A 113443-nucleotide genomic window follows, 5' to 3' on the forward strand; every position below is an offset into this window, starting at 1 on the left:
GTTTTCCGCCGCCTCGACCATATCGCGCTTTTCGCTAGGATCGGGCAGATCGGCCATCTTTTCGTCGATGGCGGCAAGTTCTCGGTTCGCTTCGTCGGCCTGACGCTCGAGGCGCATCTTGCGATCGGCCAGATCACGGATGGCGCGCTCCAGCTGGTTGCGGGCAGCGGCGGCTTCTGCGCGCTCCGCAGTCAGGGTGGTAAAAATCCGCTCGCTGTCGGCAAGCTTGGTGGCCGCTTCTTCGAAGGCTAGGCGCGTTTCCTCGGCAAGCCTGCCGGAATCGGCAAGAATATCGGCGAGGTCGGCTTCTTCGGTGTCGAGCTTTGCCAGAATAGCGGCATTGTCGGCGACAAGTCGCTGCTCGCGGCCGATATCCTCGGCCAATTGCGCCAGGCGACGGATCAATTCGTCCCGCCGCCGCAGGATGCGATTGACATCCTCTTCCAGTTGCGAGCGGGCGATCTGCAGTCGTTGAAGAGCAGCGGCGGCCTTCGCCTCTTCGTCGCGCAGCTCCGGCAGCTTGAAGCTGGCAATGCCTTGTGCCTTTGCCGCTTCCATCTGGATCTGCGCCTTCTCGGCGACCAGGACGGTTGCCTGGTTCAGCGCGCTATCGGCCTCGGCTTCGGCTTCCTTGGCCTGCACCCAGCGGATATGTAGCAACATGGCCTCGCGGGCACGGATATCAGCCGAAAGCATCTTGAAACGGTTGGCCTGGCGCGCCTGACGCTTCAGGCTCTCGATCTGGCTTTCGAGCTGCGACGTTACATCGTCCAGCCGCTCGAGATTGCTTTCGGCGGCACGCAGGCGCAGCTCGGCTTCGTGTCGGCGCGAATGCAAACCGGAAATGCCGGCCGCCTCTTCCAGCAGCTGGCGTCTCGCCTGCGGCTTGGCCTGGATCAGCTCGCCGATACGCCCCTGCCCGACCATGGAGGGCGAGCGGGCGCCGGTGGAAGCGTCGGCAAACAGCAGCTGTACATCCTTGGCGCGCGCTTCCTTGCCGTTGATGCGATAGACGGAGCCCTGCTCACGCTCGATGCGGCGCGTGACCTGAATTTCGTCGCTATCGTTGAAGGCGGCGGGCGCGGTGCGATCGCTGTTGTCGAGATACAGACCGACTTCGGCGGTGTTACGGGCGGGACGATTGCCGGATCCGGAAAAGATCACGTCGTCCATGCCCGAGGCGCGCATGTTCTTATAGGAATTCTCGCCCATTACCCAGCGCAGGGCCTCAACGAGATTGGATTTGCCGCAGCCGTTCGGGCCGACGACACCCGTCAGGCCGCGCTCGATGACGAATTCCGCCGGTTCGACGAAGGATTTGAAGCCGACAAGCCTCAGTCTATTGAACTTCATAGGCTGATCTCCACCCTCCCCTTGAGGGGGAGGGTCGGACCGAAGGTCCGGGGTGGGATAATCATGCATTCACCCCAGAAATCACCCCTACCTGCGCGTTTCGCGCGGCCTCCCCCCTCGAGGGGGAGGTAATAGAAAGCAGGCGCACAACCTCGGCCGCCCGCCTGTGATCGAAAAAGGCGCGGATCAGAGCAGGCTGTCGATAAGCTTCGACATGGCACCAACAGACATGTCCCCTGCATAGCGCTTGCCATTGATCAGGAAGGTCGGCGTGGCATTGACGCCGAAATCCTTGGCTGCGCGTTCCCGTACTGAGTTGACATCATCCAGAAGCTTCTGGTTCGTCAAGCATTTCGTGAAGCTATCCTCAGTAAAACCAGCGAGTTTCGACATCTGCAGCAGTGCGGCGCGGCCGTCGACGTCGGGCGAGGCCCAGGCGATCTGCTGCTTGAACAGCATTTCGACCATCGGCATGTACTGTTCCTGCGGGGCGCAGCGGGCCAGCATGAAGGCTGCGGCTGCACGCGGATCGAACGGGAATTCGCGGATGATGAAGCGAACCTTGCCGGTGTCGACGTATTTCTGCTTGATCGTGTCGAAGGTCGTGACGGCAAAATGCGCGCAGTGCGGGCAGGTCAGCGACATGTATTCGACGATCTTGACCGGAGCGTCTTCCTTGCCGAAAGCAATTTCCGGCAGCGGGCCGGGCTTCAGCACTTCGTTCATGTCAACATTGCCGTCTGACGGCGGCACTTCATCTTCGGCAGTTGCGGCGGATGCGGTGCCGGCGAAGGCAGAGAACGCCGCGGAGAGGGCCGCAACGGCAGAGCCGCCCAGCAGATGGCGTTTGGTCAAGAGCATGTCGGACATCGGCATAGAGTCACCCGTCGTTAAAGAGGCTTCGAATGTTTCATGCGATATAACGGCAGCTTGCCGCTAACAAGGCACGGTTGGCCAACTTTCTTCAAAGAATTGTGACCTGGCAAAGACAAAGGGGTTAAATTATCGCCGGAATTGATGAGGATGTATGCGAGGTCAGTGTTCGTCGAGTAAGGTCGATGGGATATTTTGGCCAGCATAAAAGAGACGTAGAATAATGACCTGTTCGTTCTTGATATGATAAGCGGCGGTAACCCGCCGCTCAAACACCATAATCCGAACACCCGGCCCTAAACTCTCGCGTTGCGGACCTCGATCAGCCATCGTTTCAAGTGTTTTGCACTGCCGTTGGAGCCGTTGGATAAACGACAATGCGTGGCTCGAACTGTCTTTCGCAATAAATTCATAGATGCCAATAAGGTCGTCTTCGGCGAGAGCACTGAAAATAACCTTATATGTCACGACCAGCAGCTTTCATTCGCTCGGCATGCATTCTTTCAACTCTGTCAAAAACCTCGTCAGCATCTCTGCCGGGTCGTGGGTCATTAAGCGCTTCCTGGATCTTTGCGCGCATTACTTGATTGATGACTTCTTCTTCACGGTCCAATGCCCTTAAGGCAGCGCGCAGGACTTCACTGGCAGAATCGTATGCTCCGGATTCCAGTCGCGCATCCACACCGCGCTGCTGGCTACCAAGTGTGACTGTGATCGGCTTGCTGGTCCGCATATCCAGTTCCTTGTCAATACCTTGCCTTGAGTATGACAGTGTCATTAATAAAAGCAAGCCTGGATTATTTCTTGTCCCGCTTCCAGGCCATGGCGGTCCCCAGACGCTGAACGGCAGCTCTGATCTTCTCATCCTCGATGCCGTCCATCATGTCAGACAGCTTGCGCGCCGCCTCGCCCTTCAATGGCGGCGGCGTGCGGGAGCGTTTGGATGCGACCGAGACCGGCTTCTGGACGATACGAATCTGATTGACGGCATAGAAGCCGAAGAAGCTGTTGATGCGCTGGATAAGCTCGCCTTGAGCATGGGTGAGAAAGAGCGCACGAGCGCCTTCACAGGCGATCGTCAGCACGCCCGGCTGATAGCGGTCGTCCACGCCGGGGCCTGTTCGCTTCGCCCAGGCGATCTTTTCCGGCCGCGTGCAGTCGGCAAAGTCCTCGCCGGCGATTTCGTCCCAGCAGCCGAGCAGCGTGGTGTTGATGCCGGCGCGCTTTGCCAGCACCGGATCGACGATGCCGTTGGTCAGCTCGGAAATCTGCTTTTCGCCTTTTCGGGGATAACTCATCTCAATCGGCTTCCGGTGCATGCTTTGTACGTCGGGCATCTTGATCACCCGACGCAGCTTGGCCAAGTATAGAGCACTTCCCCTCGACGCAGCAAATCATGACCTCGACTTTAGAATCCCCCACGGCCGCATCTCTGCTTGCCTGGTACGACCGACACCATCGCGACCTACCCTGGCGGGTCTCACCGCCCATGGCTGCGCGCGGCGTCAAGCCCGATCCCTACCGCATCTGGTTGTCGGAAGTCATGCTGCAGCAGACGACGGTGCCGGCGGTCAAAGCCTATTTCGCGAAATTCCTGGAGCGCTGGCCGACGGTCGATGATCTCGCTGCCGCGGCGAACGACGAGGTCATGGCCGCCTGGGCCGGGCTTGGCTATTACGCCCGCGCCCGCAACCTGAAGAAATGCGCCGAGGCCGTTTCAGCCGATCATGGCGGCCGTTTTCCCGATACCGAGGATGGCTTGCGCGCGCTTCCGGGCATCGGCGATTACACGGCTGCCGCCGTTGCCGCGATCGCATTCAATCGCCAGGCGGCGGTGATGGACGGCAATGTGGAACGCGTCATTTCCCGCCTCTATGCGATTTCGGCACCTCTGCCCGGTGCCAAGCCGCTGATGAAGCAGAAGGTCGCCCTGCTTACTCCTGCGGACCGGCCAGGCGATTTCGCCCAGGCGATGATGGATCTCGGCGCGACGATCTGTACGCCGAAGCGTCCGGTCTGTTCGCTCTGTCCCTTCAACGGTGCCTGTCAGGCGCTGGCGGGGCATGATCCCGAGCGCTTCCCGGTCAAAGCCGCCAAGAAGGAAAAGCCGGTGCGCCAAGGGGCGGCCTTCGTCGCGGTCAATGATGAGGGCGAAATCTTTCTGCGCCGCCGCATCGAAAACGGCCTGCTTGGGGGGATGACCGAGGTGCCGACGACGGGGTGGACGGCACGGATCGACGGCGAGACCGGCATCGAGGCGGCCCCCTTCCCGGCCGACTGGCAGCCGGCAGGCACGGTGACGCATGTCTTCACGCATTTCGAGCTGCGGCTGTCGATCTGGCGCGCCAAGTCAGTCTTGGAGAAGGACAACCATGACGGATGGTGGGCGCCGGTTACAAATCTTGAAGAGCAGGCACTCCCAACAGTCATGAAAAAAGCGATCGCTCAGGCTATTCCCAATGCGTTCGCAAAAATGCCTTTAGAGCAAAAATCAGGAATTCATTCATGACGACGGAAATACGGCATATCGTTTTCGATATCGGCAAGGTTCTGCTTCACTACGATCCGAGCATCCCCTACAGCCGCATCATTCCGGACGATGCCGAGCGCGAATGGTTCCTCGCCAATGTCTGCACACATGAATGGAACCTCGAACAGGACCGCGGCCGTACCTGGGGAGACGCCGAGGCGCTACTGATCGCCGCCCATCCCGAACGTGAAGAGCATATCCGCGCCTTTCGCAAGTATTGGCACGAGATGGTTCCGCATGCCTATGAAGGCAGCGTCGCGATCTTCGAAGGATTGATCGCGGAAGGCCGCGACGTCACTATGCTGACCAATTTCGCCTCCGATACGTTTCGCGAGGCGCAAGAGCGCTATCCGTTCCTCAACAAGCCGCGCGGCGTGACCGTTTCCGGCGATATCGGCTTGATCAAGCCGGATGTCGCGATCTATGACACCCACGCCAAGAGTTTCGATCTCGATCCGGCCTCGACGATCTTCATCGACGATTCCTATCCGAACGTCGAAGGCGCACGGGCGGCCGGCTGGCATGCAGTTCACTTCACCGGCGCCGAGAAGCTGCGCAGCGATCTCGCCGCCCATGGCATAAAGGTTTGAGCCGATGATCTTCGACCCCGCAGAGCGCATCGATCTGTTCCATGATGCGATCAATCGCCTCGACTATGAGGCGATCGAGAACTTCTTCGCCGAAGATGCCACCTATGTCTCGAATGGAGTCGGCAGCCTTGCCGGCCGTGCGGCGATCATGGAAGCGTTCCGCGGCTATTTCGACACCTATCCCGATCAGACGGCATCCAATTCCCTGGTGGAAACGTTGACGCCGCTTTCGGGCCGCGCCGTCTGGTCGGTGCGGGCCACCAACAGCAAGACGGGCAAGCCTCTGATCCGCGAGGGCGAGGAGACCATTACCTTTGATGAGAATGGCCGCGTCGTCCGCGTCGATGTCACGGACTATCAGGAATTCTGATATCCGAAGCTGAAAAGACACCCAAGGCCTTACCGATATTCGTTCGGTGAGGCCTTGGGCGTTTCACCTTCTTCCCTAACTGGAGGTACACGACGGAAGAAGGCGGATGTGGTTGCGGGAAATGGCTGAGGCTACTCCACCTTCGCCAGATCGCTGCGGATAATGGCCCTGAGTTCGTCGATCGGACGCAGGGAACTGCCGTCGTCGAAATGCCAGAACATCCATCCGTTGCACGCATCCAGGCCCTGAACCTTCGCGCCAAGGCGATGAATCGAACCGGCCTCGCCGCCGGAGGCGACCGTGCCGTCGGCGCGCACGATGGCGCTATAGCGGCGTTTCGCGTCCGTCAGGACCTGGCCCGGCTTGATCATGCCGCTCTCGATGAGCACGTTGAAAGCCACGCGCACTTCGGCCTTCTTGCCGGTCATGACGGTCAGTTCCGCCTTACCGAGCGGCTCGACGGCTGCGATGCGGGCGCTTGCCGCGTCGATATAATCCTGCTCGCGCTCGATACCGACGAAGTGGCGGCCGAGGCGCTTGGCGACGGCGCCTGTCGTGCCCGATCCGAAGAAGGGATCGAGAATGATGTCGCCGGGCTTGGACGAGGCCATGATGACGCGGGCAAGCAGCGCTTCCGGCTTCTGGGTCGGATGCACCTTCTTGCCGTCATCGCCCTTCAGCCGCTCGTTGCCGTTGCAGATCGGGAACAGCCAGTCGGAGCGCATCTGCACGTCGTCGTTGGCGGCCTTCATGGCGTCGTAGTTGAAGGTATAGCCCTTGGCCTTGGCGTTCGGGCTTGCCCAGATCATCGTCTCATGGGCGTTCTGGAAGCGACGACCCTTGAAATTCGGCATCGGGTTGGTCTTGCGCCAGACGATGTCATTGAGGATCCAGAAGTTCAGATCCTGCAGCGTCGCGCCGACGCGGAAGATGTTGTGATAGGAGCCGATGACCCAGATCGTGCCCGTCGGCTTCAGCACGCGGCGGCAGGCGAGCAGCCAGGCGCGGGTGAAGGCATCATAGGCTTCGAAGGAGGCAAACTGGTCCCACTCGTCATCGACTGCGTCGACCAGCGACTGGTCCGGACGGTGCAGCGTGCCGCCGAGCTGAAGATTGTAGGGCGGGTCGGCGAAGATGACGTCGACGGACTGATTGGGCAGTGCTTCAAGAGCGGCCACGCAATCGCCCTTGATGATCGTGTCGATCCAGGAACCCGGAACGGCTGATGTCCTGAGGTCGGCAAGCGGGAAAACTGACGCCATGTGATACTCGCTGTTACACTTACTCGGTGTTCTTAACTGAGTGTTATGGTTACCTAACTTGGTTACCAAAGACTAAAGCGGCGGCATATTTTCCAAATTCCCACGCAAGTTCGCGGGAATTCGGGCCTCGTCGAAAGGCGTTGAAAGCCCTAGATATCGTGTACTGCGTGGCTATCATCAGGCGCTTCGTCCCGCTCCGTCATTCCATAGTCGCGAAGAACCTGCGCCACGCGCAGCCGATAATCAGCAAACACCGTCTTTCGGCCTGCCGTCTGTGCGGCGCGGTGGGCTTCGCGGTTTCGCCATTCACGAACGGCCGCCTCGTCGCGCCAGAAGGACAGCGACAGTAATTTGCCTGGCTGGCTCAGGCTTTCGAAGCGCTCGATCGAGATAAAGCCGTCGATCGTTTCGAGTTCGGAGCGCAGCATTGCGGCAATGTCGAGATAGTGCTGACGTTCATCGGGATGGGGAATGACTTCGAAAATTACTGCGATCATGGCGATATCCTTGGAGCATGCGGTAAGGATATATTTTTCAGGAAAATGCGATCTTCCCGCAAGATGAAACGCTCGCGGCGGGCAAAATCGAGATTGGCCTGTGCCAGCGGATCGGCGGCAAGGCTCTTGCGATAGGCCTCGTAGGCAGCCAGGCCTTCGATGTTGTAGATGCCGTAGGCCGTCGTCAGCGAGCCCTCGTGCGGTGCGAAATAACCGGTCAGGTCGGCGCCGTTGCGCGGGATGACCTGGCCCCAGGCCTTGCCGTACTCTGCGAAGGCTTCCTGCTTGAACGGGTCGATCTGATAGCGGATGAGACAGGTGATCATTGGCTTTCTCCTTTGCCGATACAGACGTTTTCGCACATTGCAAGGCGGAGATGGTTCGGTTACGATCGAAGTATGAAAGAAGGTCCAGACATAGCACAGATCGGCTCGCTGATCGGCGATCCCGCGCGCGCGAATATTTTGACAGCGCTTATGGGCGGCCGAGCGTTGACGGCAACGGAACTTGCGGCCGCTGCCGGCGTGACGCTGCAGACCGCCAGTGCCCATCTTGCCAAGCTCGAAGCGGGCGGCCTGCTGACGCAACGCAAGCAGGGACGCCATCGCTATTTCACGCTGGCAGACGATCGCGTCGGCAAACTGCTCGAGGGCATCATGGGTTTTGCCGCAAGCCGTGGGCACCTGCGCCATCGCCCCGGCCCGAAGGAGCCGGCCCTGCGCAAGGCGCGCATCTGCTACGACCATCTGGCCGGCGACTACGGCGTGCGCATGCTGGACAGCCTGATAGAGGCCGGTTCGATCTCTGTTATGGGCGAAGGCCTGAGCCTGACGCCCGGTGGTGAGAAGCATTTGGGATCGATCGGCATCGATGTCTCCGGGCTTCGCTCCAGCCGCCGTCCGCTTTGCCGGTCCTGCCTGGATTGGAGCGAACGGCGGGCGCATCTGGCCGGCAGCCTCGGCAAGGCACTGCTTTCAAACTTCTTCGACAAGGGTTGGGCGCGGCGAACCGAAAACAGCCGCTCGATCTTCTTCACGCCAGAGGGAGAGCGCCGTTTCCTGGCGCTCTTTCCGCTCGAATTGGGGGAAGACATCGAGCAGCCCCAGCTGGATGATACGCCTTAAACTGACCCGATCGGGACGCCGCTGAAATTGCTCCAATAATGCACCGAAGAAATTATCTATAATTTTTAGCCGACGATTGCGAAGGCTTCACGCGTCGATCCGGAAGGTGTGCGAACCGGTGCGCGGCCGATCCATTGCACATGCTTCTGCAGGATCGCAGCCGCCTCGTCGGCCCGCCCCTGGCGCAACGCCGCCAGAATAGCGCGATGGTCGTGATCCGTGCGCTTCTCCCAGCCGGATTGCCAGGCGGAGAAGAGAAAGCGAGCGCTGGCGGCATGCAGGTCATCGATGGCAGCCAGCAGCCGCGCCATGCCGCAGGGCGCCAGAATCAGCCGGTGGAAGCGGCGATTGGCTTCCTCCCAGGCGTGGACGTTGCCGGCGGCATCGCCGTCGCGCGTTGCCTGCTCAGCCTCATCGAGAATGGCAGGCGTCAGGTGCGGCGCTGCATGCTTGAGCGCAAGCCCCTCAAGGGCTGCCCGCATTTCCGCGACCTCGCGGACTTCCTTGAGATCGAAGGAGGCGACGCGAACGCCGCGACGCGGCAGGCTGATCGCCAGCCCCTGCGCCTCCAGCCGCCGGAATGCCTCGCGCACGGGCACGTGGCTGGCGCCGAACTCTTCGGCGATGTGATCCTGCCGCAGGCGGGCATCGGGCGCGATCTCGCCGCGGATGATGCGATCGGCAAGCACCCGGCTGATGCGGCTGGCAATGGTGGTGTCGTCGCGCTCCTTGGCCATGGCCGATCCTTAAAGGCGTGCCTGCCGGATGTCGAGCGGCAAGCAAAAGTCATCACTTCTTTCGCGCATTTCGACCCTTTCGCTAACTGCAGCGCAGCCATGCCCGCCAATTGGTTGAGCTTTGCCGACATATCGTGTAAAGCCCCACCGTCATTTTCCAGAGCATGCGGCGAACCACCGACGGCCTTCCGTGAAGCATGCCGAATTCAGCCCATATCAAAGGCAGCACCTCTCATGAGCAATGGCTTCGACCTCATCATCTTCGACTGCGACGGCGTTCTGGTCGATTCGGAAATCATCGCGGCACAAGTCGAATCCAAACTGCTGACCGATGCCGGCTATCCGATCAGCACCGAGGAAATGGGCGAGCGCTTCGCCGGCATGACCTGGCGCAACATCCTGTTCGAAGTCGAGCGCGAGGCGAGCATCCCGCTCTCCGCGTCGCTGCTCGACAAATCCGAGAAGCTGCTCGACCTGAAGCTTGCCAGCGACGTCCAGGCCATTCCCGGTGTGCCGCTTGCGCTGTCGCGGCTGCCAATGCCGCGCTGCATCTGCTCGAATTCCAGCTCCGAACGCCTTGAGATGATGCTGACCAAGGTCGGCTACATCAAGCTGTTTGCTCCGAATATCTTTTCCGCCAAGGATCTCGGTGCCGACCGCGTGAAGCCGAAGCCGGATATCTTCTTGCACGGCGCCAGGGAGATGAATGCCAGCCCGGCCAATACGATCGTCGTCGAAGATTCGGTTCACGGCGTCCAGGCGGCACGAGCCGCCGGCATGCGCGTCATCGGCTTCACCGGTGCGTCGCACACCTATCTTTCGCATGCAGACCGGCTGACCGATGCCGGCGCCGAGACCGTCGTCAGCCGCATGGCCGACCTGCCCGGGGTGGTCATGGCACTCGCCGAATGGGACGGCGTGCTCTGAGGCAATAGGCAATAGGCAATAGGCGATAGGCAATAAATGTTGCGGCTATAGTGCCGGCGGCAGCAAGGACAAGGTGATCTTTTCCTACTGCCTACTGCCTACTGCTTGACCCCAACCTTAGTGACGCTTCTTACGCGCCGGCTTCTCGCCCTTCACAGGCTTCTGCGGCCCCTGCTCGAAGCCGAGCTGGACGATCGTAAAGCCGCCGGAGCCGCCGGCAACCTGGATATCGTTATCGGTGAAGAGGAACTGTGCGGTGGTTTCGCCCGGCGGAATTTCCGCCGTGTACATGATGGTCTTGCTGTAAAGGGCGTTGTCATTGTCCATGACGGCAACGTGGATGGGCAAGGTGACCTTGCCGGAGCTGCCCATCGGGCCTGCAACCAGGCGCCCTTGCGCGACGACGTGAATGCCAAGGCTGGCGCCGTCGCTGGTGCACTGGCGCGTCGCCTGCGCGAGCGAGGCTTGATAGGCCAGCTGGTTCGGATCGTCCTTGGCGCCCTTGGCGTAAACGCGATAGACCGAATCCTCATCGCGGATGACAGCCTGCGGGCATTTGCCGGCGACATAGGTCTGACCACCGGTCGGAGCCGCCGTCGCGGTGCTCGCCTGCGGTGCTACCGCTACGTCCGTTGCCGGCTGTTTTTCATTATTGCCGCCAATACCGAGAGTGCTGCAACCCGTCAGCAATGCCAGAAGCGAAGCGGAGAAAAGACGACGCGAAACCTTGCCAAACACTATTATTCCACCCTCTCCATATATTTCACATTATCGGCCTGCAGCCTGTCAAACGGGCCTTTTATGACACTTGGCGATGGTCTATACCAGCGACGCAGCAAAAAATCGATTGGGTAGACACCGTTTTGGCTCACTTTTCGAGATCCACACATTGCCATAGACAGCCGCCGCATGGCGCCGATCCCACGCGCCTTGCGCAAACGCGAAAACCACGCGGCTGATCCGACGCAAAAAGACAGGCCGCCGTCGCTTCGTTCCACTACCCTCTCAATCGATCACTCAGGCAATTTTGCGACCAAAGGAATTCTAAACCGTGGATTACATTTCAACGCGGGGAGAAGCCCCTGCCCTTGGCTTCTGCGACGCTCTCCTGGCCGGCCTTGCCCGTGACGGCGGGCTTTACGTTCCCCGTGAGTGGCCTGTCCTGACGAAGAAGGAAATCCGCGCCTTTCGCGGCAAGAGCTATCAGGAGGTCGCTTTCGCAGTCCTCTCGCCCTTCACGAACGGCGAGATCCCGGCAGAGATCTTTCGCGGCATGATCGACGACGCCTACGCCACCTTCCGGCACCCGGCGGTGGCTCCGCTCGTCCAGACCGGGCCGAACAGTTTCGTCATGGAGCTCTTCCACGGCACGACGCTCGCCTTCAAGGATGTCGCCATGCAGCTGCTGGCGCGGCTGATGGATTACGCGCTGGAAAGGCGCGGCCAGCGGGCGACCATCGTTGGCGCCACGTCGGGCGATACCGGTGGTGCTGCGATCGACGCCTTTGCCGGCCGCGAGCGCACCGATATCTTCATTCTCTTCCCGCATGAGAAGGTCTCGCCGGTGCAGCAGCGGCAGATGACTACCTCGACGGCGGCAAATGTTCACGCGCTGGCGGTCAAGGGCAATTTCGACGACTGCCAGAACCTCGTCAAAGCCATGTTCAACGACGCCGCCTTCCGCGACAAGGTCAAACTTTCCGGCGTCAACTCCATCAACTGGGCGCGAATCATGGCGCAGGTGGTCTATTACTTCACTACCGCCGTCGCTCTTGGCGGCCCGGACCGCAAGATTTCCTTCACCGTGCCCACGGGCAATTTCGGCGATATTTTCGCAGGCTACGTCGCCAAGCGCATGGGCCTTCCGATCGAGCGCCTGGTCATCGCCACCAACGAGAACGATATCCTGGCACGCACGTTGAAGACAGGCCGCTACGAGATGCGTTCAGTCAAGGCAACTACCTCTCCGTCGATGGATATCCAGATTTCCTCCAACTTCGAACGGCTGCTGTTCGAGGCCAACGGCCGCGATGCTTCCAAGGTGCGCGCCGCCATGGAGAGCCTGAAGCAGTCGAACGGCTTTTCGATCAGCGAAGAGGCCCTGAAGTTCATCAAGAAGGACTTCCGCGCCGGTCGCGCCAGCGAGAAGCAGGTGGCCGAAACGATCCGCAAAACCCTTGCTGACACGGGCTATCTGCTCGATCCGCATACGGCGATCGGCGCCTTCGTCGCCGCGAAGAACGAGCGCCCCAGCAGCCCTATGGTGACGCTTGCCACCGCACATCCCGCAAAATTCCCCGCCGCAGTAAAATCCGCATCCGGTATTGACCCGGCGCTTCCGACGTGGCTTGCTGGTCTGATGACCAGGGAGGAGCGTTTCGACATTCTCGATCCGGAACTTAAAGCCGTTGAAGGCTTTATCGGCAAGCACGCCAGGGCCGGGGAATAACAAACGCGGAAAGACAAGCGATGACAGTGGAGTGCACCCGGCTTGCGTCCGGGCTGACAATAGCAACCCAATCGATGCCACATCTCGAAAGCGTGGCACTCGGCGTTTGGATCAAATCGGGTTCGCGTAACGAGACGGAAGCAGAACACGGTATCGCGCATCTGCTCGAGCACATGGCGTTCAAGGGCACGGGACGGCGCACCGCCCGCGAGATCGCCGAGGAAATCGAGAATGTCGGCGGCGAAGTCAACGCTGCCACCTCGACCGAAACCACCTCCTATTATGCCCGCGTTTTAAAGGATCACGTGCCGCTCGCCGTCGATATCCTTGCCGATATCCTGACGGAGTCCGCCTTCGACGAGGAAGAGCTGGCGCGCGAAAAGCAGGTCATCCTGCAGGAAATCAATGCGGCGAACGACACGCCAGACGATGTCGTATTCGACAAGTTTTCCGAAGTCGCCTATCGCGGCCAGACGCTCGGGCGCGCCATTCTGGGCACGCCAGAGACCGTCGTCTCCTTCTCGCCGGAACAGATCCGCCATTATCTCGGCCGCAACTACATAACCGACCGCATGTTCGTGGTGGCGGCCGGCGCTGTCGATCATGAAAGCTTCGTGCGTCAGGTCGAGGAGCGCTTCTCCAGCCTGCCGACGAAGCCGTCCGCTCCGCCCGTTATCGAGCCAGCCCGCTATATCGGCGGCAACATCCGGGAAACGCGCGACCTGATGGATGCGCAGATCCTGCTCGGTTTCGAGGGACGCGCCTATCACACCCGCGATTTCTATTGTTCGCAGATCCTCGCCAACATCCTCGGCGGTGGCATGTCCTCGCGCCTGTTCCAGGAAGTGCGCGAATTCCGTGGCCTCTGTTATTCGGTCTATGCCTTTCACTGGGGCTTCTCCGACACCGGCATCTTCGGCATCCACGCCGCGACCGGTGGCGAGAACCTGCCGGAATTGCTGCCCGTCATCGTCGACGAGCTGCACAAGTCGTCTCATGATATCCAGCAGCAGGAAATCGAGCGCGCCCGCGCCCAGATCCGTGCACAGCTCTTGATGGGCCAGGAAAGCCCGGCCGCCCGCGCCGGCCAGATCGCCCGGCAGATGATGCTTTATGGCCGCCCCATCCCGAACCAGGAGATGCTGGAACGCCTGGAAGGCATCACCATCGAGCGTTTGACGGATCTTGCCGGCCGGCTGTTCTTCGATACAGTACCGACGCTTTCGGCGATCGGGCCGCTGGAGCAGCTTGCACCGATGGAAGACATCGTCACGTCGCTGTCGTCGCCGGCCCCTGCTTCCAAAAGCGCAAGCGGCTAAGGGCACGCCGCGAGCCTATGGGTTCAATTCTCGGGGGAGTGCTTGGCGGCATGCAAAAATCTGTCTTTCGGTTTCTCTCACGTCATTCGGACGCGGTTGAACTCGAAAACGATACATATTTGCTGCGCCTGCCGCGCTACTCCGATTTCAACCAATGGCACAAGCTCCGGGCGGAGAGCCGCCGCTTCCTGGAACCCTGGGAGCCGACCTGGCGACATGACGAGCTGACGGAGGGCGCCTATCGGGCCCGCATCATCCGCGGAAAGCAGGAATATAGCTCCGGCCAGGCCATACCATTGTTCATCTTCCTCAGGGAAAACATGACGCTGGTTGGCGGGATTACGATCGGCTATATTCGCCGCGGTGCCGCGCAGAGCTGCATGATCGGATATTGGATGGGCGAACGCTATTCCGGTCAGGGCCATATGTTCGCCGCACTTCAATTGGTTATACCCTATATCTTTTCCGGACTTGAGTTGCACCGAATTGAAGCAGCCTGTATTCCGGACAATGAGCGTAGCATGCGGCTTTTGCAAAAAGCCGGTTTCCAGCGGGAAGGTCATTTGCGCGGTTATCTTAAAATCAACGGTCAGTGGCGCGACCATGTGATGTTTTCAAGGTTGGTGTCCGACACCAACCCGAACCGAAGCCTCGGCCAGCGATGATCGCCGGATTCACCCAGACGGGGACTATGGCCCGGCGGCTATATGCCGTTATCGCAACGCTTGCGGCCACCGTGATGCTGTTGATTGCCGGAATGGCGCATGCGGCAGAACCCGTGAAGATTTCGCGCGACGATACCGCTCTCGACCTGACGGCGACGACGGAGATCTACCGAAATCAAGGCGAGGCCTTTCAGGTTTCGACGGCCGCCGGGGCCGACGGCATCCGGCGCCGCATCGAGGTCCGCTCCTCCTCGCCGAACCACCAGGGCGACTGGGCGGTCTTCGCGCTCGCTAACGTTTCCGAAGAGCAGCTGGAGCGCGTGATCGTCGCCCCGCATTTCCGCCTGGTGAATTCGAAGGTCTTCTGGCCCGATCTCGGCTCGCAGCGCATCGTCGCGATCACGCCGAGCGAAGGTTTCGCGCTCGACCGTCAGCCAAGCGACGAGGCCGATGTCTTCCGCATCACGCTGAACCCTGGCGCCGTCGTCACTTTCGTTGCCGAGCTTTCGTCGCCGAACCTGCCGCAGCTCTATCTCTGGGAACCGAACGCCTACAAGGATACGGTCAACGCCTTCACGCTCTATCGCGGCATCGTGCTCGGCATCGCCGGCCTGCTGGCGGTGTTCCTGACCATCCTTTTCGTGGTCAAGGGCACGTCGATGCTGCCGGCGACGGCGGCTCTCGCCTGGGCGGTGCTCGGCTATATCTGCGTGGACTTCGGCTTCCTCGGCAAGCTCATCACCATAACCTCCGGCGACCAGCGAATATGGCGCGCCTGTGCGGAGGTGGCGCTCGCGTCGAGCCTGGTGATCTTCCTGTTCACCTACCTCAATCTCAATCGCTGGCATGCGCATCTCGGCTACGTGACGCTCGCCTGGGTGCTCGGCCTTGCCCTGCTCTTCGGCGTCGCGATCTACGATCCTTCGATCGCGGCCGGCATTGCACGGCTATCGCTGGCGCTGACGGCGACGGCGGGCCTGTTGCTCATCATCTATCTCGGCTTCAGCCGCTATGACCGTGCCATCCTGCTCGTGCCCGCCTGGGCGCTGATCCTCGTCTGGCTGTTTGGGTCCTGGATGACGGTCATGGGCAAGCTCGACAACGACATCATCCAGCCAGCCCTCGGCGGCGGCCTCGTCCTCATCGTCTTGCTGATCGGCTTCACCGTCATGCAGCATGCCTTTGCCGGCGGCGCCTTCCAGCAGGGCCTATTCTCGGATCTGGAGCGGCAATCCCTGGCGCTGACCGGCTCCGGCGACACCGTCTGGGACTGGGACGTGGCGCGCGACCGCGTGGTGACGACGCCAGATATCTCGATGAAGCTCGGTCTTTCGCCCGGCACCATGCATGGCGCGGCGCGCAACTGGCTGCCGCGGCTGCATCCCGATGACCGGGACCGTTTTCGCGCGACGCTCGACGTGCTTTTGGAGCATCGACGCGGCCGGCTGAACCACGAATTCCGCATCCGCGCGGAGGATGGGCATTTCCACTGGCTGTCGATCCGCGCCCGGCCGGTGCTGGGGTCGAACGGTGAGATCATTCGCTGCGTCGGCACGATCGTCGACATTACCGAGCAGAAGAATTCTGTCGAGCGGCTGCTGCATGATGCGGTGCACGACAATCTCACCGGATTGCCGAACCGCCAGGTCTTCCTCGACCGCCTGCAGGCCGTTCTGACGTTCGCATCGGATGGCAATCAGCTCCGGCCGACAGTCATGGTCATCGACATCGACCGCTACAAGCTCGTCAACGATACCCTTGGCTTCGCGGCGGGCGACAATATTCTTATCGCGCTGACGCGGCGCCTTCGCCGGCTGATGAAGCCGCAGGATACGTTGGCGCGCCTTTCCGGCGACCAGTTCGGCCTCATCCTCGTTTCCGAACGCGATCCGGCCAAGGTCGCGGATTTTGCCGATGCGATCAGCAAGGCGATCATGGTGCCGATCAATTTCGCCAATCGCGAGATCATCCTGACGGCATCGGTCGGGCTGACGTCTTGGGTCGACCAGCAGGAAAATGCGGCCGGCATGCTGAGCGATGCGGAACTTGCCATGTATCGCGCCAAACGCGCCGGCGGTAATCGCGTCGAGCCCTTCCAACCGGCCTTCCGCAGCTTCGGCACCGACCGGCTGCAGCTCGAAACCGATCTGCGCCGTGCCGTCGAACGCAAGGAACTTTCGCTGGTCTATCAGCCGATCGTCCGCCTGGAAGATGCCGAGGTCGCAGGCTTCGAGGCGCTGATGCGCTGGGAGCATCCCAAGCGCGGCAATATTCCGCCAACGGAATTCATTCCGATCGCGGAGGCCTCCGACATTATCGGCCCGCTCGGCATGTTCGCGCTCGAACAGGCGACCAACGACCTGAAGGCCTGGCAGCGACAGACCGGCGACCTGCCGCTGTTCGTCTCCATCAATCTTTCCAGCGTGCAGCTGCTCAACAACGAACTTTACGACGATATCCGTGCCCTGCTCGCCAAGACGCATTGCGACCCGAGCCGGATCAAACTTGAGCTGACGGAATCGCAGGTGATGGAGAATCCGGAGCAGGCGCGGCTCGTGCTCGACAAGTTGCGCGACGCCGGCATCGGCTTGGCGCTCGACGATTTCGGCACAGGCTATTCGTCGCTCGCCTATCTCACCCGCTTCCCCTTCGACACGATCAAGCTCGACAAGGCCATGGTCCGCGACGACAGCGACAAGAAGGCGGTCCTATTGCGCTCGGTCATTTCCATGGCGCGCGAACTCAATATGCGGGTCGTCGCCGAAGGCATCGAATCCGAAGAGGATGCGCTGGAGCTTGCCAAGATCGGCTGCACTTACGGCCAGAGCTTCATCTTCGGGCCGCCTATGGGATCGGATTCGGTGCTGCGTCTATTGAAGGAACGCTTTCCGCTGACGAAGCGCGCCTAATCCCTCCCCTACATGGCGCTGATGGATTGCAACGCCGCTCAGGCAGTGGCGATCAGGTCCCTTATGTAGTCGAGCTTCGCAACTACCGGCGGCGAGAGGATGAAGGGATAGGAATCCGGCTGTCCCATGCTGCGCTGAATGGAATTGATCGCCACGCTCAACGGGATCCAGGCGTTGACAAGCTGTTCGGCGCTTTCAGCCTCATAGGGATTGAAATCCACCTCAGCGGCCATGTCATGATAGCGATAGGGGTCGATCGCCAGCCCGAAGGAACGCGCCGTTTCCAGCGTATCGACGATATGCAGATAATGCGCGAAGCACTCGGCAAAATCCTCCCACGGATGCGCGCTTGCATAGGCGCTGATGAAGCTCTCCTGCCAGTTCGCGGGCGGGCCAATGTCGTAATGGGCCTGAAGCGCCGCACCGTAATCCGCGCGCTCATCGCCGAAGACAGCGCGAAAGCCGTCGAACTGCCCCCGATCCCGGACAAGCTTGTTCCAGATGAAATGGCCGGTCTCATGGCGGAAGTGACCGAGCAAGGTACGATAGGGCTCGTTCATGGAGGTGCGCGTCTGTTCGCGCGTCACATCATCCGCCTCGGCGGCACGAATGGCGATCAGCCCTTCCTCATGGCCGGTCATGGCCGGGACGACGGTGCCACCCTGCACTTCATCTTCGAGGAAATCGAACACCAGGCCACCATCCGGATCCTGCTGCCGATCGGGATGCGGCAAATTCCAGCGCAGCAGGGAATAGAACAGATGCCTCTGCGCCTGACCGATACGCCGCCAGCGGTCTATACCCTGCTGCGTATCGGTATTCGGTACCAGCCGATTATGACGGCAGGCGACGCAATAGGGCTGAGGATCATCGGCATCGACGAGCCAGTTGCAGATGTCGAGCGCGGCATTGGCGCAGAAGTGCATAGGCCGCCCGGGCTCGGAAACCGGATGCCATGTCACATCGTCATCGGCGTCGAGCGCATAGATCACCAGGCGATCCGGAACGAAGCCGAGTTGATGGCCGCAGCGGACGCACCGCCTGTTATCGAAATGGACGGGCTGGCCACAATGGCCACAGGTGAAAAGCCGCATGCTCCCCTCGGAAAAGACGATCGGTGAGAATAAAGAGCCTGCCACGTTTCCGTAACAGGCTCTTCCTCCCAACATCGCTGCTACAACGTCAATTCAGGCGGAGCAGCGACCATGGATTGGTAAATGCAAACCGGCCGGTCACATCCGGTCGACTGCGCCTTTGACCTTGTCCTTGGCCTTGCCAACGGCGGTCTGCACCTTACCCTTGGCTTCCTGTGCAGCGCCTTTGGCGCGCATGCCCTTGTCGTTGGTCGCCTTGCCGGCCATCTGCTTGGCCTTGCCGGCGATTTCGTTCACCTTACCGGATACCTTGTCGGTCGTGCTGCTCATGTCTGATGCCTCCCTGGCTTGCACGGCGGAATTACCGTTGCGCTGCCGGGAAAACGTCACAGCGGCTATTTCGTTCCGAAACAGTGCAAGTCAGCTCAGCTATGGCCGGCATGCGGCGATAGCATTGCGGGGTTGATGCCCATGAGCGCCAAGGCGCGATCATACTTATTGTCGAGGCTGCGGTCGAAGATCAGTTCTTCGTTCGCCGGGCAGTTCAGCCAGCCATTATTGCCGATCTCCGCCTCGAGCTGACCGGCGCCCCAGCCAGCGTAACCGAGCAGCATCGTCGCACGCTTCGGACCGCTCCCCTTGGAAATGGCCCGAACGATATCGAGCGTTGCCGTCAGGCTGATATCGTCACTGACCGGAATGCTGCTGTCGCTGAGGTAATCGTCGGAATGCAAGACGAAGCCGCGCCCGCTTTCAACCGGACCGCCGGTCTGGATGGGAAAATCTCGCGCGCCTTGCGGAAGCACGATGGCATCGTCGTCCTTGATCATTTCGAGATGCAAGAGGACGTCGGTGAATGTCAGCTTTTGGGCCCGATTGATGACGAAACCCATGGCACCTGCATCGGAATGGGCACAGATATAAACCACCGTCCGGTGGAAGTTCCGATCCTCCATGCCCGGCATGGCGATCAGGAACTGACCGTCGAGAAAACCTCTTTCGCGTCTATTCTTCAGCGTCGATAGGGACATCGTGCCTCCTGACCGCAGTCTGCAACTGCACCGCCTGTAATCAAGATGGGGCAATGTCATAAATCAATCAACTGAAAATGATCATTTCCCTCTTCCGTCATGCTAGCTCCTGGCGGTCCGATCCGTTAAATCCTTGTTTCATGATTGGAATAAGCACTCTCGCACGCCTCTCGGCATTGTTCGCCGCCACTCTATTCACCGCCGCGACGACCCATGCCGCCATGAGCGAATGGATGGACAATCAAGGCGGACGCATGCGCCTGGTGGCGCTTGCGCCTGACGCGGAAGGACATATCCGGGCCGCCTTGCAGATCGAACCGGCACCCGGCTGGATCACCTATTGGCGCGAGCCCGGCCAGGGCGGAATTCCGCCCCAGGTGACGCCGGCACCCGATAGCGGCGTGACGCTGGAAAAGGCCGGCTATCCAGTGCCGAAGCAGATCACGGTCGGCAATATCAAGGAGATCGGCTATGATGCGCCGGTGACCTTGCCGCTCGATTTTCGCGTCACCGGCAAGACACCGGCGGAACTCAAGCTGACTGCTTTCGTGGGCCTCTGCAAAGAAATATGCATCCCCTTCCAGGCTGATTATTCATTGCCGCTGCCGGCGGGCGGGCAGCCGACCTCGCATGAACTGGCCCTGCTGGATGCAGCAAAAGCGCTGCTGCCGGAAACTCCTTCATCCGATTTCGCCGTTCAGAGCTATCAAATCTCCGCCGACGCCAAGCAGCTTTCGCTGCGGCTGGCATTGCCGGAGGCAACCGGCGATGCGCCGATGATCTACGTGACGGGACCGTCGGGCTATGTGTTCTTCCAGCAAGTGAACGCGAAGCGGGATGGAAGCAGCTTCTCGACCGATATCGAGATCGGCAAGCTGCCGAAGAATTATGATCCGAAGGGCAAGAGCTGGGGCATTCTGGTCATCGACGGTGATCGGGCCATGGAAACCACACTTGCGCTCGAATAGGTCGGACCTATAGTTTCCTGCAAAAGCCCCCTAATCACGACGCAAGGAGAGAACCATGTCTATCGCCATCGGCGACACGCTGCCTGCCGCCACCTTCAAGGAAAAGACCGCCGACGGCCCGGTCGAGATCAGCACCGAGCAGCTGTTTGCCGGCAAGCGCGTCGTGCTCTTTGCCGTGCCCGGCGCGTTTACGCCCACCTGCTCGCTCAATCACCTACCGGGCTTTCTCGAGAACCGCGACACCATTCTCGCCAAGGGCATCGATGACATCGCCGTGGTTGCCATCAATGACTGGCATGTCATGGGCGCCTGGGCACAATCATCAGGCGGCCTGGGCAAGATCCATTTCCTCGCCGACTGGGACGGCTCCTTCACTAAGGCGCTCGGCCTCGATGTCGACCTCTCCGCCGGCGGCCTCGGCATTCGCTCCAAGCGCTATTCCATGCTGGTGGAAGACGGCGTGGTGAAGACGCTCAACATCGAGGAAAGCCCCGGCCAGGCAACGGTTTCGGGTGCTGCGGCGATGATCGAGCAGCTTTAAGATTTCCATGGATTTAGGGAGCAGGCCGCGCCGCGGCCCGCTTCCGACTTAAATGCCGGGACACAGGCAATTTGTCAGGCTTTCTCACTCTGTGCCCTTATGCCCGCTCGTTACACGGATATAATAACCGTCCGGGTCCATAATGCGAAAATCACGCATGCCCCACGGCTGCAAGGCAAGCTCAGACACCGGTTGGCCATAGGTTCTGGCCGTTTCATATGAGCCCTCTATATCCGCAACGCTCAGCACGATTTCGACACCAAGGCCAAGCCGCTCGCCATTAGCAGCCAGCAAGGGATGATCGGATCCGAGGGCCTCCCGGCTATTAACGGAGATGGCAGCCTCACCATTCGAGAGCATTGTATATTGCTTGCTTGGTTCGCCAATCACTTGGAAACTCAATGCCTGGCAATAGAATTCTATCGACGCACCGACATCGGCGACAAATAGCTCCAATCTTAGTTTCACGACATCTCCTCTCGCAGGCTCGCTCCCACAACCTTAGCATTGCGAGGATAAACTCGTTGCGGCCATCATGGCGAGAAGGCAGCAACGGAAACGGCTGTAAATTTCCGATCTTGTTCCCTGCGAACGGTGGGCCGTTCACTCTCCGCCTCTTTTTCGCCGCATTCCATTGGCTATTACACGTAATGTTATTACATAATTGAAAGCCCCGGCATGCCTTTTGACCGTGATCCTCTCGCGCCATCCCTCATGGGGCGCTCCGCCTTGGTGCGCCTTGCCTATGTTGCGATCGGCATTGCGGTGCTCTGGGCGGCCATCGGCTGGGCGGTGGCCTTGGCATGAACGATCTGATCCGCCTCAACAACCTCACTGTCACCTATGAGCGTCATCCGGCCGTGCACCACATCTCGGGCGGTTTTGCCGCCGGCAGCCTGACGGCTATTGCCGGGCCGAACGGGGCCGGCAAGTCGACATTGCTCAAGGCGATGATTGGCGAATTGCGTCCGGCGGGCGGATCGATCGATCGAGGGGTGCTGACGCGCAACGATTTCGGCTATCTGCCGCAGGCGGCCGAGATGAACCGCCGCTTTCCCATTTCGGTTGCCGATACTGTCATGCTCGGCGCCTGGAAGAATGCCGGCGCTTTCGGCCAATTCTCCCGAAAAGATGCCGAGCGGGCGCGCGAGGCGCTGGGCATCGTCGGTCTGTCCGGCTTCGAAAGCCGGCATATCGGCTCGCTTTCCGCCGGGCAGTTCCAGCGCGTCCTCTTCGCCCGATTGCTGCTACAGGACGCGCGCGTCATCCTGCTGGACGAACCCTTTACTGCGATCGATCAACGCACGACGCGCGATCTTCTCGACCTCGTGCTGCGATGGAACCGGGAGGGACGCACAGTCATCGCCGTGCTGCACGATTTCGATCAGGTGCGAAGCTATTTCCCCGAAACGCTCCTGATCGCCCGCGAACTTGTGGGATGGGGCGGGACGGAAGAGGTTATGAGCGCGACGAACCTCATCAAGGCGCGCGCCATGGCCGAACGTTGGGATGAGGAAGCCGAAGCATGCCTGCCGGAAGAGGAGCATGACGAGGGCGGCTTGGCAAAGAGGGAGCCGGCCGAATGACAGTCTACGACATCTTCCTCGCGCCCTTCGCCGATTATGGCTTCATGCGGCGCGCGCTGATTGCCTGCGTCTGCCTCGGCCTCGGCTCCGGGCCGATCGGCGTTTTCCTGATGCTCAGGCGCATGAGCTTGATGGGCGATGCCATGAGCCATGCCGTCCTGCCCGGGGCGGCCATCGGCTATTTGATTGCCGGCTCGCTGTCGCTGACGGCCATGGGGCTTGGCGGGCTCGTGGCCGGCCTTTCCGTGGCACTGCTATCAGGTCTCGTCAGCCGTGCGACCGTGCTGCAGGAAGATGCGAGCTTTGCCAGTTTCTATCTGACCTCGCTGGCGCTCGGCGTCCTCATCGTGTCGCTGCGCGGCTCCAACATCGATCTGCTGCATGTGCTCTTCGGCACCATTCTCGCAATCGATGCGCCTGCCCTCTACCAGATCGGCGCGATCACGACGGCGACGCTGCTCGCACTCGCCGTCATCTACCGGCCGCTCGTCATGGAATGCTTCGATCCCGGTTTCCTGCGCGCCGTCGGCGGACGCGGACCGCTCTATCACTTCCTGTTTTTGCTGCTGGTCGTGCTCAATCTGGTGGCAAGCTTTCAGGCACTCGGCACGCTGATGGCCGTCGGGCTGATGATGCTGCCGGCGGCCGTGGCGCAGCTCTGGTCGCGCAGCCTGCCTGCCATGATGACAATCGCAACGGGTACGGCGATGGCTTCAGGCTATCTCGGCCTTATTGCTTCCTACCATCTCGAATTTGCTTCAGGCCCGACCATCATCATCACCGCCAGCCTGATCTACGGCTTCTCCATTCTCTTCGCACCCTCGGGCCTTGCCCGGCGGTTCTTCCCCCGTCCCCATCTCCGGGGCTAATCCGAACAAGGAGACTCGCATGAACAAACAGAGACTGCTTCTCTCGGCGGCAGCGGCGGTCTTCGTCGCCTTCGGCGTCGCTGCACCCGCTTCCGCCGAGACGCTCAATGTCGTCGCGTCCTTCACCGTGCTTGCCGACGTGGTCAAGCATGTCGGCGGCGACCATGTGAAGGTGTCGAGCCTCGTCGGCCCGAACGGCGATCCCCATGAATTCGAGCCCTCGCCGGCCGATGCCAAGACGCTGAAGGCCGCCAAGGTCGTGTTCGTCAGCGGTGAGGGCCTGGAAGGCTGGATGGACCGCCTGATCAGCGCATCCGGCTACAAGGGAGCGCCTGTTGTCGCTTCCGAGGGCGTCAACACCCGCACCATGGTCGACGACGGCAAGACGATCACCGATCCGCACGTCTGGAACAGCCCGGTCAATGTGAAGGTCTGGGTCGCCAATATCGAAAAGGCTCTTTCCGCCGCCGATCCGGCCGACGCCGCCGATTTCAAGGCCAATGCCGAGCGCTACACGAAGGTTCTGACCGAGCTTGATGCCTATGCGCACAGCAAGTTCGACAAGATCCCGGACGATCGCCGCAAAGTGCTGACCAGCCACGACGCCTTCGGTTACTTCGGCCGCGAATACAAGGTCAGCTTCCTGTCGCCGCTTGGCGTTTCTACGGAAACGGAAGCGTCGGCCGCCGAGGTCGCCAAGCTGATCGAGCAGATCAAGGCCGAGCAGGTGAAGACTTATTTCTTCGAGAATTCGAACGATCCGCGCCTCGTCAAGCAGGTCGCCAAGGCAACCGGCGCCGAACCCGGCGGCGAGCTCTATGTCGAATCGCTTTCCAAGGCCAACGGACCGGCTTCGACTTACGAAAAAATGTTCCGTTATAACGTTGAGCAACTCGCGGCAGCGATGGCGAAATCGAGCTGAGACAGCCGAACAAGCATGGCCGTGGACATATGCCCGCGGCCTCCTCTCAAGGACAAGATCCAATACAAAGCATGCCGTAGCGCTGAGGCTTTGACGGCAAATGCATAATAAGTTATATAACTTATTATGTGATGGAGTTGGGAAGCGCCATGGTCGAGGATATCGTGAAATCGCTGGGATTCCTTTGTCTCGGCAGCCGCTTTCGCCGTATCGGCGAACGACTTCAGGCAGACACACAGCAGATTATGGAGGAGCTCGGCGTCTCACTCCAGTCTGCTCAATATCCCTTCCTGGCCGCGATCGACCGGGCTGGCCCGCTTACCATCGGCGAACTTGCCCAAGCTGTCGGCATCACCCAGCCGGGCGCCACGCGCACCGTCTCTCAGCTTTTGGAACTGGGTTATGTCGACATGCAGGCCTCGCCCGAAGACCAGCGCCGAAGACTGGTCTCGCTGACGCCGCAAGGACAGGAACTCATCGATTATTCGAAACGATTCGTCTGGCCGCGTATCCAACAGGCGGTAACCGAACTCTGCGGCGAGAGTTCCGGGCCGATCCTGCAACAACTCGCGGCAATCGAGGACGGGCTTGCCGAAGCGCCGCTTGCCCGTCGGGGCAGTCCCGACAAGGAGCAGAAACGATGAGCCATATTCTCGACCGACCGGCCTGGAGCGCGCTGCGAACCGCCCACGCGACGCTGGCCGAAGGCAGCGAGCTCGCTCTCCGCTATCCGCCTTCCATCGTGCCTTTCGCCGCGCCTGCCGATGATACGGCGGAAAGCCTGGAGGCCTTGCAGAGCCTGCCGGCCGCCGACGAGATCATGGCGCTCGTGGAAGCCGTCCCCCTCCCACTCCCCCAGGGCTTGGCAATCGTCTCCGAAGGCAAGCTGGTGCAGATGATCGCGGAACGACCCTATGAGCAGATCTTCGACAGCCGGATCGAACCGCTGACGGAAGCCGATGCAACAGAGATGCTTGCCCTGGCCACGCTGACCAAACCCGGCCCGTTTACGCTGCGCGCCCAAAGTCTCGGCACGTTTTGGGGTGTGAAGATCGATGGTCGCCTCATTGCCATGGCCGGCCAGCGCATGCGCCAGCCTGGCTTTACCGAACTCAGCGGCCTTTGCACCCATCCCGATTTTCAAGGGCGCGGCCTCGGCACCCTGCTCTTCCGCTTCGTTGCAGGCGAGATCTCAGCGAGAGACGAAACCGTCTACCTGCATGCCTATGCCACGAACACATCTGCGATCTCGCTTTACAACGCGATGGGCTTCCGCTCGCGCTCCGAGATGAACCTCCGTGTCGTCGTGCCCAGGCGGCCAGCATGACCATGGCCGCAGTCTGCGCCTACAGCCCGTTCATTAAAGATTGAAATCGAAGACCATCAGGCCGGCCAGGCCGCCATCCGTGGACGAAACGATCCGGTCGCCGACGGCGACATGATCGGGATGCACCAGATAGGCATCACGCGCTTCGACACTTTCAAAGGTGACGACAAATCCGTCCGCGAAACCGCCATGCAGCCCCTCGGGCGAGACGTTCGGTCCATATTTGAAATCGACAATGCCCGGAATGACCTTCTGCAAGGCGGCGACCGATTCGAAGAGCGCCCTCTTCTCGTCCTGTGTCATGGCGGATTTGAGCCTAAGAAAAACGCAATGCAGGATCATCAGTCAATCTCCCTGGAAGTCGGGAGCAGCATAGAGGGAAAGGGCAGCGGGGCAAGGCACCGATTCGCGAACATTGCGTTCCAGGCGGCGGGGCGAATGGCAACGTGTTCAGCTCGAAGCGCAGCTCACGCCGATAGATGGTATTTGGCTGTTGCGATGATGTCACGCGTCAATTCGGCAAGCCGATCGGCGGCGAGGCGGCTCACCTGCCAATATAATGGAATGTCCAACGGGGTGTCGGGAATAAGCTCGATCAAGCGCCCGGCCTGTAGATGTTCCCGCACGAGCTGGACGGGATTCATGCCCCACGCCATGCCTGAGAGGCTGGCATCGACGAAGCCTTGAGTCGACGGCAGCCAGTGGCTCGGATAGGCAAAATCCTTTCCGAATGTCTGGCGTATCCACTGGCTTTGAAGCCTGTCCTTCTGGTTGAAGGTCAAGGCCGGTGCATTCATGACCGCTTCCGGGGTCACGCCCGCTTTAAAATGCCGGGCGATGAAATCGGGGCTTGCAGTCGCATGATAGCGGAGCGCGCCGAGGAATGTGCGCCGGCATCCCTGGATCGGCTTTTCCAGGCTGGTGACGGCCGCAATCACCCGCCCGCGCTGCAGCCATTCGGCGGTATGATCCTGATCGTCGATGGCGATATTCAACAGATAGGGAGAGCGTTTGGCAAAACCCGATATGGCTTCCACGAACCACGTCCCGAGGCTATCGGCATTCGTGGCAATGTGAAGCGTTACCTTTTGCTTGGGCTCCCCCGGATCGACGAGCGTCGGCAGGCGTCCGAAAAGCTCGTCTTCCAGCATGCCGACATTTTCCATATGGCGGCAGAGCCATTCGCCCTTCTCCGTCGCGGTGCAGGGATTGCCCCTGATGATCAGAACGACGCCGAGGCGCTCCTCAAGCTGTTTCACCCGCTGCGAGACCGCTGACGGCGTCACGTTCAGAATGCCCGCAGCCTTTTCGAAGCTGCCGGTTTGTACGATCATCGAGACGGCACGGAGAGCCGAATAGTCGAGCATGGCTTAGTTTTTCTTAATTGGGATTAGCAACATTAATTAGCCTAAATCCACATATGGCGATACCGAAATGCTCATTCGTTTCGGAGCATTTCGCTAGAGTCTTTCGCTTTTGCGCAATTCCGGACGGAAAACCGCTTCGCACTTTTCCTGGAATTGCTCCAAGCATGAATTTTTCGATTTACCTGACGGGCCTCACGATGGGGCTTAGCTTGATTGTCGCGATCGGCGCGCAAAACGCTTTCGTCCTGCGCCAGGGCCTTCGCAACGACCATGTATTCGCCGTCTGTCTTGCCTGCGCGCTTTCCGATGCCGCGCTCATCGTGCTTGGCGTGACGAGTTTTCGGCAGATTGCCGCCCTGCTTCCCTGGCTCGATCCGGTCATGCGCTATGCGGGAGCGGCCTTCCTCATCTGGTATGGAGCCAGGAGCCTCCATTCCGCCTTTCGTTCGTCGGCGGTACTGGCTGCCGGAGAGGCGAAATCATCGAGTTTTCGGCAGACACTTGCTATGTGCCTGGCGCTCACCTGGCTCAACCCGCATGTCTATCTCGATACCGTCGTGCTGCTCGGCACGATCTCGACCCGGTTCCCCGGGCACGAGATTTCGTTTGCAACGGGTGCCATGACGGGCTCTTTCCTGTTCTTCTTTTCGCTCGGCTTCGGCGCGAGATGGCTAAGGCCGATCTTCGCCAAACCCGCCTCCTGGCGCATTCTGGAAACGCTCATCGCTTTTGTCATGTGGATGATTGCCACCAAACTATTGAGCGGGATATGACTTGCGCGGCCTATTCATGGGCAAACAACCGGTTTTCGATCGCTGCGGTTGTCCGGAGCTCGATGAAGGATGAAGACAATCATGACGCTCTTTACTGGTCTTTCGGCCTTTCCCATTACCCCGGCCGATGCTTCCGGACGCGTTGATACTGCAGCGCTCACGCGTCTGCTTGAACGCATCCATCTGGCCGGCGCCGATTCCGTTGGCTTGCTCGGCAGCACCGGCGGCTACGCCTTTCTTTCACGCGACGAGCGTCGGCGCGCCGTGCAGGCGGCGATGACAAGTGTCGGCGGCAAAATGCCTGTCATCGTCGGTGTCGGAGCCTTGCGGACCGACGAAGCGCAGGCATTGGCGCGCGACGCCAAGGCTGCCGGCGCGGTCGGGCTGTTGCTTGCCCCCATGTCCTATACGCCGCTGGTGGAGGAAGAGGTCTACCAGCATTTCGCCGCCGTCGCGGAGGCCGGCGATCTCCCGCTCTGCATCTATAACAATCCAGGCACGACGAAATTTACCTTCAGCCACGAACTGATTGCGCGGCTGGCAAAGGTGGCGAATATCGGGGCGGTGAAGATGCCCTTGCCGCAAGGAGGCGATTTCCAGGGAGAGATGGCACGTCTGCGCCAGGAAACGCCAAAGGGCTTCGCTATCGGCTATAGCGGCGATTGGGGAGCGGCGGCCGGGCTACTGGCGGGTTGCGACGCTTGGTATAGCGTGATCGCCGGTCTTCTGCCCGCCGAAGCACTGGCCCTCACAAGGGCGGCCCAAGCCGGCGACACCGCCGAAGCCGAACGGCTCGATCAAAAGTTCCAGCCGGTATGGAGCTTGTTCGAGGAGTTCGGCAGCTTCCGTGTGATGTACGCGATTGCGGAAGCACTCGATCTTTGCAGCATCGATCCGCCGCGCCCGATCTTGCCGCTCTCCGCAGCCGAAAAGCCGCGCGTGAGAAGCGCACTCGATCACATCCTGATGTGATCGCTTCAATGCGGCTCGGCAATTCCTATCTCATCGCCAGCGGGCCTACTTCTTCTTGAAAGGCTCCATGCCCTTGCGCGCCAGCTCGTCGGCCCGCTCGTTTTCCGGGTGCCCTGCATGGCCCTTGACCCAGTGCAGCGTCACCTTGTGCCTGTTATAGGCCTCATCCAGCGCCTGCCAGAGCTCGGCATTCTTCACCGGCTTCTTGTCGGCGGTCTTCCAGCCGTTCTTCTTCCAGCCGAAGATCCATTTGGTGATGCCGTCCTTGACGTAGACGCTGTCGGTATAGAGATCGACCTCGCACGGCGTCTTCAGGGCGCCGAGCGCCGAGATCGCCGCCATCAGCTCCATGCGGTTGTTGGTCGTATTCGCCTCGCCGCCGGAGAGGTCTTTCTCCACCTCGCCGTAGCGAAGTACCGCCCCCCAGCCGCCGGGACCGGGATTGCCGGAGCAGGCGCCGTCCGTAAAAATATCGACGTGCTTCATGCCTTCAGCCCATATTCGGCTGATGAAGCGATCTGGCGGTGGAAGCGCAGCTTGCGCAGATATTCGATCGGATCCTTCTTGGTGACCATCGCACCGGCCGGGGTTGTCAGCCAATCATAGAGGCGCGTCAGGAAGAAACGCAGCGCCGAGCCGCGGGCAAGCGTCGGCAAGGCGGCGATTTCTGTTGCGCTCAGCGGCCGCACACTCTGATAGCCCTCGAGCAGCGCCATGCCCTTGGTGATGTTGTAGGCATGGTCCTTTTCGAAGCACCAGGCATTGAGGCAGATCGAGACGTCGTAGGCGAGCTGATCGTTACAGGCGAAATAGAAATCGATCAGGCCGGACAGCGTGTTGCCGAGGAAGAAGACATTGTCCGGGAAAAGATCGGCATGGATGACGCCTTCCGGCAGGTTTTTCGGCCAATGCTTTCCAAGGAAATCGAGTTCGCTGCGGATCTCATCCTGCAGGCCGGCCTCGACCTCATCGGCGCGCGCCTCGGACTTCTCCCAGAGCGTCTGCCAGCCCTCGAGCGACAGCGCGTTTGGGCGGCGGATGTCGAAACCTTCGCCGGCAATATGCATGGCGGCCAGCGCCTTGCCGACTTCGCGGCAATGATGCGCCTCGGGCTTGCGCAGCCACATGCCTTCGAGGAAAGAAATCAGGGCGGCAGGGCGGCCGGAGAGATGGCCGAGCAAGGCGCCGTCACGGCGCGGCAAGGGCAACGGGCAGGACAGGCCGCGGCTCGCAAGGTGCTGCATCAACCCAAGGAAGAACGGCAGATCGCCTTTGTCGACGCGCTTCTCGTAAAGCGTCAGGATCAGCGGATCGCGGCTCGTATGCAGCAGGAAGTTCGAATTCTCGACGCCTTCGGCAATGCCCTTGTAGGAGAGCAACTCGCCGACATCATACTCGGTCAGGAACCACTTCAAATCGTCTTCGGTAATATCGGTATAAACGGCCACGAAACAGTCCTGAACTTGAGCGCCTTGGGTCGGCTATTCGCCGTTGACGAAAGCCATGTCTGATGTCGTCAGCTCTATACTGCGAAGCTCGCGATTGACGAGGAAATTCTCGGTTTCCTTCACAGTTTCAGCAAGTTCCACGACGGCATTATAGCGAGCGCGGAACGCTTCGATGATCTCGTTGACGATGACTTCTGGCGCAGATGCACCAGCCGAGAGGCCGACTGTTTTGATGTCGCCGACATTGTCCCAGTCGATCTCCGAGGCACGTTGGACGAGAACGGATTTCTTCGCCCCTGCCCTGAGCGCCACTTCGACGAGACGCTTGGAATTGGAGGAATTCGGCGCGCCGACGACGATGAAGAGATCGCAACCCGGAGCCGCCTCCTTCACCACTTCCTGGCGGTTGGTCGTGGCATAGCAGATCGAGTCCGCCGCGGGCGCGGTCAGATTGGGGAAGCGCTCCTGCAGGCGTGCGATGACGCCGGCGGTATCGTCGACCGAGAGCGTCGTCTGAGTGACGAAACCGAGATTGTCGGGATCATCAGGCTGGTAGACGTCAGCATCCTCCACCGTCTCGATCAGCGACACGGCTCCCTCGGGCAGCTGGCCCATGGTGCCGATCACTTCCGGATGGCCGGCATGGCCGATCAGCACGACATGGCGGCCGAGGCGATTGTGGCGCATCGCCTGCTTGTGCACTTTGGAGACCAGCGGACAGGTGGCATCGAGATAGAAGAGATTGCGCGCATCGGCGTCCGCCGGCACGGATTTCGGCACGCCATGGGCCGAGAAGACGACGGGCTGGGCGCGATGCTCGGCCGGGATTTCGTTCAGCTCCTCGACGAAGATGGCGCCCTTGGCCTCCAAGCCTTCGACGACATAGCGATTGTGTACGATCTCGTGGCGGACATAAACCGGCGCGCCATAGGCCTTCAGCGCCAGAACGACGATCTGGATGGCGCGGTCGACGCCGGCGCAGAAGCCGCGCGGCCCGCAAAGCCGGATGGTCAGGTCAGGTTTGGAAACGGCTACGTTCATATCTCTTCCGAAATGCGCGACGATGACTTGAGCATAGATAAGGCTGCCCGACGCCTGCGTCATCTAGTCCGCATGATTCTTATCCAAAAACCGCTGCGCACTTGTTGGGATCATGCTCTAGACGAATATTCCGTCGAAATGAAGCCATTTTGGCAACTGGATCGTCATTTTGCGTTCCTCATCCGTTCTTGATATGAGGATTGCAATCAGCTCGGCACAAGCGCGGTGATCCACAAGAGTGCCTATCGAGCGGTGCCGTATCTGCGGTCGTGCGCCCGCGATACCGCTGGGCTAAAGCCACTCAGCGAACGGACGAAAAGTCAGTAGGTACAAGGAAACTGCTCGCTATCCGTTCGATGATCTGCCCGTTAGCTTCGCTGGCAGCTCTCACGCTCAGCCACTCAACGTCTGTGACAAATGCGGACCACTTCGCCTCTCGCTCAGCTAGACTTTCCCACCTCAGCAAGTAGGTGAGTTGGTTGCTGTCGGGGCCCACAGCAGTCGTCCAGAATCCGGCTTGCTCGATACCAAGCCTCTTCCAAATGCCGAGCGTGTGAACTCGAAAGCGCGCAAGTAAATCGGGGAAACGACCAGGAACGGCGAGATAAACTCTCTGTTCGTATATCATGCTCATTTCCAGGTTACGGGATTGCATGTGATTGAAACATCTATATTCGTCCAGCGGGTAGCGTCAAGCGACGCGAAGAATTGCCCCCTATCGCCTCACCCAAGAATGTTACCGACGTTGCTGGCGCTGAGGCGGTCGATCTCCCAGTCTCAGACCTCAAGTTCACTCAATTGGAATGAGCGACTATTGTTGTGCGACAAGCCATCGGTGATCGAGAGAGCTCGGTCTACACGAGCCGGATGTGATCTCGATGGACGTTCATCGAGAACCGGCAGTATTGCAAGAGCGTCATCTAGCTTGTAGCCGGCCTTACGCATGGCAGCTCTATTGCCGATTTCACTGGCTCGGCGCATCCGGATGACGTTTGCGCCACAAGGATATGGCGACGATCGCTGCCAGCGCCACCGCCAAGCCATACCAGGTCACCGCATATTGCAGGTGATTGTTCGGCAGATCGATGATCGTGACGCCGCCGATCGGCAAGCCCTCTGGATTGGGTGTCTTGTCGGCATCGATGAAGAACGGCAGCACCTTGTCCTTCGGCAAGCCGACGCTCTCCGCCATGACGTCCAGATCCTTCCAGTAGAAAATGTTCTTGGCGAGATCATTGTCCGGCATGCCGTCGGACCGTTCGGTAAGTTTGGCTCGGGCAAGGCCGGTGATCGCCTGTTCGCCGGTCAGTTCGCCTTGCTTGCGCTTTTCAGGCTCTTTTGCCTCGGAGGGCACGAAGCCTCGATTGACGAAGACGTAGCGGCCATCGACCAACTGCAATGGCGTATAGACATGAAAACCGGGATCGCCGTCATAGGTGGCGAGGAAATGCCGCTCCTTGTCGTTCAGATAATGGCCGGTGGCGGTCACCACGCGATATTCGATGTCCCCGCCGGAGGCAGCCATCGCCTCGATCGCCGACAGCGGCAGGGCCGGCGCATCCTTGCGCGCGGCGATATCGGCCAGCAGGCCTTCCTTCCACTGCAGTCGCTCGACCTGCCAGGTGCCGAGCCCGATTAGGATGACGAGAGCAACGAGCAGGAGCAATGCCTTGCCGATCTGCCACAAGGGATTGGCGCGACGGGCTGGCATGCTTGCCTCAGTCACCGCTGATGCGCCCTTCGCTGGCATTGTTGCGATATTGAAGCGCAATCAGAATGCCCTTGCACCAGCGCAGGGAAAGCAGCGACAGGATGATGGTCAGCGGCGCGAACAGCACGATATAAACCCAGATCGGCGGCGCATAATTGACCTGCATCCACAGGACCAGACCGATGATGATGAAACCGACGATCAGGATGACGAAGACGGCCGGACCGTCGCCGGCATCGGCGAAGGCATAGTCGAGATCGCAGGCCGCGCAGCGCGGCTTCAGCGACAATAACCCGTTGAAGAGCTTGCCCTGGCCGCAACGCGGGCAACATCCCTGGATGCCGACCTTGAAAGGATCGACGGGCGCAAAGAGAGCGCTGTCGCTATGGGGCGTCCCGTCCGGCGTCTTGTCTTGCTCTGAGGTCAAAGTTCTGTCTCTATCAGCCTGCCATTGCGGGCGAACATATAAATCTCGCCCCTGTCATCATCAGTAACCGCCATGAGCGCATCCGTCCAATCGAAAAGCTCGGATATCACCGTCATCCGCCTGGAAAGCATGCAAAAGGATTAGGTTCATGGCATTCAGCGAAGCCTCGCCGCCCGGCCACGTCGTCATTCTGAACGGTGCGCCACGATCCGGAAAAAGCAGCATCGTCGAGGTGATCCAGGCCGAATTCGAGGGCGTGTGGGTCAATCTCGGTGTCGACGCTTATGTGCGGCATATGACGCCCCCGCGCTATCGCCCGGGCATCGGCTTGCGCCCCGGCGGCGAGCGGCCCGATCTCGAGCCATTGGTTCAGCGCTTTTATGCCGCACTCTATGCCTCGATCGCCGCGCACAGCCGCATGGGGCTGAATGTCGTCGCCGAATTCGGCCATCACGACGCCTATTCGCAACCGCTGGGTATCCTTGCCGATTGCGCCCGCCTGCTGGCGGGCCTATCCGCTTTGTTCATCGGCGTGCGCTGCCCGCTTGACGTCGTGATGCAGCGGCGGCTGGCGGAAGGGCCGGAAAGACAAGGCACCTACGTGACGGTCGAGGCTGGTATGCCTATCCCCACGCCGGTCATGGCCTGGCAGGAGCAAGTGCATCGGCCCGGTATCTACGATCTGGAAGTCGATACGTCGGTGAACGGTCCTGAGGACTGTGCCGAGCAAATCCGACGATTGCTTGCCGGAGGCTTGCACCATCCCACTGCTTTCGAGAGGTTGGCATCGGGGACGTAAGACCCAAAACAAAAGGCGGACGCTGAGCGCCCGCCTTTTGCTATCGAAAGATCGAAACCGATCAGCCAGCCGCGACCGGCGCGCCCCAGCTGCCCCAGATATAGATGCAGAAGAACAGGAACAGCCAGACGACGTCGACGAAGTGCCAGTACCAGGCGGCCGCTTCGAAGCCGAAATGCTGCTTCGGCGTGAAATCGCCCCTGATGGCGCGGAGCAGGCAGACGATCAGGAAGATCGTGCCGACCAACACGTGGAAACCATGGAAGCCGGTCGCCATGAAGAAGGTCGCGCCATAGATCGAGTTTCTGAATTCGAACGGCGCATGGGCATATTCATAGGCCTGCACGCAGGAGAACAACGCGCCGAGCAGAACGGTCAGCGTCAGGCCCTGGATCAGCCCCTTGCGGTCGCCATGCAGCAGCGCATGGTGCGCCCAGGTGACTGTCGTGCCCGACAGCAGCAGGATGATGGTGTTGTAGATCGGCAGGTGCCAGGGATCCAGAACCTCGACGCCCTTCGGCGGGAACTGGCCGCCGAGGAAGGCCGTGCGCGATGCCTGGATCGCCTCGTTCGGGAACAGGCTGACGTCGAAATAGGCCCAGAACCAGGCGACGAAGAACATCACCTCGGAGGCGATGAACATGATCATGCCGTAGCGCAGATGCAGCGATACGACGCGGGTATGCGCGCCCTCATGCGCTTCCTTGATCGTGTCGGCCCACCAGCCGTACATAACGTAGAGGATTACGGCGAGGCCGATGAAGAACAGCCAGGGCTGCGCCCAATTGATCCCGAACAGATGCACCGCACCGCCATTGAGATAGCGCATGAAGCAGACACCGCCGAAGGTGATCACGAAGGCCCCGAGGGCCGCGGTAATCGGCCATGCGCTGGGCTCGATAATGTGATAATCGTGTTTTCTCTGATGCACTTCGGCCATATCAGCAATCCCCGAATAACTTTTCCCATATTGCTCCCGGTCGAACCGAAAGCACTCTCCATCAAAGTTTCTTTTCCACCGGCTTTGCAGCGCCGTCATTGGATGCCACGGGCTTTACGCCCTCCCGCGGGTAATAGGTATAGGACAGTGTCAGCGCGTTGATCGTCTTGGTTTCCACAGCCCTGGTGATCTCGGGATCGACATAGAAAACCACCGACATCTCACGCTTTTCGCCGGGTGCGAGATCCGTCTCATTGAAGCAGAAGCACTGGACCTTGTTGAAATAGACCCCGGCTTCCAGCGGAGAGACGTTGAAGATCGCCTGGCCGCGCTCCATCTTGTCCGACTTGTTCTCGATCTCGAACCTGACCTCGACCGTCTCGCCGATCTTCGGACTTACCGACTTCTGCAGCGGCTTGAAATCCCAGGGCAGACCGGGTGCGACATTGGCGTCGAAGGAAACCTGAATCTGCTTGTCGAGGATGACGTTCGAGACCTGCTCGACGCGCTGCGTCGTGCCGTTATAACCCGTCACCTGGCAGAACATGCGATAGAGCGGCACGGCAGCGGCACACATGGCGCTCATGCCGACGACGAAGCTCAGGCACATGGCAACGATCATCCCGTTGCTACGGCCGCCGCTTCTCGTGCTCTTTGTGACCTCCCCCTCCATCACGCCTCCTCAAACGTGTCCGGAGCCGACCTTGATGATGGTGATCGCGTAAAACAGGATCACCAGGCCGGCAAGCACAAGGCCAAGCGCTATGTTGCGCCCGCGCCGCGATTTCCTCTGCGCTTCCGTGAGCTTGACCAGATCGATCATAGCCAGCCTCCAACGCCGCTCGATATCAGCACGGCAACGAGCCGGTCGATCAGCAACGCGGAAAAGATCGCGAAGAGATAGAAGATGGAAAAGCCGAAAAGCTTCTTTGCCGGCACCATCTTCACGTCGCCGTCGGCCATGCGCCAGACGGCGATGGAACAGTGTACGAAGATCGCACCCAGCAGCGCGGCGACGACGCCATAGCCCAGGCTCGCAAAGCCCATGAAGGCCGGGACGACGCCGACAATGGCGGTCAGAACGGCATAGACGACGATCTGATTCTTGGTCGTCGGAATGCCGGCGACATTCGGCAGCATCGGCACGCCGACGGCCTCGTAGTCACCCATCTTGAACAAGGCCAGCGCCCAGAAATGCGCCGGCGTCCACAGGAAGATGATGAGGAAGAGCACGATGCTCTCGATCGCCACGCTGCCGGTCACACAGGCCCAGCCGATGACGGGCGGAAAGGCGCCGGCCGCGCCGCCGATGACGATGTTTTGCGGCGTCGAACGCTTCAGCCACATCGTGTAGATGACGGCATAGAAGAAAATGGTGAAGGCGAGGATTCCAGCGGAAAGCCAATTGATGGCAAGGCCGAGGATCGTCACCGAGAAGCCTGACAGCACGAGGCCGTAGGCCAGCGCTTCCGCTGGCTTGATGCGACCGGCAGGTATCGGCCGGCGTGCGGTGCGGCTCATCACGGCGTCGATATCGGCATCGTACCACATGTTCAAAGCGCCGGAGGCACCCGCACCGACGGCGATGCAGAGAATGGCGATGAAGCCGAGGACCGGATTGATGTGACCGGGGGCCAGCACCAGACCGGTGAAAGCGGTGAAGACGACCAGCGACATGACGCGCGGCTTCAAGAGCTCGAAATAATCGCGCGCACTCGCTTCCGACAGGCCGGTATCGCCTTGCTTTGCGAGCGCTTCGTGATTGTCGATGAGCGTCATTCTTTCTTCCAATTATCAGTTGAGCCGGACGCCGTTTATCACGGCGTCCGGAAACAGGCTACTTGATGCGCGGCAGCTCTTCCCACTGGTGGTGGGGCGGCGGCGACGAAAGCTGCCACTCGAGCGTGGTTGCGCCCTCGCCCCAGGGATTATCGCCTGCAACGCGCTTCTTCGAGAATGCATCTATAACGCCCCAGAAGAAGAAGCAAAGGCCTACGGCTGCGACATAGGAGCCGATGGAGGAGACGAAATTCCAGCCGGCATAGGCGTCCGGATAGTCGATGTAGCGGCGCGGCATGCCGGCACGACCCAGGAAATGCTGCGGGAAGAACACCATGTTCACACCGATGAAGGTGATCCAGAAGTGCCAGTTGCCGATCCGCTCATTGTACATGTAGCCGGTCATCTTCGGGAACCAGTAGTACCAGGCGGCAAAGATGGCGAAGACGGCGCCGAGCGACAGGACGTAGTGGAAGTGTGCCACCACGAAGTAGGTCGCATGCAGTTCCCGGTCCAGGCCGGCATTGGCGAGCTGAACGCCCGTGACGCCGCCGAGCGTGAACAGGAAGATGAAGCCGAGCGCCCAGATCATCGGCGTGCGGAACTCGATGGAACCGCCCCACATCGTCGCAATCCAGGAGAAGATCTTCACGCCCGTCGGGACAGCGATAACCATCGTGGCGAACACGAAGTAGCGCTGCGTGTCGAGCGAAAGGCCGGTCACATACATGTGGTGAGCCCAGACGACGAAGCCGACGGCGCCAATCGCGACCATGGCATAGGCCATGCCGAGGTAGCCGAAGATCGGCTTGCGCGAGAAGGTGGAGATGATGTGGCTGATCATGCCGAAGCCGGGCAGGATCAGGATGTAGACTTCCGGATGGCCGAAGAACCAGAACAGGTGCTGGTAGAGCAGCGGGTCGCCGCCGCCTTCCGGCGCGAAGAAGGTCGTGCCGAAATTGCGGTCCGTCAGCAGCATGGTGATGGCGCCGGCCAGAACCGGCAGCGACAGCAGCAGCAGGAAGGCGGTGATCAGCACCGACCAGGCAAACAGCGGCATCTTGTGCAGCGTCATGCCCGGCGCGCGCATGTTGAGGATCGTCGTGATGAAGTTGATCGCGCCGAGGATCGAGGAGGCACCCGCGATATGCAGCGCGAAGATGACCAGATCGATCGCCGGGCCTGGATGGCCGACCGTGCCTGACAGGGGCGCATACATCGTCCAGCCGCCGCCCGCGCCATAGGCGCCTGCCGGACCTTCAACGAACATCGAGAGGATGAGCAGCAGGAAGGCCGGGACGAGAAGCCAGAACGAGATATTGTTGAGGCGCGGGAAGGCCATGTCAGGCGCGCCGATCATGATCGGCACCATCCAGTTGGCGAAACCGCCGATCATCGCCGGCATGACCATGAAGAAGATCATGATCAGCGCATGGGCGGTGACGAAGACATTGTACATCTGCTTGCCACCATCAATGGCGGCATCGCCCGAAAAACCATAGACCATCGACGCCAGACCGCTGAAGATCTGTATGCCGGGCTCCTGCAATTCCATGCGGATGGCAACGGACAGGAGGAAGCCGATCACGCCCGCGAAAATCGCGAAGATCAGGTAGAGCGTGCCGATGTCCTTGTGATTCGTCGAATACAGCCAACGCTCGGCGAAGGTCGGCGTGTGCGCGTGATGATCGTCATGCGCGTGCGCGTCCTGAAGATCGTGCGAGTGATCATCGTGTGCCTTGGATCCAGCCATTGTTCCTATCCCTCTTACTTGGCCGTGTTTTCGGCGACCTTGACGGTCGTCGGTTCGTCGACGGCGGCCATCAGAGCCTTGTTCGCCTTGCTCAGATCAGTTGCGGCTGAGGCCAGCCACTGCTTGTACTGATCGTCGGAGACGACGCGGATGGCGATCGGCATGAAAGAGTGATCCTTGCCGCAAAGCTCGGAACACTGACCATAAAACAGGCCTTCACGGTCGGCCTTGAACCATGTTTCGTTCAGACGGCCGGGAATGGCATCGATCCTGATGCCGAAGGAAGGCATTGCGAAGGAATGAATGACATCGGCCGGCGCGGCCGTGACGAGGAGGCGGACGTTCTTGCCGACCGGCACGACCATTTCGTTGTCGACGGCGAGAAGCCGCGGATATTTCGACTTGTCGTCCTTGCCGGCGGTGGTGCGATCCTGCTCCTTCAGCATGAAGGAATCGAAAGCGACTGGCGTCGCGCCGCTGTTCTCATACTCGTAATTCCACTGCCACTGCGTCGCCGTCGCCTTGACGGTTACGTCGGTCTGCTCGGGAAATGTCAGCTGATCGGTGAGAAGATTGAAGGAGGGAATGGCCAGGAAGAGAAGGACGAGGACCGGGCCGATGGTCCAGATGACTTCGATCAGGGTGTTGTGGCTCGTCCTAGACGGAACCGGGTTCCTGGAAGCCCGGAACTTCACCATAACCACGACCAGGAGGACGAGAACCAGCAGCGTGATCGGAATGATAAACCAAAGCGTGTATGCTTCAAACCAGCGGATTTGATGCATGTTGCCGGTCGCCGCCTGCTGCATACCGGTTTCCCAGGGTCTCGGCTGATCGGCATAACTGCCTGTCGCGAAAAGCAGACAGATCATAGCCGTCAGAGCCGCGTAAGCTCTTTTAATCACGATGTCTCTCCCTCCAGCGTTTGATCCCAGATCTTCCTCAAACGCAGTATCCCTACAATCCATTGCGCTTCAAACCACAGTTTGGGGTACTCCGCAACAACTCAAGAGATTTGTTAGTGCGGCATTTTTGCGCGAATATCCCCCCATGCCTGCCCCGGACATGGCAAGCATTTCATCATCATACGAAAAATTGCATGATGGTCCATGGCGCCGCCGGGACAAAATGGAGTAGACGTCGTATTTCCGCCGTAGTCGGTTGGAATCCAGCAGCCGGGGCTTTTCATTTGCCGGCCTGGGCTTCAACAATAGCGGCACTGATTCGAATCTAGAGGTTTCCATGGGTTTTCGTTCCCTCGCCCGGCTTTTGCTTGTTACCAGCAGCATCGCTGCTGCAGCCGCGGCACCCGCATGGGCGCAGCAGGCACAACAGGCCCAGCCGCCGGCGCAGCAGACCCAGCAGTTGCAGCCCGAACAGCAGGGCAAGCCACAGCCGCATACGCAGCAGGTTCCCACGAGCCAGGTTCCGCAACCACCGGGCACCGTGCGCTCCAGCCACGGCGCATGGTCCGTCGTCTGCGACAAGCCCGCCGGCGCCTCAGCCGAGCAATGCGCGCTGATGCAGAACGTCATCGCCGAGGACCGCCCGGAAATCGGCCTTTCCGTCGTCGTGCTGAAGACGGCCGACCGCAAGTCGAAGATCCTGCGCGTACTTGCGCCGCTCGGCGTGCTGCTGCCGAACGGTCTCGGCCTCAATATCGACGGCAAGGATATCGGCCGCGCCTATTTCGTACGCTGCTTCTCCGATGGCTGCTATGCCGAAGTCGTGCTTGAGGACGAATTGCTGAAGACGCTGCGCAGCGGCGCGACTGCAACCTTCATCGTCTTCCAGTCGCCGGAGGAAGGCATCGGTATTCCTGTGGACTTGAAGGGCTTCGCGGACGGCTACGACGCCCTTCCTTGACGGGATGGGCTTGCTCTTGCGCCATGCGAAGCCTACATCGGCTCTGAACGGAGCACTGATCCATGAATACCGATCTCCTTACCCTTTTCGATGCCGACGAAGCCAAGCTGCGCGGCATCGTCGCCGAAGCCCTGTTGGGTGCCGATGACGGAGAGCTCTTCGTCGAGCATGTCCAGGCGGAATCGCTGACATTCGACAATGGCCGGATGAAGGGCGGCAGCTTCAACACGGAACAGGGCTTCGGCCTTCGTGCCGTTGCCGGCGAGTCCGTGGGCTATGCCCATGCGGGCGACCTTTCCGAAGCCGCCTTGAGACGCGCCGCCGATGCCGTGCGTGCGGTCACTTCGGGTTATGCGGGCTCCTATGCAGCCGCACCGCAGCGCACCAACAAGGTGCTTTACGGCGACGAGAACCCGATCGGCACGCCGAGCTTCGAGGAAAAGGCAAAGCTCCTCCAGCAGATCGACAGCTATCTGCGCGACAAGGACGACAAGGTGCGCCAGGTGACGGCATCCATCGCCGCAAGCTGGCAGGTGGTCGACATCCTTCGCGCCGACGGCCATCGCGTGCGCGATATCCGTCCGATGACGCGCATCAACATCTCCGTGATCGTAGGTGACGGCGACCGGCAGGAATCCGGCTCCTTCGGCACCGGCGGGCGCATCGGCTTCGGCGATTTCGTGACCCAGGACAATTGGCATCTTGGCGCCGACGAAGCCCTGCGCCAGGCGCTGGTCAATCTCGAGGCGATCGAGGCGCCGGCGGGCACGATGGACGTCGTGCTCGGCTCCGGCTGGCCGGGCGTCATGCTGCACGAAGCTGTCGGCCACGGACTGGAAGGCGATTTCAACCGCAAGAAGACATCGGCTTTCGCGGGGCTGCTGGGCCAGATGGTCGCCGCACCCGGCGTCACCGTCGTCGACGACGGCACGATCGAGAACCGTCGCGGCTCGATCACCGTGGACGACGAAGGCACGCCTTCGGCCTACAATGTGCTGATCGAAAACGGCAAGCTCGTCGGCTACATGCAGGACCGGCAGAATGCGCGGCTGATGGGCATGAAGGCGACCGGCAACGGCCGCCGCCAGGGCTATGCCCATACGCCGATGCCGCGCATGACCAACACCTATATGCTTGGTGGTGACAAGACCCCGGAAGAAATCATCGCCGCGGTGAAGAAGGGCATCTACGCCGTCTCCTTCGGCGGCGGCCAGGTGGATATCACGTCGGGTAAATTCGTCTTCGGCTGCACCGAGGCCTACCTCATCGAGGACGGCAAGATCGGTGCGCCGATCAAGGGCGCCATGCTGATCGGCAATGGGCCGGATGCCATGAAGCGCGTTTCGATGATCGGCAACGACACGAAGCTCGATACCGGCATCGGCAATTGCGGCAAGGCGGGCCAATGGGTGCCCGTCGGCGTCGGTCAGCCGCACCTGCGGATGGATCAGATCACGGTGGGTGGCACCAAGGCCTAAAGCCTCCTGCCCTAATTTTCCTGCGGGCGGAAGAGCCATTTGCGCTCGACGGCGGCGTTGAGATCGAGGCCGTTGCGGTGTGCGAAGAGAAGGATATGGCCGAGCACGTCCGCCGTCTCGTCGGCCAATGCCGTTGCCAGCTCGGACTCGCTCATGCCCTTGCGGCGCCCTCGGCCCGTGATCTTGTTCCAGATCTGAATCAATTCGCCCATTTCCTCCTGGAGCTTCAGGACGAACCAGTCATCGTCGCGTTCCAGGCCGTTATCGGCGGCATAGGTCGCCGAAGCCGCTTCGAATTGCTTCATCAGATCTGACAGCATCGATATCGTTCCTCTTATGTTCTCAACATACATGAACGATTCCTACAAAAAAGTCGAGCCGGCGGAGCTTGCCCCGCCGGCTCGACTTTATCGAATTGGAACTATGCTCAGCCTTTGCTCGGCAGTAGCATGCAATCGAAATCCTTGCGCTTCAGAGCCGAGCAGGCGGAATTCGCATCGTCGCGGCTTGCAAAGCCGACGAATCGGGCGCGATAGACCGTGCCGGCACCCTTGCCGACGGCTTCGGTATAGGGTGAAGCGTTGGCAAGCGCATTGCCGGCCCTGGACTTGGCTTCGGACAACAGATCCTTGGCGGCCTGGGCGGTCGGCGTTGCGGCGATCTGCACCTGCCAGCTGCCGGTTGCCGCTGTTTTGTTGGCAACGAGGATCTCATCCATCGCAGCCGGGCGATCCATCGGCACGGTGACGTTCGAGGCCGCGGCAAATGCCATCGGGACGACCTCGACGCGCTTGCGCGCCGGCGTCGTCGTGGCGGTGGTCTGGGCATCGACATCGACGGCAACATCGTCGGAAGCCGAGGCTACTTCGACCTGCTGCGGAACCTTGCCGCCGCCGACACTTGCAAACAGGCGCGATGACGAAACGGGGTTTGCCTTCGGAATGTAGCGATCCAGCAGCGATGCCATCAGCGCGTCGCGGCCGCGCGCCGTGGCGCCGCCCATGACGACGCCGATCACGCGGCGATTGCCCTGACGCACGGCGCTGACCAAGTTGAAGCCGGAGGCATTGGTATAGCCGGTCTTGATGCCGTCCATGCCTTCATAGCGATACATCAGATTGTTATGGCCGTGAACGCTGCGGCCGCGATAGCTGAAGCTCGTCTGCGAGAAGAGCCGGTATTCCTGGGGGTAGTTGTTGATGAGCGCGACGGCGAGCGTCGACATATCGCGGGCCGTCGTCCACTGCTGAATGTTCGGGAGGCCGGAAGCATTGAGGAAGGTGGTGCGGCGCATGCCGATTTCCCGCGCCTTTTGCGTCATCAGCCGGGCAAAGCCGCTTTCGCTGCCGCCGAGCGCCTCCGCCATGGCGGTTGCGGCGTCATTGGCAGACTTGATGATCATGCCGTCAACCGCTTCGCGGACGGTCACCGTGCTGCCGGGCTTCAGGCCGAGCTTGGTCGGCGGCTTAGCGGCGGCAAAACGCGATACCGGTATCCTTGTGTTCCAGCTGAGCTTTCCGCGGTGGATCGCCTCGAAGGCCATGTACAAGGTCATCATCTTAGTCAGCGATGCCGGATGGTTGAGGTCATCGGCATTGCTTGATGCCAATACCTTGCCGGTCTTCGCATCCATGATGAAATAGGCGCTGCCGGCAAAGCTCGCCGCAGGAGCGCTCACCAGCAAGACGGCCGCAGACAGAGCCATCAAAAGTCTTTTCATAATTGTCCCCAACCGAAAGAATGCCAACACACCGCATCAATCCCTGTATGATTTTGCGACAAAAAGCCTGATACCGGTGCGATATTGAGGCAACAGCCTCGATAGTTCTTCAATTTTGCCGTTCCTGGTAAAATAACCATTAACGCATTGGAAATTATGGCAAAGATTCAGTAAGGTTTAACGGGGATGCGCTAGAGCGTTGACGTTGGTCAACCGGGTCGATCCGCATGGAACAGGGCATCAAGGTCCGCCTCAAGCGCAGGATGATTTCCAGCGGATTGGAGGCTGCCGCAATTCTGAAGGGTGCCGGCCTGATGCGCGACGTTGCCGGCCTCGGCGCCATCTTCACCCTTCATCATGTCCGCCCTGCCCTTTCCCGCCGCTTTGCGCCCAATGCGCATCTCGAGGTTTCGCCCGATTTTCTCGACCGGGCGATCGCACGGCTGAAAAAGGATGGCTATGAATTCATCACCCTTGACGCTCTTCCGTCACGACTGACGAATGCCGCCGGCAAGCCGCCCTTCGTCGCCTTCACGCTCGACGACGGCAATCGGAACAACCTCGAACACGCCCTGCCGGTCTTCTCCCGTCACGATGCGCCCTTTACCGTCTTCATCGCCCAGGGGCTCTCGGAGCGGAGCCACAGCATATGGTGGGAAACGCTCGCCGAACTGCTTGGCCGGCTGGATCGGCTGACATTCGATTTCGGCGCTGGCGGCGAATTCCTGCCGCTCGGCAAGGAGAGCCACAAGCATACGGCATTTGCCCGCTTCGCCGCCTTCGTTCACGGCCACGACGAAAGCGAGGCCGTCGGCCGGATCGACGAGCTTGCCCGCCGTCACGGCCTGGAACCGCTCGATATCGTCCGCGCATCGATCATGGATCGGACCGAACTGAGGCAACTCGCTCGCCATCCCCTCGCCTCGCTCGGCGCGCATACGGTAAGCCATCGTGCGCTGTCGCGGCTGCCGGAGGCGGAGGCAGCCGCGGAAATGGCGCTTTCGGCCGATTATGTCGCCGATATCACCGGGAACCGGCCGCTCTCGATCGCCTATCCTTACGGCACGCTTGAAGCCGTATCGCCACGCGAGGGCAGGCTCGCGGCAGAACTCGGCTTTTCCCTCGGCGTCACGACGCGCCCCGGCACGATCATGCCGACGAATGGCACTGCGCCGATGCTCCTGCCGCGGCTATCTCTAAACGGCCATTACCAGAAGCCCCGCTACGCATCGGCGCTCGCCTCCGGCATCCCCATGCGATTGATGGGGCGCCGGGAAACGGCATAGGAGTTAAGGATACATCCGCACCTTCTGCCAGGCGCCTTCCGGCACCTCGCGGCGAAACTCGATGCGATCGTGCAAGCGGAACTGTCGGTCATGCCAGAACTCGATCGACAGCGGCCGAATGCGGAAACCGGACCAATGGGACGGGCGCGGAATGTCGCCGATGGCATAGCGGGCGGTATATTCGGCGACCGCCTTTTCCAACGCAAAGCGGCCCTCGAGCGGGCGGGACTGCTTCGAAGCCCAGGCGCCGATGCGGCTTCCGCGCGCCCTGGTCTTGAAATACTCATCCGCTTCCTGGTCGCTCACCACTTCAACCACACCGCGCAGACGCACCTGGCGGCGCAGCGATTTCCAGTGGAAACACATGGCCGCTTTCTTGTGGTAAAGAATTTCTTGACCTTTCTGGCTTTCGAAGTTCGTATAGAAGACGAATCCGTCGCTATCAAAACCCTTCAGAAGAACCATGCGGACATTTGGCAATCCATCCTTATCCACCGTTGCCAAGGCGACCGCGTTCGGATCGTTCAGCTCCGTGGTCTCTGCTTCGCGCAGCCAGGCCGCGAAAAGAGCGAAAGGTTCGTTCTGCTCGGTGAAGTCACCGCTTGTTAACTCGTTTTCCGACATATTAGTTCAAATACTCCGCAATTCCCAATAACCGCCGGCCCCTCCGGCTGACCAAAAACGTTCGGGTGGAAGTCATAGCAAAGTCGACCGTTCATACAAAGCGCAAGCTTGCAAAAGGCGTGACGATGGCCGTCGTCCTTGTCTCCCTTTTCACCCTTGGCGGCTGCGTCGGCGGCGGCATGGACTACCTGAGCTCGGCCAAGGTCGATCGCAGCGTATCGACTGGCACGGTGCCGACTGCACCTGTCACCACGGACAGCATCTCCGACGAAACGACGGTGCGCAATGCGGTGACCTCGGCGGATCTTCAAAAGCTCAGCGGCCAGTCCATTCCCTGGGCAAACGCTTCAACGGGCAGCGCCGGCGTCATCGACACGATCGTCGAAAGCAATGCATCCGGCGTGGTTTGCCGGCAGTTCCGCACCAGCCGCCACTCTTATCAGGGCATCGCCAATTTTTCCGGCAGGACCTGCCTTGTCGGTCAGGGCGAATGGCAGCTGCTGAGTTTCCAGCAAGCCGGCTGATCGCTTTTCTTCTTTTTTCCGCATGCCATCGACCCAGTTTCCGCGTGCCATCGACGCTGCCGAACGGCAGGATAGTCGACGCGCCGGCCGCTACGGCTTCCGGCATTCATCGTTAGCAATCCGCTAACCATGCGCAGAAATGGAAGTTGATGGTTCCCGCCCGGCGTAACGCCTGATTAGCAACTCTTCCCGCAGGATCGGTTCATACGCGCATCGGCCGTGCCTCCCTAACGGGAAGCATGGGGATGAAGCGCGATCAATTGGTTCTTTGCTTGGGATGCTGCGACGGGGCTTGGCATACCCATGAACAATGGCGGGAAAGATGCGCGATCCTTATAAGGTGTTGGGCGTTAAGCAGGATGCTGGAGCCGACGAAATCAAGGCTGCCTGGCGCAAACTGGCAAAGTCCGCTCATCCGGATCACAATCTGGGCGATCCAACAGCGTCGGAGCGTTTCGCCGAAATCGGCCACGCCTATGAGACGCTGAAGGATCCGCAGAAGCGCAGCCGTTACGATCAGATCGCGCGCATGGCGGAAGCCAAGGGCCAGAGCCAAGAGCAGACGATCATGCAGCAGCGCCAGGCGGCGCGCGAGGCTGCCGAGCGCGCCAGGGCCGCGCGCGCCAATGCCGAGAAGATCATGGAGGAGCTTGCCCGGGCGAATGCACGCAAGGCCGCCGCCTCCGCCGCATCGGCTCAGCACAATGCGACAAGCGAGACACCCGAAGACGTGGTCGAGCGCATATTCGGGGTAAAGTCCGGTCGCACGCAGCAACAAGATCAGGCCGCAGCCACCGAGACCGCGGCCCAGCACGCCGAAAAGCAGCAGGAGGCCAACGCGGCTGCTGCGGAAGAAACACACGCGGAGGAGGAACTGCTGGCGACCGGAACCTCTCCCGCCGGTCCACGCTCCACCTTCGGCCTCCTCGGTTCGCTCGTGCGCCGTTTTACCGGCGGCAATGTCCAGGAGAAGCCGCCGGAAAAGACGCCCGAGGTTGCCGCCGAAGCCACCGTGACGCTCGACGACATGTTGAAGAGCCGTTGGATCACCGTTCCGCTGTCGGATGGCCGCGAGGCGCGCTTCCAGGCGACGACGGATATCGCCAACGGCCAGGTGCTGCATTTGAAGGGCCAGGGGCTGAAGCTGCAGGGCATGCTGCGCGGCGATGTTGCCATCACCGTCCATCTGTCGACCGACGGGCGCTTCACGCTCGACGGCAGCGATGTACGCACCATGTTGCCCGTCACCATCGAGAATGCTGTCCTCGGCTGCGAAACGACCGTCGAGGGGCTGAACGGACCGGTCAAGCTGATAGTGCCGGCCTGGTCCGGTTCGGATCAGATCGTTCGCATTCCCGGCGAGGGATTGCCCGACGGCAATGGCGGAAAAGGCGATCTCGTCGTCGAATTGCGGCTGATGCTGTGGGAAAAACCGGATGATAAGGTTACGGATCTGATGCGCAGCATGCGCGAAGGGCTTTTCCTGTGAAATTTTAGTGACTACAGCACCCTTTGTTACGATCCCTAACAGTTGATGATCTTTACGATGCTTGAACAGGGGAACGGCCTATGCCATAGGCAGGGTCATTCGAAAGTTCAAGGGAGCAGAATATGGCTCAATCCACTGGCCTCATGGCAGGCAAGCGCGGCGTCATCCTCGGCGTAGCAAACAACCGTTCGATAGCGTGGGGTATTGCCAAAGCCTGTTCGGATGCCGGAGCCGAAATCGCATTGACGTGGCAGGGCGACGCCCTCAAGAAGCGCGTCGAGCCGCTTGCTCAGGAACTCGGCGCCTTCATGGCAGGCCATTGCGACGTGACCGAGCCGGCAACGATCGATGCGGTCATCGACACGCTTGAAGCGAAATGGGGCAAGATCGATTTCGTCGTGCACGCCATCGCCTTCTCCGACAAGGATGAGCTGACCGGCCGCTACCTCGATACCAGCCGCGACAACTTCACGAAGACGATGGACATCTCCGTCTATTCCTTCACGGCGGTTGCGCAGCGCGCCGAGCGAATCATGAATGACGGCGGCTCCATGATCACCCTCACCTATTACGGTGCAGAGAAGGTAATGCCGCATTACAACGTCATGGGCGTCGCCAAGGCGGCTCTGGAAGCGAGCGTACGCTACCTCGCCGTCGATCTCGGCGGCCGAGGCATCCGCGTCAACGCAATTTCGGCCGGCCCGATCAAGACGCTCGCAGCCTCGGGTATCGGCGATTTCCGCTACATCCTGAAGTGGAATGAATACAACGCGCCGCTGAAGCGGACCGTTACGATCGACGAAGTCGGCAACTCCGCGCTCTATCTGCTGTCCGATCTGTCGACGGCCGTCACGGGCGAAATCCACCATGTCGATTCCGGCTACCACACGGTCGGCATGAAGGCCGTGGACGCGCCTGACATTTCCGTCGCGAAGGACTGAAAACAGGAAATCTGACCGTGTCGCCCATCCTCTATGTGATACGTCACGGTCAGACCGACTGGAATGCCGAGCGCCGCCTGCAAGGGCAGAGGGACATCGATCTCAATGCCATCGGCCGCGAACAGGCACGGCAGAACGGCATCGATCTTGCCGAAATCCTCGCCTTCGAAAACCGGCCCTTCGATTTCATCGCCAGTCCCCTGCGCCGCACGCGCGAGACCATGGAGATCGCGAGGGACGCCATGGGCCTGCCGCCCAAGGATTACAGTACCGACGACAGGCTGGTCGAGCTGTCGTTCGGCGCCTGGGAAGGCTTCACGCTCAAGGAACTGAAGGCGACTGAGCCCGACCGGCTTGCCGAGCGCAAGGCGAACAAGTGGGATTTCATCCCACCGGGCGATGATGCCGAAAGCTATGAAATCCTCTCCTGGCGCGTCGGCTCGTGGCTGACAGCCGTCGACCGGCCAACCGTTTGCGTCACGCATGGCGGCGTCATCCGCACATTGTTTCGCCTGATCGGCGATGTCGAAAAGGAAGAGGCGGCCGAAATCCCTATTCATCAGGACCAGATCCTGAAGGTCGATCCTCATATGAAAATCATCGGCTGGATGTAGAGCGGTTCCGCATTGAGACCAAGGGCGACGGGGATCTGCGAAACCATGGCGGAACGACCATCTCCTGAGCTTGAATAGCTTCCGAGCCGCCGGCTGCCCGGCGGGACCAGCATTTACTGAACGATATCGAGATCGTTGACGACGCGCTTGCCGTCGACTTCCGTGTAGAAGACGACGACCTTCACGCCGGCCTGCAGGCCGTTGAAATCGAAATCCTCCGGCACCTGATAGTTCTTGCCGTCATCCAGCGTGATGCTGAAGTTCTTCGCATCGACCTTCTTGATCGTTGCCTCGACATCGGCGCTTTCGGCAAAGCCTGCGACGGGCGCAAGCAGGCTTGCCGTGGCCAAAAGCGTCGCTACAAAAAAGCGCATGGTCGTTACCCTTCAGGTCAATTTGATTGTGTTTTCTTATGCGGCTTAGAAAACACGGCGAATATGGCGGAAGTTGCCCGCAATAGTGGCTTCGCTCGCCCAATTGGTGAATGTGTCGTCACAATCCACAGTGCGGATTAATCTTTGTTTACCATACCGATGACCGACGGAAGACGGCGTCGGGCGGCGCTTCCGTGGCAGCGAAAAGAAAGATTTTGTCTTGCCGGCTTTTTGGCCTCGATCATCCGGCATTGGAATCAAAGAGTAGAGCATGATGTCGCCCGAAAACCGCTTACACTTTTCGGCATCATGCTCTATGAGTGTGCCGCAATTGCAAGAGAGAAAAGGCGGTCTGTTCATCGGGCTGCAGCAAACCGGTCGTTTCCCATGTCGCACAATACATTCGGTCATCTTTTCCGCGTCACCACCTGGGGCGAAAGCCATGGTCCGGCGCTCGGCTGTGTCGTCGATGGCTGCCCTCCTGGCCTCCGCTTCAAGCTCCAAGACATCCAGGCCTGGCTCGACAAGCGCAAGCCCGGACAATCGCGCTTCGTCACGCAGCGGCGCGAGGACGATCTCGTCAAGGTTCTTTCGGGCGTGATGATGGACGAGGACGGCGAGACGATGATCTCGACCGGCACGCCGATCTCGATGCTGATCGAGAATACCGACCAGCGTTCGAAGGATTATGGCGAGATCGCGCGGCGCTACCGCCCAGGCCACGCCGATTATACCTATGACGTCAAATACGGCATCCGCGACTATCGCGGTGGTGGCCGCTCGTCGGCGCGCGAGACGGCCGCACGCGTCGCGGCCGGCGGCATTGCCCGCCTCGTCGTGCCCGGCGTAACCATCCGCGGCGCGCTGGTGCAGATCGGCAAACACAAGATCAACCGCGCCAACTGGGATTGGGCCGAGGTGAATCAGAATCCGTTCTTTGCTCCGGACCCCGAAATCGTGCCAGTATGGGAAGAATATCTTGACGGCATCCGCAAGGCCGGCTCCTCGATCGGCGCCGTGGTCGAAGTCGTGGCCGAAGGCGTGCCGGCGGGTCTCGGCGCCCCGATCTACGGCAAGCTCGACCAGGATATCGCCTCGCTGCTGATGTCGATCAACGCCGTCAAGGGCGTAGAAATCGGTGAGGGTTTCGCCTCCGCCGAACTGACCGGCGAGGAAAATGCCGATGCGATGCGCATGGGCAATGACGGCAAGCGCATCTTCCTGTCGAACCATGCCGGCGGCATTTTGGGCGGCATTTCCACCGGCGAGCCGATTGTGGCGCGCTTCGCCATCAAGCCGACCTCCTCGATCCTGACGGAACGCCAGTCGATCGATGCCGACGGCAATAATGTCGATGTGCGCACCAAGGGCCGCCACGATCCGTGCGTCGGCATTCGTGCCGTGCCGATCGGCGAAGCAATGGTTGCCTGCGCCGTTGCCGACCATTATCTGAGGGATCGCGGCCAGACGGGCCAGCAGAGGTAGGAATTTCGAAATGTCTTACGACCAGAAGCGCGTTGTCGATGCCATCCGGGCTTTCGAAGCCGGCGAGATCGTCGTCGTCATGGACGATAACGATCGCGAAAACGAAGGCGACCTGATCGTCGCCGCCGTTCACTGCACGTCCGAAAAGATGGCTTTCATCGTTCGGCATACGTCCGGCATCGTCTGCACGCCGATGCCACGCGAGGAAGCCAAGCGGCTCAACCTCAACGCCATGGTCGCAGAGAATGATTCCGCCCATACGACAGCCTTCACCGTCTCCGTGGATTTCAAGCACGGCACGACAACAGGCATTTCCGCCGACGACCGGACGCTGACCGTGCGTAATCTCGCCAATCCGAACATCGGCGCGAGCGATTTCGTCCGCCCCGGCCATATCTTCCCACTCGTTGCCCGTGAGGGCGGCGTACTGATGCGCTCCGGTCATACGGAAGCCGCGGTCGATCTCTGCAAGCTCGCCGGCCTACCGCCGATCGGTGTCATCAGCGAGCTCGTCAATGACGACGGCACGGTGACGCGCGGCCAGCAAGTGGTTGAATTCGCCGAGCAGCACGGGCTGAAGCTCGTCTCCGTCGCCGACCTCATCGCCTATCGTCAGCGCAAGGAAACCCTGATCGAGCTCGGCGCCAGCTTCGATATCGAGACGCCGTTCGGCAAGGCGCGGGCACATACCTATTCCCTGCCCTGGGACCCGATGCAGCATCTCGCCGTCGTCTTCGGCGATATCCGCGACGGTGTCGATATCCCGGTGCGCCTGCATCCCGAAAGCGTCGCCGAGGATCTGTTCGGCAAGCGCCGTCCGGTTGATTTCTACATGAAGAAGATCGCCGAGGAAGGCCGTGGCATCATCGTCTATCTTCGCGAAGGCTCCGTCGGCGTCGGCCATTTCGACAATGGCCGCAAGGCGCGCCAGGCCGAACGCGAAATCCATGCCGAGGCGCAGGCGCGCGACAGCGAGTGGCTGGAAATCGGCCTTGGCGCGCAGATCCTGAAGGATCTCGGCGTCAGCTCGATCAAGCTGCTCACCAGCCGCGAGCGGCACTATGTCGGCCTGGAAGGCTTCGGCATCAAGATCGCTACGACGGAGATTTGCTGATCTTTACCCTCCCCTCGAGGGGGAGGGTCGGCACGAAGTGCCGGGGTGGGGTGATCGCGTCGATCTCCGCAGCCAAACAGTTGTCACCCCCACCCGCCGCTGCGCGGCGACCTCCCCCCTCAAGGGGGAGGTGATTGACGCTGTTACCGCTGAGCCTGGCTCATCTGCGCAACTTATTAATTTTGCGCAAGGCCGAGCTCACCCGATTTCCTGTTGCGAGCCGCCCAGGTTTTGAGACGCAGCCCGTTGAGCTTGATGAAGCCCTCGGCATCCTGATGGTCGTAGGTGCCCGAACCTTCTTCGAAGGTAACAAGATCCATCGAATAGAGTGAGTGGGGTGAACCGCGCGCGATAACACTGGCCGAGCCCTTGTAGAGCCTGACCGTCACCTCGCCACTGACGTAGGTCTGGCTCTTGTCGATCAGCGCCTGCAGCATTCCCCGCTCCGGCGCATACCAGAAGCCGTTATAGATGAGCTCCGCATAGCGGGGCATGATCTCGTCTTTCAAGTGAGTAGCGGCGCGGTCGAGGGTGATTGATTCGATCCCGCGATGGGCTGCAAGCAAGATCGTGCCGCCCGGTGTCTCGTAGACCCCGCGGGACTTTATGCCAACAAACCGGTTCTCGACCAGATCGAGCCGCCCCACTCCATGTCTGCCGCCAAATTCGTTGAGCGCGGTCAGAAGGACGGCCGGAGACAGCTTATCGCCATTGAGGGAAACCGCGTCGCCCTTCTCGAAACCAATCGTAACGACCTCCGGCAGGTCGGGTGCATCCAAGGGATCGACCGTGCGCTGATAGATATGATCTGGCGCGATATCGGCGGGATCCTCCAGGACCTTGCCCTCGGTCGAGGTATGCAACAAATTCGCATCGACCGAGAAGGGCGCCTCTCCCCGTTTGTCCTTGGGGACGGGTATCCGATGCCTTTCGGCATAGTCGATGAGCTGCGTCCGGGAGTGGATGTCCCATACGCGCCAGGGGGCGATAATCTTGATCGAGGGATCGAGCGCATTGGCGGTCAATTCGAAGCGGACCTGATCGTTGCCCTTGCCGGTCGCTCCGTGGGCAATAGCGTCCGCGCCGACTTCCTGCGCAATGCTGACTAGATGCTTCGCAATCAGCGGACGGGCGATGGAGCTGCCAAGAAGATACTGGCCCTCATAGAGCGTATTGGCGCGGAACATCGGGAAAACGAAGTCGCGCACGAATTCCTCGCGGACATCCACGATCCGGACGTCCTTGATCCCGAGCATTTCAGCCTTCTTGCGTGCCGGTTCCAGCTCCTCGCCTTGGCCTAGATCGGCGGTGAAGGTTACGACTTCGCACTGATAGGTCTCCTGCAACCATTTCAGGATGATCGAGGTATCCAGACCGCCTGAGTAAGAGAGCACGATTTTCTTGAACTTCTTCGGCATGAATGAGTTTCCATCTTCGCATTGAACGGATGGAATGTTAGGCTAACCTGCGCGCAACGAGCTTGCGAAGAATGCAAGAAAAGATATAAGTTTGGCATAAAATGCCGAATTCTACAGGTTAAGAGGCTGAAAGCGCCAATGAACTTAGACGATATCGACCGGCGTATTTTACGCGTGCTTCAACGAGATGGGCGTATTTCCAATGTGGAACTGGCGAAGGAGGTTGGATTGTCGCCGTCACCCTGCCTTCGCAGAGTACGCTTGCTGGAGGAAGCAGGCGTCATCGACCGCTACGTTGCCGTGCTCGATCCGACAAAGGTCGGCGCCAGCCTTACGGTCTTTGCTCGCGTCTGGTTCAAAACACAGGATGCCGAGATAACGGTCCAGTTCGGTGAGGCAATCCGGCGCTTTCCCGAAGTGATGGAATGCTATCTCACGACCGGGGAATGCGATGCAATCCTTAGAATCGTCACGGCGGATCTTCACAGCTACTGGCGTTTCCAGGCCGACTATCTGACACGCATCCCCAGCGTTTTGAATGTAAAGACGGATGTACCGATGGAAACGCTGAAGCAAAGCTTCCAGCTGCCATTGAGGTGAGTCATTGCGAAAGATCGCCAAGACCGAGATTTGCTGATTCCACCCTCCCCTTGAGGGGGAGGGTCGGAGCGAAGCTCCGGGGTGGGGTGATATTCTCCCCGCACGTTTACCCCCACTCGCCGCTGCGCGGCGACCTCCCCCTCAAGGGGGAGGTAACGAAAACTCACGATCCAGCAGGCCCATCATGATGTCGTCGTGCCAGCTGCCGTTGACATAAGCGGTCTCGCGCTCCCTGCCCTCGATGACGAAGCCGCATTTTTCATAGGCGCGGATGGCACGCGTGTTGTAGGCGAGCACGCGTATTCCGATGCGATGCAATCCCATCTCGCCGAAGGCATAGTTTAGCAGGAGAGTGATTGCTTCCGTGCCAAAGCCTTTGCCAAGCAAGGCTGGATTATTGATACCGATTGCCATCGTCGCGCGCCGGTCCTGGTGATTGACGTTATCCAATCTGATCACGCCGGCAAAGGCGCCATTGATTTCGATGACCCATGCGTGAGGGTGATCGGCAATACCCTGAACCCATCGCGTCGCGCCCTCCCGGGTGATGGGCTTGATGTCCTCCCTGTTGACGCCATACATCTCCGCGATCTCGGCATTCGTACCCAAGGCGAAGCGCACACCGGCGTCGTCGGCACATGGCGGGCGGAGCCGGACGTTGCTGCCTTCAAGAATTGGTGATGGCAATGAACCCTCCTTTTTCAGGTGCTCTTCTGCCTATTCGACCCCACCAGAGGTGGCGGTTTGAAACGCTAGCTCGGCCACTAGCTATAGCTTACAAGCATCCAGCAGCACTATGTTCAACCTAGAGGGCTTTGGCATCAAGATTACCACCAGGAAAATCTGCTGATCCTCACCCTCCCCTTGAGGGGGAGGGTCGGAGCGAAGCTCCGGGGTGGGGTGATGTCTCCCCGCACTCAAGATCACCCCCACCCGCCGCTACGCGGCGACCTCCCCCCTCAAGGGGGAGGTGACAAAGTTCGCGATCGATCCAGCCATGTGAGGCCGAATACGCGAAGCCAATTATCATAGGCGAATTTTTGCAGGATCGGTTCATCGAACCCGCTTTTGCGCATGGCCTCCATGAGATGGGGCAAGCCGCTTGCATCCTTGATCTTACGAGGCATGACAGCACCGTCAAAATCCGATCCAAGCGCAATCCCATCCGCTCCAACGCGGGCGATGAGATAATCGATCTGACGAACAACGGCCTCAAGCGGGGTATCTTCCTCAAGATGGGCATCGGCGCGGATATCGTTGACGGCAAGATTCAACCCGACGACGCCACCTGTATCGCGTATGGCGTCCAATTGCCGGTCGGTGAGGTTTCGGGTCGATGGACATATGGCATGGGCGCAGGCGTGCGTGGCCACCAGCGGAGCGGTGCTCAATGCCGCGACATCCCAAAATCCGCGCTCGTTCAGATGGGAAACATCGATCATTATCCCGAGTTCATTGCATCTTCTGACCAGGTTCTTGCCTAAATCCGTAAGGCCGGGTCCTGTATCGGGCGATCTCGGATAGGCGAACGGCACGCCGTAGCCAAAGATATTCGGGCGGCTCCACACGATGCCTAGGGATCGAAGGCCGGCTTGGTACAGGCTGTCCAGATAGCCGAGATCGGGGCCGATGGCGTCGGCGCCTTCCATATGGAGCACGATGGCAAAGGCGCCGTCATATCGTGCCGCCTCGATCTCGCCGACGCTCGTTGCGAGACGTATTTTATCACCCGAGCGTTCGATCAGCTTCTTTATGGTCGAAAGCTGCCCGTCGATTTGCCGGCGGGCATGATCCGGATGTACCGCATCGGCATAGCGAACTTCGTAGCCATTATGAGTGATCGTCAGATCATCCACCGGTTCTTGCTCCGGCTTGGCATACATCGCGAACAATCCGCCGGCCAAGCCGCCTTCGAGTGCCCGCGGAAAATCCAGATGCCCGGTCTCCGATCGAGCCAGAAAATCGCGGCCATCAGGCTTATAACCCAGCATGAACTGGACGGCATCATTATGCCCGTCGAATATCAAGACCTTGCCCATGCGATCTCAGTCATCCCCGCCAACCCTCGAGAAACACGACTTTCTCGACGCCGGCAAAGCGTGCGACACGCTCCAGCTCGGCCTCGAGCTTTTCCAGCCGGCCGGCCGAGGCCTTGACGCCCGGTTCCAGCCACAGGCGTTTGACATCCAGCGTTCCCGCCTTGCGGTCAGCCTTCATGTCGATCCGTCCGATCAGCCGGTCGCCTTCCAGCAGCGGAAAGACATAATAGCCGTATTCCCGCTTCGGTTCCGGCACGAAGATCTCGATGCGGTAAAAGAAGCCGAAGAGGCGTTCGGTACGATTGCGGTCGCGCAAGGTCGGATCGAAAGGACTGAGGACGCGGATGCGTGCCGGCGCTTCGGCATGGCTGTCGAGCGTGTCATGGAAATCTTGGAACGCGAAGGAAGGGCGAGGCTTGCCACCGCCGGCAGGCTCAATCAGCACTTCGGTCAGTTCATCCCGATGCGTCTCGACCCAGCTCTTCGCCTCCTGCGGCGTCACCAGATCCCAGAAGGCGGCGATCTCGCCTGAGGTCGCAAAGCCGAGGCGCTGCAGCGCGCTGCGACAGGCCCAGTCGACAAATTCGTCGTGCTCCACCTCCGGCTCATGGAAGTGGCTCGGCAACACGCGCTCCACCAGATCATAGACCTTCTGAAAATTGGTGCGACCGGCGATGGCGAACTTGCCGGTGCGCCAGAAATATTCGAGCGCCGTCTTGTTGGGATGCCAGTTCCACCAGCCGCCGGAGACATGATCCTCCGCCTTGACCTCGCGGGCGGTGATCGCGCCGTTCTTCAGCACGCGCTCGTAGGTTTCCTCGAAAGCCGCCTCGAACCCCTCCCCGCGCCATTTGCGCCAGCGTGCGATGATCGCCTCGTCCTCGCGGCGGAAACGGTGCTTCCAGTAGACGAAGAAGGCGCTCGGCAGGATCGAGGCATCATGCGTCCAGTTCTCGAAGAGTGCGCCATCTTTTTCCAGAAGTTCCGTCAGGTGCTCGCGCCGATAGGTCTGGTTGCGCGAAAACAGGATCTGGTGATGGGCGCGCTCGACGGTGGCGATGCTGTCCACCTGCACGAAGCCGATGTCGTGGATGAGCTGCAGCAGGCCCGCCTTGGTCAAGGCGCGGTTCGGTGGATTGGCAAGCCCCTGCTTGGCAAGGAACACGCGGCGGGCGTCACGATTCGAAAGCAGATTCGTCATATGCGGATCATAGGCATAAATTCCCATGCTTTCAAAGAGGGCCTGATTTGATAAATCCAGACGATGCGCTATAGCTCCGCGATAGCATTAGGGAATAGGGAAACTGCTTGGATATCCGCTTCGACAATGCCGGCGTCGATTACGGCACGCGCACCGCGCTGTTTCCGCTGAGCCTGAGGCTGCAGGAGCGCCGCATCGGGGTGATCGGTCTCAACGGTTCCGGCAAGACGACCTTCGCGCGGCTGATCAACGGGCTCGTCAAGCCGACGACAGGACGCGTCGTGGTCGATGGGCTCGATACCGTCGGGGATGCTGGCAAAGTTCTCGGCAAAGTCGGCTATATCTTCCAGTCGCCGCAGAACCAGATCATCCTGCCCATCGTGCGCGACGACATCGCCTATGGGCTGAAGGCGCGCGGATATGACAAGACGCAAACCGAAGCCGCGGTCGAGGGCATTCTCGGCCGGTTCGGCGTCAGCCATCTCGGTTCGCGGCGAGCACACGAGCTTTCCGGCGGGGAGTTGCAAATGGCCGCCCTCTGCTCGGTGCTGGTGACCGGTCCGGACATTCTCATTCTGGATGAACCGACCAACCAACTAGATCTCAAGAATCGGGCGCTCGTACAGAAGACCATCATGGGGCTGCCGGAAAGCGTCATCGTCATCAGCCACGATCTGCCGCTGCTCGAGGATTTCGAGCGGGTGCTTTTGTTCGACCAGGGTCGGCTTGTCGCCGACGCGTCCGCAGCCGAAGCGATCGCCCGCTACAGGGAGATGGCACGCTGATGCAGACGCTGCATGTCGACGTCGATACCTGGCTGCACCGGCTTTCGCCACGCGTAAAGCTCCTCACGCTGACCGCATTCGGCGTATTGCTTTTCCTGACCCAGTCCATCGCGGTGCTTGCCTGTGCAAATCTTATCGGCGCCGGCTTCTATTTCCGCAGCGGCCTGCCGATCCGAGACGCATTGAAGCGGCTGCGGCCAATCCTGATCTCGATTGCCGTCCTGGCAATTTTCGCGGCACTGGTAGGCCCGCTGCACGCCGCCATCGTTACCGCGCTGCGGCTGACGGCTCTGGCGCTGTTTGCCGCCACGGTGACGGCGACGACATCGATGGCTGCTTTCATCGATGAGATCACCGCCCTTGCCACACCGCTCGAAAAGCTCGGCCTGCTGAAAGCCGCCGATATCGGGCTTGCAATCGGCCTCGTGATCCGCTTCATCCCTGAGATTCTCGATCGCTACCGCGCGATCCGCGAAGCGCATCAGGCGCGCGGGATCAAGACACGCCTGGCGACCACGCTCGCGCCGCTGATCATTCTGACGCTTCGCGATGCGGACAATATCGCGGCGGCGATTGACGCGCGCGGCATTCGGCGTCAATGAACATGGATCTTTTTCGGAAGGAGCCGTCATGAACACCCGCGATCTCGTCCTCTCGGCGCTTTTTGCCGCCATCATCGTGGCGCTCGGCCTCTTGCCGCCCATCCCGATCGGCATCATTCCCGTTCCGATTACGGCGCAGTCGCTCGGCGTCATGCTCGCTGGCGTCGTACTCGGCGCCAAGCGCGGGACGATTGCGGTGCTGCTGGTGGTCGTCCTTGTCACCATCGGCCTACCGGTGCTATCGGGCGGTCGCGGCGGTCTTGCCGTCTTCGCCGGTCCGACGGCCGGCTTCTTCGTCGGCTGGATCTTCGCAGCCTTCATCACGGGCTATTTCTCTGAGAGACTGGTGAAGCCGGAACAGAGCGGCCTCGTTCAGGGCGTCGGCTTCTTCATCGCCGCCGTCATCGGCGGCGTGGTCGTGCTCTATGCGTTCGGCATCGCTTGGCTGACGATCAATATCGGTTTCAGCAAGGCGTTTCTCGGATCCTTGGGCTTTGTACCGGGCGATGTCGTCAAGGCCGTCGTCGCGGCTCTCGTCGGTCGCGCCGTCATGGTCGGCTATCCGCTTCTGCCGCAGCGGAGCTGAAGTACGGCGGGTAAAAGTGTGCAGAGGTTTTACAGCCACGATGTGCGGCTTAGCTCGGCTCACGCCAGGTATTTGTAGAGCCAGTCGCGCGTATCTTCCGGCAGCGGCGCCGGATCGTGTTCGTCGCCGCGGACCGCGAGCCAGAGAATTTCCACCTCAGCCGCCAGTTCGTTGCCGGTTTCGACCATGATCATGAAGCCGATCGACTTGCCGCCGATCTTGTTGACGCTGATCGAAAAGCGGGCAAGATCGTCATAGTGCAAGGCCCGGTGCAGCGAACAGGATGCCTTCCTGGCGATGTAGAGTGGCTCGTCTTCGACCAGCGGCCGCGTGCGCCAGAAATTCGAGAGCACCGTTTCCGCCTGGGAGATGTAGGAGGCGATAAACATTTGGCCGTGCCGGTCGACATCGCGCGGCGGCACCCTTACTTCGACGACATCGGATCGTTCTGCTCTCGCCATCACGCAATAATCCTGGCCGACGCCATATTCGCCTTAATGAAAGCTTAACACCGCGTCCCGATAAGTAAACGGGCGCCATTCAGAGTGGTTAAGGTGGGTTGTTGACATTGTAGTGACATGGTCCATGTCCTGTAATAGGCGTCACACCTCATTTATAGATTGGCCCCATGAGCACACGTCTTTACGAACACCCGATCTTCCTGGAACATATCGTTCCGCCTGGCCACCCGGAGCGGCCGGACCGGTTGCGGTCGCTGAATATCGCGCTGGAGCACCCCAATTTCGAGCGGCTGGACCGGCGAAAGGCGCCTCCCGCCCATGAAGATGCGATCCTGCTTGCGCATCCCGAGGAACATCTAGATTTCGTGCTGCGGTCGATGCCGGACAGGGGTGACGACGGCGAGATCAACCAGCTCGAGGCGGATACCTATGCCAGCCCGAAGACGCTGCAGGCGATCATGCATGGCGTCGGCGGCGCCATGGCGGCGGTCGACGACGTTTTCTCCGGTGCGGCCGACAATGTCTTCGTCGCGGCCCGTCCGCCCGGTCATCATGCCGAGAAGACCAAGGCCATGGGCTTCTGTTTCTTCAACAACGCCGCAATCGCTGCTCGCCATGCGCAAAAGGCCCACGGCGCCGAGCGCGTCGCCATCGTCGATTGGGATGTGCACCACGGCAATGGCACGCAGGACATTTTCTGGGACGATCCGTCCGTGCTTTTCTGTTCCACCCACCAGATGCCGCTCTATCCAGGCACGGGCAAGAAGGAGGAGCGCGGCGCGCACAACACCATCGTCAACGCACCGCTGTCGCCCAATACCGGCGGCGATCATTTCCGCGAGGCCTTCAAGTCGCGCATTCTGCCGGCGCTGCAGGACTTTCGCCCCGACCTCATCATCATCTCAGCCGGCTTCGACGCCCACCACCGCGATCCGCTGGCGCAGTTGAATCTGACGGGCGAGGATTTCGACTGGGCGACGGGACGGCTGCTCGAAGCCGCAGACCGAAGCGCGAAGAACCGGGTCGTCAGCCTGCTCGAAGGCGGCTATGATCTGGAAGGTCTCGCCGAGTCGGCGGGGATGCATATTCTACGCATGATGAAAGGTTGACGATGAGCGAGAGCGCCAAGGCAGATGTATCAGGCTATTCCTTCGAGAAGGCTGTGGCAGAACTTGAGAGCATCGTTGCCCGGCTCGAACGCGGCGATGTGGCGCTGGACGAATCCATTTCGATCTACGAGCGCGGCGAAGCGCTGAAGAAGCATTGCGAGGCGCTGCTCTCGGCTGCCGAGAACCGCATCGAAAAGATCCGGCTGGACCGCGCCGGCAAGCCGCAAGGTGCGGAAGCACTGGACGGCGCATAAGTTCAAAACAGGAAATTTGAGTTTGGCACACATTCCCGGTAGGTTGAGTCCCAACCGAAAGGAGAGCCTCCATGTCCTTCTTCCCAGGCAACGATCCCCAGGCCGGTGATGCCTTCGCCTGCGATGCGATCGAAAACCTCATCATTCCGCGTACCAGCGACCTTGGCGGCTTCTCCGTGCGGCGCGCGCTTCCGAGCAGCCGGCGCCGGCTGGTGGGGCCGTTCATCTTCTTCGACCGCATGGGGCCTGCAATTTTACGGCCGGGCCAGGCGCTCGACGTTCGTCCGCATCCGCATATCGGCCTTTCCACGGTCACCTATTTGTTCGACGGCGAAATCCGCCATATGGACAGCCTCGGCACGGCCAAGGTGATCCGCCCCGGCGACGTCAACCTGATGACGGCCGGACGCGGCATCGTGCATTCCGAGCGTACGCCGGAGAACCTGCGCGACCACCCCTTCGCCATGTCGGGCCTGCAGACCTGGCTGGCGCTTCCCGACGACAAGGAAGAGATCGATCCCTCTTTCGCCCATACGGAAAAGGATGACCTACCGACGATCGCCGATGGCGGCGTGACCGGGCGCGTGGTCATCGGCGAGTTCGAGGGTCTGAAATCGTCGGTAAAGTCCTTCTCCGACACGCTTTACGTCGATCTGCAGCTTCAGCCGAATACGACGTTTCCTTTTGGGGCAGCGCATGAAGAGCGCGCGGTCTATATTCTTTCCGGTTCGCTTGTCGTTTCAGGCGACCGTTTCGAGCAGGATCAGCTCCTCGTCTTCCGTCCCGGCGATGCGATAACGCTAGAGGCGGCCGAAAAAGGCTGTCATCTCATGCTTTTTGGCGGTGCAGCACTCAATTCGAAGCGCTATATCTGGTGGAATTTCGTCTCGTCCTCAAAGGAGCGCATCGAAAAGGCCAAGGAAGAATGGCGCACGGGCCGCTTCGATATCGTGCCGGGTGACGAGGAAGAGTTCATTCCCCTGCCGGAAGGCTAACGGGTTCATAACACTCCCACATGTTTCTTGTTCGGGGGTACCTTGAATTCGGCGCCTTTTGTCGCAATCTGTTTTGACGTAAAGGCGGACAACCGCCCAAGAATAGCAAGAAAGAGGCATCCGCCTTGACACAAATGCCACAGACGCCCCTGCTGGACCGGGTCCAATATCCTTCCGACCTGCGAAAGCTGGAGGACCGGGAATTGCCGCAGCTCGCCCGCGAAGTCCGCGACGAGATGATCGATGCGGTATCGCGTACCGGCGGACATCTTGGCGCCGGCCTCGGCGTCGTCGAACTGACCATCGCCATCCACAGCGTCTTCGATACGCCAAACGATCGGCTGATCTTCGATGTCGGGCACCAGTGTTATCCGCACAAGATTCTGACCGGGCGGCGCGACCGGATTCGCACGCTGCGCCAGGAAAACGGTCTTTCCGGCTTCACACGCCGGGCCGAGAGCGAATACGATCCCTTCGGCGCCGCGCATTCGTCGACATCCATTTCCGCCGGTCTCGGCATGGCGGTTGCCGCCGAGCTCGATAATACCGACCGCCGCGTCATCGCCGTCATCGGCGACGGCGCCATGTCGGCCGGTATGGCCTATGAAGCCCTGAACAATGCCGGCGCGCTCGACGCACGGCTGATCGTCATCCTCAATGACAACGACATGTCGATCGCCCCGCCGACGGGAGCGATGAGCGCCTATCTTGCCCGCCTCGCCTCCGGCCGCACCTATATGGGCTTTCGGGATTTCGGCAAGAAACTAACCGCCTATCTCGGCAAGAAGGTCGACCGCGCGATCACGCGGGCAGTCGAGCACGCACGGGGCTATGTAACCGGCGGCACCATGTTCGAGGAGATGGGCTTCTATCATATCGGCCCGATCGACGGCCATTCCTTCGAGCATCTGCTGCCCGTGCTGCGCAATGTGCGCGACAATGCCCAGGGGCCGGTGCTGATCCATGTCGTGACACAGAAGGGCAAGGGCTATCCGCCGGCCGAAGCGGCTGTGGACAAATATCACGGCGTCAACAAGTTCGACGTTATCACCGGCGCGCAGACCAAGGTGAAGCCGAATGCGCCGAGCTACACAAGCGTCTTTGCGGACGCTTTGGTGCAGGAGGCAACGCTCGACGAGAAGATCGTCGGCATTACCGCCGCCATGCCGAACGGCACCGGGCTGGACAAGCTGCAGGAATTCTTCCCCAAGCGCTGTTTCGACGTCGGTATCGCCGAGCAGCACGCCGTGACCTTTGCGGCCGGTCTTGCCGCCGAAGGCTACAAGCCTTTTGCCGCCCTTTATTCCACCTTCCTGCAGCGCGCCTATGACCAGGTGGTGCATGACGTGGCGATCCAGGGCCTGCCGGTCCGCTTCCCGATCGATCGTGCCGGCTTCGTCGGCGCCGATGGCCCGACGCATGCAGGCTCCTTCGATACGGCCTTTCTGGCCACCCTGCCCGGTTTCGTTGTCATGGCCGCAGCCGACGAGGCGGAACTCAAGCACATGGTGCGCACCGCCGCCGCCTATGATCTAGGTCCGATCTCCTTCCGCTATCCGCGCGGAGAAGGCGTCGGCATCGAACTGCCGGAACGGGGTCAGATCCTCGAAATCGGTAAGGGGCGCGTGGTGAAGCAGGGTTCGAAAGTCGCGCTACTCTCCTTCGGCACGCGCCTGGCCGACAGCCTTGCCGCAGCCGAGGATCTCGATGCCGCCGGGCTTTCGACGACAGTCGCCGATGCGCGCTTCGCCAAGCCCCTCGATCATGATCTCATCCGCCAGCTCGCGGCTCACCACGAAATGCTGATCACCATCGAGGAAGGCTCGGTCGGCGGCTTCGGCAGCCAGGTCATGCAGTTCCTCGCCAATGAAGGCCTGCTCGACAACGGCCTGAAGATCCGCTCGCTCGTCATGCCGGATATCTGGATGGAGCAGGCAAAGCCCGAAGCCATGAATGCCAGAGCCGGTCTCGATCGTGCCGGCATCGTGCAAACGGTATTCCGCACACTCGGCCACGGCCGCATCGTCGAAGCCGCAGGATAGCTTTACACCCCTTTGAGGGGCAATCGTATATGAAATGAGGTCGTTGCCGCGTCCCCCTTCTCCCCGCTGAGGAGAAGGGGTTTCCGGTGCTTATCCGCCTCATATGCGATTACCCTCCCCATCAAGGGGAGGGTTACTAAATCAGAACTCCTCCCAATCGTCGCGGACGGCGGCAGCGGTCGTCGCCGTTGCCTTCCCGCCGAAAGCCTTGGCGACGGTGCGCCCAAGAGCGCGGGCCGGAGATGCGGCCGGCCTCGAACGTGCTGTCGCCACGACCGGACGCGCGGATATGGCCTGCACGGCATCGCCGAGGCGGAACTGCTGCAGCAGCTCGTTGAGTGCCGCGGCTTCGCGGGCGAGCGCATGGCTTGCGGCCGTCTGCTCCTCGACCATGGCGGCATTCTTCTGCGTGCCCTGATCCATGTTGTTGACGGCCGTGTTGATCTCCTGCAGGCCGGTCGACTGCTCGCGGGTCGCCATGACGATCGCACCGACATGGCGGTTGATCTCCTGCACTTCAGAGACGATCAACTGGAGGGCCTTTCCGGTTTCGCCAACGAGCGAGACGCCGGTGTTGACCTGATCGCTTGAAGTCGTGATCAGCGACTTGATCTCCTTGGCGGCATTGGCGGAGCGCTGGGCGAGCTCGCGCACTTCCTGGGCAACGACTGCGAAGCCCTTGCCGGCCTCGCCGGCGCGGGCGGCCTCGACACCGGCATTGAGTGCCAGGAGGTTGGTCTGGAAGGCGATGTCGTCGATGACGCTGATAATGTTGCTGATCTCGCCCGAGGACTTTTCGATCTGGTGCATGGCCGAGACGGCATTGCGCACCACTTCGCCGGAGCGTTCCGCGCCGAGGCGGGCGCGCTCGACGAGATGGCCGACATCTTCGGCACGCTTGGCCGAGTCGCGGACCGTTATGGTGACCTGCTCCAATGCGGCAGCTGTTTCCTCGACCGCGGCGGCCTGCTGTTCGGTGCGCTGCGCCAGATCGTCGGCGGCCGAGCGGATCTCGTCGGCGCCGGCATTGATGGCGGAAGCATTGCGGCCGACGGACTGCAGAGCGGCTTCCAGCTTTTCCACCGCATTGTTGAAGTCGTTGCGGACGCTGTCGAACTGCGGCGCAAAACTATTGCGCAGGCGGGTCGCGACATTGCCGGAAGACAGGGCGGAGAGGCCGTCCGCGAGCGCTTCCATGGCAAAGCGGATTTCGCCCTCTTCACGCGCCTTCTGCTCGTCGTTCATCTGACGCTCGCGCTCGGCATCGCCACGCATGCGCTCGGTCTCGCCGGCGAGGCGCAGTTTCTCGATCCCCGCCTGCTTGAAGACCAGGACGGCATCGGCCATGCGGCCGACTTCGTCGCCGCGGCCGACGGCCGGGACTTCGACATCATGCTCGCCATTCGCCAGTCGGCCCATCGCAGCGGTCATGCCGACGATCGGGCGCACGATGAGGCGCGAGAGCAGCCAGGCGAGAACAGCGGCAGCCAGCGACGCGAAGATGCCGCCGACGATAAGCGTCAGGCGCAGATCGCCGTTAGCGTCGTCCTGCATGGCTGCCAGATCGCTCGCCTTGGCGCGGGCGGCCTGCTTGATCTTGGCGGCAGCGTCACGGAAGCCATCGAGCTGGCCTTTGGTTTCGTTCTGCCCGATCTTGACGATCTGGTCGAGTGGCATCTCGGTTTCCTTGCGAGCCTTGGCCTGCGGCTCTGCGAGCTGATGGAAATAGAGATCGGCGGCTTTCTGCATGTTGTCGATGGCCTGCAGCAGATCCGGGGAATCGGCGGCGACCTGCTTGGCGGCGGCGATGCTTTTCAACATGCGTTCGCGATTGTTGAAAATATCGCCGTAGGTGCTTTCGCTGTGCAGCAGCAGGAAGCCGCGCAGATTGACCGCCTGTTCCAGCATCGCCTGCAGGGAATCGTCGATCAGGCTGACGAGCTGCTGCGACTTGGTTTGCTCGGCGGCGGCACCGGCCGACACTTCTTCCTTGGAATAGACGAATGCGGAAACGCAGGCGAAGATGGCGATCAACGCCGTGAACGTGATGGCAAGCTTGCCATTCAGCGAGAGTTTTTTCGCAAACATGGGCGAGCGCCTCCTGAGCGCCGGTCCTGGCGAGCGTCATTAGGCCGCGATTGGGAGGGAACGCGGCGGATGCTCGAAGAATTCAGGGAGTGGCATGATTGGGACGCAGACGCGCGAAGCCTTCATGGCAGGCGATGATCTCAAAACGATCACCGTAATCACAGGCATCAGTAGAGGCTCGTACTTTAAATTTATTTAATTACGCGCAACTGCATTGAAATGCAGCCGACCGGTGGTGCGTTCCTTCTTCCGACCGCTCTAATTCTGCGGCACGGCAGCGAGAATGAGAATATCCAGATCGTGTTCGGGATAGAAATCTTGCGCCGTCATCTGGAAGGTGGTCGCGCCGGTCTTTTTCACGTCCTTGCCGCAGAAGCTGATGTAGTTGTCTGGGCTGCCCTTATCGACCGTCAGCTCGAAATGCTTGATCGGACCGGACCAGTTGGCGCCCGTCGTCAGCACATAGGAGATCCAGCTTTCGGTATAGCCGCGCCCGCCCTTGTCGACCGCGGCGGCAAGCTTGGACGCCGTCTTCAGGAAGGGTTCATCGAGACAGTACTTGGCGCGATAGGCCTGCAGCTGCTGCTTCTGATAGTCTTCCTCGCCGGCGAAGGTGATGGCCACGGTGCCGCCGACGCTCGGCTTGTAGCGATGCTCGACCACGATCTTCGCCTTGGCCGGAAACTTCGTGCGCCACCAATAGGTGGTGTGCAGCGTCCACATTGGCGTTGGGTGATGCTTCATGCCCTGACCGTCAGTGTCGTATTCGTCATCGGCGATCAGGCCGCGGGCCGTCCAATCATCGAGCACATCGGCGGGCAGCTTGGCGACGGCATCTGCAGCCGCCTTGCTCAGCGGCAGCAGCGGGACGCCGCGAGCGTTCAACTCATCCGTCATGTCGACCCCGGCTACCGATACGTGCTGCTGCAGGGTCGGCGCGATGGCCTTGCCATCCTGCGTGATGGTGAAACCCAGGAAATTATCGGAATCGACATTGCCGGCATCGACCATGCTGTCTACGTCGCCTTTGATATCGGGCATCGGGAAAGCGACGACGCTTTCGACATCCTTGTCGGAGGTGTTTTCGAAGATGTAATCGACGCGGACCTGTTCCGCCGAAATGAACAGCTTTTCCTGCGCCATGCTGATATCGCCGGTGCGGACATAGGCGAGACCGCCCGTCCTCAACTCGGCCATCGTGTCATTTGCCATAGCCGGAACGGCGAACATTGCCATTAGCGCCGCATAGCAACCGATCTTTCGCATGATGCCCCTCGCCCGTTGATTGCGGCGATTATGGCCGGTTGCGATCCGGCGTCAACGCCGATATCAGCATAAAAGGCTTGCAACATGGCCCATTGCCCGGCATGGACAGCCCATGTCCGAACCGCAACGCCTCGACCAGCTCCTCGTCACCCTCTCGCTCTTTGCCAGCCGATCGCGGGCGCGCGATGCGATCCAGCGCGGCACGGTGACCGTGAACGGCAGGATCGTGACGAAGCCGGGCGCGCTGTTTACCGAAGGCGCCGATATCAGCATCGATGATCCCGCGCAGGAATACGTCTCGCGCGCCGCATTGAAGCTGGTGGCGGCACTCGACCATTTCGGTCTCGATCCGCAAGGGCAGCATTGTCTCGATGTCGGCGCATCGACCGGAGGCTTTACCGAAGTGCTGCTGCAGCGAGGTGCCGCCCATGTCACGGCGATCGATGTCGGTCATGACCAGATGCATCCGCGCATAGCCGCCGATCCGCGCGTGACCAATATCGAGGGTCTGAACGCGCGCAACCTGACTGCGGAGGATATAGGCGAGCCTTTCTCCTTCGTCGTTTCCGATGTCTCCTTCATTTCGTTGAAGCTGGCTCTCGCGCCGGCGCTGGCGCTTGCCGAATCCGGCGCGCGGGCAGCCCTGCTCGTAAAGCCGCAATTCGAGGCGGGTCGCGATGCGATCGGCAAGGCCGGCCTCCTGAAGGACCCCGCCTCCGCTCCGGCGGTTGCCGCGGAACTCGAACGCTGGTTTACCGAAGACATGGGCTGGCAAAGCCTCGGCCTCATCGCCTCGCCCATCGCAGGCGGCGACGGCAACCAGGAATTTCTTCTCGCAGGGATCAAGCCATGAGCACCGAAACCGTTACCATCCAGAAGCTCGGCGCCCAGGGCGACGGCATCGCGCAGGGCGCCGACGGCCCGATCTACGTGCCGTTCACGTTGCCAGGCGAAAGCGTTGCCATCGCGCGGGTCAAGAGCCAGGGCACTTTGATGTCGATCGCGTCGGCCTCGCCCGACCGGCAGGAGCCGCACTGTCGGCACTTCGGCCCGCACGGCGTCAACGGCGCCTGCGGCGGCTGCACCCTGCAGCACTATGCCGATGCCCCCTATCGCGCCTTCAAGCGCCAGCTCGTCGTCGATGCACTGCGCTCGAAAGGCTTGACGCCCGAAGTGGACGATATCGTCGCCGCGCATCCTGGCGAGCGGCGCCGGGTTGTCTTCGCCGCGCGCAAGACCGAAAAGGACATGCTGATCGGCTTCAACCAGGCCGAAAGCCACCACATCGTCGCCATCGAGGAATGTCCCATCGCTTCGGCCGGCATCATGGCCCGTCTGCCGGCGATCAAGACGATCGCCGCGGCAATCGCCATCAATGCCGAAGCCTTCCGCATTTCCGTTTTGGAGACGCAGCCCGGCCTCGACCTTGCCGTCGACGGCATCAAATCGCTTTCGGACAAGCAGCGCCGCAGCACGATCGAAACCGTGCTGTCGCTTCGCGGCATCGCGCGCCTTTCGCTGAACGGCGAGATCCTGGTAGAACCGGTGAAGCCGATCATCGATTTCGGCGGCGTGCCGGTCTCGCCGCCGCCGGGCGCCTTCACGCAGGCGACCAAGCAGGCCGAGGACGCCATGGCCGAGTTGGTCTCAACCCATATCGGTAAGGCAAAACGCATCGCCGACCTCTTTGCCGGCAGCGGCACCTTCTCGCTTCGCCTGGCGCGGATCGGGCGAGTGCATGCGGTGGAGAGCGAGGAAAAGCCGCTCGCGGCACTGGACCAGGCCGCACGCACGACACAGGGGCTGAAGCCCGTCTCCGTCGAACGCCGCGACCTCTTCCGCCGGCCTTTAATGACGCAGGAACTGAAAGTCTACGACGCCGTCGTCTTCGACCCGCCGCGCGCCGGCGCGGAATTCCAGTGCAAGGAGCTTGCCCGCTCCCAAGTCAAGAAAATCGTCGCCGTCTCTTGCAATCCCCTGACGCTCGCCCGCGATCTGGCCCTGTTGGTCGAAGGCGGCTACCGCATTACGCGGGTGACACCGATAGACCAGTTCCTGTGGACCTCGCATGTCGAGGTGGTTGCGGCGCTGGAGAAATAATTCTCTTCAGCGCTTCATGAAAGCCTCGAAAGCCACGCGGGCCTCGGCGCTTTTCAGTTGGGCGGCGAAATGCTCGGCTTCTTTCTGGATTCGGTCGAGGACGGTATCCGGCGACCCACGCATCAGATCGCGGGCGATCCGCAGCGCTTCGGGCGGCTTGGCGGCGAGCTTGGCGGCCAGCGACAGCGTTTCGGCCTCCACCGCGTCCGGTGACGTCACTTTCCAGATGAGGCCGGCTTCCTTTGCTTCGGCAGCGGAGAAGCCTTCGCCGAGGGCGAGCAGGGCAAAGGCGCGCTGATGGCCCATGACGCGCGGGGCAAGCAGGCTCGAGGCGGCTTCGGGAACCAGCGCAAGATCGACGAAGGGTGTCTTGAACAGGCTGCGGTCGGAGGCAATCGTCAAGTCGCAATGCAGATGGATCGTGGTGCCGATACCGATCGCCAGCCCGTCGACGCCGGAGACGACGGGCTTCCTTGTGCTCGCCAGCGCAACGAGAAAATCAATCACTTCGCGCCCCATATTGCCACTCATGGCGAAGGCGAGGAAATCGGCCAGATCGTTACCGGCCGAAAAGCAGCCTTCCGTGCCGAGGAAGGCATGAACGCGGATATCCGGCGTGTCCTCCGCCGCTTTCAGCGCATCGGTCATGGTCTGATACATGGCGCGGGTGATGGCATTCTTCTTTTCCGGTCGGTTGAACCGGATGACCTGGACCTGCGGCGCGGTCTCAGGGCGTTCGATGAGGATATGGTCGGTCATCATATGTCCTTAGGCAAGCGCGATGCGAGCGGCTTCAAGGCTGCCGGCTCCGGCAATAACACGGTCGGCAAGGGCGGCGGTTTCAGCCAAAAGATTCTCGGCGGCGAAGCGGCAAAGCGCAATGCGCTTACCGCCCTCGCCATCGCCTGCATCGGCGAGGCCTCCCTTGGCCAGATAGCTTCCGGTCAGCACAAGGCCAAAGAGCCGCTGGTAAGGCGTGGCGCCCGCCAGGGCCTCAACAACGGCGCCCTCGGCCTGTTTCGACAACAACCAATCGCTCGCCTTTTCCAAATCGGCAATGGCCGCCTGCAGCCGCGACGCCGTTTGGCCGAAACCCTCGAGATTGGACTTGGCGACCGTATCGGCGATCTCGCGCAGTTCACCAATCAAACCGCGCACATGGTCGCCGTTGGCGATCGTCAGCTTGCGCGTCACCAGATCGATCGCCTGGATGCCGTTCGTACCCTCGTAGATCGGCGCGATGCGCGCATCGCGAAGCAGGCGTGCAGCCCCGGTCTCTTCGATGAAGCCCATGCCGCCATGGACCTGGATGCCGAGCGAGGCGACATCGACGCCGGCATCGGTGGAGAAGGACTTGGCGATCGGCGTCAGCAATGCGGCACGTTCCTGCCAGAAGCGGGCCTTCTGCTGATCGCGGTGCGACATGTCGATGGCCTCGGCACAGGCGTAGCAGATGGCGCGCGAGCCTTGAGTCAGCGCCTTCATCGTCAGCAGCATACGCGCGACATCGGGATGCTCGATGATCGGGCTCATGCCCGACGATGTCGTACCGGGCGCGCGGCCCTGCGTGCGCTCCCGGGCATAGGCAATGGCCTTCTGGGTCGCGGCCTCGGCAATCGCGACACCCTGGATGCCGACGGCAAGACGGGCATTGTTCATCATCGTGAACATGCAGGCGAGGCCCTTGTTCTCCTCGCCGACGAGCCAGGCAACCGCGCCCTTTTCCAACCCGTATTTGCCATCGCCATAGATCATCGTGCAGGTCGGCGAACCGTGGATACCGAGTTTATGCTCGAGCGAATGGGCGAAATAGTCATTGCGGGCGCCGAGCGAGCCATCGTCGTTGACAAGGAATTTCGGCACGAGGAACAGCGAAATGCCGCGTGTGCCGGCAGGCGCATCGGGAAGACGGGCGAGAACGAAATGGACAATGTTCTCCGCCGCCTCGTGATCGCCCCAGGTGATGAAGATCTTCTGGCCGAAGAGACGGTAGGTGCCGTCGTCGCGGCGTTCGGCGCGGGTGCGCAGCGCCCCGACATCGGAGCCGGCATGCGGCTCGGTCAAGTTCATCGTGCCGGACCATTGCCCGGATACGAGCTTTTCCAGGTATTTTCTCTTGAGGTCGTCGCTGCCATGGGCAATCAGCGCCTCGACCGCGCCCATGGTGAGTGTCGGCGCCAGACCGAACGCCATGGAAGCCGAGTTCCACATTTCCAGCGTCGCGACATTCAGCATATGCGGCAGGCCCTGCCCGCCGAATTGCTCGGGCGCGGTCAAGCCGTTCCAGCCGCCGGCGATCCAATCGCGATAGAGCTTCTCCCAGCCATCGGGAAGCACCACCTTGCCATCGACCAGTTTCGCACCCTGCTTGTCGCCGATCTCGGCAAGCGGCTCCATCTCCTCGCCGGCAAAACGACCGGCTTCCGACAGGATGGCATCGACGACATCGGCGCTCAGATCGCCAAGGATGCCTTCGTCCATCGCGCGCTCCATGCCCGCGACATGCTTCAGCGTGAATGCGATTTCTTCGACTGGCGCCTTGTACATGCTGCTTCCTCCGCATTGGTGCCGGCAATCATCCGCCTCACCCGGATCATTGCTCATCTGTGGTCATAGCTAGTTTATTTTTACGTAAACGTCAATTTTAGCGAGGCGGCAAAGATGTTGATTTCCACCCTCTCGCGAACCTTGAGCTCCTATACGTCTTGCGCGCGCCGTGCGGCTGTGACATCGCCGCCCGCAGCCACGATTATTCTACCAAAGCACGGACTTGCATAAACAATCGTCATGAACGAAGACTAAGGCAACTGTTCAGAAACCCGAATGACACAGCCATGAACACGATCACGTCAGTCAACACGATACCCGGCTTCATCTGGGCTTATCGTCTCCGCCCAGGCGAAGCCAGGCCGGAGCGGCTGCCCGACGATACCGATCGTTCAACGCTCTTTAGCGACGACGGCTTCCTGTGGCTGCATCTCAATCTCGTCGATGCGCGCGTTCCGGCTTTTCTGGAGGATGCACCGGGCCTGAACGAAGCCGCCCGCATAGCGCTGACAAGCCACGAGACGCATGCAACAGTCACCGTCGACGAACAGATGCTCTTTGGCACGCTGGTCGATTTTCAGCGCGACTTTGCCAGAGACACTCACGACATCGGCTGGCTGCATTTCGCCGTGACCGACCGCATGCTCATCACCAGCCGGCTGCAGCCGCTTCGTAGCCTGGATCGGGCGCGAATGCTGATCGACAAGAATGCTACGAGGTTTTCGCGTCCCCTCGATATTTTCGAGCTGCTGGTCGTCGAATTCCAGCGCACCCTGATTTCGGTCGTCATCGAGATCAGCGAAGAGCTCAACCTCATCGAAGACTTCGTCCATGGAAATACGTCACGCGACGAACGCGCGCGGCTGCCGCCCGTGCGGCGGACGATCGTGCGACTGCACCGGCATCTGCGCACGGTGCTGTCGCTGATGCGCCATGCGGCCGCCTCCGACGACGAGGAAATGCCGCTGGGTTTCGAGGACGTCGCCGGGCGTTTGACAGGTCGGCTGGAAGCTGTCGAGCACGATGTCTATGCATTGCAGGAACGAGCCAGGCTGCTGCATGAAGAAATCGACTCGAAGCTCGGGTCCGAGATCAACCGCCATCTCTACATCCTGTCGATCATGACCGCGTTTCTGCTGCCGCCGACGCTGGTAACCGGCTTCTTCGGCATGAACACCTCGAACCTGCCGCTTTCCGGCGGCGCGGGTGGTACGGAATATGCCGTCGGCTTCATCGTCGCCTCCATGCTGCTGGCATGGTGGCTGCTCAAGCGGGTCAACATTCTCTAAGGATGAGACATGGAAAAGCCGTCCGGAAGGGACCGGACGGCTGGTATCGGCAATTCTGGAACCGCCGCTTAGAAATACGGCGAATAGCACTGGCGGCGCGGACCGTAGTTCGGCTGGAATGTGTTGTCGTAAGCACGGTAGGAGCGATAGCGCGATTCGCACCAACCAACGTGACGCGGATTGATGCCGGCGCTCGGGGCCGGAGCCGGCTCATAGTACCGCGGCTGGCTGGCGATCGCACCGCCGATAAGCGCGCCTGCGCCGAAGGCGGCCAGCGGGAACCAATAGCCGTCGTGATAACGATAGCCGCGACGATAGCCTGAGTAGCCGCGATAGCCTCCATACCAGCCACGACGATAGTAGCCGCCGTAATGGCGCCATTGAACCTGTTCGACGTTGCCAAGCGCGGACTTTTCTACGGGTACAGCCGGCGCGGCGGGCATCTGCACGGCAAAAGACGGTGTGAAGCTCGTCAGGGCGACGGCGGCCGTTAAGGCGACTGTCGCGATTTTTGCACGGAAACCAAGCATTTTCATCTCCATTCCCTGGTTTGACTTGATACTCAAGCCTACAGCGTTTCATGTCGGGAATGCTTCCCGAGCAAGGTTTCGACGCCTGCTTCGTCGCATATCCGAGTACACGGCAAGAAACGCGGCAGCGCGTTATTTCGTTCCTCAAATCCCTACCAATTTAAGGAGTTATGCGGGGCTCCACGATGAATTTATAGTGATTTCTTTCTTAACCCAAGATTAACCAGCAATCCTTACTATTATTTCATGAAAGGATACCGAAAGAGTAACCTCCTCATTTTCAGCTTGCTGACGATCCTGACCCTGATGGGGCCGGTCTCCAAGCCTTCGGCCGGTGAAAGCCCGCCCTGGACCGATCCGAAAAACGCCCTTATCGTCGATGCTTACGAGCTGAACACCATCGACTGGAACGCGTTTCTGCAGGATAAGCGCATCGCAGGCTTCATCTCCAAGGCGTCGGATGGATTGCCTGAAAGCTTCAGTTGCACCGGCGACCACGGCGGCGATACGGTGGCCCATTGCAGGACGATGTGGCGCAAATATGCTGTCAGCCGCGAGCTGTTCCAGACCCGCCGCATGCTGGCAAAGGCGAATGGCCTGTTATGGGGCGCCTATCATCTGGGGCGGCCCGGCAATCCGATCGACCAGGCCAATCATTTTCTCGATTATGCCGATCCACAGCTCGACGAACTCATGGTGCTCGACATCGACGGCATCGACGCGGCGCAATTCATGTCGCTCGACGATGCGCAGATCTTCGTCGCCCACATCAAGGTCAGAACCGGGCGATACCCCATTCTCTACGTCAATCACAATACGGCGCGTTATATCGCCGATCACCGGGGCACCTATCCGCTGCTGTCGCGGCTGCCCTTGTGGTATGCACGCTATAAGCCCGATGTAAAAGGCGCCTTCCCACTCGGCAACTGGGATAGCTATGCCATCTGGCAGTTCGCTTCTTCGGACAATTGCTCGGAAAAGAGCTGTCCCTATCGCGTTCCGGGCACGTTGACCGATATCGACGTCAATGTCGTCCCGATGACGAAGGTTCAGCTCGCCAGGGTCTGGCCGCAGGGCGATCTGCTGCCGGCCAAGCCGCTGCCTGCACCGGACTTGACGATCGCGCTTGCACAGATGTGTAGCGGGCCGCGGCAGACGCTTGTTTCACTCGTAGTCGACGTCGATCCGGTCGTCACGGCGTCAAACCCGCAGTCGAAACCGGTCGAGATCAACGAGCTGAACTATCAGGATTTCTAGAGCGGTTCAGCTTTTCTTCGAATCGCGAAAACGCTCTAGCCTTTTGTTGTTACGCAAATCCGGTCGGAAAACCGCTTCGCACTTTTCCGGGAATTGCTCTAGGCCTCGACCTGGACGTCCGTCTTCGGACGCGAACAGCAGGCGAGGATATAGCCCTCTTCGATCTCGTCATCGAGGATACCGCCATTGTGGCTCATCTCGACTTCGCCCGAAAGCTTCAACACCCGGCATGTGCCGCAGAGCCCCGATTCGCAGGCTGCTCCGATGCGCACGCCGGCGCCGCGCGCCGCCTGAAGCACGGTCTGTCCCGCCGCACAGACGACGTCCTTGCCGGCCATGGTGAAGCGGATCGTTGTCGCGGCCTCGCCCGATGCATCATCGGAAACCTCCGCAAGCGGCGTTGCGGCATTGGCCGGCTGGAAGCTTTCCTGATGGTAGCGCGACATGTCAAAACCATGCGCCTCCAGCATGGAGCGCACGGCATCCATGAAGACTTCCGGGCCGCAGCAGAAGATGGTCCGGTCCATGAAATCGGGCGCCAGCAGGCCGATCTTCGCCTTGTCGATGCGGCCCTTCAATCCCGACCAGAGATCGGTACGGCCGCAGCCCTCGACGATGAAGCCGAGATTGAGGTTCGGCATAAAACGGGCGAGATATTCGAGCTCGGACCGGAAGATGATGTCGGCCGGGCCGCGCGAGCAATTGACGAAGGTGATATCCGACAGCGGTGCGGTATCGGACATGTAGCGGGTCATTGACATCATCGGCGTGATGCCGGAGCCGGCGGAGATGAAGAGGTATTTCTCGCCGGGATGACGGATATGGCTGAAATCGCCGATCGGGCCGAAAGCCTTGATGCGCATGCCCGGCTTCAGGTTCTCGAACATCCAGCGCGTGCCGATGCTGTCCTTCTGCGCCTTCACCGTCACGGCGACCGAGAAGGGCCGCGACGGCGTCGACGACAGCGTATAGGTGCGCATGACCGGCTCCGGAGCCGTCGGCAGCTCGAGCGTCACGAACTGGCCCGGCAGGTAGCGGAACCAGTTGTCCTTGTCGGAGCGGAACGTGAAGGTCATCACGTCGGGCGCTTCGGGCGTTGCCGAGAGGCATTCGAGCATATGCTGCCTGTCGCTCCAGGGCTGCATCTGGTCGAGGTGGCGGTGCGGAAGGGAGACGGCCATGTTCATGCTCAGGCAACCGCCGACAGCTTGGCCTGGTCACCCTGCAGCCGGTTGATCATGAACGTCGTGTACCATTCGACGAACTGCATGACGCCGCCTTCATGGATTTCCGAATAGGGACCGGGCTCATAGGCCGGCGAGCGGATGCCGAAGGCATTTTCCTCGACGATGCGGCGATCCTGATCGTTGGTTTCGGTCCAGACGTGGGTCAGCTCTTCCAGATTGTAGTCGACGCCCTCGACGGCATCCTTGTGGACGAGCCACTTCGTGGTGACGGCGGTTTCCTCGGCGCTGATCGGCAGGACACGGAAGGAAATCGCATGGTCGCCGAGGATGTGGTTCCATGTCGTCGGGTAATGGAATAGCAGCATGGTGCCGATGCCATTGATCGTCACATCGGGCGAAAGCGGCCGCCTGACGGCATTCTGGCCGGACATGGTGTAGCTCTCGGCGCCTTCGATCAGCGGCATGCGCGCAGTACGGAACTGGCCATCCGGCGAGATCTTGAACTCGCTCGGCAGGCCGGCCGCTTCGCAGCGCTGCCAGTGCTCGGTAATGACAGGGTCGTTCATCGCGCCCTGTACGCCAGTGACGGTCGGCGCTTCGGGGAAAGTGCGGCAAAGTTCGGGGTGATTGGCCGCGCAATGGTAGCATTCGCGGTTGTTTTCCCAGACGAGCTTCCAGTTGCCCTTTTCGATGATGGTGCTCTGGAAGGCGACCTTGGCTTCGCTGATGCGGTGCGGTGCCATATAGGGCTCGATCGTCGCGCGAACCGGCGCGAAATCCGGAGCGTTCTGCGCCAGGCAGATGAAGATGTAGCCGCCGACGCTTTCGCAATGAACCGGCTTCAGCGAGTGCTGGCTCTTGTCGAAATCCTCGGCCATCTGGCGGGCGAAGAGCAGCGAGCCGTCGAGCTCGTAGGTCCACTGGTGATAGGGGCAGACGAGCTTCGCCGAAGACCCGCGCTCGGTGGTGCAGACGCGCGAGCCGCGATGGCGACAGCTGTTGTGGAAAGCGCGGATGACCTGATCGCGGCCGCGGACGATCACGACGGGATAATCGCCGATCTGGACGGTGAAATAATTGCCCGCGCGCAGCACTTCGCAATCATGGCCGATGAACAACCAGTCGCGATAGTAGATCGTCTCCATATCGAGCTTGAAGTAATCCGGATCGGTATAGAATGGTTGCTCCAGACTCAAACCCGTCCGGTGGTTCTTCAATTGCCGCAGAACTTTGCTGCCGATATCCATTTGCCTATCCTTCGCAGTACCAGGAAACGGGCGAAGGACATGCATGGCTGGTTGAAGACAGCCGAAAGCAATGTCCCGACCGCCCGCCGCGGTCAGTAAACCATATGTGCCCAAGGCTGGTTTCCGGGCTCTGGAGCGGCCCTGTTTCCAGAGCCCCATGGCACCTTCCCAGGTCGATCGACCCAGTGGCTTTATTCGCCATGCCTCACTCCACCACCGTTGCGGGGGCAGCGCCGGATTTTGACCGGCTTCCCAATTCTCCGTCTCCCTAGCAGACGGCACCTTGAGATTGATGTCATCATATCGCTCGGCCCGATCGGCTGCTGCGCTGCAATGCGACATCGGCTTCGAAATTGACGACAGGCGAAACCGGACGATGGGACGGTTGTATATCGGGACAATATAGAAATACGATTCAATCGCTTAGGCGCTTGCATGAGAAATGGCCCACGCATCGCATTCGTATTCCACCAATGACGCTTTATCCTGATTGCGACAGGTCCGCGAACGACCGATAATCAGGGGAATGATTGGGCGGCGCAGAGCGCCAGCGAGCCGCCATAGGGAGCCTTCGGTCCGGCGCGATTAAGCTCGGCTCAAGCTCCGTGATCCATCATGTCGTCTGAAGAGTTTTATAGCGAGATCCGGCATGGCCAAACTCAGATATTTCGACGCTGGGAAGCCCGCCGAGCCCGAACCGGCGCCAGCGGTATCGACGACGGGCTACAGCGAATTCCTGCGGACCGGCCGCATCAACCGCAACAGGCCGCATTGGCTGGCGGAAGAGCGGGAATACCTCACCCATGAACAGGTGGCCGAACGCACGGCGCTGAAGCTCAGGGACGCCGGCGAAAAGACCCATGACCGGCTCAACAATTTCCACAAGTCCATCCGCTTTCCGAAACTCATCTTTCATCACACGCTGAAGGACACACCGCATCTCGGCTATTGTCACGTTACCGCCGCGCGGACCCAGTTCGCGCGATATGAGGAAGTGAACTGGGCCTTCTACATCGCCAACTTCTTTGCCCGCATCGGCCAGGAAGAGAACTTCTTCGAAGACATCAGTCTGAAATATTCGCGGATGTATTTCGCCGTCGCCATCCATCCGGACAGGCAAGCGGAAGACAAGAAGCTGACGATCAATCGCGACATTCGCGGCAATGGCGTGCTGTTCCACACGCACGATCCGCAGATCGCCATCCGCAACGTTCTTCTCCTCGGGGCGCGCAACGAGCAGCTTCGCGACATCATTCGCCAGCTTTGACGATTGATCCGAAAACTCGAAGAGCATAAGAACGGCCTGAACTGCAAGCAGGCAGGCCATGGCACGACACATAGATATTCTCGAACATCCGCAAACGGCTATAGAGGTCGCAACGGCAACCCTTGCCGAAGGGCTGCCGATCGGGCTGCCGACGGAGACGGTCTACGGCCTTGCGGCCGACGCCACCAATCCGGCCGCCATTACCCGGATCTACGAGACGAAGGGCCGTCCGCGCTTCAATCCGCTGATCTGCCATATGAGCGATCTCGCCATGGCCGAGCGCTACGCGGTCTTCGATCCTATCTCGCGCAAGCTGGCGGAAGCCTTCTGGCCCGGCCCGCTGACGCTGGTGCTGCCGCTGAAGCCCGATAGCGGCATCCATCCGCTGGCGACCGCCGGCCTCGATACGGTCGGCATCCGCGTGCCCCAGGGCTTTGCCGGCGATCTGATCCGCGCCTTCGACCGTCCGCTTGCCGCGCCGAGCGCCAATACGTCAGGCAAGATCAGCGCCACGAGCGCCGACCATGTTAGTGACGACCTTGGGGAGCGGATTACTCTTATTCTCGATGCCGGGGCTTCGATCGTCGGCGTCGAGTCGACCATCGTCAAGGTCGAGGATGGCGAGATGCGCCTCTTGCGGCCGGGCGGCCTGGCCGCCAGCGAGATCGAGCGGGTAACCGGCAAGGCACTGAAGCGCAAGAAGAAAGCTTCGGCTGCCATCGAGGCGCCGGGAATGCTCGCCTCGCATTACGCGCCGGGAGCGGCGGTGCGGCTCGACGCGACGGAGGTTTCCGCAAGCGAGGCGCTGATCCGCTTCGGGACGCCTGACATCCCCGGCATCGAAAAGGCTATTGCCGTGCTGGATCTGAGCGCCAGCGGCGATCTTTCGGAAGCTGCCGCAAACCTGTTCGATTTCATGAAGCGCGCTGATGCCACCGGTGCGACAACAATTGCTTTCTCGCATATTCCCGACGAGGGCCTCGGCGAGGCCATCAACGACCGGCTGCGTCGTGCAGCGGCTCCCAGAGAATAATCGCCTGATCTTTCGGCAAAGGACACGCCATGAGCAGCTCCGCCCCCTCTTCCGCCATCCTCGACCGCTTCGCCGCGATCGTCGGTGAAAAACATGCCGTGCGGGATCCCGCGGAGATCGCGCCGCATCTCGTGGAAAACCGTGGGCTCTATCATGGCGCCTCACCCATGCTGCTGAAGCCCGGTTCGGTGGAAGAGGTTTCGGCGATCCTCAAGCTTGCCAGCGAAACCGGCGCGGCCATCGTTCCTCAGACCGGCAATACCGGCCTTGTCGGCGGACAGACCCCGCGCGAGGGTGGCTCGGATATCATCCTATCGCTGGAGCGCATGAACCGCGTGCGCGATATCGATCCGGTCGGCAATACAATGATCGTCGATGGCGGCTGCATTCTGGCGGATGTTCACAAGGCGGCGGCCGAGCATGGGCGCATGTTTCCGCTTTCGCTCGGCTCGGAAGGCTCCTGCCGCATTGCCGGCAATCTTTCCACCAATGCCGGCGGCACGGCCGTTCTTGCCTATGGCAACATGCGCCAGCTCTGCCTCGGCCTCGAAGTCGTGCTGCCCACCGGCGAGATCTGGAACGGGTTGCGCCGCCTGAAGAAGGACAATACCGGCTATGATCTCCGCGACCTCTTCATCGGCGCGGAGGGCACGCTCGGCGTCATCACCGGCGCGGTGCTGAAGCTCTTTCCGCAGCCGCTCGGCCATCAGGTCGCCTTTGCCGGCCTGCAATCGGTCGATGATGCGCTGACCCTGTTCAAGAACGCTTCCAGCCTCTGCGGCACGGCACTGACCGGTTTCGAGCTGATGCCTCGCATCGGCGTGGAATTCACCACGCGGCACATTCCGGGCGTGCGCGATCCGCTGGAGACAGCTCATCCCTGGTATGTGCTGATCGACATCTCCACCTCGGATTCGACCGAAACGGCCGAGCGGATGATGACGACGCTGCTGGAAAAGGGCTACGAAGACAGCCTCATCCAGGATGCGACCATCGCCAGCTCGGAAGCCCAGCAGAAGGCCATCTGGCACATGCGCGAAAGCATGTCGGATGCGCAAAAGCCGGAAGGTGGCTCGATCAAGCACGACGTTTCCGTGCCGGTGGCGCAGATCCCGCAATTCATGGCGGAAGCCGAAAAGGCTGTTGTCGCCGCCATGCCGGGCGCGCGCGTCTGCGCCTTCGGCCACATGGGCGACGGCAATATCCACTACAACATCTCGCAGCCCGTCGGCGCCGACAAGGCGGAGTTCATCGGCCGCTGGCGCGAGATCAACAAGATCGTGCACGGGCTGGTGCTGCAGCATGGCGGCTCGATCTCCGCCGAGCACGGTATCGGCCAGCTGAAGCGCGATGAATTGGCGACGATCCGTTCCGATATCGAAATGGACCTGATGCGCCGGATCAAGGCGGCATTCGACCCGGCCGGCATCATGAATCCGGGGAAGGTCTTGAAGGTCTGAGAGTTGGTCGGCGGCCTTAACGGTCGCGAGACACGCTCTGAATCTAGGTTGTTATGGAAGGATTCAGTATGGGCGACAAGCGCATATATGTGACATCAGTCAGCAGCAGCGGCGTGCACGAGTTCAGCAAGCAGACCAAAGATTACATTCAGCTGCTGACGGGGCTCGGCATCGAAGGTGATGCGCATATGGGGGTGACGGTGAAGCATCGCTCCCGCGTTGCCGTCGATCCGACCCAGCCCAATCTGCGCCAGGTGCATATCATCCACGAAGAGCTATTCGACGAGCTCAGCGAAAAGGGATTCTCCGTCGCTCCGGGCAACATGGGAGAGAATATCGCGACCAGAGGGATCGACCTGCTGTCCCTCCCCCAAGGCACGCGCCTGCATATCGGCGAGGAAGCGATCGTCGAGGTGACGGGCCTGCGCAATCCCTGCAAGCAGATCGACAATTTCCAGAAGGGCCTGCTGCATGCCGTGCTCGACAAGGATGCCGATGGCGGTTTGGTCCGCAAGGCGGGGATCATGAGCATCGTCGTACAGGGCGGCCGGGTACAACCGGACGATGCCATCCGTGTCGAGCTGCCGCCGCTGCCGCACATGAAGCTCGAGCGGGTTTGATGTGCTCCGTATGAAGAGAAATTGGCCTTGAGTATGCCGAAGCGTCTGATACCCCCCTCTGTCACTGTCGTGACATCTCCCCCACAAGGGGGGAGATTGTTGGGAGTTTGACGCCCCGCCCTCGTTAAGACAGAAACTTCGATTTCAACAGACGCGGTATCAGCTTGAGGCGAAAGAGTGCTGCAGGCTAACAATCTCCTCCTTGTGGGGGAGATGTCACGAAAGGGACAGAGGGGGGTGCGCACTCTCCGCGACGACCGCCGCCAGCGTCATCCCCCAACTATATCACTCGAAATCATCATTGCCCGAATTACCGCCGCCGTTGCGGTTGCCGGTGATGATCTCGCGTTTGCCGACATGGTTGGCGGGACCGACCAGACCGTCCTTTTCCATACGCTCGACGAGCGAGGCGGCGCGGTTGTAGCCGATGCCGAGGCGGCGTTGGATATAGGACGTCGAGCACTTCTTGTCGCGCATGACCACCTTGATCGCCTGCTCGTAGAGATCGTCGCCGTCTTCGGAGGCAATCGCCCCCTTGTCGAAGACGGCCGTGTCTTCTTCCTCGTCTTCTTCGTCCTCGTCGGCGGTGACCGTGTCGAGATATTCCGGACGGCCCTGCAGCTTCAGGTGGGCCACGACCTTCTCGACTTCCTCGTCGGAAACGAAGGGGCCGTGAACGCGGGAGATGCGGCCGCCACCGGCCATATGCAGCATGTCGCCCTGGCCGAGGAGCTGTTCCGCACCCTGCTCGCCGAGAATGGTGCGGCTATCGATCTTCGAGGTCACCTGAAAGGAGATGCGGGTCGGGAAGTTCGCCTTGATCGTGCCGGTGATGACGTCGACCGAGGGACGCTGCGTCGCCATGATTAGATGGATGCCGGCGGCACGCGCCATCTGCGCCAGACGTTGGATTGCGCCTTCGATTTCCTTGCCGGCGACCATCATCAGGTCGGCCATTTCGTCGACGATGACGACGATATAGGGCATCGGCGTCAGGTCCATTTCCTGTTGCTCTTCGATCGGGGCACCGGTGCCCTTGTCGAAGCCGGTCTGGACCATGACGTGGATCGTCTCGCCCTTTTCCTTGGCGGAGGCAACGCGGCTGTTGTAGCCGTCGATATTGCGCACACCGAGGCGCGACATCTTCTTGTAGCGATCCTCCATCTCGCGCACCGCCCATTTCAGCGCCATGACGGCCTTCTTCGGATCGGTCACGACGGGGGTCAGCAGGTGCGGAATGCCGTCGTAGACGGACAGTTCCAGCATCTTCGGATCGACCATGATCAGGCGGCACTGTTCCGGCGTCATGCGGTAGAGCAGCGACAGGATCATCGTGTTGATCGCGACCGACTTGCCCGAACCGGTGGTGCCGGCAACAAGCAGATGCGGCATCTTCGCGAGCTCGGCGATGACAGGCTCGCCGCCGATCGTCTTGCCGAGGCCGAGCGCCAGCTTGTAGCCGCTCTTCTCGAAATCGGGCGAATCGATCATCTCGCGGAAGTAGACAGTCTCGCGGTTGACGTTCGGCAGTTCGATGCCGATGACGTTACGACCGGGAACGACGGCAACGCGGGCCGAGAGCGCCGACATCGAACGGGCGATATCGTCTGCGAGGTTGATGACGCGCGAGGATTTGACGCCAGGCGCCGGCTCGAATTCATAGAGCGTGACGACCGGGCCGGGGCGAACATGGATGATCTCGCCCTTGACGCCGAAATCCTCGAGCACGCTTTCCAGCAAGCCGGCATTCTGCTCCAGAGTTTCCTGCGTCATGATCACGCCGGAGCGGATGGCTGGTTCCTGCAGCAGTTCGCGCGGTGGAAGCTCGTATTCGCCGTCAACGCTGGGAGCGATCGGCCGCCACTCGGGCGGCGTCAGCGACGCAGGACGGCGTGGCACGACCCGTGACGGCGGCGTATCGATCAGGCGCTGGGCTGCGGCTTCGACAGCGGGAATGGTCGGCGTAGCCTTGCCAACAGGCTCGGCAGGCACAGAGGCTGCAACCTTGGCCGGCATCGGCGCGACGACCATGACAGGCGCCTGACGGGATTCGATAACCGGGGCGGCTTGCGACCCATAAACTGCGGTTACGAAAACGGGCGGCGTGAATGTTTCGGTCGGCGCCATCACAGTCTGCGGCTCGGCGGCAGATGCTTCGACAACGACGGGTGCCGCTTCGACGATGGGGGCGAGAACGGCAGCCTCAAGTGCGGCAAGCTCGTCCATGGCCGGCGTGCTCAGATCTGCTTCCGGCAGGCTGGCAACGGTTTCGACGGGAGCTACGATTTCGACCATCGCCGAAGGCTCGGCAGCGCCAATCGGGCGGCGGCACTCGACGACCCGGAACTTCGCAATGATCGATTCGGCATCGACTTCCGGCTTGGGCGGCATTGCCGGCTGCTTCGGTTCACCCTTGAGGGCAGAGACAAACTCGCCGTCGAACGGCATCGCATCCCAGAAGGCAAAATCGGAAAGATGGACAAGACGCGACTCGACCACAGGCGCGGCTAGGGACTCGGGAACACTTGACTGTACGGGTAAAGCATCCAGCGCGATCGCGGGAGCTTTCGAAAATGCGGTAGCGATAACGGTCATCTCCAATGCGTCCGGCTCGGTTGCCGGGGAATTCTGAATTACTGTCGGCATGTAGTTTTGCACCGCAAAGGGCATGTCCTCCAACGGTGGCAGATGGAACTCGTCCCGTCGCGCGGGCGGAACGACGATGGTTGCAGCCGGGGTTGCAGCCGCCTCGACGACCGGCGGCTCCATCACGCGCATGGTAGCGTGTATGGAGACCTGTTGCCGAACCTCGGCCTTCGGCTCGACCGGCGGGCGACGGCTGATGATTTCGTTTTCGCGCGTGCGGGTGAAGCGCACGTTCGGGCCCATCAGGAAGGCGTTCTGCCAACCCGGCGATGCGAGATCTTCCGCGGAGATTCCCTGTGGCAGAACGGCCATTTGCTGCTCGCTCGTAGCGGCGGCTGCCTGCAGCGCTTCCACGACCGGCGGCGGCGCCGCGGCGGTTCGCCGTCTCACCTCTTCGGCAAGGCGCTTTTCCTCGGCGAGGCGCTGCTCTTCAGCCTTGCGCTTGGCTTCGCGGGCATTGCGAATCTTCTCTTCCAGGAAGGCGCGGCGAGCAGCGATCTGCTCAGTCCGGCGCGCCTCTTCGGCCGCCTGCTCCGGGTCGAGATCGCCCTCCGGCTGGACGCCTTGAGACGCATTGGAAAGTGTCGTTCGGGAAAGACGCATGAGACCTGCAACCCAGTCATTGATATTGCCGTTGGCTTCTCAAATCGAATAGGGCAAGGATGGTTAATAAGTTCCTTCTTGCCGTTGTGGAAAGCAGCCATCCCGCACCCGTCGAATGGCCCTGCGCATCCCCGGAAATCCCACGGAAACAAGGGCATGACAGTCCCTCCCCGGCGCGGAACCGCGACGGGAAGGCAGGTTAAATTTTTTGCTGGAGCCTGCTATCGCGATGAGGACAGTTGCGCGATGGAAAGCAGCGTGTCGGCGCTGATGCCGGTGCTGGAAGAAGAGCCCGAGAGAATCGAGAGCGCCGGAGATGTCGAGGAGGTCGTATTGTTCTCAAGGTCGTACATCGCCGAGAATCGCTGCAGGAGCTTGTTGACCTTATCCGGGTCTTGCAGGTCGCTTACATTGACGAAATTACCGAGCATCTTGGCCTGGGTAGTGACATCCATGTTGGAGATCGAACTCGGCAGATTGTAGGTGGTGGTAATCACCTGATAGAGCGCTTTATCACCCATGATGTCATAGATCGAGTTGATATCAGGCGCCTTGCGCTGGAAGTAGAGCGCCAGACGCACGCCGGGATTGGTCTCGCCTTGCTGATCCTCCAGCGTCTGATGCAGATAGAGATCATTGGTCGCAGCGAGCGCACCCTGGTTTTGCGTCGTTCCGAGTTTGCTGTCGGTCAGTTTCCCATCAGTGCCGAAATTGAACGCCTCGACGATACTCTTGAACTTGGCTCCGTCGGTCGTGTTGAGGAAGCTCTTCGAATCGAAAGGATCGGAAGCGAAGGCCTTCTTCAGCGTCGCCGTAGTGACGCTTTTCGGATCGATGCCATTGGCCTTCAGGATGAAATTGGTGAGCTTGCTGTCGGCCAGCAGATCGGTGACGGAGGTTACTTTGACGATATTGGTCGCAAAATAGGTGGCGGCATCCTTGGCGTCGCTGGTCGCCTTGGTCAGTTCGGCGCCTGTCAGCCCGGCTGTGGCGCGGCTCGAATATTCGGAGATATCGCTGTTGATCTGTGTCTGCGACAGAGCTTGGATCGGAGCTTTCAGATTGCCTTTGCTGTCGAAATTGAACGCCTTGGCAAGCTCGGTAAAGCGTGGATCCTTCAGCGAGTTGACATAGCTCTTCGGATCGTAGGGATCGCTTTCGAGGATCTTCGTCAGCTGCGACTTGGTAACTTCCTTGTCGCCGATCCCATAAGCCCGCAGCGCCATCTCGTAGAGTTCCGGCGCACTGTCGTTGGAGGAATCGCTGTCGGCCGTGTTGCTCGTGAAGAAATCCTTGATGGTCTTCACGTCGGTGATGCGGTTCTTGTAGTTGTTGACGGCATCCGTTGTCAGCGCAGACTGCGACGACTTGTAGGTGCTCATATAGGCCTTGGAGGCCGCGTCGATCTCATCCTGTGACTGCGCGGTTTGGCCGGAGGCGAGCGTGCCGTCCGATTGGAAATTGAACTGCGAAACGACATCAGTCAGGCCGAAGACGGCGGCGGTCGACGGATCGGCGAAAGCGTTCTTGAAGACGATCGCCGGCGTTGTCGGATCGATGTTGTAGGCCTGCTTGATGTAATCGAAGAGGCGCGTATCCGAGGTCAGCTGGTCGACAGAGGTGATCGAACCGATGTGGTTCTTGTAGTAGAGGTCATTGTCGACCGCACCGACGCTCGTGACGAACGAGGGCACGGTGGAATTATAGGCGCTCATCACATCGGCCTGCTGGCCGAGGGTCTGAGGCCCTCCCGGATAGTTTGCGGCATAGGCCGTCGTCGTGGCGCTGATCTGACCCGCGGTCTGCGCCTGCAAGCCCGAGGCGACCGTTCCATCGCTCTCAAAGTTGAACTGGGCCATGACATCCGTCAAGCCGTTCGAACTCGCCGTACCTGCATCCTTGGCCGAAGCGTTGAACTGATCGGCTGTGATGTAGCCGGGGATACTGAATGCCGTCTTGACGTATTGGAACAGCTGCGGATTGGACGTCAGCTGATCGACGGAGGCGATCTTGCCGATATTGGCCTCGTAATAGGCCGTATCGCTGTCCGCCGTTGATGTCTTGACCGTGCCGTCGGCATTGAAATTGAACTCCGCCACGAGAGCCTTGTCGGCGGCGCTGCCGTTCTGATTGACGTAGCTGTTGGGATCGCTGGGATCGCTCGTGAGCATCTGCTTCAGAATGGAGCTCGACGCATAGGTCGGGTCGATACCATAGGCCTGCAACACATAGTTGCGCAGGCGGGTGTTGCCGAGGAGATCATCGACCGTCTTAACGGAGCTGATATTCTGGCTGTAATAGCTCGTTTCGGTCGCCGCAGCCGTCTCCTCATTCGTAAACGACTGCTGATAAAGTCCGATGAGATCGTCTTCCTGCGTGCTGGTCTGTGCCGTATTCGTGCTGCCCGTGCCGAAATTGAACGCGGCCGCCATTTCCTTGTAGCGCGGATCGGTGAGCTTATTTGCAAAACTGCTGGAGTCGCTGAGATCGCTCGTCAGCACCTGTTTCATAAAGGCCTTGGCATAGGTCATGTCCGAAAGCCCGTAAGACTCCATGGCGTAACTGTATAGCTGATAGTCATTCAGGAAGTCATCGACATCAGTTACTTTGCCGATATTGGCGTTGTAATAGTCGATCAAACGCTTGTTTTGCGACTGTGATGCCACCTGGTTGAGCGAGGTCGCCATATCTCTGGTTGCGATCGTATAACCAAGATAAGTGGAAATCATCAGCGGAATCCCAATAGATCTGTAATAAAGGGGACGAATCTAGTCGCCATTATTGCATACAAACCTTACCTGAGACTTACACGGGCTCGCCTCATGCGTGCACTATACTGGCGCACTGCCCTACCGTGTGTTCATCTTATGGAAACCCTGATGCATTCGATTTTGCTAACCATTTGAGGACGCAAAGTTTTCTTAACCTCGATTTTTAAGCTGTCCGGAAGGGACGGCGCCTAATCTGCCCAACAACGAGAGGACAAAAGTTCTCCGGGAGAAGACCGGAACAACCGGCTCTCAGGTAAAGCAAGGGTAGAAAATCGATGACAAATACCGTCCTGAAGCCCGATTGGGCTGGAACCACACTGCGGCTTGATCCGGCGCGCTTCCCGCAACAGGTCAGCTATGCCATGCAAGGTGCCGCGGGTGATGTCACCATTACGATCGACGAGCGTGGCGCGGTGCTGCGCAAGATCCTGCCGTCCAGCGGCCTGCCGCTGTCCGTTGCCCTGCCGAAACGTGCCTTCAAGGGCGTCGCCGCCCGCGCCATCGACCATGGCGACGGCGAAGTCACCGTAACGCTGGAACTGCATCATTCCGATCCGGATCTCTGCATCCCCCTTCTCGTCGCCCACGACCTCAGCGATATCGCCGCCGACTGGCGCTCATGGTCTGAAGCCTTCCGCATTCCGATGCTGATGATCGAAGCCGACGGCGTTGCCCGCCCGCTCGAAGAACATCTCGGCGGCGTCCGCTCGCAGGACAGCCAGCCGCGTCGCCGTCACTCCTATTTCGCCGATCGCCGCCCGCGCTTTCTCGTACGCCGCACGACGGGCAAGCTCGGCGTCAAGATGAAGATCGAAGGCCGCGAGATCATTGCAAGGCGTTGAGCCCCATCGGCTCGAAATCTGGTCATCCTGAAAGACCGGCCGTGGGACAAACAATCCCGCGGCCGAAGCTTTTATACGTCAGCAAAATTTTGCTGGCCGCTTCCGCTCGGAACAATTTCCTCACGGAATTAGAAACAGGAACGACAGGAAGAGACCGGCAAAAATGATCAGGCCGACCCGATTGTTCGATTTGAACAGGGCAAGACACTGCTCGCCATCTTTGATGTCAAGCACGGCAATCTGGTAAGCGAACATGCCGCCGGCGACAAGCAGGCCGAGATAGGCAAGCCAGCTCGTGCCGGCCAGCGCGAAGCACACAAGCATCAGAAACAGCGTCGCCCCGTAGAGCCCGACGAGCCAGAGGCGCGTTTGATCGCCGAAAAGCCGGGCGGTCGAGCGCACGCCGATCAACTCGTCATCCTCCTTGTCCTGATGCGCGTAGATCGTATCGTAGCCGATCGTCCACAGGATGGCTGCGAGATAGAGCACGATCGGGGCAAACGACAGGCTGCCGAAAAGGCCTGCCCATCCCATCAGCGCGCCCCAGGAAAAGGCAAGGCCAAGGAAGAATTGCGGCCAGTCGGTGAAGCGCTTTGCAAAGGGATAGAGCGCGACGATGCCGAGTGACAGCACGCCGAGAACGACCGCAAACCAATTGAACTGCAGCAGCACAAGCAGGCCGACCACGGCCTGCAGCGCGATGAAGACCTTGGCCTGCATGCGTGTCACGCGGCCGGATGGCAGCGGGCGCGAGCGCGTGCGTGCGACCGACATGTCGATCTCGTGATCGACCAGATCATTATAGGCGCAGCCGGCGCCGCGCATGGCGACTGCGCCGATGAAATAGAGGAACAGGTGGTAGATCACCACGAAGCCCGGCGAGCCATGGCCCATGGCGACCGAGGCATTGGCCGCCAACGCGACCGACCAGAAGCACGGCCACATAAGGAGCTGCCAGCCGATCGGCCTGTCCCAGCGCGCAAGCTGGGCATAGGGCCACAGCCACGGGGGCAGGACGCGATAGACCCAATTGCCGGATGGCGCGTCAGCAACGCGCCCATTGATGTCGCCTGTGTTTTGCATAGGCGAGTAGTAGTGACATCCGGCGCCGGAGGTCAAGCGGCGGGGCGTTAGAGCCGGATGATTTTACGCCGCAAAGACCTAAAGTCTGAATCCGCCCTAAATTCAAAGAATTAGAGCATGATGTCGTTCGAAAACCGCCGAAACACTTTTCGGCATCATGCTCCGGCCCCGCCTATTTCTCAATGCGTGGTGAAATTGAACTTGTAGCTGGCCGAGAGGCCGATCAGCAACTGGTTGCGGTCGCCCCGCTCGCGCACGAGGCTGCTGTCGGCAGCCGGGCCGGTAAGGCGCGTGTATTCCAGGAAGGTGCTGGTGGTCCAGTTTTCCGATGCCTTCCAGGTCAAGGCGCCGCCGACACCGACGGACTTCACACCGCCGCCCGGATTATAGCGGCTGAGGCCGGAGGCGGCCGATTCACGAGCGTCGACACCGTAATAGGTGTTGAAATAGTCATTGGTGGCCATCGTCATGCGCGGCCCGCCCGAGAGGCGCAACTCCGGTGTAATATCGGTGAAGGCATCGATGGCCGTATCGGCGACGAGGCCGCTATGAGAGCGAATGCCCTGCCGGACTTCGATGCGGGCGCGCAGCCAGTCGGTCGGATAGGCTTCAGCGAAACCACCGGCTTCAGCACCCCATTTTACCTTCTTCAGCCCCCTCAGCTCGCGCCCATCGCTGCTGTCGCGGCTCGGCACGAACTTGCCGACGATACCGATGCGGAAGGCATCGCTCTCGATGAGCGCGAAGGACGGATTGTCGTTGCGTGAGGAAAAGCGCGGCCCGGGACCCTGCCGACCAACCGAGACCAGCGGCGACCACTGCAGCTTGTTGTGCTTGCCACCTTCGAATTTCGGCGCGGAGAAACCGGCCGCACCGACGCTTAGGTACCAGTCACCCGACCAGAAATGCTGGCCATCGCCCGCGAAGGCGGCACCGGCATAGGCGACGGAGAGGCCGAAAATGAAAAGAAAACGCGACTTTGCAAACACACCGCAACTCCATGATACGCAATACAGGGGACTATGAACGCAGCCCCAGAGTTGCCGCAAAATATTCGGATCGCGTTACCGCTCTCTTAACCACAAGGCGCTGAATCCGATGGGGACATCAAATTCAAGTTGAAGCATCGGTTTCCTTTGAGATGCGCCAATCTGTCGCGGTGATTTAATTATCGCATGGGCTACTCAATCACAGGTAATGGCCGGCATTTCCTTTGGTGCTCGCCATTTTGCAGCCCCCGATTTTCAAAGAAGAGCAACCAATGAAGACCATATCGCTGATTTCCTTAGGTCTGTCCCTCAGCGCCGCCATGGCGCTCTCCGGCTGCGTCAGTGCCCCGCTCGGCGGGGCGAAGCAAACTGAGACGACGGGAAGCATCCGCGCGGGCAAAAAAGCCCAAGTCATGTCGGTTTCGTTTCTGAAACCTGACTGCACATTCTCATCCTATCCCTATACTGCGGTCGTCAAACCGAGCAGCCACGGCAAGGTGGAGATCACTCACGGATCCGTAAAAGCGCATTTCCCAAGCGATGAACCCATGCATATGTGCAATGGCAAATCGGCGGAAGGCACCATCGTCTACTATACGCCCGATGCCGGCTTTACCGGCACCGATCAATTCACGATCCGGATGACGGGGCTGAATGCGGCAAATGGCGTTGCCGAGCACACCTTGAAGATTCGCGTTGTCAAATAAGCTCAAAGCGTGCCGTACCAGCTCAAGCCCTGAATGAGAAACGCCGGCGCGTGTTGCCATGCTGCCGGCGTAAATGCTACCTGAGTCTCTGGGCCTGCAGCTAGAACGTCACCTTCTCCAGAGGCGCCCGATCCGCCTCGAATTCCTTGAGCTTCGCCTCGCGTTCCGCGATGTAATTGCGATTGTCCGGGACGGCGAACTGGTTCTTGGCGATCTGAAGCTGCATGATGAAGAGTTCATCCCAGCGGAAGCCCATTTCGGAGCCGGCCAGATAGAACTCCCACATGCGGAAGAACTTCTCGTCGTAGAGCGCGACGGCATCGGCCTTGCGCGCCACGAAGCGATTGCGCCAATGCCGCAGCGTGTAGGCATAATGCATCGGCAGGGTTTCGACGTCCCTCGTCAGCAAGCCCGCCTTTTCCAGCGGCGGCGTGGTCTCGCCGATCGACGGAATGTAGCCGCCCGGGAAGATATATTTTTCGATGAAGGCGTTGGTGGCATAGCTCGGCTTCGGACGGGCGATCGAATGCAGCAGCATGACGCCGTTGTCATCCAGAAGTTCCGACACCTTGCGGAAGAACTTGCCGTAGTCGCCGATGCCGACATGTTCGAACATGCCGACCGAGACGATGCGGTCGAACTTCTTACCGGTCATATAGCGATAGTCCTGCAGCTCGAAGCGGACACGATCGGAGAGGCCGCGCTTCGCCGCCCGCTCGCGCGATACCTTGAGCTGCTCTTCGCTAAGCGTAATGCCTGTCACGTCGAGGCCGGGATAGGCCTCGGCAAGATACATGGCCATGCCGCCCCAACCGGAGCCGATCTCCAGCACCTTCTGGCCGGGCTCGACCAGCAGCTTCGCGGCGATATGGCGCTTCTTGGCCAATTGCGCTTCGTAGAGACTGATACCGGGCGGATTGAAATAGGCGCAGGAATATTGCCAATCCTCATCGAGGAAGAGATCGAACAGCTTTGCCGACAGATCATAGTGATGCGCAACATTGTGCTTGTTGCGGTTGATCGGCGAGCGGCTCTTGATCTGCTGCCAGGCGATGCGGCCGAGCAGCAGCGCCGCCATGCGGAAATCGAAAATCTCGTTGGTGGTATTCTGCTTCACCATCGAGAGGAATTCATAGATATCCCCCTGTTCGAGGATGAAGCGGCCCTCCATGTACATTTCGCCGAGCTTGAGCGTCGGATCGCGCGCGACGGCATCTTCCGCCTGCTGATCGGCAAAACGAACGGCCACCGTCTCGCCGGTTCCGTCGCCGACCATATGGGTCTCGCCGGATGCGAGCGTAAGCCTGAGTGAACCTTTACGGATAAGTTTCTTGACGAGAGAAAAGAGTGCCGACGCCATGGACGCCTCGAATGTTATGACATGACATTAAGGCAACTTTAACGCCTCCCAGCATTGTGGCAAGATTACCTTTTCGCAGTCATTGGCACTCTGGCAACAACTCTGCCAGAGTGTGACATTCTTGCACGGAGTTCCGCTAAGTCCTTATTTTCGTTTAAAAGCATCGGCCAAAGCGGCTCCGAAACTACCCTGCTGTTCGGCTTTCGGACGGGTATTCCCCTTCACGCCCGCGTTGCGCGCACCACTCTGCTCGCGCGATTCCCGCCCGGACGAAGCCGTCACAGTGCCGCCATCTTTGCGCATGGAGAGGCCGATTCGCTTGCGCTTGACGTCGATTTCCACGACCGTAACCTTGACGACGTCGCCAGCCTTCACGACCTCATGCGGATCCTTGACGAAGCGGTCCGCCAGCTGCGAGACATGCACCAAACCGTCCTGATGGACGCCGATGTCGACAAAGGCGCCGAAAGCGGCGACGTTGGTCACGGTGCCTTCCAGCAGCATTCCAGGCTTGAGGTCGCCGATCTCGTTGACGCCTTCGGCAAAGGTTGCTGTCTTGAAGCTCGGGCGCGGATCCCGGCCCGGCTTTTCCAGCTCGGAGATGATGTCGCGCACGGTCGGCAGGCCGAACTTGTCATCGATGAACTGCCTGGGATCAACGGATTTCAGCACCGCCGTATCGCCCATCAGCGTGCGCAGGTCGCGTCCGCAGGCAGCGACGATCTTCTTGGCGACGCCATAGGCCTCGGGATGCACGGAGGAGGCGTCGAGCGGCTCCTTGCCGTTGGGAATGCGCAGAAAGCCGGCGCATTGCTCGAAGGTGCGCTGGCCGAGGCGCGCGACCTTCAGGAGATCACGCCGTGTCTCGAACGCACCTTCGCCATCGCGATGCTTGACGATCGCCTCGGCGATCGAAGGCCCGAGGCCGGAAACGCGGGCAAGCAATGGCGCAGAGGCCGTGTTCAGATCGACGCCGACGGCGTTCACCGCGTCTTCGACCACCGCATCCAGCGAGCGGGAGAGCTTCTGCTGATCCACGTCATGTTGATACTGGCCGACACCGATCGACTTCGGCTCGATCTTCACCAGTTCGGCCAGCGGGTCCTGCAGACGGCGGGCGATGGAGACGGCGCCGCGCAGCGACACATCGAGGCCGGGGAATTCGAGTGCCGCCGTTTCTGAAGCGGAATAGACAGATGCGCCGGCTTCGGAGACGATGACCTTGGTCGGCTTCGGCGCCGGCAGTTCGGCCAGCATGTCCGCCACCAGCTTTTCGGTTTCGCGGCTGCCTGTGCCGTTGCCGATCGCGATCAGTTCGACCTTGTGCTTGCGGATAAGTGCGGCCAGCGTCGCCTGCGTACCGCGCACGTCGTTCTTCGGCGGGAAGGGATAGACGGTCGTCGTCTCCAGCAGCTTGCCCGTGCCATCGACCACGGCGACCTTGACGCCGGTGCGGATGCCCGGATCGAGGCCCATGGTGGCGCGCGAACCCGCAGGCGCTGCCAGCAGCAGATCCTTCAGATTGCGGGCGAAAACATGGATCGCTTCTTCTTCGGCACGTTCGCGCAGTTCCCGCATCAGGTCGAGCGACAGCGACATCGAAAGCTTCACACGCCAGGTCCAGCTCGCGACCTCCGTCAGCCAGCGGTCGCCGGGCCGGTTTGCGCCGATATCATAGGCCGAAGTGACCATGCGCTCGACCGGCTTGTTGGGCGAGACGGCGTCGGTATCGATTTCGATATTCAGCGTCAGCACTTCTTCGTTCCAGCCGCGCAGCATGGCGAGCGCACGATGACCGGGAGCGGTCGCCCAGCGCTCCTGATGGGCGAAATAATCCGAGAATTTGGCGCCTGCCTCCTGCTTGCCGTCGACGACTGCAGCCTTCAGCGTCGCGTTGGTCTTCATGTAATTGCGCAACTTGCCAAGCAGATCGGCATTTTCGGCAATGCCTTCGGCGATGATATCGCGCGCGCCCTCCAGCGCCGTTTTCACGTCAGGCACATCGGCGGTGATAAAGCCTTCGGCGAGAACCGCGGGCTCTTTGGAGCGATCCGCAAGGATCGTGTCGGCCAATGGGCCGAGGCCGCGTTCCCTGGCAATTTCGGCGCGCGTGCGGCGCTTCGGCTTGAAGGGCAGATAAAGGTCTTCCAGCTCAGCCTTCGTGCCGACGGTTGCAACCTTGCTCATCAGCTCGTCGGTCATCTTTCCCTGGCTGGTGATGGATTCGATGATAGCGGCGCGGCGGGCTTCCAGCTCACGCAGATAGACAAGACGTTCCGACAGAGTACGAAGCTGCGTATCATCGAGGCCGCCAGTCACCTCCTTGCGGTAACGGGCAATGAAGGGCACGGTCGCGCCTTCGTCCAAGAGCTCGATGGCGGCCTTGGCCTGATCCGGGCGGGAGTTGATCTCGGCGGCGATGGTAGCAGCAAGGGAACGTATATCGGCGGACATGTGTCTCTCTGAACTGGACAATCGTAAAGCGGACCATAAGCATGATCCCGCGGACATAAGAAGCGGTTTCGTCACGGAACACGCCAATCCGGGCGCGGAGATGGCGTGGAGGGCGAAGCCGCTTCCGCTTTAACGGGATAAAAAGGCATGGCAATGTTGGCAGCCGTGCCTCCACAGGATTTGCCGCTTGACCTTTGGCTCATCCCCCCTTAACCGCGCAAAAGGACGCAACGAAAGGGCAAGCCATGAGAGTTCTGTTGATCGGATCGGGCGGACGCGAGCACGCACTGGCCTGGAAACTGGCGCAATCGCCTCTCATGACGGAATTCCATGCCGCACCCGGCAATCCCGGCATTGCCGAGCATGCGACGCTTGCGCCGATCGATATCGACAACCATGACGCTGTTGTCGCCTTCTGCAACGACAAGGCTATCGACTTCGTCGTGGTCGGCCCGGAAGCACCCTTGGTCGCCGGCATTGCCGATGCGCTACGCGCCGCCGACATTGCCGTTTTTGGCCCTTCCGCAGCCGCCGCCCAGCTCGAAGGGTCCAAAGGTTTCACCAAGGATATCTGCGCCCGCTACAATATTCCCACCGGCGCCTATCAGCGCTTCAACAATGCACCGAAGGCGAAAGCCTATGTCCGCGCTCAAGGAGCGCCGATCGTCGTGAAGGCGGACGGCCTTGCAGCGGGCAAGGGCGTCACCGTCGCAATGACGATCGACGAAGCGCTAGCTGCGATTGACGATTGCTTCGAGGGTGCATTCGGCGAGGCTGGCGCAGAAGTGGTGATCGAAGCCTATCTCGACGGCGAAGAGGCGAGCTTCTTCTGTCTTTGCGACGGCAAGCATGTGCTGGCGCTCGCGACCGCGCAGGACCACAAGCGCGTCGGCGACGGCGATACCGGCCCGAACACCGGCGGCATGGGCGCCTATTCCCCCGCCCCCGTCATGACCACAGAAATGGTCGAGCGCACCATGAAGGAAATCATCGAGCCGACGATGCGCGGCATGGCGGAAAGCGGCCATCCCTTCAGCGGCGTCTTCTTCGCCGGATTGATGATTACTGCCAAAGGCCCCGAACTCATCGAATACAACGTCCGTTTCGGCGATCCCGAATGCCAGGTGCTGATGATGCGGCTGAAGAGCGACCTGCTGCCGCTGCTTTACGCCTGCGCCAATGGCACGCTGGATCAGGTAACGGCCGAATGGAGCGAGGATCCGGCGCTGACCGTCGTCATGGCATCGAAGGGCTATCCCGGCTCCTATGCCAAGAACACGCCGATCGCGGCATTGCCGGCCGACGGTGAAGGCGAGAAGGTGTTTCATGCCGGCACAGGTCTAAAGGACGGCGCGCTGGTGGCAACCGGTGGCCGCGTGTTGAACATTACGGCGACGGGCAAGACGGTGGGCGAGGCAAAAGAGCGGGCCTATGCCCTGGCTGGCAAGGTGAAGTGGGACAACGGCTTCTATCGCAACGATATCGGCTGGCGTGCTGTCGAACGCGAGATGTAAACGTCGCGGCGCTTCCGCAAGCGCAAGGCCATTAAATTTTTACCTAATCTCCTGACGGGATGGAAATAAAGGCACGCTAGAGTCTTCGTCACTATGGACGGAGTTATTGTAATGCGTTTCTTCTTTCTGACCTTGGCATGCGTTCTGGCCGGTGGCTCCGCCATGGCCTCCTCCATCCAGTCCATCGACGGCACGATGCAGAGCGGCGACAGCAGCATCGTCGACAAGAGTTGCGCCAATTGCCCTCCCCTCAAGCCGAAAGTGGCTGAAAAGGAATATAAGGTGCCGACATTGACGCCGGGCACGCAATCGGTCGTGATCCGCAGCATAGACGGCGAAAAGAAGGTCGTGCGGACAGAGGCCTGGATGGGCGGATCCCCTGTCATGTTCGTCAGCAAGCCGACACCTGAAGCCCTGGCCGCCACTGCCGAGCCCGTCGACGGGATCGACCTGGCCGTAAAGACCGCAGCCCTGCCGGCGACCGCGGCAGCTCCCAAACCGCTCGATCTCTCCGCCTTCCAGCTGCGTCAATAGCTGCAGAAGCCATCCGCTATGACTGCATTTGCCGATCACAGAAGCAACGGCTCGTCACACACTTATGATATACATTATTCAGTATTATATTTTTCTAAATTACAAAGAGATGAATGTAAAATAACTGAAGTTATTCGTAAGCCTGCATAAGTATTATTGGCGGCAAGGCGGCATATCTGCAGTTTTATCCCGCCAAAAATACAACCAACCCCCTAAAATTAAAGATTTTTTAGACATAAATGGTGATTTTACTGATCACCGGACAGCAGCATGTCATTCGAGCGGCGGCAAACGTATTGAGAATCTCTCAGGCGATCGCACAGGCGGTAGGATACCGCACCGGTATTCACTTACCTGTGGGAGACGTTATGAAGAATCTCAAGATTGCGCATCAATTATTTGCCCTGCTCGGCGTCCTAATGGCCGCCTTCGCCGTGGCCACTTATTTTCAGATCCGGTCGCAGGCCGATTCCATCTATGACGACCGCTTCGACATGCTGCGCACGCAGGTCGAATCCGGCGTCTCCGTTTTGAACCAGTATTATCAGCGCGAAAAATCCGGCGAGATGACTCATGAGGCGGCTCAAGCCGAGGCCTTCAAGGTATTGTCGCATGTCAGCTTCGCGCCGGCGGGCTATTTCTTCGGCTTCGACTATAACGTCATACAGCGCATTCACCCGAGCCCGGTCAATATCGGCAAGGACATGTCCGGCCAAGTCGACAAGAACGGCACCCATTTCAGCAAGGAAATGGTCGAGAAGGCGATCAAGGGCGGCGGTCGCACGATCTATTACTGGAACAAGCCCGGCCATCCCGGCACCGACTTCTTCCTGAAGGGTAGCTATTCGGCCGCCTTCGCTCCCTGGCAGATCGTGCTCGGCTGCGGCGTCTACATGGACGACCTGGATGCGCAGATCAATGCAACGATGTGGCGCGCCCTACTCATCTGCGGCATCGTCTTCGTCATCGGCGTCGGTGCGGCCCTTTATTTCATCCGCGGCATCACAAAGCCGCTCGCCGACGTCCATGCCGCACTGAAGGCCGTGGCCGACGAAGATGTGAAGATGGCCATTCCGCATGCCGAGATGCGCAACGAAATCGGCCTGATGGCGAAAGCGACCCAGGCGCTGCAGGAAAAGATCCGCGAGCGCCACGTACTGGCCGACCGCCAGGCCGCACAGGAACTCGAAATCAGCAATGAGCGCGAACAGAACCTGCGCCAGCAGCAGGACGAGGCCCACGAACAGGCGCGCGTCGTCTCGGTCATCGGCCGGGCGCTTGAAGACCTCGCCCAGGGGAACCTGACGATACGGTGCGGCGATCTCGGCGCCAGCTATGCCGGCCTTCGCAGCAACTTCAACGAGGCGCTGTCGCATCTCGAAGCCGCGATGGGCCGCGTCAACGCCAAGGGCAACGACATCGGCCTCAGCAAAGAAGAGATCCGTCGCGCCTCCAATGAGCTGTCGCAGCGCACCGAGCGCCAGGCTGCCAGCCTGGAAGAGACTTCCGCCGCGCTCGACGAGCTCACTGTCGCCGTCCGCCAGACTGCGGAAGGCGCCGATGAGGCCAGCAAGCGCGTTCATGCCGTCAGCGCCGAGGCATCGCGCAGCGATGCCGTGGTTGCCCAGGCAATCGAAGCAATGAGCGGCATCGAGAAGTCCTCGGCCGAGATCGGCAAGATCATCGGCGTCATCGACGAGATCGCCTTCCAGACCAACCTCCTGGCGCTCAATGCCGGCGTCGAGGCGGCCCGTGCCGGCGAGTCCGGCAAGGGCTTTGCAGTCGTCGCGCAGGAAGTGCGTGAACTCGCCCAGCGCTCCGCGGCAGCCGCCAAGGAGATCAAGGACCAGATCGCCCGCTCTTCCGGCCAGGTCGATCAGGGTGTGCGCCTCGTCGGTGAGGCAGGCGAAGCGCTGAAGCGCATCTCCGATCAGATCAAGGCCGCCAACGAAATCGTCTCGAAGATCGCCCACAGCGCCTCCGAGCAGGATACGACGCTGCGCTCGATCTCGTCTTCGATGAACCAGCTTGACGCGGCCACGCAGCAGAACGCTGCCATGGCCGAGGAGACCACCGCATCGGCCGAGACGCTCGCCGCCGATACGGAAGATCTTCTCGCCCTCATCCGCGGCTTCCGCGTCAACGAAGGCCGCGCGACCATGGATCACCGCCGCGCTGCCTGAGCAGCATAGGTCAGAAAATGGGAAACCGCCGGGCTTGCGTCCGGCGGTTTTCTTTTGAGCAAAGCTTTGCTGCGTTAGAGCAGTTCCAGGAAAAGTGCGGAGCGGTTTTCCGTCCGGAATTGCGGGAAAACAAAAAGATAGAGCGGTTCGGAGATTCGGCGAAAAGCTGAACCGCTCTACTCTGCGACCTTCAAGCGCTCAACCAGCCGGTCGATCTCGCGATCGGAATAGACCTCGATACCGGCTTGCTTGAGCAGCGCCGCGGTGACACCCCGGCCGCTCTGCCGGCCGCCGGAGAAAGTGCCGTCATAGATGAAGCCCGAACCGCAGGACGGGCTGCCGTCGATCAGGAGAGCGTAGCGACAGCCGGTTTCTGTTGCGAGCGCCAGCGCATTTTCCGCCGCCTGTCGAAATTCCGCCGTGACATCACCGCCGGTGATCTCCATCACCTTTGCTGTGCCGGCAAGCACGTTCTCACCGGTCGCGCCCCCTGCAATCTCGGCCGGCGGCCTTGGAACCGCCATGCCCGCCGACATTTCCGGACAGATTGTCACCAGCAGCCCCTCTTCGCGCCAGCGATCGATCGCCGGATGAACGAGCGGCTTGGAACGGCCGTCATAGCGGACGGCGTGGCCCATAAGGCAGGCGCTGACGAGGATCTTTCCGGTCATCGCGCCCCCATGTCTTATCCCGCGATCTTGGAGAAATCAGCGACCGTGCCGGTTGCCTCGCGGATCAGCCGTAGCAATGCCAGACGGTTGGCGCGGATGGCGGCGTCTTCGTCATTGACGAGGACGTCTTCGAAGAAGCGGTCGACCGACACGCGCAGCTTGGAAAGGGCTGCCATGGCGGAACGGAAGTCTTCCTTGGTAATCGCATCGGATGCTTCGGCGGAGGCCGACTTGACGGCGGCGAAGAGATTCTTTTCGGCATCGAGCTTCAGCAAGGCTTCCGAAACGCCGTCGGCAACGACGGTGCCCTTCTTCTCCTCGGCGGCCAGAAGCTGCGTGGCACGCTTGGTGCCGGCGAGCAAGTTCTTGCCATCTTCGGAGGTGATGAAGGCGGTCAGCGCCTCGACACGGCGGGCGACCATCAGCAGATCGTCGGTTTCCAGCGTCAGCACGGCGTCGATCAGGTCATGGCGGGCACCGAGATCGCGCAGGTAGACCTTGAGGCGATCATGGAAGAAGGCGAGCAGATCGGCATCCCTGGTGGTCGCGAGCAGCGGCAGGCGAACGCCCCGCTCCAGCAAAATACGGACGACGCCGAGGGCAGCGCGGCGCAGCGCGTAAGGATCCTTCGAGCCTGTGGGCTTCTCATCGATCGCCCAGAAGCCGATGAGCGTATCCAGCTTGTCGGCGAGCGCGACTGTGATCGCAACCTTGTCCTCGGGGACGCGGTCTGACGGGCCTTGTGGCTTGTAGTGATCCTCGATCGCAGTCGCCACCGAGGCGTTCTCGCCCTGCAGCGATGCGTATTTGCGGCCCATCACGCCCTGCAGCTCGGGGAACTCGCCGACGGCTTCCGTGCGCAGGTCGGCCTTGGCAAGCACCACGGCGCGGTCGACCAGAGCGGCATCGGCACCGGTGATCTTGGCGAGGTCAGCGGCCAGCGCCCGGATGCGGGCGACACGCTCGCCCTGGCTGCCGAGCTTGGCATGGAAAGTGACATCAAGTGCGTCGAGCTTTGCCATACGCTGATCGAGCGGCTTCTTCAGATCGAGGCCGAATTTCGCGGCCGAGGCTTCCAATGTTTCGAGATCGGGCAAATCGCCCTGGTCACGCTTCCAGAAGTGCAGCGCGTCGGACAGACGGGCGCGCACGACCTTGCCATTGCCGTGGATGATTTCCTTGCCGCCATCCGTCGCCTGGATATTGGCGATGAGAATGAAGCGATTGGACAAAGCACCCTCCCCTTGAGGGGGAGGGTCGGCACGCAGTGCCGGGGTGGGGTGATTTTGTTGGGACGCGAGATCACCCGCAGCTTCGCTGCGACCTCCCCCCTCAAGGGGGAGGTGAGAGCCTTGCGGGCGGGTAACGAAACACTTCTGGTTTGTCTTGATGGTCAGGCGGATGATTTCCGACGGGATCGACAGGTAATCCTCCTCGAAGGAACCCATCAGCACCTGCGGCCATTCGACGAGGCCCGAGACTTCCTCCAGCAGGCCTTCATCCTCGACCAGCTCCAGGCCGTTGGCGAAAGCGACATCGCGGGCATCATGCAGGATGATATCCTTGCGGCGCTCCGCATCGAGGACGACGTAGGCCTTCTCCAGGCTCGAGACATAATCCTCGAAGCGCTTGACCGTAATCGCATCCGGCGCATGGAAGCGATGGCCGTAGGTCACGTTCGAGGCGACGATGCCGTCGATTTCGAAGGGGATGACCGCCGTCTCTTCATGCTCGGTGCCGAAGGTGCAGACGATCGACTGCAGCGGGCGTACCCAGCGCAGTGAGCCGGGCTTGGCCGATGCCTTGCCCCAGCGCATGGATTTCGGCCAGGGGAAATTTCTTACGATATCAGGCATCACGGCGGCGACGATTTCTTCCGCCGCGCGGCCGGGCTTGGAAATGACCGCGACGTAGAAATCGCCCTTCTTCGGGTCGCTCTGCACCTGAGCCTCGGAAATCGAAGAGAGCCCGGCGCCGCGTAGGAAGCCTTCGATCGCCTTCTCGTTGGCATCAGTGCGCGGTCCTTTGCGTTCTTCGCGCACATCGGCCGAGCGCGCCGTCAGGCCGCGAATGTCGAGCGTGAGGCGCCGCGGCGTCCAATACTCCCTCGCACCCTCATAGGAAAGACCAGCTTCGATGAGGGCATCGGTCACCAGCTTCTTCAGGTCGCCGGCGGCTTTGCGTTGCATACGGGCGGGAATTTCCTCGGAGCGGAGTTCGAGAAGGAGATCGGGCATGTCAAGGTTCCTCACCCTCCCCTTGAGAGAGAGGGTCGGCACGGCGTGCCGGAGTGGGGTGAAAACGGTTGGCCTCTGCTAGCAAAATTTGGCGCTGCTGCACAATGGCAAATATCGTATCCAGGACAGCCTCGACCTCATCCATGACCTCCGCATTCCAGAATCGGACGACATGATTAGCCTTGGTTCTCAAGATAGGCCGTGCGCTCGGCATCGTAACGCCTTGCCGCATCTTCCGCATGCTGGCTGCCGTCAAGCTTGATGATCAGGCCGATCCGATGACAGGCGAAATCAGCGAAATAACGCCCGATCGGAACCTGCCGGCGAAAGTACGTGCCCTCAATCGGGATACGCCACAAATGTTTCCAAAGCTTGACTTCGGCATCGGTCGAACCGGCACGCAGGCGGCGGCTATTGGCGATCTTGAAGCGATCGAGCTTGGAGGGATTTTCGGCACAAGGATCTCCGTATTGCTGAGACAGCGAAGTTGAAGCGTCGCGATCTACACCCTCCCCTTGAGGGGCAGGGCAATCGCATATGAAATAGAAAATGCCCCTCACCCCAGCCCTCTCTCCCCGTTTTGACGGGGCGAGGGAGCGACGTCGCCAAGCTCCTTCGCCCCGCGTGCGGGGAGAAGGTGGACTCGAACAGTTGAGCGAAGCGAAACTGTGAGAGGACGGATGAGGGGCTAACCATCCATATGCGATTACCCTCCCTTGAGGGGGAGGGTCGGCCAAAGGCCGGGGTGGGGTGATCGCGGCAACTTCCGCAGCCAAACAATTGTCACCCCCACCCGCCGCTGCGCGGCGACCTCCCCCCTCAAGGGGGAGGTGATTAGCTACCACCCGCCGCCTCCTCCCCCACCGCCGCCACCGCCGGAGGAGCCGCCGCCGCCACCGCCTCCACCGCCCGAAAAGGCAGAGGACGAACTCGATACTGGCGCAGGAATGGTCGAGGCGATGGTGGATGCCATGGATGAGGAGAAGTCGCCAATCGTTCCGCCGATATTGCCGGGGTTGAAGTTACCGGAATACCAGACGGGTGCATAGGCGGCCGCCGCGGCCGCACCCGCAGCAGTGGCAAGCCAGGTCTCGAAAGCGCTCGACCAAGGCTTTTCGACGCCGAGCGCGACCGCATAGGGCAGCAGTTTTTCGAAATGCTGCGGCGACATCTGCGGCGCTCCCTGCATGTTCATCCGGTCGCGTTCGGCCAGCGTCAGATATTGCCTGAGACCGGCGATGCCATCCATCATCTTGCGCCCGAGCGGCGTCGGCGCCCCCATCAGGAAATAGAAGACGACGTTGAGCGCGAAAATACCGACGATGCCGGCTACCAGCGGCAGCAGGCCCGCTTCCCATAGTGGCACGATCGCGGTGGCAAGGCCGCTGACGGCAATCGATACGAGGACGAAGCCGAAAAAGGCGAAGATCAAGACGGAAAGGATACGCTGGGCGAGGCTGGCATTATGCCTTCGGAACCTGCGGCCAATCGAGCTGGCGAAGAGCGTCACGAAAATCGACAGGAAGCCCGGCACGATGATAAGCGGTAGGGCATTCTCATGCAGGCGACCGAAGAGGACGATGGACGCCAGGATGAGGATCGAGAGCGCTATGCCGGCAATGACGTAGAGCGCGTTTGCCTTGTAATATTCGCCGCGATGATTGCGCTCGATGGCGCTGCGGAACTTCGAGCCGAGCCGCTGTACCGCCTCGCCGTTTTCCTTGTCGATGACAAGCGGAGAGAATGGCCCGACGGCCTGCATGATCACCTTGTCGCCGCCGCCGAGATCGCTGCCTGCCTTGCCCGTAGGGCGCACGACGACCTTTTTCGTCAGGTCATCGAGGATTACATAGCCGCGCACGGCGAGATCGATCGCGGTCGCCGAGAATGCCGTCCAGCTGGAACTGGCGAAGCCCTTGTTGTCGATATAATTGACCAGCGCCGGTGAGATGCCTTCAGGCGGATCCCAGCGCGGAACCATGACGCCGGGCGGAGGATCGCGGCCGACGGCGATCCAGCTGCGCATGTAATAAGCAAACAGCAGGATCAGCCCGCCAATGGCAATGGTCGTATCGAGATGATCGCGAAGGAACCAGCTCCATTGCTGGCTGGCGCTCGGCGGCGCGATTGCTCCCTTCGCCAGCTTGATGGCGATCGTCAGGCCTTCGGCCATGGCGAGCGGTCTGGTCGTGACGAAGGTGACCGTATTGCCCTGCGCGCTGGCGCTTGCATTCTTGCCGTTGGCGCCGAGCGGCCCGGTGAAGAAGGCAAGCTGCTGAGGCTCGACGCCATCTGGCAATGTAACGTTCGCCTTGGCATTGACGATCGGGAACAGCCAGCCATTGCCTGTCACGTTCCAATAAAGCTCGTCATGATCGCCGAAATAGCGCATCTGGCGATTGGTGTCGTAGGTGAGGCGGAATGTGTGCGGGCCGGGGTTGAGGCTTCGGTCGGCCTTGCCGATATAGATGCGCTCGCCGCCCTTGATGCGTTCGCTGTGCCAATCCTCCGGTTGCCCATCGCGCTCGACGGACACGACCTTGAAATCCACCTCGATCTCACGACCGTTGGCATCGGTCATTGTCAGCGGAAAATCGCGGAAGATGCCGCGGCGGATATCACGCCCCTCCGCATTCACGGAGATCGTCTCGACGACTTGCATGGAGCCGTCGCGATGCAAGGCGATCGCCTGATCGAAACTGGTAATGAGTTCGGCCGCCGTTACCGCTGTTGCGCAAAGCAGCAGGCACAGAGCCAGGAAGAACCTGCAAAGCCGTGTCATCACTCCCCCAAGAGATAGCCGCGGCGCCGTTACAGGCGCCGCTTCGCGTCAGAAACACATCCGCGCTCAGGCCTTCATTGGGATGGCAGAGCGTCAGTCTTCGTAAATGACCCCCAGCGACGCAAGCACATTCCAATAGGACGGGAAGGTCTTGGCGACGCAGTCGGGATCGAGAATGGTGATGCCGCCGATCTTCAGGCCGGCAAGGGCAAAGCTCATGGCAATGCGGTGATCGGCAAAACTATCAATCTCCGCCGGCAGCACCTTGCCGGCGAGGCTCGGGTCGGATGCGACGATCAGATCGTCACCCTCTTCGGTGCCGAGGTTCGGAACGATGCGCGACAAGCCGCTCGACAGCGCACGAATACGGTCGCATTCCTTGACACGGAGATTCTCGATGCCGACGAAGCGCACCGGCGTTTCGTTGAAAGCCGCGAGAACGGCGAGCGTCGGGATAGCATCCTGCATCTGTGAACCGTCGATGATGGCAGGCAGGTGTGGGAACTTCGAAATCAGATCATAGGATTTTGCATCCGGCTGTGAGAACTGCTCCGCCGGTGTACCGAGATCGATCTTACCGCCGCTCAGCACTTCGGCTGCCCAGAGATAGGTCGCGGCCGAGGCATCCGGCTCGATCAGGAAATCGGCGGCATGATAGCCGGTGGGCTCGACACGCCAGGCGACCGGGCTCACGCGTTCCACCTTAGCGCCGAAAGCACGCATTGCCGCAACCGTCAGGTCGATATAGCCGAGAGCGCCGATATGCTCGCCAAGCAGTTCCACGTCGACAGCGCGATCGCCGCCGGCTGCCATCATCAACAGCGCCGAGACATACTGGCTGGACAGGCCACCATCGATCTGCACGCGGCTTGCCTCGAAACGGCCGGTGCCGTTGACGGCCACGGGCGGGCAGCCGGTTTCAGCCGAAGCATCGACGCCGAGCGAGCGCAGTGCATCGACCAGCGGGCCAATCGGCCGCTTGCGCATATGGGCGTCGCCATCGACGATCACCTTGCCTTCGACGAGTGCCGCAGCAGCTGTCAGGAAGCGCGTCGCCGTTCCGGCATTGCCGAGGAAAAGCGGAGCGGCAGGCGCCTGCAGCTTGCCGCTGCCCGTCACGATAAAGGTGGTGTGGTCGGGTTCGTCGATGACGACGCCCATTGCGCGCAGCGCTTCGGCCATATAGCGGGTATCGTCGCTCTTCAACGCACCGGTCAGTCGGCTCGTGCCCTTGGCAAGGCCCGCCAGCAGCAGCGCGCGGTTGGTGATCGATTTCGATCCCGGCGGTATGGCGCGTCCGGTCAAAGGCTTGCCCGGCGGGATAATCGTGAGTTTGGCTCTACCCATCATCATTCTCTTTGGTCAGTCAGGAAGGCGGCCGATGGCCGTCGGTCGGCTTCCTTTATCGCCTCGTATGAAAAACCGATAGCGGGAATCTCAGAACTTTACCGTGGGAACGGCGCGGTCCGCTTCGTTTGATATCTCGAAATAGGCCTTCTTGACGAAGCCGAAGGGGCCAGCAATGAGATTGTTAGGGAAGGTCTCGACCTTGACGTTCAGATCGCGCGCGGCGCCGTTGTAATAGCGGCGCGACATCTGGATCTCGTTTTCCGTTGTCTCCAGCGACTGCTGCAGCTCGACGAAGCCGGTATTGGCCTTCAGGTCGGGATAGGCTTCTGACACGACCATCAGGCGGCCAAGTGCCTGGCTGAGGATGCCTTCGGCAACGGCACGACCGGCAACATCACCTGCGGGCACCGCCTGGGCTGCATTGCGTGCCTGCGTGACTTCCACGAGCGTCTTGTTCTCATGGCCGGCATAGCCTTTGACCGTCTCGACCAGATTGGGAATGAGGTCGGCGCGGCGCTTCAATTGCACGTCGATGCCGGACCATGCCTCTTCCGCGACCTGGCGCGCGCGAACGAGCCCGTTGTAGATGAAGACGACATAGAGCGCGGCCAGCACTATGATCGCGAGAAGAATAAGCATCTGAAATCCCCCGTGGCGACTGCAACCACAGGGACACTAGGCAGATTTCACGCCAATGTCACCCGGCTTTAACGGCGATGCAGAACCAAGATAGGCTGGCGATGCCCGATCCTGGGGAAGCTTGCCTCAAGCGGCCTGCTGGTTCCAGTTGATACCGCCGGCATCCGTCAGCAGGAAGGCCTCGCCGCAAGCCTTGGCCAGCGTGCGCACGCGCAGGATGTAGCTCTGGCGCTCCGTCACCGAGATGACGCCGCGGGCGTCCAGCAAGTTGAAGACATGGCTCGCCTTGATGCACTGATCGTAAGCCGGGAAGACGCATTTGTGCAGGCGCTGGTTTTCGCTGTCGCCGGGGGCGCCGGCAGCCAGCAATGCCTGGCACTCCTTCTCGGCATCGATGAAATGGCGGTGCAGCATCTCGGTATTGGCATATTCGAAATTATGCCGCGAATATTCCTGTTCGGCCTGGAGGAAGACGTCGCCGTAGGTGATCTTGTCTTCGCCCTCGAGGCCGTTGAAGTTCAGGTCATAGACGCTGTCGACGCCCTGAACATAGGTCGCAAGGCGCTCCAGACCATAGGTCAGCTCGCCGGCGACGGGGGCGCATTCGATGCCGCAGACCTGCTGGAAATAGGTGAATTGCGAGACTTCCATGCCGTCGCACCAGCATTCCCAGCCGAGGCCCCATGCGCCGAGCGTCGGGCTTTCCCAGTCGTCCTCGACAAAGCGGATATCGTGCAGTAGCGGATCGAGGCCGATCGCCTTCAGCGAGCCGAGATAGAGCTCCTGCAGGTTCGGCGGATTGGGCTTCAGGATGACCTGATACTGATAGTAGTGCTGCAGGCGGTTCGGGTTCTCGCCATAGCGGCCATCGGACGGACGGCGCGACGGCTGGACGTAGGCAGCGCGCCACGGCTTCGGACCGAGCGAACGCAGCGTGGTCGCCGGATGGAACGTGCCGGCACCGACTTCCATGTCATAGGGCTGCAGAACCGCGCAACCCTTGTCGGCCCAGTAATTGTGCAGCGTCAGGATCAGCGCCTGAAAAGAGCGCTTCGGGTTCATATGGTCGGGCACGTTGGCAGTCATGGGAATTGGTTTCTTCCGCTAGCAAATGGTTGGGCGGACAGGTGCCACGACGGGGCGAACGGGTCAAGTTTTTACTCCGCTAAGCGCAAGGACATCGCTCGCACATAACCCCGTAGCCTTTACCCAAATGGGTTGACGATCATCAATTGCTTTTCAACCAACAAGCCGTCGTGCAGATCTTCCGAATGAAACCGCTCGCAGCCAGCTTCGATCGCCGCGGCCACCATCGTCGCATCGTAGAAGGAAAGCTGATAGCGCTGAGCAAGGTGCAGCCCCGCCAATGTGATTTTCTCACTTACCGGAACGATGGTTGCCGATAAAGCGACGAGAGCATCAATTGCCTCGCGAATATCAGCCCACGGCATATTGAGCTTCTTACGTCCGACATTGGCAAACTCGTTCAGCGCTTGCGCGCTGATAGCGAATGGTTGCGCCAAAAGCGATTGCGCCCTTTCGGCCCGTTCTTCCTCCATAAAGGCATAGAGAAGAACGTTCGTGTCGAGGAAATCCGAAACGGGGCGCATCAACGGGAATTGGCTTCTTCGCGATCAAACTTCCAATCCTCGGGAAGTTTGAGCTTGAACGATCTGATTTTTGCCAAGGCTTTCTGCCGCTTGTCGTCGCGCTCGATCTCGAAGGCGTTTCCTTTGCCGACACGCACGACGATATCGTCGCCTTCCTTCAAATCGAGAGCATCGACAACCGCGGAAGGGATGCGGATGGCCAAACTATTCCCCCATTTCGCGACCTGCATGAGATACTCCGATGATATACACTAAGAAATGTATATCAAAAACTCGTAAACGAAGCAATTTGGTTTAGTCATCCTCACGCTTCACACGATATTCTCCCGTCTTCGGATCCTTAACCAGGGTTCCCATGGCGCCGGTGCGGCGTTCCGTTTCGGCGCGGCGGGATTTCTCGGCGAGTCTCCGGGCGTCGCGCACGAAGCGTCGATATAGGAACCAGATGCCGCCGACGGCGATGGCGAAGAAGATGATTTGGGGCATCAGGCAGCGCTCCCGATTACAATCCGTACCGGCTCCACAATGCCTTTTCCTCTGCCGCTTCGGCAAGTCCGGATGCAAGCCCGGCGCCGAGACCGTCCATGCCAGCCAACGAAATGCCCGGAGCCTTGCGGCCGAAAAGGCTGCGCGGCGAAGTAATCAGCATTGGTTTCACCTTGTCGCCGAAGCGCTTCCTCAATTCCTGACGCATGTCGCCGAGGCCGTCGATCAAACCAAGCTCCAGCCCACGGCTGCCGGTCCAGAACAGGCCGGAGAACACCGTTTCGTCCGCGGAAAGTTTTCCGGTTCGCCGTTCAAGCACCATGTCGATGAAGACTTTGTGGATTTCGAGCTGCAGGCTCTTTAGATATTCGATGTCCCTTTCCTTCTCCGGCTGGAACGGATCGAGGATCACCTTGTTCGCGCCAGCGGTGTAGACGCGACGCTCGACGCCGATCTTCTTCAGCAGATCCGGAAAACCAAAGCCGCCGGAAACGACGCCGATCGAACCGACGATGGAAGTGGCGTCTGCGAAGATCTCGTCGCCTGCGAGCGCAATCATATAGCCGCCGGACGCCGCCACATCCTCGACGAAGACCAAGACCTTCTTGTTTTTCTCGGTGGCAAGATCGCGAATGCGGTTGTAGATCATCCGCGATTGCACCGGAGAACCGCCCGGTGAATTGACGATAATGGCAACGGCCGGTGCTGTCTTCACGTCGAAGGCCTTTTCAAGCGCCTGCGACACGCCCGCGAGATTCAGCGATTGCCGCAGCGGCCCGCCACCGGAAGAGATGACGCCGCTCAGCCGGACAACGGGGACGATCACCCGCTCCTTGCGGAAGCGCTTCGGAAGCATGCGTCTCAAGAACTCAACCATTCGTCATCCCTGAATCATGATGTTTGCTGCCCCGTGATGTATGCATGGAAACGGCAAACGCAACATCGCGGATCGTATTTCGTGCCCTGATCCTTAAGCGAAGGATAGGCTATCGGCGCGGATAGGCGGCGCGGCCATTGTTCAGATCGTCGACGAAATCGGAAAATTTATGTGTCCCCTCGCCGTGCATGATCAGCGGCGCCCGCAGCGCAAGCCTTGCCCGCGACCCCTTTATTCCGGTTAGCAGGATGCGCACGGCGCTCTCACCATGGCGCGGATGGATCGGCGTGATCTCGATGCCGCCGAAGCGGCGGCCGCAGGCGGTGATGATCTCGCCGATGGATTCCGGCCGGGCGATGAGCGAGAGCTGGCCGCCGGGGATCATGATCGCGCCTGCCGTGCGGATCCATTTTTCGAACAGCCTGTCCGTCATGGCATGCGCCTCGGCCTTCAAGGCATCGGGCGTCAGCCTGTCGTTGGCATCGTTGAAAGGCGGGTTCATGATGACATGATGGAAGCTGTCGTCGATCAGGCCCGCCTCATTACGATCCTTGCCGGTCAAGGTCACATCGGCTTCGACGACGGAGACGCGATCGGCAAAACGGGCATTTTCCTGCAACGCAAGGCTCTTGCGGGCGAACCCGGCCATGTCGGGCGAGCGCTCGAACAGCACGACCTCCGCATGATCGAGCCGAGACGCGACGGCCATTCCGGCCGCCCCCGCCCCAGCGCCGAGATCGGCCACCCTGATCGTGCGGTCATCGGCCACGAGTGCGGCCAGCAGCATGGCATCCATGCCGGAGCGGTGCCCCCTGCCCTTCGGCTGGACGACATGGAAAGCGCCGCGATGAAAGGCGTCGATGGTTTCCAAGGGGCTGCCCGTCATGGCGGGCCTCAAGTCCGCGCCGGGCGCAGCTCGTCGCCGAGACCGGCATCGATCAGGATGCGCCGTGCCTGATCCGCACGCTCTTCGTCCACCAGAAAGCGGCGCGGCAGCATGCCGAGAGACCCCTCCAGGATGCTCATCGCCTGATCCGCCACCATGCAATGAATTCCGGCATCCTTCATCAGGCTCTCCGCAAAAGAGAGAAGGACCGGGTCGTTGGTGCGGATCAGCTCGTGCATAAGCCCTAGAATTCCTGTCAAATTTACGCGACGAGACAATTCGCCTCTTGCCGCCTCTTTCGCCCCTTCTTATTGTGCTTTGCAGAAAATGAACAGGAGTCCGGATCGTTGGGCGTCGTGATACCGCTGGAAGAAAGCAAGAATAAACTGGCATCCATCAAGCCATTGGTGGATCTGACCAAGGCGGACATGGAACGCGTCAATCAGCTCATCCTGTCCAAGGCCGGCTCCGATGTGCAGATGATCCCCGAAGTTGCCGAGCATCTCATCTCCTCCGGCGGCAAGCGCCTGCGGCCGATGCTGACGATCGCCTCCGCCGCGCTTTACGGCTATCAGGGCGACAATCACATCAAGCTCGCGACGTCAGTCGAATTCCTGCACACGGCCACGCTGCTGCATGACGACGTGGTCGATGAAAGCGATCTGCGCCGCGGCAAATCCACCGCCCGCATGATCTGGGGCAATCAGGCAAGTGTTCTCGTCGGCGACTTCCTGCTCGGCCAGGCTTTCCGCATGATGGTGGAAGTCGGCTCGCTCGATGCTCTCGACGTCTTGTCCTCGGCTGCCTGCGTCATCGCCGAAGGCGAAGTGCTGCAACTCTCCGTCTCCAAGAACATGGAAACGACTGAGGATGATTATCTTTCTGTCATCCGCGCCAAGACCGCTGCGCTGTTTGCCGCCGCGGCGGAAGTCGGCCCGATCGTTGCTAATGCCGGTAAGGCGGAGCGCAATGCGCTGAAGTCCTACGGCACCAATCTTGGCCTCGCTTTCCAGCTCGTCGACGATGCACTGGACTACGGCGGCAAGGCTGCTGATCTCGGCAAGAATGTCGGCGACGATTTCCGCGAGGGCAAGATCACGCTGCCGGTGATCCTGGCCTATCGCCGCGGCACCGAGAAGGAACGCGCCTTCTGGCGTGACGCCATCGAAACCGGCAACAACAGCGACGAGAATCTCGAAAAGGCCCTCGGCCTGATCACGAAATACGGCGCGCTGGCCGACACGATTGCTCGTGCCGTGCACTACGGCACCATCGCGCGCGACGCTCTGGCGCCTCTGCCGGAAACGCCCTGGAAATCGGCACTTCTCGAAGTGATCGATTTCTGCATCGAACGCGTTAATTGATAGCGACAACCCGAATTTCTTGCAGGGCCGCTTCAAAAAAGCCATCCTGTTGTGAATCAGTTGACACGAATGCGTTGTGCCGCCGGCGACTTCGCCGGCCATTCCCTTGATGAAAGGCTTTCTAATGCGGCAGAGACTTGCCATCCGTTTCCTTTCGGGCGTAGCCTTGGCGGCAATCCTTTCGGTGTCCGCCCTGACTGGCGCGCGCGCTGAGGATAAGCCGGCAGCAGCAGCGCCGGAGGCGAGCGCTCCGGTTGCTTTCGATCCCGATAGCGTCGATACCTTCGCAGGCGCGTTTCTCGCTGCCCGCACGGCCGATGTCGACCACGACTACGACACCGCCATCGCGCTTTATAAAAAAGCGCTGATGATCGACCCCAGCAATCCGGAAATCCGCCAGCGGC

Annotated in this window: 115 protein-coding genes and 1 riboswitch (2 of these 116 running past the window's edge); of the genes, 52 read left to right on the plus strand and 63 right to left on the minus strand. The window is 60.5% G+C overall.

The genetic code is table 11. From position 1 onward, the window contains the following. The 5 genes from smc to FP026_RS23385 all read right to left on the minus strand — a co-directional run. Positions 1–1353, minus strand: partial view of a chromosome segregation protein SMC gene (gene smc, locus FP026_RS23365; protein WP_149636964.1) — the start only. It extends 2109 nt beyond the left edge of the window; the window shows 1353 of its 3462 coding nt (coding positions 1–1353); its start codon is at positions 1351–1353; its stop codon lies beyond the left edge, outside the window. Positions 1354–1539: 186 nt separating this feature from the next. Continuing rightward, complete coding sequence (locus FP026_RS23370; protein ID WP_149636965.1) at positions 1540–2229, minus strand: DsbA family protein; 690 nt, start codon at positions 2227–2229, stop codon at positions 1540–1542. A gap of 159 nt (positions 2230–2388) precedes the next feature. Further along, complete coding sequence (locus FP026_RS23375; RefSeq protein ID WP_149636966.1) at positions 2389–2694, minus strand: type II toxin-antitoxin system RelE/ParE family toxin; 306 nt, start codon at positions 2692–2694, stop codon at positions 2389–2391. Beyond that, positions 2684–2959, minus strand: a complete 276-nt coding sequence (locus FP026_RS23380; protein WP_149636967.1) for a type II toxin-antitoxin system ParD family antitoxin — start codon at positions 2957–2959, stop codon at positions 2684–2686. Before FP026_RS23380 ends, FP026_RS23375 begins: the two co-directional genes overlap by 11 nt. 64 nt (positions 2960–3023) lie before the next feature. Next, a complete protein-coding gene (locus FP026_RS23385; RefSeq protein WP_149636968.1) occupies positions 3024–3524 on the minus strand; it encodes a DUF721 domain-containing protein in 501 nt (166 codons plus the stop codon). 98 nt (positions 3525–3622) lie between these two features. On the opposite strand from FP026_RS23385, the gene mutY reads away from it, so the two are divergent. The 3 genes from mutY to FP026_RS23400 are packed head-to-tail and all read left to right on the plus strand — an operon-like array spanning position 3623 to position 5716. Continuing rightward, positions 3623–4735: an A/G-specific adenine glycosylase gene (gene mutY / locus FP026_RS23390; RefSeq protein WP_432444143.1), complete on the plus strand. Its 1113-nt coding sequence runs from the start codon at positions 3623–3625 to the stop codon at positions 4733–4735. Then, on the plus strand, positions 4732–5346 hold the full coding sequence (locus FP026_RS23395; protein WP_149636970.1) for an HAD family hydrolase: 615 nt from the start codon (positions 4732–4734) through the stop codon (positions 5344–5346). Before mutY ends, FP026_RS23395 begins: the two co-directional genes overlap by 4 nt. A 4-nt stretch (positions 5347–5350) precedes the next feature. Next, the gene (locus tag FP026_RS23400) at positions 5351–5716 is read left to right on the plus strand and encodes a nuclear transport factor 2 family protein (protein WP_149636971.1); all 366 of its coding nucleotides are present in this window, start codon (positions 5351–5353) and stop codon (positions 5714–5716) included. Between the two features lie 131 nt (positions 5717–5847). Here the strand turns inward: FP026_RS23400 and FP026_RS23405 are convergent, their stop codons facing one another. The 3 genes from FP026_RS23405 to FP026_RS23415 all read right to left on the minus strand — a co-directional run bounded on the left by FP026_RS23405 (position 5848) and on the right by FP026_RS23415 (position 7801). Then, a complete protein-coding gene (locus FP026_RS23405) occupies positions 5848–6978 on the minus strand; it encodes a site-specific DNA-methyltransferase (protein WP_149636972.1) in 1131 nt (376 codons plus the stop codon). Positions 6979–7127: 149 nt separating this feature from the next. After that, entirely contained in the window at positions 7128–7475 is a 348-nt protein-coding gene (locus FP026_RS23410) for an antibiotic biosynthesis monooxygenase family protein (protein WP_149636973.1), read from the minus strand. After that, on the minus strand, positions 7472–7801 hold the full coding sequence (locus FP026_RS23415; RefSeq protein WP_149636974.1) for an NIPSNAP family protein: 330 nt from the start codon (positions 7799–7801) through the stop codon (positions 7472–7474). Before FP026_RS23415 ends, FP026_RS23410 begins: the two co-directional genes overlap by 4 nt. A gap of 72 nt (positions 7802–7873) precedes the next feature. Here FP026_RS23415 and FP026_RS23420 point away from each other — a divergent pair, with 72 nt between their 5' ends. Beyond that, the gene (locus tag FP026_RS23420; RefSeq protein ID WP_149636975.1) at positions 7874–8599 is read left to right on the plus strand and encodes an ArsR/SmtB family transcription factor; all 726 of its coding nucleotides are present in this window, start codon (positions 7874–7876) and stop codon (positions 8597–8599) included. 65 nt (positions 8600–8664) lie between these two features. Here the strand turns inward: FP026_RS23420 and FP026_RS23425 are convergent, their stop codons facing one another. After that, positions 8665–9336, minus strand: coding sequence for a GntR family transcriptional regulator (locus tag FP026_RS23425; protein WP_149636976.1), 672 nt, complete (start codon positions 9334–9336; stop codon positions 8665–8667). 234 nt (positions 9337–9570) lie between these two features. Here FP026_RS23425 and FP026_RS23430 point away from each other — a divergent pair, with 234 nt between their 5' ends. Continuing rightward, the gene (locus tag FP026_RS23430) at positions 9571–10263 is read left to right on the plus strand and encodes an HAD family hydrolase (protein WP_149636977.1); all 693 of its coding nucleotides are present in this window, start codon (positions 9571–9573) and stop codon (positions 10261–10263) included. 117 nt (positions 10264–10380) lie between these two features. Here FP026_RS23430 and FP026_RS23435 read toward each other — a convergent pair whose 3' ends face one another. Next, complete coding sequence (locus FP026_RS23435) at positions 10381–11001, minus strand: hypothetical protein (protein ID WP_149636978.1); 621 nt, start codon at positions 10999–11001, stop codon at positions 10381–10383. Between the two features lie 313 nt (positions 11002–11314). Here FP026_RS23435 and thrC point away from each other — a divergent pair, with 313 nt between their 5' ends. The 4 genes from thrC to FP026_RS23455 are packed head-to-tail and all read left to right on the plus strand — an operon-like array spanning position 11315 to position 17605. Next, positions 11315–12712: a threonine synthase gene (gene thrC, locus FP026_RS23440; RefSeq protein WP_149636979.1), complete on the plus strand. Its 1398-nt coding sequence runs from the start codon at positions 11315–11317 to the stop codon at positions 12710–12712. 20 nt (positions 12713–12732) lie between these two features. Next, positions 12733–14031 (plus strand): M16 family metallopeptidase, encoded by a 1299-nt coding sequence (locus FP026_RS23445; RefSeq protein WP_149636980.1) that lies wholly within the window; start codon positions 12733–12735, stop codon positions 14029–14031. Positions 14032–14081: 50 nt separating this feature from the next. Next, on the plus strand, positions 14082–14696 hold the full coding sequence (locus tag FP026_RS23450) for a GNAT family N-acetyltransferase (RefSeq protein WP_149636981.1): 615 nt from the start codon (positions 14082–14084) through the stop codon (positions 14694–14696). Then, positions 14693–17605 carry an EAL domain-containing protein gene (locus FP026_RS23455; protein ID WP_149636982.1) on the plus strand — a complete coding sequence of 971 codons (2913 nt, stop codon included), beginning with the start codon at positions 14693–14695 and terminating at the stop codon, positions 17603–17605. Before FP026_RS23450 ends, FP026_RS23455 begins: the two co-directional genes overlap by 4 nt. Before the next feature lie 38 nt (positions 17606–17643). On the opposite strand, the gene FP026_RS23460 is transcribed toward FP026_RS23455, so the two are convergent. The 3 genes from FP026_RS23460 to FP026_RS23470 all read right to left on the minus strand — a co-directional run bounded on the left by FP026_RS23460 (position 17644) and on the right by FP026_RS23470 (position 19730). Continuing rightward, positions 17644–18699, minus strand: coding sequence for a zinc-binding metallopeptidase family protein (locus tag FP026_RS23460; RefSeq protein WP_149636983.1), 1056 nt, complete (start codon positions 18697–18699; stop codon positions 17644–17646). A 138-nt stretch (positions 18700–18837) separates the two neighbouring features. Next, a complete protein-coding gene (locus FP026_RS23465; protein ID WP_149636984.1) occupies positions 18838–19029 on the minus strand; it encodes a CsbD family protein in 192 nt (63 codons plus the stop codon). A 95-nt stretch (positions 19030–19124) separates the two neighbouring features. Beyond that, on the minus strand, positions 19125–19730 hold the full coding sequence (locus FP026_RS23470; protein ID WP_149636985.1) for a YqgE/AlgH family protein: 606 nt from the start codon (positions 19728–19730) through the stop codon (positions 19125–19127). 140 nt (positions 19731–19870) lie between these two features. On the opposite strand from FP026_RS23470, the gene FP026_RS23475 reads away from it, so the two are divergent. Both FP026_RS23475 and FP026_RS23480 read left to right on the plus strand, forming a co-directional pair. After that, complete coding sequence (locus FP026_RS23475; protein ID WP_149636986.1) at positions 19871–20698, plus strand: protein-disulfide reductase DsbD domain-containing protein; 828 nt, start codon at positions 19871–19873, stop codon at positions 20696–20698. A gap of 55 nt (positions 20699–20753) precedes the next feature. After that, the gene (locus FP026_RS23480) at positions 20754–21239 is read left to right on the plus strand and encodes a peroxiredoxin (protein WP_149636987.1); all 486 of its coding nucleotides are present in this window, start codon (positions 20754–20756) and stop codon (positions 21237–21239) included. A gap of 84 nt (positions 21240–21323) precedes the next feature. Here FP026_RS23480 and FP026_RS23485 read toward each other — a convergent pair whose 3' ends face one another. Beyond that, positions 21324–21707 carry a VOC family protein gene (locus FP026_RS23485; protein WP_149636988.1) on the minus strand — a complete coding sequence of 128 codons (384 nt, stop codon included), beginning with the start codon at positions 21705–21707 and terminating at the stop codon, positions 21324–21326. Positions 21708–21917: 210 nt separating this feature from the next. On the opposite strand from FP026_RS23485, the gene FP026_RS30785 reads away from it, so the two are divergent. The 6 genes from FP026_RS30785 (at position 21918) to FP026_RS23510 (ending at position 25943) form a co-directional block, all read left to right on the plus strand. Then, positions 21918–22046, plus strand: coding sequence for a hypothetical protein (locus FP026_RS30785; protein ID WP_281408611.1), 129 nt, complete (start codon positions 21918–21920; stop codon positions 22044–22046). Beyond that, entirely contained in the window at positions 22043–22825 is a 783-nt protein-coding gene (locus tag FP026_RS23490; RefSeq protein WP_149636989.1) for a metal ABC transporter ATP-binding protein, read from the plus strand. Before FP026_RS30785 ends, FP026_RS23490 begins: the two co-directional genes overlap by 4 nt. Then, the gene (locus FP026_RS23495) at positions 22822–23694 is read left to right on the plus strand and encodes a metal ABC transporter permease (RefSeq protein WP_149636990.1); all 873 of its coding nucleotides are present in this window, start codon (positions 22822–22824) and stop codon (positions 23692–23694) included. The genes FP026_RS23490 and FP026_RS23495 overlap by 4 nt, the downstream gene beginning before the upstream one ends. A gap of 19 nt (positions 23695–23713) precedes the next feature. Beyond that, positions 23714–24616, plus strand: coding sequence for a metal ABC transporter solute-binding protein, Zn/Mn family (locus FP026_RS23500; RefSeq protein WP_149636991.1), 903 nt, complete (start codon positions 23714–23716; stop codon positions 24614–24616). Positions 24617–24765: 149 nt separating this feature from the next. Beyond that, complete coding sequence (locus FP026_RS23505) at positions 24766–25260, plus strand: MarR family winged helix-turn-helix transcriptional regulator (protein WP_149636992.1); 495 nt, start codon at positions 24766–24768, stop codon at positions 25258–25260. Then, positions 25257–25943 carry a GNAT family N-acetyltransferase gene (locus FP026_RS23510; RefSeq protein WP_149636993.1) on the plus strand — a complete coding sequence of 229 codons (687 nt, stop codon included), beginning with the start codon at positions 25257–25259 and terminating at the stop codon, positions 25941–25943. The genes FP026_RS23505 and FP026_RS23510 overlap by 4 nt, the downstream gene beginning before the upstream one ends. 33 nt (positions 25944–25976) lie before the next feature. On the opposite strand, the gene FP026_RS23515 is transcribed toward FP026_RS23510, so the two are convergent. After that, positions 25977–26285 carry a Dabb family protein gene (locus FP026_RS23515; protein WP_149636994.1) on the minus strand — a complete coding sequence of 103 codons (309 nt, stop codon included), beginning with the start codon at positions 26283–26285 and terminating at the stop codon, positions 25977–25979. 125 nt (positions 26286–26410) lie between these two features. Continuing rightward, complete coding sequence (locus FP026_RS23520; protein WP_149636995.1) at positions 26411–27310, minus strand: LysR family transcriptional regulator ArgP; 900 nt, start codon at positions 27308–27310, stop codon at positions 26411–26413. A gap of 164 nt (positions 27311–27474) precedes the next feature. Between FP026_RS23520 and FP026_RS23525 the strand changes: the two genes are divergently transcribed. Then, positions 27475–28083 (plus strand): LysE/ArgO family amino acid transporter, encoded by a 609-nt coding sequence (locus tag FP026_RS23525; protein WP_149636996.1) that lies wholly within the window; start codon positions 27475–27477, stop codon positions 28081–28083. 81 nt (positions 28084–28164) lie between these two features. Further along, on the plus strand, positions 28165–29055 hold the full coding sequence (locus FP026_RS23530; RefSeq protein WP_149636997.1) for a dihydrodipicolinate synthase family protein: 891 nt from the start codon (positions 28165–28167) through the stop codon (positions 29053–29055). A 45-nt stretch (positions 29056–29100) separates the two neighbouring features. On the opposite strand, the gene rnhA is transcribed toward FP026_RS23530, so the two are convergent. From rnhA to FP026_RS23560, 6 genes are all read right to left on the minus strand, one after another. Next, positions 29101–29541, minus strand: a complete 441-nt coding sequence (gene rnhA, locus FP026_RS23535) for a ribonuclease HI (RefSeq protein WP_149636998.1) — start codon at positions 29539–29541, stop codon at positions 29101–29103. Further along, complete coding sequence (locus FP026_RS23540; protein ID WP_149636999.1) at positions 29538–30503, minus strand: homoserine kinase; 966 nt, start codon at positions 30501–30503, stop codon at positions 29538–29540. The genes rnhA and FP026_RS23540 overlap by 4 nt, the downstream gene beginning before the upstream one ends. 33 nt (positions 30504–30536) lie before the next feature. Further along, positions 30537–31544, minus strand: coding sequence for a 4-hydroxy-3-methylbut-2-enyl diphosphate reductase (gene ispH, locus FP026_RS23545; protein ID WP_149637000.1), 1008 nt, complete (start codon positions 31542–31544; stop codon positions 30537–30539). A 301-nt stretch (positions 31545–31845) separates the two neighbouring features. Beyond that, on the minus strand, positions 31846–32172 hold the full coding sequence (locus FP026_RS23550) for an NIPSNAP family protein (RefSeq protein WP_149637001.1): 327 nt from the start codon (positions 32170–32172) through the stop codon (positions 31846–31848). Between the two features lie 336 nt (positions 32173–32508). Then, the gene (locus tag FP026_RS23555) at positions 32509–33255 is read right to left on the minus strand and encodes an SURF1 family protein (RefSeq protein ID WP_149637002.1); all 747 of its coding nucleotides are present in this window, start codon (positions 33253–33255) and stop codon (positions 32509–32511) included. 7 nt (positions 33256–33262) lie between these two features. Then, a complete protein-coding gene (locus FP026_RS23560) occupies positions 33263–33682 on the minus strand; it encodes a DUF983 domain-containing protein (protein WP_149637003.1) in 420 nt (139 codons plus the stop codon). A gap of 148 nt (positions 33683–33830) precedes the next feature. Between FP026_RS23560 and FP026_RS23565 the strand changes: the two genes are divergently transcribed. Beyond that, positions 33831–34481, plus strand: coding sequence for a chloramphenicol phosphotransferase CPT family protein (locus FP026_RS23565; protein WP_149637004.1), 651 nt, complete (start codon positions 33831–33833; stop codon positions 34479–34481). 61 nt (positions 34482–34542) lie between these two features. Here the strand turns inward: FP026_RS23565 and FP026_RS23570 are convergent, their stop codons facing one another. The 6 genes from FP026_RS23570 to coxB all read right to left on the minus strand — a co-directional run bounded on the left by FP026_RS23570 (position 34543) and on the right by coxB (position 39858). Further along, positions 34543–35421, minus strand: coding sequence for a cytochrome c oxidase subunit 3 (locus FP026_RS23570; protein WP_149637005.1), 879 nt, complete (start codon positions 35419–35421; stop codon positions 34543–34545). A gap of 61 nt (positions 35422–35482) precedes the next feature. Beyond that, positions 35483–36094 (minus strand): cytochrome c oxidase assembly protein, encoded by a 612-nt coding sequence (locus tag FP026_RS23575; protein WP_149637006.1) that lies wholly within the window; start codon positions 36092–36094, stop codon positions 35483–35485. Positions 36095–36103: 9 nt separating this feature from the next. Then, on the minus strand, positions 36104–36244 hold the full coding sequence (locus tag FP026_RS30320) for a hypothetical protein (protein ID WP_169644670.1): 141 nt from the start codon (positions 36242–36244) through the stop codon (positions 36104–36106). Further along, positions 36241–37200, minus strand: coding sequence for a heme o synthase (locus tag FP026_RS23580; protein WP_149637007.1), 960 nt, complete (start codon positions 37198–37200; stop codon positions 36241–36243). Before FP026_RS23580 ends, FP026_RS30320 begins: the two co-directional genes overlap by 4 nt. A gap of 58 nt (positions 37201–37258) precedes the next feature. Continuing rightward, a complete protein-coding gene (ctaD, locus tag FP026_RS23585) occupies positions 37259–38953 on the minus strand; it encodes a cytochrome c oxidase subunit I (protein ID WP_149637008.1) in 1695 nt (564 codons plus the stop codon). 14 nt (positions 38954–38967) lie between these two features. Next, positions 38968–39858 (minus strand): cytochrome c oxidase subunit II, encoded by an 891-nt coding sequence (gene coxB / locus FP026_RS23590; protein ID WP_149637009.1) that lies wholly within the window; start codon positions 39856–39858, stop codon positions 38968–38970. A 337-nt stretch (positions 39859–40195) separates the two neighbouring features. On the opposite strand from coxB, the gene FP026_RS23595 reads away from it, so the two are divergent. Both FP026_RS23595 and tldD read left to right on the plus strand, forming a co-directional pair. Continuing rightward, positions 40196–40819, plus strand: coding sequence for an invasion associated locus B family protein (locus FP026_RS23595; protein ID WP_149637010.1), 624 nt, complete (start codon positions 40196–40198; stop codon positions 40817–40819). 62 nt (positions 40820–40881) lie between these two features. After that, positions 40882–42297: a metalloprotease TldD gene (gene tldD / locus FP026_RS23600; protein ID WP_149637011.1), complete on the plus strand. Its 1416-nt coding sequence runs from the start codon at positions 40882–40884 to the stop codon at positions 42295–42297. An 11-nt stretch (positions 42298–42308) separates the two neighbouring features. Here the strand turns inward: tldD and FP026_RS23605 are convergent, their stop codons facing one another. Beyond that, positions 42309–42617 (minus strand): pyrophosphatase, encoded by a 309-nt coding sequence (locus tag FP026_RS23605; RefSeq protein ID WP_149637012.1) that lies wholly within the window; start codon positions 42615–42617, stop codon positions 42309–42311. Positions 42618–42724: 107 nt separating this feature from the next. Then, positions 42725–44017 (minus strand): D-alanyl-D-alanine carboxypeptidase family protein, encoded by a 1293-nt coding sequence (locus FP026_RS23610; RefSeq protein WP_149637013.1) that lies wholly within the window; start codon positions 44015–44017, stop codon positions 42725–42727. A 227-nt stretch (positions 44018–44244) separates the two neighbouring features. On the opposite strand from FP026_RS23610, the gene FP026_RS23615 reads away from it, so the two are divergent. Continuing rightward, a complete protein-coding gene (locus FP026_RS23615) occupies positions 44245–45303 on the plus strand; it encodes a polysaccharide deacetylase family protein (protein ID WP_149637014.1) in 1059 nt (352 codons plus the stop codon). 3 nt (positions 45304–45306) lie between these two features. Here FP026_RS23615 and pdxH read toward each other — a convergent pair whose 3' ends face one another. Beyond that, on the minus strand, positions 45307–45927 hold the full coding sequence (gene pdxH / locus FP026_RS23620) for a pyridoxamine 5'-phosphate oxidase (protein ID WP_149637015.1): 621 nt from the start codon (positions 45925–45927) through the stop codon (positions 45307–45309). A 65-nt stretch (positions 45928–45992) separates the two neighbouring features. Between pdxH and FP026_RS23625 the strand changes: the two genes are divergently transcribed. The 4 genes from FP026_RS23625 (at position 45993) to FP026_RS23640 (ending at position 49495) form a co-directional block, all read left to right on the plus strand. After that, the gene (locus tag FP026_RS23625; RefSeq protein ID WP_149637016.1) at positions 45993–46451 is read left to right on the plus strand and encodes an RT0821/Lpp0805 family surface protein; all 459 of its coding nucleotides are present in this window, start codon (positions 45993–45995) and stop codon (positions 46449–46451) included. Between the two features lie 322 nt (positions 46452–46773). Beyond that, on the plus strand, positions 46774–47940 hold the full coding sequence (locus FP026_RS23630) for a DnaJ domain-containing protein (RefSeq protein ID WP_149637017.1): 1167 nt from the start codon (positions 46774–46776) through the stop codon (positions 47938–47940). A 122-nt stretch (positions 47941–48062) separates the two neighbouring features. Then, entirely contained in the window at positions 48063–48881 is an 819-nt protein-coding gene (fabI, locus tag FP026_RS23635) for an enoyl-ACP reductase FabI (protein ID WP_149637018.1), read from the plus strand. Positions 48882–48898: 17 nt separating this feature from the next. Further along, on the plus strand, positions 48899–49495 hold the full coding sequence (locus FP026_RS23640) for a histidine phosphatase family protein (RefSeq protein WP_149637019.1): 597 nt from the start codon (positions 48899–48901) through the stop codon (positions 49493–49495). 113 nt (positions 49496–49608) lie between these two features. Here the strand turns inward: FP026_RS23640 and FP026_RS23645 are convergent, their stop codons facing one another. Then, positions 49609–49869, minus strand: a complete 261-nt coding sequence (locus FP026_RS23645) for a DUF1344 domain-containing protein (protein WP_112341176.1) — start codon at positions 49867–49869, stop codon at positions 49609–49611. Between the two features lie 387 nt (positions 49870–50256). Here FP026_RS23645 and aroC point away from each other — a divergent pair, with 387 nt between their 5' ends. Together aroC and ribB are read left to right on the plus strand one after the other, a co-directional pair. Beyond that, on the plus strand, positions 50257–51354 hold the full coding sequence (gene aroC, locus FP026_RS23650) for a chorismate synthase (protein WP_149637020.1): 1098 nt from the start codon (positions 50257–50259) through the stop codon (positions 51352–51354). 10 nt (positions 51355–51364) lie between these two features. Next, the gene (ribB, locus tag FP026_RS23655; protein ID WP_149637021.1) at positions 51365–52468 is read left to right on the plus strand and encodes a 3,4-dihydroxy-2-butanone-4-phosphate synthase; all 1104 of its coding nucleotides are present in this window, start codon (positions 51365–51367) and stop codon (positions 52466–52468) included. Positions 52469–52644: 176 nt separating this feature from the next. Here the strand turns inward: ribB and FP026_RS23660 are convergent, their stop codons facing one another. Beyond that, on the minus strand, positions 52645–53886 hold the full coding sequence (locus tag FP026_RS23660) for an argininosuccinate synthase (protein ID WP_149637022.1): 1242 nt from the start codon (positions 53884–53886) through the stop codon (positions 52645–52647). Between the two features lie 138 nt (positions 53887–54024). On the opposite strand from FP026_RS23660, the gene FP026_RS23665 reads away from it, so the two are divergent. Continuing rightward, entirely contained in the window at positions 54025–54486 is a 462-nt protein-coding gene (locus FP026_RS23665; RefSeq protein ID WP_149637023.1) for an Lrp/AsnC family transcriptional regulator, read from the plus strand. Between the two features lie 141 nt (positions 54487–54627). Here the strand turns inward: FP026_RS23665 and FP026_RS23670 are convergent, their stop codons facing one another. The 3 genes from FP026_RS23670 to FP026_RS23680 form a co-directional block, all read right to left on the minus strand. Then, entirely contained in the window at positions 54628–55173 is a 546-nt protein-coding gene (locus FP026_RS23670) for a GNAT family N-acetyltransferase (RefSeq protein ID WP_188112661.1), read from the minus strand. 272 nt (positions 55174–55445) lie between these two features. Continuing rightward, on the minus strand, positions 55446–56525 hold the full coding sequence (locus FP026_RS23675) for a dipeptidase (protein WP_149637024.1): 1080 nt from the start codon (positions 56523–56525) through the stop codon (positions 55446–55448). Positions 56526–56535: 10 nt separating this feature from the next. Beyond that, positions 56536–57726 carry a winged helix-turn-helix domain-containing protein gene (locus FP026_RS23680; RefSeq protein WP_149637025.1) on the minus strand — a complete coding sequence of 397 codons (1191 nt, stop codon included), beginning with the start codon at positions 57724–57726 and terminating at the stop codon, positions 56536–56538. A 107-nt stretch (positions 57727–57833) separates the two neighbouring features. Between FP026_RS23680 and FP026_RS23685 the strand changes: the two genes are divergently transcribed. The 3 genes from FP026_RS23685 to FP026_RS23695 are packed head-to-tail and all read left to right on the plus strand — an operon-like array spanning position 57834 to position 59699. Then, positions 57834–58511: an energy-coupling factor ABC transporter ATP-binding protein gene (locus FP026_RS23685; protein WP_149637026.1), complete on the plus strand. Its 678-nt coding sequence runs from the start codon at positions 57834–57836 to the stop codon at positions 58509–58511. Further along, positions 58511–59113, plus strand: a complete 603-nt coding sequence (locus FP026_RS23690) for an energy-coupling factor transporter transmembrane component T family protein (protein WP_149637027.1) — start codon at positions 58511–58513, stop codon at positions 59111–59113. Before FP026_RS23685 ends, FP026_RS23690 begins: the two co-directional genes overlap by 1 nt. A gap of 28 nt (positions 59114–59141) precedes the next feature. After that, on the plus strand, positions 59142–59699 hold the full coding sequence (locus FP026_RS23695) for a biotin transporter BioY (protein WP_149637028.1): 558 nt from the start codon (positions 59142–59144) through the stop codon (positions 59697–59699). Positions 59700–59758: 59 nt separating this feature from the next. On the opposite strand, the gene FP026_RS23700 is transcribed toward FP026_RS23695, so the two are convergent. Next, positions 59759–60160: an acyl-CoA thioesterase gene (locus FP026_RS23700; RefSeq protein WP_149637029.1), complete on the minus strand. Its 402-nt coding sequence runs from the start codon at positions 60158–60160 to the stop codon at positions 59759–59761. Positions 60161–60327: 167 nt separating this feature from the next. Here FP026_RS23700 and FP026_RS23705 point away from each other — a divergent pair, with 167 nt between their 5' ends. The 4 genes from FP026_RS23705 (at position 60328) to dxs (ending at position 64560) form a co-directional block, all read left to right on the plus strand. Next, complete coding sequence (locus tag FP026_RS23705) at positions 60328–61269, plus strand: histone deacetylase family protein (RefSeq protein WP_149637030.1); 942 nt, start codon at positions 60328–60330, stop codon at positions 61267–61269. Between the two features lie 2 nt (positions 61270–61271). Beyond that, a complete protein-coding gene (locus FP026_RS23710; RefSeq protein WP_149637031.1) occupies positions 61272–61523 on the plus strand; it encodes an exodeoxyribonuclease VII small subunit in 252 nt (83 codons plus the stop codon). A gap of 71 nt (positions 61524–61594) precedes the next feature. Then, a complete protein-coding gene (locus FP026_RS23715; protein ID WP_149637032.1) occupies positions 61595–62518 on the plus strand; it encodes a pirin family protein in 924 nt (307 codons plus the stop codon). Between the two features lie 125 nt (positions 62519–62643). Next, positions 62644–64560, plus strand: a complete 1917-nt coding sequence (gene dxs / locus FP026_RS23720; protein ID WP_149637033.1) for a 1-deoxy-D-xylulose-5-phosphate synthase — start codon at positions 62644–62646, stop codon at positions 64558–64560. A gap of 141 nt (positions 64561–64701) precedes the next feature. On the opposite strand, the gene FP026_RS23725 is transcribed toward dxs, so the two are convergent. Together FP026_RS23725 and FP026_RS23730 are read right to left on the minus strand one after the other, a co-directional pair. Continuing rightward, on the minus strand, positions 64702–66648 hold the full coding sequence (locus FP026_RS23725; protein WP_149637034.1) for a methyl-accepting chemotaxis protein: 1947 nt from the start codon (positions 66646–66648) through the stop codon (positions 64702–64704). 258 nt (positions 66649–66906) lie between these two features. After that, complete coding sequence (locus FP026_RS23730; protein ID WP_149637035.1) at positions 66907–67914, minus strand: DUF4424 domain-containing protein; 1008 nt, start codon at positions 67912–67914, stop codon at positions 66907–66909. 112 nt (positions 67915–68026) lie between these two features. On the opposite strand from FP026_RS23730, the gene FP026_RS23735 reads away from it, so the two are divergent. Together FP026_RS23735 and FP026_RS23740 are read left to right on the plus strand one after the other, a co-directional pair. Next, the gene (locus FP026_RS23735) at positions 68027–68767 is read left to right on the plus strand and encodes a TlyA family RNA methyltransferase (RefSeq protein WP_149637036.1); all 741 of its coding nucleotides are present in this window, start codon (positions 68027–68029) and stop codon (positions 68765–68767) included. After that, on the plus strand, positions 68764–70014 hold the full coding sequence (locus tag FP026_RS23740) for a class I SAM-dependent RNA methyltransferase (RefSeq protein WP_149637037.1): 1251 nt from the start codon (positions 68764–68766) through the stop codon (positions 70012–70014). Before FP026_RS23735 ends, FP026_RS23740 begins: the two co-directional genes overlap by 4 nt. A gap of 6 nt (positions 70015–70020) precedes the next feature. Here the strand turns inward: FP026_RS23740 and FP026_RS23745 are convergent, their stop codons facing one another. Continuing rightward, complete coding sequence (locus tag FP026_RS23745; RefSeq protein ID WP_149637038.1) at positions 70021–70773, minus strand: crotonase/enoyl-CoA hydratase family protein; 753 nt, start codon at positions 70771–70773, stop codon at positions 70021–70023. Between the two features lie 9 nt (positions 70774–70782). Continuing rightward, positions 70783–72561, minus strand: a complete 1779-nt coding sequence (locus FP026_RS23750; RefSeq protein WP_149637039.1) for an acyl-CoA dehydrogenase — start codon at positions 72559–72561, stop codon at positions 70783–70785. 287 nt (positions 72562–72848) lie between these two features. Here FP026_RS23750 and FP026_RS23755 point away from each other — a divergent pair, with 287 nt between their 5' ends. Further along, positions 72849–73850, plus strand: coding sequence for a transporter (locus FP026_RS23755; protein WP_149637040.1), 1002 nt, complete (start codon positions 72849–72851; stop codon positions 73848–73850). A gap of 68 nt (positions 73851–73918) precedes the next feature. Here FP026_RS23755 and FP026_RS23760 read toward each other — a convergent pair whose 3' ends face one another. Next, on the minus strand, positions 73919–74380 hold the full coding sequence (locus FP026_RS23760) for a BA14K family protein (protein WP_149637041.1): 462 nt from the start codon (positions 74378–74380) through the stop codon (positions 73919–73921). Between the two features lie 246 nt (positions 74381–74626). On the opposite strand from FP026_RS23760, the gene FP026_RS23765 reads away from it, so the two are divergent. Further along, entirely contained in the window at positions 74627–75637 is a 1011-nt protein-coding gene (locus FP026_RS23765; RefSeq protein ID WP_149637042.1) for a glycoside hydrolase family 25 protein, read from the plus strand. A gap of 98 nt (positions 75638–75735) precedes the next feature. On the opposite strand, the gene FP026_RS23770 is transcribed toward FP026_RS23765, so the two are convergent. Then, complete coding sequence (locus FP026_RS23770; protein ID WP_149637043.1) at positions 75736–76824, minus strand: hybrid-cluster NAD(P)-dependent oxidoreductase; 1089 nt, start codon at positions 76822–76824, stop codon at positions 75736–75738. Between the two features lie 2 nt (positions 76825–76826). Further along, positions 76827–78071: an aromatic ring-hydroxylating oxygenase subunit alpha gene (locus FP026_RS23775; RefSeq protein ID WP_149637044.1), complete on the minus strand. Its 1245-nt coding sequence runs from the start codon at positions 78069–78071 to the stop codon at positions 76827–76829. A 97-nt stretch (positions 78072–78168) separates the two neighbouring features. Then, a riboswitch (cobalamin riboswitch) is annotated at positions 78169–78372 on the minus strand. A 348-nt stretch (positions 78373–78720) separates the two neighbouring features. Between FP026_RS23775 and FP026_RS23780 the strand changes: the two genes are divergently transcribed. The 4 genes from FP026_RS23780 (at position 78721) to FP026_RS23795 (ending at position 82451) form a co-directional block, all read left to right on the plus strand. Further along, a complete protein-coding gene (locus FP026_RS23780; protein WP_120663161.1) occupies positions 78721–79338 on the plus strand; it encodes a DUF6656 family protein in 618 nt (205 codons plus the stop codon). 58 nt (positions 79339–79396) lie between these two features. Next, positions 79397–80371 carry an L-threonylcarbamoyladenylate synthase gene (locus FP026_RS23785; RefSeq protein ID WP_149637045.1) on the plus strand — a complete coding sequence of 325 codons (975 nt, stop codon included), beginning with the start codon at positions 79397–79399 and terminating at the stop codon, positions 80369–80371. A 29-nt stretch (positions 80372–80400) separates the two neighbouring features. Next, the gene (locus FP026_RS23790; protein WP_149637046.1) at positions 80401–81831 is read left to right on the plus strand and encodes an FAD-binding oxidoreductase; all 1431 of its coding nucleotides are present in this window, start codon (positions 80401–80403) and stop codon (positions 81829–81831) included. Between the two features lie 68 nt (positions 81832–81899). Continuing rightward, entirely contained in the window at positions 81900–82451 is a 552-nt protein-coding gene (locus FP026_RS23795; protein WP_149637047.1) for an MOSC domain-containing protein, read from the plus strand. A gap of 285 nt (positions 82452–82736) precedes the next feature. Here the strand turns inward: FP026_RS23795 and FP026_RS23800 are convergent, their stop codons facing one another. Continuing rightward, the gene (locus tag FP026_RS23800; RefSeq protein ID WP_149637048.1) at positions 82737–85700 is read right to left on the minus strand and encodes a DNA translocase FtsK; all 2964 of its coding nucleotides are present in this window, start codon (positions 85698–85700) and stop codon (positions 82737–82739) included. A gap of 221 nt (positions 85701–85921) precedes the next feature. Continuing rightward, the gene (locus FP026_RS23805; RefSeq protein WP_149637049.1) at positions 85922–88429 is read right to left on the minus strand and encodes a DUF1217 domain-containing protein; all 2508 of its coding nucleotides are present in this window, start codon (positions 88427–88429) and stop codon (positions 85922–85924) included. Between the two features lie 317 nt (positions 88430–88746). Between FP026_RS23805 and FP026_RS23810 the strand changes: the two genes are divergently transcribed. Further along, positions 88747–89313, plus strand: a complete 567-nt coding sequence (locus tag FP026_RS23810; protein WP_149637050.1) for a DUF6101 family protein — start codon at positions 88747–88749, stop codon at positions 89311–89313. A gap of 120 nt (positions 89314–89433) precedes the next feature. Here FP026_RS23810 and ubiA read toward each other — a convergent pair whose 3' ends face one another. Both ubiA and FP026_RS23820 read right to left on the minus strand, forming a co-directional pair. Next, complete coding sequence (ubiA, locus tag FP026_RS23815; RefSeq protein ID WP_149637051.1) at positions 89434–90396, minus strand: 4-hydroxybenzoate octaprenyltransferase; 963 nt, start codon at positions 90394–90396, stop codon at positions 89434–89436. Between the two features lie 179 nt (positions 90397–90575). Further along, the gene (locus tag FP026_RS23820) at positions 90576–91358 is read right to left on the minus strand and encodes a MipA/OmpV family protein (RefSeq protein ID WP_246665428.1); all 783 of its coding nucleotides are present in this window, start codon (positions 91356–91358) and stop codon (positions 90576–90578) included. A gap of 299 nt (positions 91359–91657) precedes the next feature. Here FP026_RS23820 and FP026_RS23825 point away from each other — a divergent pair, with 299 nt between their 5' ends. Further along, entirely contained in the window at positions 91658–92092 is a 435-nt protein-coding gene (locus tag FP026_RS23825; RefSeq protein ID WP_149637053.1) for an Ig-like domain-containing protein, read from the plus strand. Positions 92093–92192: 100 nt separating this feature from the next. Here the strand turns inward: FP026_RS23825 and FP026_RS23830 are convergent, their stop codons facing one another. Both FP026_RS23830 and FP026_RS23835 read right to left on the minus strand, forming a co-directional pair. Further along, complete coding sequence (locus FP026_RS23830) at positions 92193–93452, minus strand: SAM-dependent methyltransferase (protein WP_149637054.1); 1260 nt, start codon at positions 93450–93452, stop codon at positions 92193–92195. 144 nt (positions 93453–93596) lie between these two features. Further along, on the minus strand, positions 93597–95906 hold the full coding sequence (locus FP026_RS23835) for a Tex family protein (RefSeq protein WP_149637055.1): 2310 nt from the start codon (positions 95904–95906) through the stop codon (positions 93597–93599). 245 nt (positions 95907–96151) lie between these two features. On the opposite strand from FP026_RS23835, the gene purD reads away from it, so the two are divergent. The 3 genes from purD to FP026_RS23850 all read left to right on the plus strand — a co-directional run bounded on the left by purD (position 96152) and on the right by FP026_RS23850 (position 100137). After that, positions 96152–97420, plus strand: coding sequence for a phosphoribosylamine--glycine ligase (gene purD, locus FP026_RS23840; protein WP_149637056.1), 1269 nt, complete (start codon positions 96152–96154; stop codon positions 97418–97420). Positions 97421–97531: 111 nt separating this feature from the next. Then, the gene (locus tag FP026_RS23845; protein WP_149637057.1) at positions 97532–97954 is read left to right on the plus strand and encodes a plant virulence effector HPE1-like domain-containing protein; all 423 of its coding nucleotides are present in this window, start codon (positions 97532–97534) and stop codon (positions 97952–97954) included. 368 nt (positions 97955–98322) lie between these two features. Continuing rightward, entirely contained in the window at positions 98323–100137 is a 1815-nt protein-coding gene (locus FP026_RS23850) for a methyl-accepting chemotaxis protein (RefSeq protein ID WP_149637058.1), read from the plus strand. Between the two features lie 176 nt (positions 100138–100313). Here FP026_RS23850 and FP026_RS23855 read toward each other — a convergent pair whose 3' ends face one another. From FP026_RS23855 to FP026_RS23915, 13 genes are all read right to left on the minus strand, one after another. Continuing rightward, complete coding sequence (locus FP026_RS23855; RefSeq protein ID WP_149637059.1) at positions 100314–100808, minus strand: DUF523 domain-containing protein; 495 nt, start codon at positions 100806–100808, stop codon at positions 100314–100316. Between the two features lie 14 nt (positions 100809–100822). After that, positions 100823–103045 carry a glycine--tRNA ligase subunit beta gene (gene glyS / locus FP026_RS23860; protein ID WP_149637060.1) on the minus strand — a complete coding sequence of 741 codons (2223 nt, stop codon included), beginning with the start codon at positions 103043–103045 and terminating at the stop codon, positions 100823–100825. A 176-nt stretch (positions 103046–103221) separates the two neighbouring features. After that, positions 103222–103890: an endonuclease domain-containing protein gene (locus tag FP026_RS30875; RefSeq protein ID WP_348642327.1), complete on the minus strand. Its 669-nt coding sequence runs from the start codon at positions 103888–103890 to the stop codon at positions 103222–103224. Continuing rightward, a complete protein-coding gene (locus tag FP026_RS23870) occupies positions 103884–105827 on the minus strand; it encodes a DUF2207 domain-containing protein (protein ID WP_149637061.1) in 1944 nt (647 codons plus the stop codon). Before FP026_RS23870 ends, FP026_RS30875 begins: the two co-directional genes overlap by 7 nt. A 93-nt stretch (positions 105828–105920) precedes the next feature. Next, on the minus strand, positions 105921–107177 hold the full coding sequence (locus FP026_RS23875; RefSeq protein ID WP_188112662.1) for a 3-phosphoshikimate 1-carboxyvinyltransferase: 1257 nt from the start codon (positions 107175–107177) through the stop codon (positions 105921–105923). 87 nt (positions 107178–107264) lie between these two features. Further along, on the minus strand, positions 107265–107816 hold the full coding sequence (locus FP026_RS23880; RefSeq protein WP_149637063.1) for a LemA family protein: 552 nt from the start codon (positions 107814–107816) through the stop codon (positions 107265–107267). A gap of 126 nt (positions 107817–107942) precedes the next feature. After that, positions 107943–108902 (minus strand): glycine--tRNA ligase subunit alpha, encoded by a 960-nt coding sequence (locus FP026_RS23885; RefSeq protein WP_015338989.1) that lies wholly within the window; start codon positions 108900–108902, stop codon positions 107943–107945. A gap of 119 nt (positions 108903–109021) precedes the next feature. Beyond that, a complete protein-coding gene (locus FP026_RS23890) occupies positions 109022–109426 on the minus strand; it encodes a PIN domain-containing protein (RefSeq protein WP_149637064.1) in 405 nt (134 codons plus the stop codon). After that, entirely contained in the window at positions 109426–109656 is a 231-nt protein-coding gene (locus tag FP026_RS23895; protein WP_149637065.1) for an AbrB/MazE/SpoVT family DNA-binding domain-containing protein, read from the minus strand. The genes FP026_RS23890 and FP026_RS23895 overlap by 1 nt, the downstream gene beginning before the upstream one ends. A 64-nt stretch (positions 109657–109720) precedes the next feature. Beyond that, complete coding sequence (locus FP026_RS23900; RefSeq protein WP_149637066.1) at positions 109721–109912, minus strand: NfeD family protein; 192 nt, start codon at positions 109910–109912, stop codon at positions 109721–109723. Positions 109913–109928: 16 nt separating this feature from the next. Then, positions 109929–110789: a S49 family peptidase gene (locus tag FP026_RS23905; protein ID WP_149637067.1), complete on the minus strand. Its 861-nt coding sequence runs from the start codon at positions 110787–110789 to the stop codon at positions 109929–109931. 109 nt (positions 110790–110898) lie between these two features. Further along, positions 110899–111675 (minus strand): tRNA1(Val) (adenine(37)-N6)-methyltransferase, encoded by a 777-nt coding sequence (locus FP026_RS23910; protein WP_149637068.1) that lies wholly within the window; start codon positions 111673–111675, stop codon positions 110899–110901. A gap of 8 nt (positions 111676–111683) precedes the next feature. Further along, positions 111684–111914, minus strand: coding sequence for a DUF2007 domain-containing protein (locus tag FP026_RS23915; RefSeq protein WP_149637069.1), 231 nt, complete (start codon positions 111912–111914; stop codon positions 111684–111686). A gap of 108 nt (positions 111915–112022) precedes the next feature. On the opposite strand from FP026_RS23915, the gene FP026_RS23920 reads away from it, so the two are divergent. Both FP026_RS23920 and FP026_RS23925 read left to right on the plus strand, forming a co-directional pair. Then, positions 112023–113039, plus strand: a complete 1017-nt coding sequence (locus tag FP026_RS23920) for a polyprenyl synthetase family protein (protein WP_149637070.1) — start codon at positions 112023–112025, stop codon at positions 113037–113039. Between the two features lie 124 nt (positions 113040–113163). Beyond that, positions 113164–113443, plus strand: the 5' portion of a protein-coding gene (locus FP026_RS23925; RefSeq protein WP_149637071.1) for a tetratricopeptide repeat protein. The gene runs 1580 nt beyond the window's last position; the window shows 280 of its 1860 coding nt (coding positions 1–280); the start codon lies at positions 113164–113166; its stop codon lies off the right edge, out of view.

Source organism: Martinezella tropici (genome assembly GCF_008370325.1).
GTDB classification, from domain to species: Bacteria; Pseudomonadota; Alphaproteobacteria; order Rhizobiales; family Rhizobiaceae; genus Rhizobium; species Rhizobium tropici_B.

Coding starts and splice junctions, on each gene's coding strand:
- FP026_RS23370 (WP_149636965.1), bottom strand. CDS start 2,229: ATGCCGATGTCCGACATGCTCTTGACCAAACGCCATCTGCTGGGCGGC.
- FP026_RS23380 (WP_149636967.1), bottom strand. CDS start 2,959: ATGCGGACCAGCAAGCCGATCACAGTCACACTTGGTAGCCAGCAGCGC.
- FP026_RS23385 (WP_149636968.1), bottom strand. CDS start 3,524: ATGAGTTATCCCCGAAAAGGCGAAAAGCAGATTTCCGAGCTGACCAAC.
- mutY (WP_432444143.1), top strand. CDS start 3,623: ATGACCTCGACTTTAGAATCCCCCACGGCCGCATCTCTGCTTGCCTGG.
- FP026_RS23395 (WP_149636970.1), top strand. CDS start 4,732: ATGACGACGGAAATACGGCATATCGTTTTCGATATCGGCAAGGTTCTG.
- FP026_RS23400 (WP_149636971.1), top strand. CDS start 5,351: ATGATCTTCGACCCCGCAGAGCGCATCGATCTGTTCCATGATGCGATC.
- FP026_RS23405 (WP_149636972.1), bottom strand. CDS start 6,978: ATGGCGTCAGTTTTCCCGCTTGCCGACCTCAGGACATCAGCCGTTCCG.
- FP026_RS23410 (WP_149636973.1), bottom strand. CDS start 7,475: ATGATCGCAGTAATTTTCGAAGTCATTCCCCATCCCGATGAACGTCAG.
- FP026_RS23415 (WP_149636974.1), bottom strand. CDS start 7,801: ATGATCACCTGTCTCATCCGCTATCAGATCGACCCGTTCAAGCAGGAA.
- FP026_RS23420 (WP_149636975.1), top strand. CDS start 7,874: ATGAAAGAAGGTCCAGACATAGCACAGATCGGCTCGCTGATCGGCGAT.
- FP026_RS23425 (WP_149636976.1), bottom strand. CDS start 9,336: ATGGCCAAGGAGCGCGACGACACCACCATTGCCAGCCGCATCAGCCGG.
- FP026_RS23430 (WP_149636977.1), top strand. CDS start 9,571: ATGAGCAATGGCTTCGACCTCATCATCTTCGACTGCGACGGCGTTCTG.
- FP026_RS23445 (WP_149636980.1), top strand. CDS start 12,733: ATGACAGTGGAGTGCACCCGGCTTGCGTCCGGGCTGACAATAGCAACC.
- FP026_RS23450 (WP_149636981.1), top strand. CDS start 14,082: ATGCAAAAATCTGTCTTTCGGTTTCTCTCACGTCATTCGGACGCGGTT.
- FP026_RS23455 (WP_149636982.1), top strand. CDS start 14,693: ATGATCGCCGGATTCACCCAGACGGGGACTATGGCCCGGCGGCTATAT.
- FP026_RS23460 (WP_149636983.1), bottom strand. CDS start 18,699: ATGCGGCTTTTCACCTGTGGCCATTGTGGCCAGCCCGTCCATTTCGAT.
- FP026_RS23465 (WP_149636984.1), bottom strand. CDS start 19,029: ATGAGCAGCACGACCGACAAGGTATCCGGTAAGGTGAACGAAATCGCC.
- FP026_RS23470 (WP_149636985.1), bottom strand. CDS start 19,730: ATGTCCCTATCGACGCTGAAGAATAGACGCGAAAGAGGTTTTCTCGAC.
- FP026_RS23475 (WP_149636986.1), top strand. CDS start 19,871: ATGATTGGAATAAGCACTCTCGCACGCCTCTCGGCATTGTTCGCCGCC.
- FP026_RS23480 (WP_149636987.1), top strand. CDS start 20,754: ATGTCTATCGCCATCGGCGACACGCTGCCTGCCGCCACCTTCAAGGAA.
- FP026_RS30785 (WP_281408611.1), top strand. CDS start 21,918: ATGCCTTTTGACCGTGATCCTCTCGCGCCATCCCTCATGGGGCGCTCC.
- FP026_RS23490 (WP_149636989.1), top strand. CDS start 22,043: ATGAACGATCTGATCCGCCTCAACAACCTCACTGTCACCTATGAGCGT.
- FP026_RS23495 (WP_149636990.1), top strand. CDS start 22,822: ATGACAGTCTACGACATCTTCCTCGCGCCCTTCGCCGATTATGGCTTC.
- FP026_RS23500 (WP_149636991.1), top strand. CDS start 23,714: ATGAACAAACAGAGACTGCTTCTCTCGGCGGCAGCGGCGGTCTTCGTC.
- FP026_RS23505 (WP_149636992.1), top strand. CDS start 24,766: ATGGTCGAGGATATCGTGAAATCGCTGGGATTCCTTTGTCTCGGCAGC.
- FP026_RS23510 (WP_149636993.1), top strand. CDS start 25,257: ATGAGCCATATTCTCGACCGACCGGCCTGGAGCGCGCTGCGAACCGCC.
- FP026_RS23515 (WP_149636994.1), bottom strand. CDS start 26,285: ATGATCCTGCATTGCGTTTTTCTTAGGCTCAAATCCGCCATGACACAG.
- FP026_RS23520 (WP_149636995.1), bottom strand. CDS start 27,310: ATGCTCGACTATTCGGCTCTCCGTGCCGTCTCGATGATCGTACAAACC.
- FP026_RS23525 (WP_149636996.1), top strand. CDS start 27,475: ATGAATTTTTCGATTTACCTGACGGGCCTCACGATGGGGCTTAGCTTG.
- FP026_RS23530 (WP_149636997.1), top strand. CDS start 28,165: ATGACGCTCTTTACTGGTCTTTCGGCCTTTCCCATTACCCCGGCCGAT.
- rnhA (WP_149636998.1), bottom strand. CDS start 29,541: ATGAAGCACGTCGATATTTTTACGGACGGCGCCTGCTCCGGCAATCCC.
- ispH (WP_149637000.1), bottom strand. CDS start 31,544: ATGAACGTAGCCGTTTCCAAACCTGACCTGACCATCCGGCTTTGCGGG.
- FP026_RS23550 (WP_149637001.1), bottom strand. CDS start 32,172: ATGATATACGAACAGAGAGTTTATCTCGCCGTTCCTGGTCGTTTCCCC.
- FP026_RS23555 (WP_149637002.1), bottom strand. CDS start 33,255: ATGCCAGCCCGTCGCGCCAATCCCTTGTGGCAGATCGGCAAGGCATTG.
- FP026_RS23565 (WP_149637004.1), top strand. CDS start 33,831: ATGGCATTCAGCGAAGCCTCGCCGCCCGGCCACGTCGTCATTCTGAAC.
- FP026_RS23570 (WP_149637005.1), bottom strand. CDS start 35,421: ATGGCCGAAGTGCATCAGAGAAAACACGATTATCACATTATCGAGCCC.
- FP026_RS23575 (WP_149637006.1), bottom strand. CDS start 36,094: ATGGAGGGGGAGGTCACAAAGAGCACGAGAAGCGGCGGCCGTAGCAAC.
- FP026_RS30320 (WP_169644670.1), bottom strand. CDS start 36,244: ATGATCGATCTGGTCAAGCTCACGGAAGCGCAGAGGAAATCGCGGCGC.
- FP026_RS23580 (WP_149637007.1), bottom strand. CDS start 37,200: ATGACGCTCATCGACAATCACGAAGCGCTCGCAAAGCAAGGCGATACC.
- ctaD (WP_149637008.1), bottom strand. CDS start 38,953: ATGGCTGGATCCAAGGCACACGATGATCACTCGCACGATCTTCAGGAC.
- FP026_RS23595 (WP_149637010.1), top strand. CDS start 40,196: ATGGGTTTTCGTTCCCTCGCCCGGCTTTTGCTTGTTACCAGCAGCATC.
- tldD (WP_149637011.1), top strand. CDS start 40,882: ATGAATACCGATCTCCTTACCCTTTTCGATGCCGACGAAGCCAAGCTG.
- FP026_RS23605 (WP_149637012.1), bottom strand. CDS start 42,617: ATGCTGTCAGATCTGATGAAGCAATTCGAAGCGGCTTCGGCGACCTAT.
- FP026_RS23610 (WP_149637013.1), bottom strand. CDS start 44,017: ATGAAAAGACTTTTGATGGCTCTGTCTGCGGCCGTCTTGCTGGTGAGC.
- FP026_RS23615 (WP_149637014.1), top strand. CDS start 44,245: ATGGAACAGGGCATCAAGGTCCGCCTCAAGCGCAGGATGATTTCCAGC.
- pdxH (WP_149637015.1), bottom strand. CDS start 45,927: ATGTCGGAAAACGAGTTAACAAGCGGTGACTTCACCGAGCAGAACGAA.
- FP026_RS23630 (WP_149637017.1), top strand. CDS start 46,774: ATGCGCGATCCTTATAAGGTGTTGGGCGTTAAGCAGGATGCTGGAGCC.
- fabI (WP_149637018.1), top strand. CDS start 48,063: ATGGCTCAATCCACTGGCCTCATGGCAGGCAAGCGCGGCGTCATCCTC.
- FP026_RS23645 (WP_112341176.1), bottom strand. CDS start 49,869: ATGCGCTTTTTTGTAGCGACGCTTTTGGCCACGGCAAGCCTGCTTGCG.
- aroC (WP_149637020.1), top strand. CDS start 50,257: ATGTCGCACAATACATTCGGTCATCTTTTCCGCGTCACCACCTGGGGC.
- ribB (WP_149637021.1), top strand. CDS start 51,365: ATGTCTTACGACCAGAAGCGCGTTGTCGATGCCATCCGGGCTTTCGAA.
- FP026_RS23660 (WP_149637022.1), bottom strand. CDS start 53,886: ATGCCGAAGAAGTTCAAGAAAATCGTGCTCTCTTACTCAGGCGGTCTG.
- FP026_RS23665 (WP_149637023.1), top strand. CDS start 54,025: ATGAACTTAGACGATATCGACCGGCGTATTTTACGCGTGCTTCAACGA.
- FP026_RS23675 (WP_149637024.1), bottom strand. CDS start 56,525: ATGGGCAAGGTCTTGATATTCGACGGGCATAATGATGCCGTCCAGTTC.
- FP026_RS23680 (WP_149637025.1), bottom strand. CDS start 57,726: ATGACGAATCTGCTTTCGAATCGTGACGCCCGCCGCGTGTTCCTTGCC.
- FP026_RS23690 (WP_149637027.1), top strand. CDS start 58,511: ATGCAGACGCTGCATGTCGACGTCGATACCTGGCTGCACCGGCTTTCG.
- FP026_RS23695 (WP_149637028.1), top strand. CDS start 59,142: ATGAACACCCGCGATCTCGTCCTCTCGGCGCTTTTTGCCGCCATCATC.
- FP026_RS23700 (WP_149637029.1), bottom strand. CDS start 60,160: ATGGCGAGAGCAGAACGATCCGATGTCGTCGAAGTAAGGGTGCCGCCG.
- FP026_RS23705 (WP_149637030.1), top strand. CDS start 60,328: ATGAGCACACGTCTTTACGAACACCCGATCTTCCTGGAACATATCGTT.
- FP026_RS23710 (WP_149637031.1), top strand. CDS start 61,272: ATGAGCGAGAGCGCCAAGGCAGATGTATCAGGCTATTCCTTCGAGAAG.
- FP026_RS23715 (WP_149637032.1), top strand. CDS start 61,595: ATGTCCTTCTTCCCAGGCAACGATCCCCAGGCCGGTGATGCCTTCGCC.
- FP026_RS23725 (WP_149637034.1), bottom strand. CDS start 66,648: ATGTTTGCGAAAAAACTCTCGCTGAATGGCAAGCTTGCCATCACGTTC.
- FP026_RS23730 (WP_149637035.1), bottom strand. CDS start 67,914: ATGCGAAAGATCGGTTGCTATGCGGCGCTAATGGCAATGTTCGCCGTT.
- FP026_RS23735 (WP_149637036.1), top strand. CDS start 68,027: ATGTCCGAACCGCAACGCCTCGACCAGCTCCTCGTCACCCTCTCGCTC.
- FP026_RS23740 (WP_149637037.1), top strand. CDS start 68,764: ATGAGCACCGAAACCGTTACCATCCAGAAGCTCGGCGCCCAGGGCGAC.
- FP026_RS23745 (WP_149637038.1), bottom strand. CDS start 70,773: ATGACCGACCATATCCTCATCGAACGCCCTGAGACCGCGCCGCAGGTC.
- FP026_RS23750 (WP_149637039.1), bottom strand. CDS start 72,561: ATGTACAAGGCGCCAGTCGAAGAAATCGCATTCACGCTGAAGCATGTC.
- FP026_RS23755 (WP_149637040.1), top strand. CDS start 72,849: ATGAACACGATCACGTCAGTCAACACGATACCCGGCTTCATCTGGGCT.
- FP026_RS23760 (WP_149637041.1), bottom strand. CDS start 74,380: ATGCTTGGTTTCCGTGCAAAAATCGCGACAGTCGCCTTAACGGCCGCC.
- FP026_RS23765 (WP_149637042.1), top strand. CDS start 74,627: ATGAAAGGATACCGAAAGAGTAACCTCCTCATTTTCAGCTTGCTGACG.
- FP026_RS23770 (WP_149637043.1), bottom strand. CDS start 76,824: ATGAACATGGCCGTCTCCCTTCCGCACCGCCACCTCGACCAGATGCAG.
- FP026_RS23775 (WP_149637044.1), bottom strand. CDS start 78,071: ATGGATATCGGCAGCAAAGTTCTGCGGCAATTGAAGAACCACCGGACG.
- FP026_RS23780 (WP_120663161.1), top strand. CDS start 78,721: ATGGCCAAACTCAGATATTTCGACGCTGGGAAGCCCGCCGAGCCCGAA.
- FP026_RS23785 (WP_149637045.1), top strand. CDS start 79,397: ATGGCACGACACATAGATATTCTCGAACATCCGCAAACGGCTATAGAG.
- FP026_RS23790 (WP_149637046.1), top strand. CDS start 80,401: ATGAGCAGCTCCGCCCCCTCTTCCGCCATCCTCGACCGCTTCGCCGCG.
- FP026_RS23795 (WP_149637047.1), top strand. CDS start 81,900: ATGGGCGACAAGCGCATATATGTGACATCAGTCAGCAGCAGCGGCGTG.
- FP026_RS23800 (WP_149637048.1), bottom strand. CDS start 85,700: ATGCGTCTTTCCCGAACGACACTTTCCAATGCGTCTCAAGGCGTCCAG.
- FP026_RS23805 (WP_149637049.1), bottom strand. CDS start 88,429: ATGATTTCCACTTATCTTGGTTATACGATCGCAACCAGAGATATGGCG.
- FP026_RS23810 (WP_149637050.1), top strand. CDS start 88,747: ATGACAAATACCGTCCTGAAGCCCGATTGGGCTGGAACCACACTGCGG.
- ubiA (WP_149637051.1), bottom strand. CDS start 90,396: ATGCAAAACACAGGCGACATCAATGGGCGCGTTGCTGACGCGCCATCC.
- FP026_RS23825 (WP_149637053.1), top strand. CDS start 91,658: ATGAAGACCATATCGCTGATTTCCTTAGGTCTGTCCCTCAGCGCCGCC.
- FP026_RS23830 (WP_149637054.1), bottom strand. CDS start 93,452: ATGGCGTCGGCACTCTTTTCTCTCGTCAAGAAACTTATCCGTAAAGGT.
- FP026_RS23835 (WP_149637055.1), bottom strand. CDS start 95,906: ATGTCCGCCGATATACGTTCCCTTGCTGCTACCATCGCCGCCGAGATC.
- purD (WP_149637056.1), top strand. CDS start 96,152: ATGAGAGTTCTGTTGATCGGATCGGGCGGACGCGAGCACGCACTGGCC.
- FP026_RS23845 (WP_149637057.1), top strand. CDS start 97,532: ATGCGTTTCTTCTTTCTGACCTTGGCATGCGTTCTGGCCGGTGGCTCC.
- FP026_RS23850 (WP_149637058.1), top strand. CDS start 98,323: ATGAAGAATCTCAAGATTGCGCATCAATTATTTGCCCTGCTCGGCGTC.
- FP026_RS23855 (WP_149637059.1), bottom strand. CDS start 100,808: ATGACCGGAAAGATCCTCGTCAGCGCCTGCCTTATGGGCCACGCCGTC.
- glyS (WP_149637060.1), bottom strand. CDS start 103,045: ATGCCCGATCTCCTTCTCGAACTCCGCTCCGAGGAAATTCCCGCCCGT.
- FP026_RS23870 (WP_149637061.1), bottom strand. CDS start 105,827: ATGACACGGCTTTGCAGGTTCTTCCTGGCTCTGTGCCTGCTGCTTTGC.
- FP026_RS23875 (WP_188112662.1), bottom strand. CDS start 107,177: ATGATGGGTAGAGCCAAACTCACGATTATCCCGCCGGGCAAGCCTTTG.
- FP026_RS23880 (WP_149637063.1), bottom strand. CDS start 107,816: ATGCTTATTCTTCTCGCGATCATAGTGCTGGCCGCGCTCTATGTCGTC.
- FP026_RS23885 (WP_015338989.1), bottom strand. CDS start 108,902: ATGACTGCCAACGTGCCCGACCATATGAACCCGAAGCGCTCTTTTCAG.
- FP026_RS23890 (WP_149637064.1), bottom strand. CDS start 109,426: ATGCGCCCCGTTTCGGATTTCCTCGACACGAACGTTCTTCTCTATGCC.
- FP026_RS23895 (WP_149637065.1), bottom strand. CDS start 109,656: ATGCAGGTCGCGAAATGGGGGAATAGTTTGGCCATCCGCATCCCTTCC.
- FP026_RS23900 (WP_149637066.1), bottom strand. CDS start 109,912: ATGCCCCAAATCATCTTCTTCGCCATCGCCGTCGGCGGCATCTGGTTC.
- FP026_RS23905 (WP_149637067.1), bottom strand. CDS start 110,789: ATGGTTGAGTTCTTGAGACGCATGCTTCCGAAGCGCTTCCGCAAGGAG.
- FP026_RS23910 (WP_149637068.1), bottom strand. CDS start 111,675: ATGACGGGCAGCCCCTTGGAAACCATCGACGCCTTTCATCGCGGCGCT.
- FP026_RS23915 (WP_149637069.1), bottom strand. CDS start 111,914: ATGCACGAGCTGATCCGCACCAACGACCCGGTCCTTCTCTCTTTTGCG.